Source organism: Larkinella punicea, from assembly GCF_003334855.1.
Classification (GTDB): domain Bacteria; phylum Bacteroidota; class Bacteroidia; order Cytophagales; family Spirosomataceae; genus Larkinella; species Larkinella punicea.
Genome location: NZ_QOWE01000006.1, coordinates 173,014 through 288,356, shown reverse-complemented (window position 1 = coordinate 288,356; position 115,343 = coordinate 173,014). Strand labels below are relative to the sequence as shown.

Here is a 115,343-nt window from a genome sequence, read left to right as displayed (position 1 = left end):
GAAACAGGCCCAGCGGCTTAAGATCATGTTTACCATTGCCGCCGGTCTGCTGTTGAGCATTCTGTATACGATGCTCGCCGAAAAACTGGGGCAGTGGGCTTCCCACCATTCGTCTTCCTACATCACCATCGGCATTGCGTTTCCATTTTACCTGCTGGCGGTGGGCCGCGCGTCGTCACTCCGCTATCCGATCACCCTCACGGCGGCTGCCTACATGCTGACGATGCTGATTCCGAGCTGGATTCTGCCTTTCTTCCCGGCCACGCCCCGGCTTGGCCCGGTTCTGAACCCCATTACCCACTACCAGGCCTTCATGTTTCCACTCTTGCTGGTCATTCCCGGTTTTGTGCTCGACAAACTGCTCCACCGATTTGGTAGCGGCAAGCTCAACGACTGGCTTCTGGCCGCGCTCACCGGCACGGTTTTTATGCTGGTTATCACGGTGGTTCAGTGGTATTTCGGCGAATTTCTCCATACATCTCCCTACGCCCAAAACGGTTTTTTCTTTTCCGATTCCATGTCGTACGGAGAAGATCCTACCTGGCCCTACCATCACCAGTTTCATCCCCACTGGTTGCAGTCGACCCCGGACTTTTTGAAAGGCATCGGGATTGCCATTCTGTGCGCCATCGGGTCGGCCCGGGTGGGGTTGCTGTGGGGCAACTGGATGAAAAGGGTGCAACGCTAAGAGTTAAAAGTTATGAGTTAAAAGTTAAGTAAGACGGTGTGTCCTTTCAAAATGAAGAACTTCCTGGTGCGGGTACTGTTGTATTCATTCATTCTCTCATTCACGCATTCACGCATTGCCCTCGCCCACATCGGTAGTCCGGGGGTGCTGGTGCAGAAGCAGGCCGGAAAATACCAGGTGCTGGTGAGCGTTATTCCGCCGGATGTGGTGCCCGGAACGGCCAAAGTAACGGTTTTTGTGGAAAGCGGCCGCGCGTCGTCCATTCTGGCACGGCCCATCTATTTTTCGTCTGGCGACGAAGGGGCACCGGTTTACGACGAGCTTCAACCCGTGGGTGAAAACCGCTACGAAGGCATCGTCTGGATGATGGATTCCGGCTCATCCAGCATCGAACTGAACATCGACGGCCCCGACGGAAAAGCCTCCCTGGTGGCCCCGGTTCTTTCGGTTCCGACCAAAATGGAGCCCATGCCCACCGGAACCGGCGTTGGTTTGGCGGCTCTCGGCATTTTACTCGTTGTCCTGTTCATTACGACGGTGGGGGCAAGCCTGGCCGACGGAACGCTGAAACCGGGTCAGTCCGTACCCACTTCCTACCGCCGGAAGCGGCTGGTCGGCATGGGCATTGCCGCCATTCTGCTGGGCGTTGGCCTGACCGGCTGGCGGACATGGTGGACGAGTTGGGCGGATGAATATCGTAACCACGAATTGTATGCGCCGACCCCCATTCAGTCCACCGTCAAAGCAGCAGCCAACGGACAGCCGGTGCTGGCGATCCGGATTGACACCTCGCACTTTGCCGAAGGCGGCATCAAACGCCGTCGACTGGGTTTCATCGTGCCGGATCACGGCAAGCTGATGCATGTTTTTCTGGCCCGAACGCCCGGACTCGATGCCTTCGCCCACCTCCACCCCGACCGGAAAGAACTCGACCAGTTTGAGTCGAACTTGCCCGATTTGCCCGCAGGCCAGTATCTGCTCTATGCCGATGTGGTGTTCCGCAGCGGTTTTGCCGAAACCCTGACCGACACCATCACGATTCCCGATCGTTCCCAAAAAACCGCAGCGAATGGTAAAAATCGCGTGGAAACAGACCCGGATGATAGCTGGCTGGTGACAGAAGCCCTGGGCGTCAAACCCAATGCCGTGGGGGTACCGCATCTGGACGACGACATGGTGCTGTGCGGCATACCGGGTGCCAGTTCAAAGCTGAGCGACGGTTCGACCCTGCTCTGGACCGACAAACCGGCTGCCGTGTTGGAAACCGGAACACCCTATGTTCTCAAATTTGCCCTGGCCGACGCCCAGGGCAAACCCGCGCCCCTGGAACCGTATCTGGGGATGGGCGGTCACGCGGCCATTGTCCGTTCCGACGGCACGGTGTACATCCACCTGCATCCGGTGGGGACGTATTCGATGGCGGCCGAATCCTTTCTGGTCGACCGCATTGCCGACACCACGCGCCGGTTTCAGTATCCCGATGCCACCCAGTTCCGCGACAGCATCGACCGCTATGTGGCCCGGCTGAAACAGTTGCCCGAAGCGGAGAAAAATGCGTTGTTGCTGGCGGGGATGCCCGCGATGTCGCACCCGATGAAGGTCAACAACATGGTCGAATTTCCGTATGCTTTTCCCCGATCCGGCCATTATCGCATCTGGGTGCAGGTCAAACGCAATGGGCAGGTGCTGACGGGCGTTTTTGATACGCAGGTGAAGGACGGTTTGCTCTAATCGTCTATCTTTACGAAAAGTCAACTTTGCGTTATGAGAATTGTGTTTGTATGGAGTCTTTTTTTTCTGACGACAACCGTTTTTGCTCAAAATAAAAAACCAGCGATAAAATCCGGGCCGGGCCAGCAGGTGTATGAACAGTACTGCCTCACCTGCCACCAGGCCGACGGCGGGGGCGTTCCGAACCTGAATCCGCCCCTGAAGCAGACCGACTGGGTGCAGGGCGACAAAACCCGGCTGATCAACGTCATTCTGAAAGGACTCCAGGAACCGATCGAAATCAACGGGGAAACGTTTGACAATGTGATGCCCGCCCACGATTTTTTGTCCGACAAGGAAATCGCTGATGTTCTGACTTTCATTCGCAACAGTTTCGGAAACAAAGCCGATGCCATTACGGCGGAGGACGTGAAGAAAGTACGAAGTGCAAAATAAAACCGTATGAACCGATTGCCCGGCTCCGTTGGATTACACCAATTAAAAGGTTAACTAGGATGGTCGATTAAAAGCGACCTTACCCGTTCCGTGATTCCTACAACCCATGAAAACGTTTCTAGTCTCTCTCCTGTTCGTGGCCGGTTTAACCGCTTCGGCCTTTGCCCAACCCAAGTCGCCGGTGGGCCTGCAATTGTATAGTTTTCGGGAGCAATTCCCGAAAGATGTTCCCGGAATGCTGGCGAAAGTCCGCCAGATGGGTTTTCGGGAAGTCGAACTGGCCGGAACGTACGGAATGGAACCCGCAGAATTTCGGAAACTGGTTGAAAAAAACGGCCTGAAACCGATCAGCACCGGGGCTTCCTATGAGGACCTTTCTAACAATGTCCCGAAGGTACTGGCCGAAGCCAAAGCACTGGGCGTCAAATACGTAATGTGTGCCTGGATTCCGCATAATGGCGACGTCTTTACGCTGGAAGATGCCAAAAAGGCGGCCGATGTGTTCAACACCGCCGGAAAACTGCTGAAAGACCACGGGATTCTGTTCTGTTACCACATCCACGGCTACGAGTTCCAGCCCTACAAAGACGGCACGTTTTTCGATTATTTAGCCGAAAATCTGGAGCCTCGCTATTGTAACTTTGAAATGGATGTGTTCTGGGTAAAACACCCCGGTCAGGACCCCGTTGCGCTTCTGAAAAAATACCCGAACCGCTTTCCGCTCATGCACCTGAAAGACCGCAAACCCGGCACGCCCGGCAACAACACCGGCCACGTCGACGTGGAATCGAACGTTGCCATTGGCAAAGGTGATCTGGGAATTGCCGAGATTATGAAGCAGGCCAAAAAATCGGGGGTCAAACACTACTTTATCGAAGACGAATCCTCGCGCTCGATGGAGCAAATGCCGGAAAGCGTAGCGTATTTGCAGAGCTTGAAGTAAGCCCTGACAGCGGTCGAAGACCCTGTCGGCGGCTGGATGGATGGTTGCCGCTGACAGGGTCTTCGACCGCTGTCAGGACTTTTTCAGGCCGAAACCTTCAGGTGTTTCCCACTGGCTTCCCGGTTTTTCTGCGGGTCGTAGGCGATGAAGAACGTCAGCCACGAACGGCGCGCCAGACGAAAAAAATAGGGCGTCAGGATCACCAGCGTGGGCACCAGCCCCATCAGGTAATAATCCAGATCGACCTTCAGCCAACTCACAAATACGAAGAAGGTGAGAAGGGTGTAGATCGTGTAAAACGCGTAACTCACAAACATCGAACCCCAATAGAATCCCGGTTCGGGAATCAGCGCTTCCCCACAATGCGAACAGTTTTCGTGCATCTCATCAAACCGGCGGCTGTAGGCACTGCTGGTAATGAAAAAGTCGCCCTGATGACAACGGGGACATTTGTTGAACACGACGCTATACAATCGATTATCTTTTAACATGGCTTGCGGACGTTAATGTACCAATTGCCGCCGGGCGGCCATCAGGTACGCAACAAAGGTACGTCATGAATCCTCCTTCCGAAAAGACAGAACCGGACAGCTATGGTACAAATCAACGATCAGGCAACCACCGACTGGCGAAACTCCGCGGGTGTTTGGCGGGTGTGTTTTTTAAAGAACCGGACAAAATAAGATGGATCGTCGAAGCCCAGCAGAAAACCGATTTCTTTCACCGACCGGGCGGTATGTGTCAACAGCCGTTGCGCTTCGATGGTCAGCCGTTCATGCAGCAACTGGCTGGCGGTTTTTCCCAGCACTTTTTTGCAGATGTGATTGAGGTAATTGGGCGTCAGGTGCATCTGTTCGGCATAGGCCGCCACTTCCCGAACCGTTAAAAACTGCTGCTCCAGCAACTCCTCATACTGCCGGATTTTGTCGAAAAGATGCGTATCGGTATCGGCCTGTTTTTCGGTATAGAGCCGGTTGGCGGTTTCGAGCAGCAGGTGGACAAACGAAAGAAAAACCTCCGTCCGGTTTGGCAGCCGGGCGTCGTATTCCTGCCAGGCATAGCGAAACAAATCCCGGAACAGGGCTGGTTTTTCGGCGACTTCCAGCAAGGGCTGGTGTTGGTGAGAATGGAAAAAGGGATACTGAAACAAGCGGTTTCCGAACCGGCTGCGGAAAAAATTGGCTTCGAAAAACAGATTGAACCCTTCCACATCGTCGGACAACTGCCAACTGTGAACCTGCCCCGGCGTCAGAAAATAAAGCTGGTGGGGCGCAATTGGATATGTTTTGAAGTCGATGGTGTGCGTGCCGCTGCCTTTGATGATCCACATCACGAGGTAAAACGTATGCGAATGCGGTTTGTCGATGCCCTTGAATTCCTGCACCAGTTTTTCCAGCCGCGTCATGTAAAAGAGCGCGTTGGGCTCGTGACGGGGGAAAGCCTGAAGGTGGTAAACCGGGACGGGCGTGGACATGGTTGTTTTTAAATTTAATGATAAATGTAAAATGATGAATGATGAATGTAAAAGTGGGCGGGCGCGTTCAAAACACTTTTACATTCATCATTTATCATTTGATATTTATCATTTCATTTTTTATCACCCGCTTTGCCCGCAGAAACCGGTTTAGCTCATAGGCATCGAAATTGGGAGCGGTGGGATCGACGCTGGTGACCCGGATGTGGCCCGATGCGTGAATAAACTCGTTGTTACCAATCCACATGGCGACGTGAACCACGCGCTCGGGTTTATCGGCGGTGGCGGGTTCGCCGAAGAACAGCAGGTCGCCGGGTTTGAGCTGAGCAAAGGTTTTGTTGGGCGTTTCGATCAGTTCGCCCTCGTTCACCTGCTGCGACGCATCGCGCGACAATTGCTGCCCGTTGAGCAGGTAAACGGTTTTGGTAAAACCGCTGCAATCCATGCCTTTCACCGACGTGCCGCCCCACAAATACGGAATGCCCATCAGGCTTTTCGCCGTGCTGACCAAAGACTCTTCCGTGGGTTTGGCGGTTTCTTTCCACCGATCGAACCGCTGGGCTTCCCGTTTAGGAACATACCCCGTCCGGCCGTCGGGATACCGGACCTGAAAATATTGCCGGTTTTCTCCGACCAGCACCAGCGTATTGCCGGCCACAATGTCGGATACAGTTTGGGATCGTTTGCCCGGTTCGCTGTAAACAAACCCGAAAGGCCGCGTATAGATGATTTTTTCGGCCGACTGCCATTGTTCAAAATCGGCTTTCGTCATCAGTTGGATGGCCCCCGCGTCCGTCCAGGCAATGTATTGATCGGGCGTTTGCACCTGATACCAGCCCCGGTCTTTATCCCAGACTTTCAGCGGCATTCCGAGCAGCGCCTGTGTGGACAGTTCGGCGGCATTCCGGGCATTAGAACGCAAATTGGCCACGGAAACATTAGCAATGGCGTAGGTCTTTTCGCCCAAAACCGGCGCAGGCAACAACTGAATCTGATCGACAATCGCCACATCTGCTGCTTTTAGCTGAGCGAGCAGCGCCTGTTTGGCTTCGGGCAGGTTGGTAAAACCGGTCAGTTGGCCCGATGAATCCGCTTCCACATTGAAAATCGCCACCCGTTTATCAGGTGCGTATTGCCTCCGAACGGCGTCAACAACCTGACTGATGGATTGTGTAAAACCGTCGGCGGAGATCATAAAAAGCAGCGAAAATCCAATAAAAATTCGTTTCATGGTACCCAGAAAAGAAGAAAGATAAGCGACGAAAGAGAAAATACCGATACGGAATGGTTCAAATTTCTGATTTTCATTGCTCCGGAATCGGTTGAAACAGGCATCGGTCGGCAGAAAGCACAAAAATACAAAAGCCGGAAGCAAATTCGGCTCCGGCTTTTTATAGTTTACGGTTTTTGGTTTACGGTTGGCTGACGCATGCAACTATAAATGCGTCAGCCAACCGTAAACCAAAAACCGTAAACTTTTTATTTATTTGCGTTGAAAGACAGCAGCAGTTCGTCGCCGGTTTCGGAGGTTCCGGACACGTTAAAGATAATGAAATCGCCGTCGGCATCGCCAATTCGTTCACCATCGGCATACAGCCCGAAAACTTTCCCGGATTCCCGCACTTCGACCTCCAGGTCTTCCAGCACGGGAATGGTTCCTTCGCCTTCAATCACCAGGTTTAAATTCATCACCACTTTTCCGTCTGACTTTTTGGTCAGTTTCACCGTTCCGGAAGCAACCGTTTTGCCACTTTCCACCACGGGTAATTTTTCCAGTTCGACTTCGTTGGCGCCGTTGATGAAGTGGAAAGAGCTTAGTTTGTACGTCCCCGCCACTTTGGCCGCCGGTTCAGCAGGCTGATCGGGTTTGGGATCGTCGTTGTTGTCCTTCTTACAAGCAGCCAATACGCCGAGTACAAACAGGAAAACGAGTATTTTTTTCATCAGTAGAGTTGTTTTGTTCGCTGCAAACGTAGCGTTGAACGCACCCAATCTCAATTGATGGTTACATGAATCGTCATTTTAGGCACTTGAACCGTTATCAAAAGTCACTGAATTTTTCGTTCCGGTTTCCCTATTCATCATAACGTACCCGGAACCGGCTCAAATCCGGCGGGTTGAGTCGTTTTCGTTCGACTTCATAATCGAAGATAATCCGCCCCAGATTCGCCATAAACGGGTAGCCGACGGTTTGGTAATCGTAGGCATCGTCGTTAAAAATCCCGTCTTCGTTGCAGTAAATCACCGCCGATAACAGAAACTCCACGCCCTTGTCGAAGTCCACGATGTAGGCATTGTCGATCATGTAGCCGTAGGCATCGCCCACTTTATTGAAAATCCGAACCGAGGGCGGAATTTGGCTTTTGGCATCGCCAAACACCAGAAATTTGCAAAAACTGTCGTAATACGTGGAATCGTAGGCCGGAAACTTTGACTCGCGCGGCAATTGGGACAGGTAGCGGTATAGAAACCGGTAATCGTCGGAGGTCAGGTCGAATCGTTTCCGCACCGGCACGTCATCGGGGAACAAAACCGCCTTCAGCATTTCCTGCTGGTCTTCTAGCGAAAAGTAGTTTTTTTCGGTAAAATCAAACGGTTCCTTCACCAGCGTGCCGCTTTTCAGATAGCCAACGCCCCGACGAATGGCTTTCTCGGGCCGGAAGATTTTGTCGCAAAGTTGCACGGGCTGCTGGTACAAAACCGTATCGGATTTAACCAATCGGATGGCATTGGTTTGGCGGTTTTGCCCGGGGGTCAGCGGGATGGAAAGCCGGTGAACAATTCGCAAATCCCGGTAGCCTTTATCGCGCAGCCGCTCGTTCATTTCGCATGGCCCGACAAATTCATACAGCCGGTTAAACGCATCGTTGTCACTGACCATCAGAATTTTTCGGGCGTAGTGCGCCACCGATGGCAACCCGTTTTCCGCCGTCGAATCGGCACTGACGGCAGTCTGAATTCCGGCCAGCGAGTCGGTCAGCAGGGGTGTGTAAATCGACAAACCCGGCAGTTTTTTGCTGAGCTGATTGATTTTCTCCAGCGATAAAAGAACCGCAGGCAGTTTGACGGTGCTGGCGGGATAAAAATACCGGTCTTTGTCGAGCCGGTAGCGGTAGCTTTTGAAAAGCGGGCGGTTTTTCTCGTCGCGGTTGATTTGTGTATAAATAATCTGAACGTCGTATTTGGCCGGATTGGCCAGAACCCGGCCGAACAATTCCGGGCTTTTTTTCAGGAGTTCGTCCAGAAATTTATCGGTTTGCTGGGCCGTGGTCTGAAAACCGGAAAGAGAAATCAGTATGGCAAGAACGCTAACATACCACCTTCGCCGACTTGCCCCTAAATCCCCTAAAGGGTACTTGGACGTAGAATAAACCGGATGCCCAAAGTCCCCTCCAGGGGATTTAGGGGCAAAATGCCGTGTTAGCTTTTTGATTTTCTGCTTAAAAACACCTTTAAAGATATATTCACCTCGTTGTTCCATACAGATAGTCGCCTAGTTGTTCGATGTCCTCCGGTTGGTGCATCGCATTGATGACGATGCGGGTGTTAGGCTTGTCGGTTGGCGACGGATAAGCAAACGAGTAGACAAAAATCCGGTTCGCCAACAGGGACGAATATAACTGATCCTGAGCAGTATAAAAGACCGGATAAGCGGGAATGTGCTGAAATAAATCGGAATCACCGACCCGGTTTTCAAACCGCCGGATGTTTTCAAGCAGCCGGTCAAAGGCCGCGTGGTAGAGTCCCTGAGCCTGACCAAAAGCGTAGAGGTAAGCCGGTGGTGTGGGCGAACAGGCTCCGAAAAAAGCCGTCCGGCGAATAGACGCCAGCGTTTGGGGATCAGAAAAAATGACCCCACCCGGCAGGCCCATCGCCTTCGCCAGCGACGCCGTGACAATCAGCCGGACATTGTCCCGTTTGGGTATTTTCGATCCGATGCCGCTGCCCTCCGGTCCAATCACGCCCAGCCCGTGTGAGTCATCGACCAGCAACGTAATCTCCTGATCAACGGGCAATTGATGGACCCACTCGAACGAGTAGCCCACCGAAAACAAGGCATCCAGCGAATTGAGTGCGATCACGATGTGCCGCGTGGGAGCCGTTGCCACCAGTTCCGGCAATCGCTTCGTCCAGTCGTCGAATGAAAGCGTGGGCAAACGGGTGTTCGGCTCCTGCCAGATGGCGGGATGGGCGTTCGGGCCGTATAGAAACCCAAAATCCTGCCCTTTCAGCCAGTTGACGACGGCCTGCCCCGCCAACATGCCCGACGACAGGGTCAAAGCCGCTTCGGCGCGGGCAAACGCGGCCAGTTTGACCTCCGCTTCTTCGTAAATCCGGAGTTGCAGATTGCCGTTGCGCGACGAACCGAAAACCGTGCCGTACTGCGCCATGCCTTCGATCAACAACGCCCGAAATGCCGGGTTCTGCGCCATGCCGAGGTACGAGGTTCCACTGAAAAACAAATAGTCCTGCCCGTCGAGGTCGATGGTTCGGCCGGGTAAATGGTCAATTGAATAATGCTCGGTCATGAATTGAGGATAAGATTCGCACCCGTTCCGTTTTCGTCGGCGTAAATCACCCGGCCAAAATCGAAAGTGACACCCGTTGCGGGATCGTTGGTGATGAGCAGCGTGCCGTCCATGTCGACGTAATCGAGCAGGGGCAGCAACTGCGCAATGGCCGAAATGCCGACGCTGGTTTCGTTCATGCAACCCACCATGACCTTCAGGCCCAGTTGCCGCGCTTTGTCGATCATGCGCCGGGCGGGCGTCAAACCGCCACATTTGGTCAGTTTGATGTTGATGCCGTGAAAATACCCCGCACACCGTTCGACATCACTTTCCACAATGCAACTTTCGTCGGCAATAACGGGCAGAACACTTTCCCGAACCACGCGCTTCATGCCCTCCCAGTCATCGGCTTTGAGTGGTTGTTCGATAAATTCGACGCCCAATGCTTTAAAATCCAGCGCATTCTGAATGGCCGTATCCGCTGTCCAGGCGCAGTTGGCATCCACGCGAAAAACCGCATCGGTGTGTTGGCGAAGTGCCTGGACAATGGCCAGATCGTCGGGCGTTCCGAGCTTGATTTTGTAGAGCGGCCAGGGCAATTCCTGCATTTTCAGCACCATGTTGTCCACCGAATCGATCCCGATGGTGTAATCGGTGATCGGGTTTTGGCTGGCATCCAGGTTCCAGTGCCGATAGAGCGGTTTCCCGGCGCGCTTGGCCACCAGATCATGCGCAGCTTCGTCTAATGCACACTGGGCGAACGGGTTATCTTTCAACGACGCATGCGCCAGTTGCCACAGGTCTTCAGCCGTCGTCCATTCGTTCGATTCAATCAGTCCGCGAATGCCTTCGAGGTCGTCGATCATGCGGTCGAGTGTAATGCCGTAATATTTGTTGGAAGTCGCTTCACCAAAACCGCTCAGGGGGCCGTCGCGGAGTTCAACGATAAGCGATGGCTGAACATCGCGGGAGTCGTGGGCAATGGTAAAGGTGTGTTTCAGTCGAAGGTCGAAACGGTGGAAACGGAGGGAAATGGGCATAGTTGATGTTAATAAAGAGTTTGTTTTGGTATACGGTTTTCGGTATACGGTGGCTGGCGCATGAATTCAAGAACGCGTCAGCCAACCGAAAACGGTAAACCGAAAACCGAACACACATTTATTGTCGGTTTGACAGCATAATGGCCGTCAAATCTTCGGCATTTTTCAGGTCCTGGGTAATTTTGCGGTTCCAGCGCTCCTGCTCGGCGCGGTTGATGCCGTGCTGGGTTTCGCCGTCGTACTGCTCCTGCCAGCGGTTCATGTCGCGGTAGGCTTCCAGGTACAGAAACTGCACGCGGCTGTTGTACTCCTCGAAATCCATATCCGGGTCGGCAATGATGCGCTGTTTAAACCGTTCGACAATCAGTTTGACAATATCGAAATGTTTCTGTTCATGCAGCAATCCGTAGTCGTCTTTATGCCCCGGACGAACCCACGACATGCTTTTTACCATGAACGTTTTGAATGTGAGTTGCACCTCAATAAAGCCATTGACCCAACGGCTGTGGCCTTCGTACGAGAACGTAGGAAAAATCGAAGCCGCATTGCGACTGCCGATGCGCGGAGCCGCCTGAAAATCGTCCCACGAGAGCGGCCGAAGCGGGTGGTAAAAAACCGTATCGCCCGACGCCTGCTGAATGCTGTGGTCGATATACACAAATTTAAGGCCTTTCACCAGCGCCGGGCTTTTGTCGCGGTTGATTTTGATCCAGTTGGAAAGATACTGCGCGGCACTTTCGAGGGCTTTGCGAGCCACCAGTTCCAGCCGGTCGGTTTGCCCGAACGAACGCGTATAAATAGTCCGAGCGGTATAGGTGGTCAATTGGACGGGCTTGCCGTCACGCATCACATCAAAGGCCAGTTCCAGTCGGCAGGTGCCGTCGGCCTGGAGAGCCTTCTTTTCTTTTTCGAAAAAAATGAGTTCCTGAATGCGGATGATAATGGGTACGCGCGTTGAATCGGGACTGAAACCGGGACTCAGCAAATCATCGAAGGTCGAAGCGATTTCGTCGTTGCTGCGAACGGCGATACTGCTTTTCGGACCCGATATGATGGTGCCAAGCTGCGCCTTAAATGACCGCTCATCCCGAATCTTCAACAGCGAAAAGGTCGGATTGCGGACAGAAATGGGTTCTTTTTTGAACGAAATCCATACCGGTTCCTGCCGCGCCATCAGAAAATGCGGAAGCAAAAGGAGCAGGATGGACAGAATCCGTTTCACGATGGTTGGGACGTTAGCGGAACGTATAAACCGGAAAGGCTTCGCCTTCGCTGAACTCCGCCCGTTCCGGCGGCAATTCCATAAAACCGTCGCATTGCAGCAAATTGGCATAATCGGCTGACCCACTGCCGGGTAAAGGCGTGGCCAACCCGATTCCGTCCGGACTGACCGACAAACGCACGGGCAAAAAATACGTTAATTTGGGCGTAAAGGAAACTGACCGGGCCAGGCGGGCGACGGAAGGCTGCAAAACCGGCAAACCCAGCGATGCCTTCAGCCACGGTAGCAAGTACCGATACGCACACAGGAACGTCGAAACCGGATTTCCGGGTAATCCAAAGACGACCTTTCCTTCATCCGAAGCCCCAAACCACAGTGGTTTTCCGGGGCGTTGCGCCACCTGATGAAACCGTTGCCGGACGCCCAGCCGTTCCATAACTTTCGGGACAAAATCGGCTTTTCCGGCGGAAACACCCCCGCTCAACACCAGCGCATCGTACTCCTGGAGGACGGTTTTCAAAGCGGTTTCCATGGTATCGGCGTCATCGGGCAAATGCAGCAGGGTGGTTTCGGCTCCGGCTGCTTGCAAAACCGTTTGCAGCAGATAGGTATTCGACCGGCGAATCTGGTAGGGTTCGGGCGTTTCCGAGACATCGACCAGTTCGTCGCCCGTCGAAATCAGGGCAATTTTGGGTCGTTTGCTGACCAAAACCGTCGCTTTACCAACCGATGCGGCCACCGCCATTTCCGGTGGCCCCAGTCGTGTTCCAATCGGGACCAGTTCTTCGTATTGTTTCCGATCCGTCGCCCGGTGGTGCACATTCTGGCCGACCTGAACGGCGTCGATCTGGATTTCGGCCAGACCGTCAGTGATTTGAAGGTCTTCGTAGCGAATAACCGTATCGGTTCCCGTCGGTAACATGGCTCCCGTCATCACTTCGAGACAAGCGGTTTGTTCGGTCAGGGTTTGCGCCGGTTGTCCCGCAAATTGCGTTCCGGCGACCCGAAACTGCCGCTGTCCGGTTTCAAAAACCGCAAACTGAATGGCAATGCCATCCATCGACACACGGTTAAAAGGCGGCAGATCCCGGTCGGCGGTTAGTGGTTCGCGCAACACCCGGCTGGCAGCCTGCGATAAGGAGACGGGTTCTGCCGGCAACACCAGCAAGTGATTCAGTACGATGGAATGGGCTTCGGCGACGGAAAGCATAGGGTCAGTTTTTTACAAAAAAACAAAAGAACTCTACGCAAAAACGCAGAAGGCGGAGAATTTACCAGAATCTTAGTAAATACCCCACCCTCCGCGTTTTTTTAGCAACGTCTTTTTTAGTCTTCGATCAAAATCCCCATTTTCCCCATCCGGTAATCGCGGTAGGCTTCCATCACTTCCACTTCGTTATTGAGCACAAACGGACCCTGCGCCAGGATTTTTTCGCCAATCGGTTCGCCCGACATCAGCAAAAGCCGGGTGTCTTCAAGGGCTTCGAGGGTGATGCCTTCGCCGTCGTTTTCCGGAACCACCATATACCGGGCGTTCACCTCCGTTTGGTCGCCGACACGCATTTTTCCGTCCAGCAAATACAGAAACGCGTTGTGACTGGCGGGCAATGGCAGATACACTTTGCCCCCGGTTTTCAGGAACAAGGTCGCGGAATTGATGGGCGAGAACGTCGGGATGGGGCCTTTCAAACCCAACAGTTCACCGGATATCACATTGACCGTCACCTTCCCATCGTCGCTGACGAATGAAGGCGTTTCTTCTTTCAACACCGGGTAATAGCTCGGCTGATCTTTTTTGTGCGCCGACGGCGTATTGACCCACATCTGAATGATTTCCAGTTCGTCGGACAACGGGCGCTCGCTGTGCATGATGCCCAAACCGGCGTTCATCCATTGCGTACCGCCTTCGTAAACGCTTTTGTCGTTGCCCCGGCTGTCGCGGTGCCGCACCCCGCCTTTGAAGACAAACGTGACCGGCGAGAATCCCCGATGCGGGTGCGGACCTACACCGGCGTGGTTGGGGTTTTCATTTTCTTTCAGGAAACTATGGCCGTGGTGTAACAGCACAAACGGATCCAGGTAACCCAGTCGGCCCGAGGGCAGCGGCTGGCGAACCCGGAGTTCGCCCATGCTCATCAACGGGGCGGGTATCAATTGTTGTACGGTGCGTTCAGTTTTCATCGTCTTAAGGATTTAAAAGTAATTACATTTAATGTATATACATTTATATTTCACCAAAAGTTCATCACCATCACATATACACTAAAGGCCCGTATCTCCGAACCCTGAAAGGGTTCCATCACTAGCCCCGGATTTTATCCGGGGTTGACCGTGGCAATCCGGATGATCATGCCCATAATCGCAATCCCCGGATTGTCGTGATTAACCGGATTGCCGTGATCGACACCGAATTGCCATGATCGACACCCAAATTGTCTTGATCGACCCCGGATTGCCATGATCGACCGGATTGCCATGATCGACCGGATTGCCACAACCGACCCCAATTGCCATGATCGACCCCGATTGCCATAATCGACCCCGAATTACCATGATCCCAAACCCAAATTGCCATAATCGACCCCGATTGCCATGATCGACCCCGATTGCCATGATCCCAAACCCGAATTACCATGATCCCAACCCCAAATTGCCATGATCAACACCGAACGGCCACGACCAACCCCCGATCATCGTGATCCAAAACCCCGGATTACCACGATCAACCCCGGATTTTATCCGGGGCTAGTGATATGACCCTTTCAGGGTCGTGGGTATGGTGTTGTGGTTTATTTGCCGATTTTGTTGTTGAATTTGGAGAAAAAACCGTTTTTACAAACTCCCGGCTGATTTGGCGGGTTTACCTTCTGAATCCTTTTCTAGTCCTATGATTGCCGACGCATCCGTCCCAACTCCTTTATCCGATTTAACATCACCCCTTTCTGATCAAACCGTTACCGGCCAAACCGGGGTTCATTACGAAATTTTCGTCCGGGCGTTCTGCGACTCCAATGGCGACGGCATCGGCGACCTCAACGGCGTTACCTCCAAACTGGATTATCTGAAAGACCTGGGCGTATCGGCCATCTGGCTCATGCCCGTCAATCCGTCGCCGAGCTACCACATGTACGACGTGACGGATTATTACAGCATCGCGCCCGAATACGGTACGATAGACGATTTTCGGCGGCTCGTTTCGGAAGCCCACCGGCGTGGCATCAAAGTCATCCTGGATTTTGTGATCAACCACACCAGCCGCCAGCATCCGTGGTTCGTGGAAGCCTGCAAAAGCAAGGACAATCCGTATCACGACTGGTACGTCTGGATGAGCCAGCAGGAAATCGACGCCCTGAACATTGCGACCCGCGAAATCACCGCCGATTCGCAGGAGAAAAATCCGTGGCACCGCGTGCCGGGCGCGCCGTTTTCCGAGAAATATTATGCCCTGTTCTGGAGCGGCATGCCGGATTTGAACTACGACAATCCGAAGGTGCGGGAAGAAATTTACAAAGCCGGGAAGTTCTGGCTCACCGATGTCGGCGTCGACGGTTTTCGGCTCGACGCGGCCCGGCACATTTACCCGGATTGGGAAGAGCCGAAGAATCACCAGTTTTGGGAGGAATTCGGGCAGGTGATGGAAGCGGCCAAACCGGGTGTTTATACCGTCGGTGAGGTCTGGACGCGGGCCGAACGCATTGCGCCCTACTTCCGGGGACTGAAAGCCAATTTCAATTTCGACCTCAGCCTGGCGTTGCAGGAAATACCGTTCAAGGAGCGGGATACGGCGGAAATCGTGCAGATGCTGGTGCGGAATCACTCGATTTTTGCCGAAGTGAATCCGAATTTCATTGATGCCATCATGCTCTCCAACCACGATCAAACCCGGATCGGAAGCTTTTTAAATGGCAATCTGAACCACCTGAAAGTGGCCGCTAATCTGCTGCTGACACTGCCCGGCAATCCCTACCTCTATTATGGGGAGGAAATCGGAATGCTGGGCGCCAAACCCGACGAAAACATCCGCGAACCGTTTCTCTGGGACATCGGCAAAAATGACCCGGAACGCGCCCGCTGGCGGAAAGCCCGGTATTCGACCAGCCGAACCGTGACACCCCTGGCGCAACAGCAAACCGACCCGAATTCGCTTTACAATCACTACAAAAAACTCATTCACTTCCGCAACAGCCACCCGGTTTTGAACGACAACCTGAGCAAACTGGAAGGAACGGGCATTCAGCACAAAAACGTGATTGCATTTGCCCGGAAATCCGGAAACCGGTCGGTGTTGGTGATTCACAACCTGACCAAACGGGGGCTGGATGCGGTTATTTACCCCTCCGAAACGGCAGCAGGCAAACAGATCGTGCTGGACACGGCGGGGGGAGCCAAACTGTTCAAGAACGGGAAAGTACGGGTTCCGGCGTATGGGTGTGTGGTGCTGGAGTAATCCGCTTCCAAACGAGTCCATATCCCCGGGCAGCGTGAAACCGGAAGTCGAAAAATAGTACCATAAATTGGAAAGAAAATAAAGGAAAGCCGCCTGAGCAGCCCGTATATTTGCTACACACCTTTTGAGTCGACGGTATTTTTCAGGAGCGCCCTTTCGCTCACCCTGCCCCCGCAGGGATGTCTGAAAAATACCGCCGGTTCAAGAGCATTCCTAACCCTTTTTACCGTAGCAGGCCAGGCCAATGCGAGCCCCTATTTACCAATTTTCTCTGCTGAGCTTTCTGCTCGTGGCAGGCTGTACGACGTACTGGCAGCAAAAAAAAGCCGCTCCTGCCCCGACGACCCAATTCCAACAACAACCCTACAGCGGCAACGCATTTGACGAACACATCCGCTCAACGGAGGCACGCTCACCGGCAGACGAACAGGCCGGTTTTACGCTACCACCCGGTTTTGAGATCGAGTTGTTTGCTTCCGAGCCGCAAATTGGCAAACCCATCAACCTGGCCTTCGATGCCAAAGGACGCCTGTGGGTCACGCAATCGGTGGAATATCCCTTTCCGGCGCAACCCGGCAATGGTCACGACCGGCTCACGATCCTGGAAGACCGGGACCACGATGGTAAAGCCGACACTTTTATCCCCGTCAGCGATACGCTCAACATTCCCATCGGTATTATGCCGGTTCAGGACGGAGCCGTGGCGTTCAGCATTCCAAACGTGTATCAACTATCCGATGCCAACGGGGACGATCAAATCGAAACCAGCCGTCGGCTGCTCGGGCCGTTTGGCTTCAAAGACACGCACGGCATGGTTAATCACTTCCGGCGCGGTTTCGACGGCTGGATTCATGCCTGCCACGGATTTACGAACCTGTCGAAAATTGCCGGAACCGACGGCGACTCCCTGACGCTGGGCTCCGGCAACACCTTCCGGTTTCGAGCCGACGGCAGCCGGGTGGAACAAACGACGTTTGGCCGCGTCAATCCGTTTGGCCTGACATTCGACGACTGGGGCTACCTGTATTCCTCCGATTGCCATTCCTCCCCGCTTTACCAATTGATTCGGGGAGCCGAATACCCGTATTTTGGCCGCTTGCCGGAAGGAATCGGTTTTGCGCCCATCATGAAACCGCACGAACGGGAAGCCACCGCCCTGTCGGGTCTGGCCCTCAGCAGCGGCACCACCTTTCCCAAACCGTACCGCAACAGTCTGTTCATGGGCGACGTCGTAAAATGCCGCATTTACCGCAGTTCGTATGCCTTCAAAGGCTCGTCGCCCGTAGGAAAAATGGAGGAGGATTTTCTGCGAAGCACCGATCCCTGGTTTCGGCCCGCCGACATTGTTCAGGGGCCGGATGGCGCGTTGTACGTGGCGGATTTCTACAACCGCATCATTGGTCACTACGAGGTTCCGCTCGACAACCCCGGCCGCGATCACGTTCTGGGCCGCATCTGGCGCATCACCTACAAAGGTCAGGTGGACAAAACCGGTCTGAAAGACTGGACGAAAGCCGACGTGAACGAACTGCTGGACGGTTTATCAGCCGACAACCTGTCCGTCCGCATGACCGTGGCCGACCAGTTGATTCATCGCATCGGCAAAGCCGCCGTCAAACCGGTTGAAGACTTTTTGAACCGACGCAAAACCGCCGAAACCGCTTACGCGCAAGGTCTGTGGATTCTGTTCCAATTGGGCGCATTACCGGATGAAACCCTGCTCAGGGCGCTCCGGCATCCCCAGTCACTGGTCCGGACGCACGCGCTGCGCATTGTTCGGGAGATGAAAACGCCCGGAACACCGTTTCAGGAACCGGTGAAAACCGCCCTGAACGATGCGAACCCCCACGTGCAGCGGGCTGCGGTGGAAGCCCTGACCACGTATCCAACGCTGGAAACCGTCAAAACGCTGGTGGCTTTTCAGCAAAAAATACCGGCTTTCGATACGCACCTGGCCTACACCACCCGGCTTTGCCTCCGCGATTTATTGCGGGCAAAACCGCTGGGAACCCAGGCCACGCTGACAGCCTGGAATCAGCTTGATCAAATCGCCCTGACCGAATCCCTGATTGGGGTCAATACCGTGTATGCCAGCGAGTTTCTGTTAAAAACGCTGAAAACCGTTTCCCTCCCGAAAGAAACGGAGTTGAAGATGCTCCGCCAGACGGCACTCTATCTGCCAGTTGCCCAACGCGACGATCTGGTGCGGTTTATCATCCGGAAATACCAGGGCGATCCGGGCAGCCAATACAAGCTGTTCACGGTGATTCAGCAAAGCATCAAACAGCAGGGCGGTCAGGTTGATGAATCCGTCCGGAAATGGGGCATTGCACTGGCACAGAGCCTGATCGTGCCCCCGGCACCGGACTGGACGTATGCGCTGGAGGGAAATTTATACCTGAAAGACCTGCCGGTGGCGATTCGAATTCCGCCCGTCACCACACTTTTGTCGCCCGACATTCGGATGTTTGGTTTTGATCTGGGTGGTCTCAAAGGCGTTGTCCGGTCGCCGGTTTTTACGGCTCCTGCGTCGCTGGAATTTTCTACGGTGAACTACAATCTCAAAACCAACACCGATCCCGAAAACCGGGTGCAGTTGCGACTGGCCGACGATACGACCCAGATCATTGCCCGAAAGTCCTTTCTGAAAGCGAATGATTATCAGGCCGAAACCGTCACCTGGGATTTGCAGGCCTATCAGGGCAAACGCGTGTATCTGGAACTGGTCGATCAGTCGGCCGGGCTGATCTGGGTGGGCAACTTTAAAACGAACGCCATCCAGGTTCCGGCCATCAACCCGAAGGAACAGGGTGAACAGCAACGGTTTGCGATCGAAACCGCCGGAGAATCGGGCATTACGGCCCTGGAGCCGACGATTCAAAATCTGCTGTCGAGTCCGTCGACGGCCTATTTTATCAAAGTGGCCAGCATGCGGGCTCTGCTCCGGCTGGCTCCCGAGCGGTATGCGACCCAGGCGGTTTCTTTCCTCTCCGATGACTCATCGCCCCAGCCGTATCGCAAAGAGATCGCCGGTATGCTGGGTGAGTTTCCGCTGGCCCAGACCGGAAAGGCCCTGGCCGACGGATTGAAGAAAACAACGGGCGATGTGCAGCTCGAACTGCTAAAAGCACTGGCGACCAATTCGGACGGCAAAGACCTGATTCTGAAACAGGTACGGAATGGTATTTTATATACCCGGATTTTGCGGCAACCGGGTCTGGAAGACCGGCTTTTGTTAAACGCCAGCCCTCAGCAACTGGCCGAATTCACGCAGTTGACCGCCTATCTGAGTCCGATCGATGAAACGCGGGAAGCCCTCATCAAAGACCGGTTGGCGCATCTGGACGCTTCGGCCACCGGCGGGCGGCAAATCTTTGTCCAAAACTGCTCGCCCTGCCACCAGATCAACAAGGATGGCGGCATGATTGGCCCGCAGTTGGACGGCATCGGCAGTTGGGGCAGCCAGTCGCTGGCGACCAAAATCCTGGACCCGAACCGGAACATCTCGGAAGCGTTCAGAACGTATACGATCAAACTGAAAAATGGGAGTGTAAAAACCGGCCTGTTCCGCCGGGAAGAAGCCGCGTCGGTGGTCTACGCCAATGCCGCCGGTGAGGAGTTTTTTGTACCGAAAAAAGACATTGCCGAAAGTCAGGCGTCCCGGTATACGCTGATGCCCGATCATTTCGGCCAGACGATTCCGCAGGATCAGTTCAATCAGTTGCTCGGTTATTTGCTGAGTGTCAAGTAAAACCGCCACCGGTTTCGGAGTTTTTGGTGACTTATTTTCCGAAAGCTCTCCGGCTGATGGTGGCGGTTTGTACATTTTCCGGGCCGAATGGCTATTTCCTGGTAAATGGAAGCCGGGAAATCCGGCCAATTTCTCACCTTTGCAGTACCATGTCACAAAACCGCCGAAATTTCGTCAAAAAGCTGGCTGCTGCCGGCAGTGCGTTCTCCCTCAATAGCCTGTTCAACACGGTCCATGCTGCGGACTGGGCCGTTGCCAACGAGCGGGTTCAGCACCTCAGCCCCTTGCAGGTTGCGGCCGACGAAGACTATTGGGCGACCATTCAGCAGGGCTATACGGCCTCGTCTTCGAGCATCATCATTCTCAACAACGGGGGCGTTTCGCCGTCTCCGCTGGTGGTGCAACAGGCCGTTGAACGCTACAACCACATGGTGAACCAGGGACCGTCGTACTACATGTGGCGGATTCTGGATCAGGGACGCGAACCGGTGCGGGAAAAACTGGCGTTGCTGGCGGGGACGTTGACCGACGAAATTGCCATCAACCGCAACGCTACGGAAGCCCTCAATACGGTTATTTACGGGCTTGATCTGGCAAAGGGCGACGAGGTGATCGGGACGTTGCAGGATTACCCAAACATCATTCAGGCCTGGCGGCAACGGGCGCAACGGGAAGGAATCGTCTATAAACAACTCAGTTTCAATTTTCCGATTGAAGACGACGAGCAGATTGTCCGCGAATACGAAAAAGCCATTACGCCCAGAACCAAAATCATCCACGTCACCCACGTTATCAACTGGGTGGGTCAGATCATGCCGGTTCAGAAAATCTGCCGCATGGCCCACAAACACGGCATCGAGGTAGTTGTAGATGGTGCGCACTCGTTTGGTCTGCTGGATTTTAAGGTGTCGGAACTGGGTTGTGATTACTTCGGAACCAGCCTGCACAAGTTTTTGTCGGCCCCCGTCGGCACCGGCATGTTGTGGATCAAGAAAGAGAAAATTGCCAAAATATGGCCGCTGCTCTGCAACAGCCAACCGAAAAGCGACGACATCCGCAAATTCGAGACGCTTGGTACGCGGAGTTTCCCGATCGAACAGGGCATTGGCGAAGCCATCAATTTCCACAATGCCATCGGCAACAAACGCAAGGAAGAACGGGTGCGGTATCTGAAAAATTACTGGGCCGAAAAAGTCCTGAAGTTCCCCGGCGTCCGGCTGTCTACTTCGCTGAAATCCCAGTTTTCGTGCGGCATTTGCGGGGTAAGCATCGACGGCATGACGCCCGGCGAAGTGGAAGGCAAGCTCATGTCGAAATACAAGATCAACACCTCACCCACGGTTTGGGAAAACATCAGTTGCGTTCGGGTGACGCCCCACGTCTACACGACATTGACAGATCTGGACAAACTGGTGCGGGCGATTGGCGAAATTGCTGCGGAGAAAAAGAAGGCGTAAGGGGGCTTTTTTAAGGTCATTATAGTCGTATCTTTAGCTATTGTAGCCGAAAATCTGCGCTGAGATGCAAGCTGAAAAAACACACCGTTCCCGAAGAATACCGCCAAAACGTTACCGCAAAGCCACTCCGGAAGAATACCTGGAGTTCGAGTACAAAGCCGAGCGGAAAAATGAATACGTGACTGGCGAAATCCGTCCTATGTCCTACACCTCTGAAAATCATGGCCTTTTGGTGGCCAACCTAATCATTTTATTAGGAACAGCGTTGAAAGGCAGCAATTGCCGGGTTTACCCCAGCGACCGAATGCTGCATGTCCCGGAAACCGGTAATTTTTATTACCCGGATGTGATGGTCGTTTGTGGAGATTCTCAGTTTTTTCAGTACAAACAACGGATGCAGGCCACCCTGAATCCGACGGTATTGATTGAGGTTTTATCGGAAACCACCAGCGATTACGACGAAACCATCAAATGGCATTCCTACAAGCGCATCAAAACGCTGCAACAATACATCCGGGTTCACCAGAACCTGATGCTGCTGGAACTGTATACCCGCGTCGGCAACAGCAACGACTGGCTCAATACCGAAGCCGAACTACCGGATCAAACCGTGATGATCGGCGGATGTGAAGTGAAGGTTAGTGAGGTGTATGAGCATGTGGCGCTGGTGAAGAAATAAACCGTTACTACTGAACCATAGATCCTACTGTATTCTGAAATATGGATTCTGGAACCAAATGACATACGAGAAAGTATTCAAAATCAATTAAAAATCGCGTGGGATCGATACGAATAGCATTACGGCAAAAATCGCCAAAAAAATCAGGAGCGTAATCAGTTGGCGGTGATCGGCCGGATCGTTGGCCGGTATAAAACCGTCCTGTTTTGCGCCATACAGCACCGGAACCGGATCACCCGGCTTCAAACTCTCATACAAGCCTTTCGAAACCGGCATCGACCGCTCCTGATTCCGGAATTGAAAAACCGCCTGGTAGCGAAACGTTTTCGCCCGGCTTTTTTGCGTACCTTTCCCCACCACGGCTCGCTCGGTTCGCTGAACGATCACGGCCATCGATTGCCCGGTTTCCCGAATTTGGTAGAAATTTCGATAATACGCCACAGTTGTGTTCGTAAAAAACAAAGTCGTGAAACCCAGCGTAAGGCTCAGTGTAAACCGGAGGAGTTGTTGCCGGATCGCAACGCTATTCCGTGGAAAAACGGGATGGTAAGTCAGTTGCCGGATCATGGTACCAAAGACGATGAGAAGGTGATGATGCGTTTGTCACTTGCTTATCCCGGAAAAGCGAAAAGGTTATCAGACCGATTAAGTCGGCATTGGATTTGAAAACCGCCGTTGCAAAAGCTATCTTTGCCAAACTTTTCCTCCTCATTCGCGCCATGCAACAACTCAGCGTCCGACACCTGCTGGGCATTAAGAACCTGACCGAGAACGACATTCAGCTCATTTTGGGAACGGCTCGCGAGTTCAAAGACGTCATCAACCGACCCATCAAAAAAGTGCCATCGCTGCGCGATATCACGATTGCCAACGTTTTTTTCGAAAATTCGACCCGCACCCGGCTGTCGTTCGAGCTAGCCGAAAAGCGGTTATCGGCCGATGTTGTCAATTTTTCGGCTTCGGGCAGTTCGGTCAAAAAAGGCGAGACGTTGCTGGATACCGTCAACAACATTCTGGCCATGAAGGTCGACATGATCGTCATGCGCCACAGCAGCCCCGGCGCCCCGCATTATCTGTCGGATCGCATCAAAGCCAACGTGGTCAACGCGGGCGATGGCACCCACGAGCACCCGACGCAAGCCCTGCTCGATTCGTTTTCCATTCAGGACAAGCTGGGCGATGTCGCGGGCAAACGCGTCGCCATCATCGGTGATATTCTGCACTCCCGTGTGGCCTTGTCCAATATTTTCTGCCTGCAAAAACAAGGCGCGGAGGTGATGGTTTGCGGCCCTACGACACTGATTCCCAAACACATCAACGAACTGGGTGTCAAAGTGAGCCACGACGTTCGGGAAGCGCTCAACTGGTGCGATGTCGCCAACGTGCTGCGGATTCAACTGGAGCGGCAGCAGATCAAGTATTTTCCGTCGCTACGGGAATATTCGCTCTATTACGGGATTTCCAAAAAGATGCTGGACGAACTCGACCGCCCGATTGTGCTGATGCACCCCGGACCCATCAACCGGGGTGTCGAACTGACCTCCGACGCGGCCGATTCGCATCATTCGATTATTCTGGATCAGGTGGAGAATGGCGTAGCGGTTCGGATGGCGGTTTTGTATCTGCTGGCGCAGATGTGATGCATATGACACTTCACCCGCCCCGTCAATACCGGTTTGACGACGAGTACTTTTTTGCCTTGTGTCAGGCTAATCAGGATCTGCGTCTGGAGCGCGATGCCGACGGAAATATTATTCTCATGCCCCCCACCGGATCAGAAACAGGACGTTATAACGCCAACCTCAATGGCGAAGTATGGAGTTGGAACCGCAAAAAGCAAGCGGGCTACGTATTCGATTCATCGACTGGTTTTACACTTCCCAATTCGGCTGTTCGATCGCCGGATGTGTCCTGGATTCGTAAAAATCGCTGGGATCAATTACCCAAAGAAAAGCAGGAAAAGTTCGCCCCCATTTGCCCTGATTTTGTGATTGAAATCAGATCCAAAACGGATTCGACCCAGGAACTCAAAGCCAAAATGGAAGAATACCGCGAAAACGGCTGTCGACTCGGCTGGCTCATCGATCGGATTGAAAAAACCGTCTTCATTTATCGGGAAACCGGAGCGATTGAGATTCAGACGGGCGAGCAGGTGACGCTTTCGGGAGAAGCGGTTTTGGAGGGGTTTGAGATTACAATAACCTTATAACTTACCTAGATTTCGATAATTCAGGAAAGTTAGACCGAACCATATTGGCAAACGGTTGATCGCTTTTAGCCGCATTCTGAACCATCTTTTTTGCATTAAATATTGCCAATTCAAGAAGAGACCAAGGCTGTTTTAATTCTTCACAAAGCTCGTTCTTGAGTTCTTCACTCATCGAGATCGGGTCGTATTTTGCGAGAATCAAGCTATGCATAACAGCCCAGTAATGGCGCTCCCGGATTCGGTTTAATTCTTCCCTACCCAGCCCATACCCTTCAATCGACACTTTTCCACGTTCATCTAATGCAACCGGTACATGTTGATTAAACCGAATATGTTTTTCCGGATAATCCAATGAAGGGTGAAGAAGTAGTGGTTGCTCAACCAAAATATCGTGCGTGTGATTTACTGCCCGATTCATTTCATGGATAATGGGGAAATAATTTTTCTTTTCCCGCCGATTGCATACTTCACAGGAGAAGAACAAATTCTCCCAATTGTAGGCTAACCAATAGTACCCCGGTCGGTTTAATTGACGATCTTCTGATGTCTTTTTATAGCCGCCTTTAGGCCGGTAATGCTCGACATCACCAAAACTGGTAGCCCTAAAATCTGATTCGCAGAAACAACATTTTCCATGCTGTTCCGCAATGAGTTGACTCTTTACAGATTCGTGTCCAAAAACCGCGTTATTCATTGTAAATTTTACCGTCCCATTACTGTACCCCTCTGGATTATCGGAATATAAATTGCATAAAGAACTGGTTTCCAGCTCGCCTTTAGTTACCAAAATGACCGGAACGGCTGTAGATTTTTCAATATGTATCATACTCTCAGACTACATTCGGTCACGTAATGCTTCGGCCAATTGATGAATGATGGTTTCGGCTTTCATTTCTGCCGGGTCGCTACTGAAAGGAACTGAATCCAGTTCCGCATTTAATTCTAGTAACCGGTTCTGCTCCTGTTCACTTAGCACATTCTTTCCCAGCAGTTTATCACGCTCACGACGCATTTGTAAAGTTTTATCTTCAATTCCAAATAATTCACTGGATAGGATTTGATCCAATCGCCAGTTGCGCACATCGACCGGATCATTCTCGACGTGTACTTCATCCCCCACCCGCTTCAACAGAATGATATTCGCATCCCCCGCCGACTGCACAATCAAAGGGCTATGCGCTGTCACGATAAATTGTGTATTCGGAAATGTTTCGGTTAAAAATTGAATGATATTCCGCTGAAATTTCGGGTGTAAATGCAAATCTATTTCATCGACTAAACAGATGGCGGGTTCAGCTAAGGGGTTTTCGCTATCTGGATAACGGTCTGATAATCCTTTGGCAAAATCTACCGTCCAAGCGATTAAAGTTTTATATCCCAGACTAAGTTCATGAAGGCGAACATTCCCATAATTTGTTTTAAAGTATACTTTAGGAGTACCTGAATCAGTATTAATATAAATATCAGATATCTCGCTATTAAATAATTGCAACAATATTCTCTTCACAGTTTGGTATTTAGTACTAAATCTACCATCCTTCAGAGCTAAGTAGTCAGCCTGCACTATCCATTCTTCAGCATTAATCAGTTCAATATCGTCATTAAAAATACTTTCAATTTGCTGATTATCTTTTGAGATAGCTCCATCACTTATTTTCCTAGCAGCTCCATATGCGTACAATACAGGAATTTTATCTTCTGAATATTTAACAAGATTAGGTTCATTTGGAAAGTGAGTTGCTGGATATATCTTTTTTTTATCTCCTATCTGCAAGTTTGAAATATTCAATTTTGAATTATAGCTATCTCCAGTATTCGTCTCTTCCAGATTACATTCTATTTCTGAACTTTTATTATTTCTAAAAAAAGAATTTAAATCAATATGAATATTATGGGACTTATATCTTCTAACAATGAATAAACAAGCACTTCTCAAAACGGTCGTCTTCCCCGTCCCATTATCTCCCAGAATCACATTCCACTGCGCAGCATTTCCGTCTTTGGTGAAGTTAATCGTTTCTTTCCGACCGAACGAGCGGACATTTTCCAGCGAAATACTTTTGAACCAGACGCGCGGTGTCATACTTTTTCCCATTTTTGATGAAAATTACGTCTTTACCCCATAACCTCAAATACCGTACATGGTTAAATACATACTTTTAAGCTTTCTGCTTACCGTACAGCTTGCCGTTGCTCAAACCGCCCAAACCTTCACCACCGCCAAATCCCCCGCCGATGCCGGGTTCTCCGCCGACCGGCTCAAACGCCTGGATGACTACCTGCAAAGTTTCATCGATAAAGGAATCGCACCCAATGCCGTCACATTTGTCGCCCGGAATGGCAAGATTGTTCATTACAAAGCGTTCGGTTACAGCAATCTGGAAAAGAAAACACCACTCAAACGCGACGATCTGTACCGCATTGCTTCCCAGTCGAAAGCCGTGGTAACGGTTGCGCTGATGACCTTGTTTGAAGAAGAGAAATTTTTGCTCGACGACCCCATTTCTAAATACATTCCGGCCTTCAAAAATCCGCGGGTGATGGTGAGCGTTGATAAAGAGAAAGGCACCTACGAAACCCGCCCGGCGAAAAGCGAAGTGACCATCCGGCAGTTGCTGAGTCACAACGCCGGGATTCCTTATGACCATCCGCTCGACCAGCGCCCGGAATTCAAAGTGCCGTTTTACAACTCGATCCAGCCGGATAAACTCGAAGACGTCGTCAACCGGATTGCCGCCCGCCCGCTCACCAAAGACCCCGGTGAAGCCTTCGTATATGGGTTGAACACCGACATCATTGGCCGGCTGATCGAAATTCTGGCCGGAAAACCGCTGGATGTGGCCCTGCGCGAACGGGTGTTGGAACCGGTCGGCATGAATGACACCTATTTTTATCTCCCGGCCAACAAAGCCAGTCGGCTGGTGGAACTCTATTCCAAAAGCAGCACCGAAAACCCGCTGACCCTACACGAAAACAACGCCTATCGCTCGTTTGCGGTGGAAGGTGCTAAAACGTATTTTTCGGGCGGAGCCGGGCTGGTCAGCACGGTGGAAGATTACGCCAAATTCTGCCAGATGATGCTCAACGGCGGCAGCTTTAACAACAAACGAATTCTGGGACGGAAAACCGTTGAAATGATGCTGAGAAACCAGATTGGCGATGCCAAAACCAGCAATTACAACGACAAATTCGGTCTTGGCTTCCAGCTCGTTACACCAGAAAGCAGCTACGGCAACGAAACCAGTCCGGGCACGTTTGGCTGGGGCGGCATGTATTGCTCCGAATACACCATCGATCCGAAAGAAAACCTGATCCTGCTGGTTTTCACCAACGTGCAGCCGTATGCGCACTCCACCGAATTTCGACGGAAATTTAAAATTGCGGTGTATCAGGCGCTGGAGTGACTCGTTCAGGAATAATAAATGTAAAATGTTGAATATCAAATGTAAAATTGATCGGTACAATGCTCTTTACTTTTACATTCGATATTTATCATTTTACATTTATCATTCAAAACCCTCAAGCTACTTCCTTCTCCCACTCAACCTTATACGACAGCACGGCTTCCGAGGCTTTGGCGCCCTGTTTGATGAAAAACGGCAATACCAGATCGCGAAACCAGACGGCAACGGGGTTGGTAGCCACTTTTCCGTTGCCCATACGCCGGGCCTGGCGGACAATTTTCTCAACCCGCTCCCGGCGCAGGCTCTCGAACTTCGAAAAAGCGTGTTCCACCTTCAGCGAATCGCGCAGGCACTGGGCCAGCACGGCGGCATCTTCCAGGGCCAGCGACGCTCCCTGTCCCGAATGGGGGGAGGTTGCATGGGCGGCATCCCCCACCAGACAAACCGGCCCCTTGTGCCAGGCTGGCAGCGACGGCAGGTCGTAGACCGGCCATTTGCCGATGTCGCCGGGGGTCGACTGAATAAGCTCCGGAACCGGGGCCGGGTCGTTCTCATGGTTGCGGAGCAACTGCTGCCGCCAGGCTTCGCCGGACATGGCGTTCAGTTCGTTCCGCTTCGGTTCGGTGGGCCAGGCCATGTTACTGAACCAGTAGACCTCGCCATCCGGTTTAGCGATGTACCCGAAAAAGGCTTTTTTTCCGAAGATCATCTGCATGGCCCCGGAGGTCGACAAACCGGGTGGGCATTGGGCAAAACCGCCACAATCGACAACCCCGGTGTAAGCCGGTTTGGGGGCATTCGGAAAAATCAGTTGGCGGGTTTGGGAGTGAATCCCATCACACCCAATCAGGAAATTCCCCTCAGCTTGCGAGCCGTCTTCAAAACGGGCCGTTACGCCCTGAAAACCATTCAGTTGAATACCGCTGAGTTTTTTACCGACCTTTATCGGAATGTTCCGCCGAAGGGCTTCATCGCGCAGGATCTGGTGCAATTGTCCCCGTTTGATCATGACGTTGCGGCTTCCAAACCGTTCCTCTTCGTCGCAGCTTTCCAGTTGAGCCAACTGCTTGCCGTCGCTGTTGAAGAAATCCATTCCCACCGAATGAAAACCGTCTTTTTCCAGCAGGTAATCGATGTCCAGCGCTTTCAACACGTTGACGCCGTTGGGAGCCAGGTTCAGAAACGCACCTGCTTCGTCCAGGCCGGCGGGTTGTGATTCGTAGATTTCGGCGTCAATGCCTGCCTGCTGTAAAAAAAGGGCTACCACCGGGCCGGCAATGCCGCAACCGATGATGAGGGCTTTCTGGGGAGTCGTCATGGTCGTTCTGCTGATTGAATAGCCAAAAGTAGGACAGCCTGCCCATCCATGCCCGCCGGTTTTCGTGAACCGCCATTTTTGGCCGACGAGCGTACAATTCCAACCGACCGGGCGCGTTGCTTTTCAATACCACTTGAATTGTCTAGCTTTAACGTTCACCATTTAACACAACCCCCAAGCCATGAATGCATCCAAAACCGCCCTGGTTCTGATCGAGTACCAAAACGATTTTACCTCACCGGGAGGCAGCCTGCACGACGCCGTCAAAGGCGTGATGGACTCCACCAACATGCTGGAGAATACGAAAGACGTTCTGACGAAAGCCCGTGAAGCCGGGGTTACGATCATCCATTCACCAATCAGTTTTCACGAAGGATATTATGAGATTACGGCCCACCCGTACGGCATTTTGAAGGGCGTGGTCGATAGCCAGTCGTTTCGGAAAGGCAGTTGGGGCGTCGAGATTGTCGATGATGTGAAGCCGGAATCGGGCGAAATCGTGCTGGAAGGTAAACGTGGCCTCGATGCATTTGCCAGCACCAACCTGGATTTTATTCTCCGCAGCAAAGGCATCGAAACCATTGCGCTGGGCGGTTTTCTGACGAACTGCTGCGTGGAATCGACCATGCGGTCCGGTTATGAAAAAGGCTTTGAAGTGATTACCTTAACCGACTGCACGGCCACCCTGAGTGAAGAAGAACAGAAATTTGCCTGCGCCAAAAACTTCCCCATGTTTTCCAAACCGATGACCCACGACCAGTTTGTGGAAGAACTGTCGGGCGAAAAAGTGACAGAAATTGAAGGACGCGGATACTCGGCGTAAAGAAGAAAAGAATTTTAAATGGTAAATGATGAACGCTAAATGTAAAAGTGAATGGCACCTGGATACTTTTACATTTAGCGTTCATCATTTACCATTTAAAATTCTCTTTTTTAACTTAAGGCTTTCGCATTTGCCCCTAAATCCCCTAAAGGGGACTTTTAGCATCCGAATTTAGCTGCGTCCAAGTCCCCTTTAGGGGATTTAGGGGCAAATGCGAAAGTATAAAGAATTATCAGACATAAGTCCTAACTACCACACCAGAGCACTCCCCTCGATTTCAACTTCTTTTTTCTTTAACTTACCGCCTGCATCCTTGACCACCCGTTGTTATGAAGAAGGTATCCCTGCTGTTTTTAACGTTTTGGCTGGCTACGGCGGCAATGGCCCAGGTTCCGGCGCTCATCGACCGGCAGCTAATTTTTGGCGATCCCGAAATTATCGGTGCGCAGCTTTCGCCCGATGGGGCCTATATGTCGTTCATCAAACCGTATAAAGGAACCCGCAACATCTGGGTCAAAAAACGCGATGATCCATTCACGGCGGCCAAACCGGTGACGGCCGACACCACCCGACCCATCGCCAATTACTTCTGGTCGCGGGACGGCAAGTACGTACTTTACGTGCAGGACAAGGGCGGGAATGAGAATTTCAATATCTACGCAGTTAGCCCTTCCGAGGGTCTGAAAACCAGCACCGTACCGGCGGCCCGGAACCTGACCGATGTCAACGGGGTGCGGGCGACTATTTATCGGGTTCCCAAAACCGACCCCAATACGCTGTATATTGGCCTGAACGACCGCGATAAAGCCTGGCACGACCTTTATAAACTGAACCTGACGACCGGCGAAAAAACGCTCGTTCGCAAGAATACCGACCGGGTCACCGGCTGGATTTTCGACTGGGACGACAAACTGCGGCTCGCCACCAGCACCGCAGCCGACGGCAGTTCCGAAATTCTGCGGGTCGATGAGGCCGGTATGACCAAAATCTACTCCACGACGATTTATGAAACCAGCTATCCCATTGGTTTTCACAAGGATAATCAGCGGGTTTATCTGGTCACCAACAAAGACAAACCGGATCTTCAGAAACTGATTCTGCTCAACCCGGTTTCGCTGAAAGAGCAGTCGGTCGAATCCGATCCGATGAAAAAGGTGGATTTCGGGAGCATTCTTATTTCGGAGGTAACCCGGGAACCCATTTTTACGACCTATACCGACGACCGGCTACGCCGGTACTGGAAAGACAAACTGTTTGAAAAAGACTTTCAGTTCATTCTGCGGGAACTTCCGGGCGTCGATGTTCTATTCGGTTCGGCCACGGACGATGAGCAATACTGGCTGCTGTCGGCGACGAGCGACACCGACCCCGGCGCCACGTTTCTGTTCGACCGCAAAACCAAAGAGCTGACGTTTCAATACCGCCCCCGCCCCAAACTGCCGATCAACGACCTGGCCCGCATGGAAGCCATCCGGTATAAATCATCCGACGGCATGGAAATCCCGGCTTTTCTGACCTTGCCCAAGGGCCGTGACCACAAGAATTTGCCGGTGGTGATTGTTCCCCACGGCGGACCGTGGGCGCGTGACGCCTGGGGGTATAATGCCTATCACCAGTTTCTGGCGAATCGGGGCTATGCGGTTCTGTCGATGAATTTCCGGTCTTCGACCGGCTACGGCAAGCAGTTTCTGAACGCGGGCAACAAGCAGTGGGGCGAAAAAATGCAGGACGACATCACCTGGGGCGTCAAATACCTGATCGATCAGGGCATTGCCGATCCGAAGCGCGTCGGCATCATGGGCGGTTCCTACGGCGGTTATGCCACGCTGGCGGGCCTGGCCTTCACGCCCGATGTCTACGCGGCTGGTGTTGCCATTGTCGCACCGTCCAACATCATCACGCTGCTGAACTCGATTCCGCCCTACTGGGAGTCGGTTCGGAAAACGTTCTACGAGCGCATGGGCGACCCCAACACGCCCGAAGGCAAAGCGCAGTTGATGAAACAATCGCCGTTGTTTTCGGCCGACAAGATCAAATCGCCACTGCTGGTGGTGCAGGGGGCCAACGACCCGCGCGTCAACAAAGCGGAGTCTGACCAGATTGTGGTGGCCCTCCGCGACCGCGGTTTCCCGGTCGAATACCTCTGTGCGCCCGACGAAGGCCACGGTTTTGCGCGGCCCGTCAACAACATGGCGATGCTGGCCCTGGCAGAGAAGTTTCTGGCCAAACACCTGGGCGGACGGTTTCAGGAATCCATGCCGGAGAACGTAGCCAAACGCCTGAAGGAGATCACTGTAGATGTGAAAACCGTGCAGTTGGCGGAGAAAAAACCCTGACAGCGGTTGAAGGTGTATCCTTGATAAAAAATTATGCCCCATGAATACGGGGCTTTTTTTATAGCTCAAAACCGGGCACCAACGCCGATCGTCAGCAGCGGAATAAACTCGCCGTCGATGATGAAATTTTGCCGGATGCCGAGATTCAGGTGACGGTTTAGTTTGTAATCATAGCTAAGCAGAAAGTTGCCAGCCGGACTTATCCGACGCCGACTTTCGATCATATATCCATCCGGATTGCTATAGGTCCAAAACTGCGTGTACATTTTATAGCGAACCCCGACACCGGCGCCGATCAGAAAGAGACTTCGTGAATCATCCAGGGGTGCCCATACGGCACTCACAAAGCCCGCGACAATCGATTCATGCTGCACCCGCTTATTTTTCAAAAAGCTGGGCACAACTACGTTCTCGGAACGATTGATGTTGATCTCGTTTTTAAATCCTTCGTGACGAGTTAAATACTGCACATTGCTACTTAAGAAAAAGTGTTTTTTCAGCTCCCGCATATACTCACCCGAAAAGGCAATCCCGCCTTTCATACCAGATCCCTCTCCCATATAAGGCCAGTGGGTACCGATGCCGACGCGAAGAATATTTTTTGAAACCGATTGACCATACGTTACCGCAAACCCGCTGATCACCAGAATCAGGCATAGTAAAGTTTTCGTTTTCATAAAAAATAGATGAATAAGATGATGGTATTTACCGCACGCCAATCAGTCCATTTGCAAATTTCACTCGTCGACACAATTTATGAATATATCTAAATAAAACCTTTCAGATTGTAGTAATACCACCCCGTTCAAACCCGCACAACCCGTGCGAAACCGCACACTTTTAGAAAACCAAAAAGAAGATAACCTTTTAATTATCAACTATTTAACAACTGGCACATCGTTTGGATAGTCTCTGTCAAGGTATAACAACAAATGGACAGAGAATTAGCCCCCGAAATCGTCAGGCAAAGCCGGACCAAAAATTACCTCATCGTCTTTGTCGTGCTGGTCGTTGCCGGAATCGCGATTTACTTCTTCCGGCGTGTTTTAAAAACATCCGTCGAAGCCTCGCGCATCCGGACAGCGACGGCGGAGATTGGCCCGGTCGAGAATTCGCTGAGCGCCACGGGTGAGGTGATTCCGGCATACGAACAAATCATCACCAGCCCCATCCGCGCCAGCATCCGGCGCGTCCTGCTGACCCCTGGCACGCAGATCAAACCGGGTCAGGCCATTCTGGATCTGGACAAATCGCTGACCCTCATTGAATTCGAAAAGATGAAAGATCAGTTGGCGCTCAAACGCAACAGCATCGAACAATTGCGGATGAAGCTCAACAAAAACCTCTTCGATGCCGAAGCCGACGACCAGATCAAATCCCTCAACATCAACCGGCTAAAAGCCGAACTGGAAGATGCCCGACGCCTGCTGAAAGTCGGGGGACAAACCCAGGAAGACGTCACCCGCGCCGAAAACAGCCTTCGCATTGCCGAGTTGGAAAAGAAAAAACTGGAAAACGATCTCTCCTACAACCGCCAGTCGATGGGCGCCAGCCTGAAAGAAACCACCTTGCAGGCGCAAATCGAAGAGAAAAACCTGAGCGAACTGGATCGAAAACTGAATCAGGCCAACATCATCGCCGACCGACCGGGCGTGCTGACCTGGGTGAATGAGAACATCGGCTCGGCGGTCAACGAAGGCGAAATTCTGGCGAAACTGGCCGATCTGGGTAGTTTTCGGATTGAAGGCTCCTGCTCCGATGTCTACGCCGATCAGGTGAAAGCCGGTTTGCCGGTTATCGTCAAAGTCAACGAAACCAATTTGCGCGGCCTCATTACGCAGGTAAAACCGTCGGTGAAAAACGGCGTCATCCAGTTCGTGGTGCAACTGGATGATAACCACCACGCGTCGCTCCGGCCCAACATGAAAGTGGAAGTCTTTGTGGTAACCAGCCAGACCGCCAAAGCCGTTCGGGTGGCCAACGGACCGGCGTTCAAAGGCAAGAAAAATCAGTTTGTTTACATCCTGAATAACCAGGGAATCGCCCAACGCCGGGAGGTGCAGGTCGGTCTGTCCAACTTCGATTACGTGGAGATCAAAAGCGGGATTCAGCCGGGCGAGCGCGTCATCATCACCGATTTGAGCGAGTTCGAGCATTTGCAGGAAATCACCATCGAAAACCATGCAAACTGAACACGCTACCCCGAACAAGCCACTGATTACCGAAAAAAAGACGGCTCTTCTGATTAGTCTCGGTCTTCTTGTGCTTCTTTTGCTGGGACATACCCTTCAAGCCCAGCCGCAGTTACTGACGCTGGATGATGTGGTGCAGATGGCGAAGTCGCAGTCGATTTCGGCGAAACAGGCGGCCACACAGAAGCAAACCAGCTACTGGCAATACCGGACGTTTCAGGCGGGTTTCAAACCCCAACTGAGCCTAGACGGTTCACTGCCCAACTTCGAACGGTCGTTTATCCAGGTAACGCAACCTGACGGAACCATTAGTTTTCAACCGATTTCCAACAACAATTCGGTTTTGAATCTCTCGCTGAGCCAGAACATTGCGCCAACCGGCGGGTCGGTTTTCGTGCAGAAACAGATTCAGCGGTTTGACGATTTCGAGCGAAATAACCGGCTGTACAACGGCATTCCGTTTGCGGTCGGACTCCGGCAGCCGCTGTTTCAATTCAACCAAATGAAGTGGGATCGCAAAATTGAGCCGTTGAAATTTGAAGAAAGCAACCAGTTTTTCATCGAGTCGATGGAGAAAGTGACGGTTTCGGCCACGGGCTATTATTTCGATTTGCTGGTGGCGCAGGTCAATTTGCAGATTGCCGAAAAAAACCTGAGCAACAACGACACGCTGTATAAAATTGCCCAACACAAACTGGAACTGGGCAAGATTTCCCAGAATGACATCCTGCAATTGCAAATGGGCGTGCTGACGGCCAAAAAAGAGTTCGCGTCGGCCCGCCAGAATGCCGAAATTGCGTCATTGAGCCTGCGTTCGTACATGGGCTACCGCGACGACCGGAAGCTGGAACTGGTGGTGCCGACCCAAATCACCGAACTCGCCATCGACGTTCAAAAAGCCTTGAACGAAGCCTTCAACAACCGCTCCGACGCCATCGCCTTCCGGCGAAAAGCCCTGGAAGCCCAGCGCGATGTGGACAAAGCCCGCAAAGACAACGGCCTGAATGCCACGCTGAATGCGGCTTTTGGTCTGTCGAACCGGGGCGCTAATCTGGGCGATATTTACATCCGTCCACAGGATCGGGAGTACCTCGAAGTGCAGTTTGTGTTGCCCATCATGACCTGGGGACGTGCCCAGGCCCGAACCGAAACCGCCAAAGCCACGCAGCAGTTGGTGACGCAAACCGTGGAGCAGGACAAGCTGACGTTCGAGCAGGCCATTTATACGCAGGTAACACTCCTGCAAATGCTCCAGCAGCAGGTTAAACTCACCGCCGAAGCTGACGCCATCGGTCAGCAACGCTATCAGATTGCCCAGAACCGCTTTATTCTGAGCGATTTGAGCGTCACGGATTTAGGCATTGCCATGCAGGAAAAAGACCGCGCCCGGCGCGACGCCATTCTGGCCCTGCGGGATTACTGGACGGCTTTTTACACCATCCGGCTGCTGACGCTGTACGATTTTGAACGCAATGAAAAAATACGCCCCTAAATCCCCTAAAGGGGACTTTTACTTTTGCATCTGGACACCGCGTCCAAGTCCCCTTTAGGGGATTTAGGGGTAAAAAACAAATCAAATACTAACATGATCAACCTTACGAACATCGAAAAAGTGTACCGCACCAGCAGCATCGAGACGCTGGCGCTCAACAACATCAACCTCAACATCCGCAAGGGTGAATTTGTCTCCATCATGGGACCATCGGGTTGCGGCAAATCGACGCTGCTCAACATCATGGGGCTGCTGGACGAACCCTCAAAAGGCACTGTGGAGCTGGATGGTCAGCGGGTTTCGACCTACCGCGACAGGGAACTGGCCCGTTTGCGCAACGAGAAGATCGGTTTCATTTTCCAGAGCTTCCACCTGATCAACGACTTATCGGTGGTCGATAACGTCGAAATCCCGCTGTTGTATCGCTCCACGAACGGAAAACCGCGCCAGACCTACGCCAAGGAAGCCCTGGAAAAAGTAGGTTTGAGCAACCGCATCAAGCACTTCCCGAAGCAGTTATCGGGCGGACAGAAACAGCGCGTCGCCATCGCCCGCGCCATCGTTGGCAAACCGGAAATCATCCTGGCCGATGAACCCACCGGCAACCTCGACAGCGCGATGGGCAACGAAATCATGAACATCCTGCAAGGCCTGAACGACGAAGGAGCCACGATCATTATGGTGACGCACGACGAAAACATGGCCAAACGCACGCATCGATTGATCCGGCTTTTCGACGGGACTCAGGTACAGTGAATTTTGAATTTTGAATGAGTGAATGATAGAATAAAAAACTGTCACCTCATTCTCTATTCACTCATTCTATCATTCACTCATTCAAAATTATGTTATCCAACTACATAAAAATCGCCTGGAAGGTGCTCTTGCGGCATCCTTTTTACACCTTCATTACGCTCTTCGGCATCAGCCTGACCCTGACGGTGCTGATGGTGCTGACCTCGTTTCTCGACCATTTGTTCGGGAGTCATTACCCGGAAACCAAACGCGACCGGTCGCTTTACATCATGCAGATGCGAACCCAGGATTCGACCAGAACCGGCAGCAGTTCGGGGCCGATGAGCTTCAAGTTTTTGACGGAATACGCCAAATCGCTGAAAACCGCCGAGCGGGTCACGATCTGTACCTTTGTCAATAGCTCCAACGCCTACGTGGGTTCGCAGAAAATCAAGCTGAACACCAAGTATACCGACGCGGATTTCTGGGAAGTGACCGAGTTTGACTTTCTGGAAGGCAAGCCCTACAACGAGCAAAATATTGCCAACAGCGATCTGGTTGTTGTGATTACAGATGACTTCAAAAAGCAGTATTTTGGGAATGTGGCGGAATCGGTAATTGGCAAAGACGTTGAAATCGAAAGCATTCATTACCGGGTTATCGGGGTGGTGAAAGGCAGCCCGGTGACCCGGCCATTTACCTACGCCGACGTCTACTATCCGTACACCACGCCTAAAAGTAATTACCAGCGAACCGGCATGCGGGGCGGTTACGTGGCGATTCTGCTGGCGAAAAAGACGTCCGATCTCAAAACCGTTCGGGATGAATTTCAGAGCCACATCGCCCGAATCCCGTTGCCGGGCGTTGAGGATGGGTATAAATATGCGTATGTGGAAGTGAAAAGCGAGCCGTATGTGGAAAATTTCGTCGGCACCCTCAACGGCAACAAAGGACTGAAAACCGTCTTTTTCGGTATCATTGCCTTTATCATGCTCATGTTGATTGGACTTCCGGCCATCAACCTGGTGAACGTGAACGTCAGCCGGATCATGGAACGGGCCTCGGAAATCGGCATCCGGAAAGCCTTCGGCGCACCCGTCCGAACCCTCATGTGGCAGTTTATCATCGAAAACCTTTTCATCACGCTGATCGGTGGCGGCATCGCGCTCGTTCTAACCCTGATTGTCATACAACTCATCAACAGCAGCGGCATCATTGCCTACGCCGACCTGACCATCAATCTGAACGTATTCCTGGTCAGCCTGTTGGTCTGTCTCGTCTTCGGGCTCCTGTCCGGCGTCCTGCCCGCCCTGCGCATGTCAAAACTCAAAATCGCGGAAGCACTTAAAGCATAAGGAGTAAAGGATGAGGGAAGAAAGGACAAAGTAGTCTCATTTTATTCCGTTCCTCCCTCCTCCCTTCCCTCTTTTTAATCCCTACAACTATGATCCGACATCTTTTTAAATTAATCTGGAACAAGAAGAAAGCTCACTCGCTGCTGCTGGTGGAGATTTTGGCTTCATTTCTGGTCCTCTTCGGACTGACTTCGCTGATTGTGTACAACGTCCGGAATTACCGCGAACCGCTGGGATTTGAATACCAGAATGCCTGGGCCATCAGCCTGAAAAGCAATGAAGATACCACCGAACTCGCCCAAAAAATCGAGATGGTTTTGCAACGAGTCAAGGCGTATCCCGAAGTTGAATCAGCGTCCCGAATGAGCAACAATTTTCCGTTTTCACAGAGTTCGAGGAACAATGGCATCGATTATAATAAAAAGCATGTATTAGCAGATTTTTATGTAACCGATGAAAATTATGCCAAAACAATGGTGATTCCCGTTGTTGAAGGGCGCTGGTACCGAAGTGCGGATAGTGTCGGCAAATACTCGCCGGTTGTTATCAATCGGAAATTGAAGGAGGAATTGTTCGGCGACGAAAAACCGCTGGGGAAAATCATTAGCGAACGATTCAAAGTAACCGGTGTTGTCAATACGTTTAAGTCGAAGGGCGAATTTATGGTGGACAAACCGGCGTTGTTTGAACTGGTGGATGCGAAATCACCCTGGGACGATTTGCTGATGATTCGGGTAAAACCGGGGACCGATGCGGTTTTTGAAGCTAAAATGGTGAAAGCGATTACGACGATGGTAGCTGGCTGGAGCGTCGAAGTCGACCACCTGACGGATTCGCGAAAAACCACGCATAACCTGACCCTCGTGCCGGTTATTATCTTCCTGATCGTGTCGGGTTTCCTGCTGATCAACGTCGCCCTCGGGTTGTTCGGCGTTCTGAATCTGAGCATTGCCAAACGCCGGGGCGAAATCGGTTTGCGCCGGGCGCTGGGGGCCACCGGAAACGGTATTTCGCAACAATTCATCAGCGAAATCCTGGTACTGGCGACGTTTGCGCTCTTGATTGGACTCTTGTTTGCGATGCAATTCCCATTGATGAACGTCTTCGATATTCAGGCCGGTATATACCTGACCGCCATTGCCATATCGGTCGTGGTCATTTACGGGATTGTTACACTCTGCGCCCTCTTCCCCAGTCGCCTGGCCGCACGGATTCAACCGGCGGTGGCGTTGCATGAGGAATAAGTATTTGTTTCGCAGAGTTAAGCGGAGAAAATCAGAGTTAAGCAGAGAAAAAAAGTTTTTCAATGCAAACTCTGCTAAACTCTGATTTTCTCTGCTTAACTCTGCGAAATAACTTTTAACATGCTCTTAATTATCGACGACGATATTGCGGTTCAGACCTCCCTTTCGCTCCTGCTGCGGAGGGATGGTTTCACCGTGAAAACCGCTGAGAATCCTGCGCAGGCCCTGGAAGCCCTCGACGCCGAGACGCCAGAACTGGTGTTGCTGGATATGAATTTTTCCATCGAAACCTCCGGCGAAGAAGGCCTGAAACTCCTGAACGTGATTCGGGCGGGCTATCCAACAGTTCCGGTGATTCTGATTACGGGCTGGGGCACCATCGATCTGGCCGTGCAGGGCATGAAAGCCGGGGCAAAAGACTTCATCACCAAACCGTGGCAGAATGACTATGTGCTGCAATCCATCCGCACGGTTTTAAATCTGGCTCAGCCCAAACCGGCCCAGCCGCTGTCACCCAGCCGCCAGAAACTCGATCAGCAGTACCAGTTTGAACACATTGTCGGCGAAGACGCCAAACTGCTCGACATTCTGGAAACGATCGGCCGCGTGTCGCCCACCGACGCCCCGGTTTTGATTACGGGCGAAAGCGGAACGGGCAAGGAACTGATTGCCGAAGCCATTCACCAGAACAGCCGACGCCGGAGCAAACCGTTCGTAAAAGTCAATCTGGGCGGTATTTCGTCGACCTTGTTTGAAAGTGAGCTGTTCGGCCACCTGCGCGGGGCTTTCACCGACGCCAAATCCGACCGCGTCGGGCGGTTTGAACTCGCCAACAAAGGCAGCATTTTTCTGGACGAAATCGGCGATCTCGATCTGTCGAGCCAGGTCAAATTGCTGCGGGTTTTGCAGGACCGCACCTTCGAACCGCTGGGCAGCAGCCGCAGCAAGTCGGTCGATGTGCGCGTCATCTGCGCCACCAACCGCAATCTGGAAGAGATGGTAGCCAAAGGCACGTTTCGCGAGGATTTGTTTTACCGCATCAACCTCATCACCGTTAAACTTCCGGCACTGCGCGAACGGCCCGACGACATTCCCCCGCTGGTGACTTATTTTGTCAACAACCTGAAAACCATCTACGAGCGGCCCCGGCTGACCGTCAATCCGTCGGCGCTGAAATGGGCGCGAAACCTGGCGTTGCCGGGCAACATCCGCCAGTTGAAAAACATCGTGGAACGCACGGTTTTGTTATCCACCAAAGATGAACTGGAAATCAGCGACTTTCAGAAGCACGTTCCGCTTTCGACCGTCCGGCAGGAATCGGTGCGGTTACCCGAAATCGGCACCATCACGCTGGACGAACTGGAATTCCAGATGATTCGCCGGGCGATGGATTTCTACAACAACCGGGTTTCCAAAGTGGCACGGGCGCTGGGCATCACACGGTTTGCTTTGTATCGACGGCTGGAAAAATACGGAATCCCGTTTGATGGGAACGCGGATTAGACGGATTGAACGGATTTTCACGGATAAATAAATCTTTTTCAATCCGTTCAATCCGTCTAATCCGCGTTCCTATCTTTTATCTTGGGTTCATGAAACTTTCCTTGCGGACAAAATACCTGTTCTACATCATCGCGATCCACGCGGCTCTGATTTTCCTTATTTTTAAATGGCTTCAGGAAAACAAGCTGCTTTTCATCGTTTCGGAGGTACTGGTGCTGGCTTCGGTGCTGGCAGCCATCCAGATTTACCGGGCTTTCGGGCAACCGTCGCAGTTTATTTCAGCGGGCATTGAAGCGATTAAGGACAAGGATTTTACGATCAAGTTTGTGCCCACCGGCAACCGTGAAGTCGATGGGCTGATCGACGTCTACAACCTCATGATCGACCAGCTTCGTGAGGAACGCACCAAACAAATGGAACAGCAGTTTTTTCTGGAAAAGCTCATCGAAGCCTCACCCATCGCCACGCTGATTTTCGATTTTGACCGGCGGATTTCGTCGGCCAACCCGAAAGCAACGGCCTTGCTCCAACGCCCTGCGAACCAGTTAACCGGACGGTATTTATCAGACATTGACCACCCACTGCTTAACCAATTGGCACAATCGAACGACAATGAAACCCGAACCCTGAAAGGAACGGGAATTGAAACCTACCGGATTCAGCGATCCCACTTCATGGACCGGGGTTTCCGGCGCGATTTTATACTGATCGAGGAATTAACGAGCGAGATTCTGGAGTCCGAGAAAAAAGCCTACAGCAAGGTGATTCGGATGATGGCCCACGAAGTAAACAACTCCATCGGTGCCATCAACTCCATTCTGAATGTCACCAAATCCTACATGGATGCGCCTGATCAGGAGGACGTTAGCCACGCGCTCCAAATCGCTATTGAACGCAACGACCGCCTGAATCTTTTCATGCGCCGGTTTGCCGATGTGGTCCGGCTCCCGCAACCCCATAAAAACCCCACTGACCTGAACGAAATGGTGCACAATGTGAGTCGATTGATGCACCCACAGGCGGCTGCGCGCGGGGTTGTGCTTCACCATGCGTTACCGCCCGATTCTGTCTGGGTTCCGGTGGATGTCGTACAACTGGAACAGGTGTTGGTCAATGTGATCAAAAATGCCATTGAAGCCTGTGTTGCCGGACAAACAGTCGACATACTGGTAACTCCTGAGCACCTGATCATCCGTGATAATGGCCTACCGATCAGCCCGGATCTGGAAACCAACCTGTTCAATCCCTTCTTCAGCACCAAACCCGACGGCCAGGGCATCGGTCTCACCCTCACCCGCGATATTCTGCTCAATCACGGTTTTCCTTTTTCCCTCAAAACCAATCCGGACGGCTGGACGGAATTCACCATTCTGTTCGGGAAGTAAGCAGTTTGTATTTTTTTATTAATGCAACTATGTTGCATATAATTACGTAGCCCCTATTTTTGCAACATTGTTGCATTAATAAAACTACGATGAAAAAAACAACGCTACTTTCCCGGTTCTGGCTGATGGGTGTACTCGCAGCCAGCCTGTCGGCCTGTCACACCGACGATTCAAAAACCGTCCAACCCACCGACAACGAAGCGGCCTTTACGCGCCTGTTGGTCAGCGATGCCGAAACCGGTGATTTGACGCTGGTAAATCCTGCAAAGCAGACCACGGAGAAATTTTCGGCCCCGTTTGGCTCCAATGCCCTGTATCCAACCGCCAGCGGACGGTTCTCGGCGGTGGTCAATCGGGCGAACAACCAAGTCCGGTTTTTTGACAGCGGTATTGTCGACCACGGTGACCATGCCGACGTGAAAGGAACACCCAAATGGGCGGCTCTGACGCTCGAAGCCAGTTTGCCCACGCACGTTTATGTCTGGGGAAACCGCATCGTCGTTTTCAATGACGGCGAAGGGTCCCTGTCACTGACGACGGAGGATGAACTGCACACAGCGGGGGCCAAAGCCAAAGTGATTAAAGTGGATGTGCCGCACCACGGCGCGGTGGTTCCGTTCAGCAATGGCACGTTTGCCGTGACCAAAAAGGACAATTCGGTTGCCGGGACGTTACCGCAGGGCGTGAAAATCGTTGACGAAAATGGGGTTGTGGTAAACGAGTCCACGATTGCCGTCACCAGCATTCACGGTGATGTGGGCAATGGCGAAGTGGCCCTTTTCGGTACCACCAGCGGGATTCTGTCTGTCAATAAAGACGGGAGTCAGCAATTGATCAAGTATCCGGCCGATTTTGGAACCGGCTGGCTGGGCTCCATCGTCTATGACCAAAGCTCGAAGACTTTTTACGGCTTCGGAGCCGCTCTGGGCGTGTATCGAATTGATCTCATCACCAACACGCTGACTCCACTCCTCAAAACCGATCAGCTCCACGCGTTCAAAGTTTCGAATGATGGGGATGTTTTTGCGATGCTGACCAACGGTACGCTGAAGGGTTTCAGTGCCTCCGGTTCGGCATTGCGCGATTTGAAAGTCGTGGACGCCATTGCGGCTGATGCCAAAGTGAAACCGGATTTCAGCATCACGAAGCGGTATGTATACGTAACAGACCCCGTCAAAAATCAGATTATCCCGGTCCTGCGCAGCAGTTTTTCGGCCAAACCGGCGATTTCCGTTCCGGGCAAACCGTACCGGATTGTGGTGATTGGTGCTCAGCAGGATAAAAGAGGAGAAGACTAATCTACCCACAGTTCAAATCGGGGAATTACAATATGATCCATCCCTACGGGATTGGTTGGATTTGGCGATGCCTTTTCGGCGGGTTAAAACCCACCGCTACAAAATGGGCCATCCCTACGGGATTAGTTGGATTCGATGAAACCGTTTCGACGGGTTGAAACCCACCGCTACTACAAAATGGGCCATCCCTACGGGATTGATTGGATTTGATAAAACCGTTTCGGGGGGTTGAAACCGGGTATAAATGAATCCCGTAGGGATGGATCATCTTGTAGCCCCCGGTTTGAACCGGGTATTAGTGAATCCCGTAGGGATGGTTCATTTTGTAGCGGTGGGTTTTAATGCCCCCAGAGTCTAAAATCCCGTAGGGATGACCGATAAAATGATAAAATGACAAGATCGCCTGGCCCTTGAAAACCAACCGTGGGAATACACAACCCGGCCAATTGGCCGGGTTTCTTTTTTGGTTCCAATCGCAGACTGAATAACAGCCCGTTTCTAAATTTTCTCAAAAAAATTCCCGAACCGTAGCATTGCTCATTTGAAATTGTACCTTTGTAATAATTTATAATCAGTCCAAATAAGAATAATTAATCAATCTAAATAAAAATTAGATCTTTCATCAATGCGATACGTCTTCCTCTATCTGTGCTGCTTCCAACTGATCACTACGCTGGCCCGGGCGCAGGAATCACCCGGAAAAATTAGCGGAAGGGTGGTTTCGGTCGACGGAAAACCGGCCGTTTCGGCGACGGTTCTGCTGAAAACAACCCGGTATGGAACCACCACAGACGCGGAAGGACACTATTTCCTGGTAGCCCCGGAAGGCCGCTATAGTGTAGTGATTCAGTCGCTTGGCTTCGGAACCCAAACCATTCCGGTTCGGGTAAAAGCCGGTGAAACCGTCACCATTCCGCCAATTATCCTCAGCGAAGCGACCCAACAACTGGACGATGTGGTCGTTACCGGCCAGTACGAACCGCAATCCGTCCGGCAATCGGTCTACCAGATTCGCACCATCGACCGTGAGCGAATTCAACTGCGGGGCGCGACCAACCTCATCGGCGTGTTAAACAACGAACTGGGCATCCGGTTTTCCAACGATGCGACGCTCGGGACCTCAGACATTCAACTGATGGGAATGTCGGGCCGGAACGTCAAAATTCTGCTCGACGGCGTTCCGATGGTCGACCGGGGCGACACCCGCGAGAGCCTCAATCAGATCGATATCAACACCATCGAACGCGTCGAAATCGTGGAAGGCCCCATGTCGGTTTCCTACGGCACCGACGCGCTGGCTGGCATCATTAATATCATCACCAAAAAACCGGGTAGCGAACGAATCGCTCTGTCGGGGCGCGTTCAGGAAGAATCCGTCGGGAAGGAATACAAAGGATTTAGCGGAAAAGGCACTCACAATCAGAACCTTGGAGCTACCTGGCAAAAAAATGGCTGGCACGTGGGCGTGGGCGGAACGCACAATGACTTCGGCGGCTGGCAGGGAACGTCGTTGACCCGAACGAAAGACTGGCACGCCAAAGAACAGTGGCTGGGCAACGTCAAATTCGGGTTTCGAAATGAAAAATTCAACGTCTGGTATCGGCTGGATGCGGTCGATGAAACCATCAACGCGCTGGGTGCCGTTAACGTAAACACCAACCAGGCCCGGGATCAGAACTTCATCACCAGCCGGTTTACCCACCAGGCGCAGGGTGACTGGCGGGCCAGTGAGCGGCTGCAACTGAACGGTATTGTGTCCTACACCGACTACAGCCGTCGCACCCAGACCACCACCCTTGATTTGACGACCGGCCGACGAACGTTGTCACTCGGCCAGGGCGAGCAGGATGTTTCGGACTTTGTCAGCCAGGTGTTTCGGGTCACGGCCCAATACAAAGTGTCGTCGGCGGTTTCGCTGCAGCCCGGCATCGACATCAACACGGAGCGTGCCAGCGGTGCCCGAATCCTGGGTTCACCGTCGATCAACGACTACGCTTTTTTTGTTTCTTCGGAACTCAAACCCACCTCCGCCATCACCATTCGGCCGGGTTTGCGGTTTGTAAAAAACTCGGTTTACGACGCGCCACCGGTTATTCCGTCCCTGAATACGAAAATCACCCTACACAAAAATACGGATCTGCGGCTGGCCTACGCCCGCGGTTTCCGCTCGCCGGCTTTGCGTGAGTTGTATTTTAACTTCTTCGATGCCAGCCACTCCATCACCGGCAATCCGGATCTGAAAGCCGAGTATTCCAACAGTTTCAACGGTTCCATTACCTGGCGGTCGGTGGCCACCGGCACGCTCCGGATTACGTCCACCCTGACCGGTTTTTACAACGATTTCCATGACCTGATTGCGTATGGCAACGACCCCAATAACCCGGGCGTGATGAAAACCATCAACATCGACCGGTTCAAAACCACCGGCGGCACGTTCAATAACACGCTGTATACCAACCACCTTCAGTTGACCGTTGGTTTTTCTCACGTCGGTCGTTACAACAGCTTGACGCAGGATGATCCGGGTTTGCCGGCGTTTGTGTGGTCGCCGGAGGTCAATGCCAACCTGACCTATCACCTGCAAAAGATCGACACCAAGGTCAGTCTCTTTTATAAATACACCGGCAAAAGGCCGACTTACGAAAGCCTGACCGACGCAGAAGGAAAACCGGTCACGCGTCTGGCCGAAACTGCCGATTACCACTGGGCCGACCTGACGATCAGCAAATCCATTACGAAATACGTCACGCTGAATGGCGGGGCCAAAAACCTGTTCAATGTCACGCGGCTCAACAATACGTCGACCGATACCGGCGGTTCACACAGCACCGGTGGGGCGGTTCCGCTGAGTTACGGACGGTCTTATTTTCTAGGATTAAATTTCCAGTGGAGTAAATAGTTTTTTTAGAATAAAGAGCAAAGACAAGAGAGTAAAGAAAATAAATAAGCCGTCATCTACCAGGTTTTATTCTCTGGTTTTACTCTCTTGTCTCTACTCTTTATTCTAAAATCAATCCAATCAATTTCCGTATTTTATAAATTCAGTACATCCATGAACACCGTACGCTCACTTTTCGTATTCCTCGCTTTTAGTGCCTGCATTAGTGCCTGCAAACAGGATGATCCCCCGCTACCCGATAACCTGGTTCAATTTGATGCCAGTGAGCAGGGATTCGAATCCGACAAAACCGAAACAGAAGTCAAACTCACGTTGACCCGTAGTGCCGAAACCGCCACGGCCATTACCATCGATCTGGCACCAAGCGGTATCGCCTATGGCACCCAGTTCACGACCGATCCGGCGGCAACGAACAACAGCCTGACCGTTACCATTCCGGCGGGAAGCAGCACGGGCTCATTCAAAGTGATCAAAGCCGCCAATCTTTTTTTGAGCGGAACAGAGGCCATTAATTTCACCATTAAATCAGCCGCCAGCCCGGTTTTAGTCGGTACAAAAACCACGGCAGCACTGAAGTTTTCATCGATTGTATCGACCGGTTCGCAACTGAAATTGAACGGTGGCGAAGGAGGTTCCAGCGCGGTCAATTCGGTTTTTGTCGATTTCAGCAACAACGCCCAAACCTCGGTGGCCCGCAATAGTTGGGATCTCGGGTTTTACGGCGGTGCAGATTTTCGCGTCATCATCAACGGCACAACGGGTGCTTCGGCCAAAGAACTGACCAAAACCGACTTGAGTCAGGTCACAGCCGCGGACACAGTCGGTTTACGAAACATCCTGATTCTGAGCCAGGGAACGGGCAGTTTCGATAATGTGGATGATGTAGAAGGTGATTTAACCAAAACCGTCATCAAAACCATTTCTGCTACGGATGCTGAAAACAAAGTATACATCATCAATCCGGGAACATCCGGGACAGCAGCCAAAGCCTGGTATAAAGTCCGGGTGGTTCGCAAAGGAACCGGTTATACACTGCAATACGCGCAGATTGCCGAAACGACGTTTAAGACACTGGATGTCACGAAAGATGCGAATTTAAATTTCAGTTATGTATCGTTCGAAAAAGGCTTGACTGAGGTGGAACCGGCGAAAACCAATTGGGATATCGAATGGACATTAGCAACTTATAAAGCGGCTTTAAGCGCGACGGCATCTGTTCCTTATACCTACGCGGATTTTGTTTTCATCAATCACCTGGGCGGTGTTGAAGCTGCGGAAGTTCTGACCAGCACCGTTACGTATGATGCCTATGTCGAAGCGAACATCACGACAACAACATTCAAGAAAGAACGCAATGTAATCGGCAGCAACTGGCGTACCTCAGCAGGTCCGAATGGCGTCGCTGCGGGGGTTAAATCCGATCGGTTTTACGTCATCAAAGACGCCGTCGGAAACGTTTATAAATTAAAATTCCTGAATTATACTTCCTCTGACGGCGGGGTAAGGGGCTACCCGAATATCGAATTCAAACTGGTGAAGAAAGTTTAACGGTGTTCGGTTTACGGTTTTCAGTTTACGGTAGCTGATGCGCGCTTATAAAAGAATGCGTCAGCCACCGTAAACCGAATACCGTAAACCGTTAAACTTATCTGGCCTGATCCGCTACATAATTCCGGCGAAAACTCTCGACTTCCTCGTTGGTAAATCCGTAAATGCCCTGAATTCTCGCAACGGCCTGGCTCAATTTTGGCAATTCTTCGGCGGTATTGGTTACAAAGCGATAGACCGACGCGGAACGGTCGTAAGGCGCATTTAACAGGGTTAGTAGTTCGTCAATCTGGTTGTCCGTAATTTTCTTGTTACCCGCGTCAATCGTTCGCCAACCGTGCAGAAACCCTGCAGCTTCGCTAATCAAATGCAACACATCCGCCCGTTGCTGCTCCGTCAGGCTGGTTGAATTCAAAATCGAAGTACTGGCGTGAATGGTATTGATGACCGTGGCCGCGTTGATTTTTTCCCAGTTCAGTTTGATGGCAGCCAGGGCTTCATCCCGGTAGGTATTGTAGTCTTCGCCTTCCTGCAAAGCTGCCTGCAACGTAATGAATGCCAGGCGGTTTTGACTGTATAAACCCGTACCGGTGGCATCGTCCCGCCGGGCCGCATAAGCCGCCATCAGCCGGTCGGGATTCTGGTAATTGGTGCCATTATCGCTGTTGTAAAACATCGGACTGGCCCCGTATACATACAGAATCTGGTCGGCAGTCGCCGGGGTAAAAGTCCCTTTGGTCAGCGATAGGGCGTAATTGTATAAAGCCGCGCCATACATCCCTTTTTCAATCATCTGCCCCATTTCCAGGCCATATTCATCAAACAGATACGAGCCATAAACGCCCCCCTCCCAACTCCGGTCAAACGGGTAGAATGTTCCGCCACTGGCTTTCGATAGCTCGGCAAAAAAACCGTTGTTCTGGGCCTGAAGACGGCTGGCGTAATACGGCGTTGTGACGGACAGTAAACTGAAATCACCCTGCGTAAAAGCCGCGTTGAGCGATTCTTCCGAAACATACGTCCCCCGCTGTCCTCCTTTCCGGGCCTCCTCAACCAAACTCGTAAACTGTTGAATCAGAGGCTGTAGCGGCTCCGAATTAAAACGATACCCAACGCTATCATACACCTGCGGGATGTTCAGCAAGGGCCGGACATCCGGGTCTTTTTCTTCCTGGCAGGAAACCAGCCCAATCGTGAAGCCGCTTACCAGCAGAAGGGCCCATCGCCGGATTTGATACACTTTACTCATCATGTTTTATTTTTGATTAAAGAAGATAGAGCAAAGAATAGAGACCTAAATCGCTATTGATCAGTATCAAACGCCATGATTCCAACGTCTCTGCTCTTTCCTCTCTTCTCTATCTTCTCTTTATTACTACGTGCAAAGGTCTGACGAATTGTTCTATTAAAAAAAAAGCAGCGTCAAAGACCCTGCTTTTTCTATCCTACTCACTATAGCTTTTACTGTATTGTCTTCGTTTTTTTCCCAAGAGGTAACTTAATTTAATTCGGTCCACGCTTTCTCCAGCGTATTCATCCGCGCCATGGCGTTGTGCAGGATGCCTTTCAACTGCTCCAGTTCGGTTCTCGTGAAACAGAAATACAGGGGTTCAACGGTCGTGCCCAGGTAAAGCCGCCGAATCTCACCGGTGCAATCCGTCGGGTGTCGGGCAAAAAAACCGTCGATGTCGATCGACTCGACGTGCCGGAACAATTGCTGAAACTCGCCCGGCGACATGATCTGGAAGATGTTGTTGAACCGAAAACTGAGGTTGGCCTTGCAGCCCCGGCAGAGGTGAATCTCGCCGTGTTCGGTTTGGGCCAGGGTGATAAAGCGGGCATCGCGGTTAGCCATAACAAAGTCGGTAAAACCGGCGGAATCGCGGATACGTCCGCCGGATGATGTGGATATAGTACTGATTACTGGATTTTTTTGCTGCCATCAGGTTGGTATGCATAGCGAAAGGTGTAATACCGGCTTTCGCTTCCCGGCCCGTCCGGCCCGCCTTTGTAATAGCCCAGAATCTCCACTTTGGCGTATTTGCCATCGCCGGTGCGGATCACGAGCACTTTATCGGCCGTTGGGGCAATCACGCCACCGCCGTAGGTATACCAGCCATTTCCCGAGCCGGTCGGAATCGCCAGTTTGTTGGTATTGTCATCGACGGCAAAGGTTGCGTTTTCCGGTATGGCCGTTAGGCTTTCGAACGTTCCGTTGTGTACATACGCGCCCCCCTGACCCGACCGCCCGGTTCCACCGTTCACAATGAGGGTCGTTGCCCGAAAGCCGATGTCCCACTTATTGGATGCAGAATCGCTGTTGGGAACCTGTTTGCCGTCTTTAAAACTGAAAAACGTAAACCGGTTGGTCGAGCCCATCGGTCGGCCCGATTGCGGGTCGTTGCTGGCCGGGTCAGCAGGTAAATCCTGGACAGTATTGACTTTCACCGATTGGGCCCGGACTTCTTGGTAAAGCAACACGACACCAAGAAGCAGCTTTGCGATCGTTAAAGAATTCATTTTTACAGGTACGGTTTTACTTACTACGGTGTTGGTTTACCGGTTTTTAGATCAGGACAGCACTTCACATTCGATGCCTACTTTGGTCAACAAGCGAATCACGACCTGTTCATCCAGCGGGATCGATAAATCTTCCGGGGCCTCGATTCGTAACACACAGTCACGGTCTTCCATATCGACGCTCCACCGGCAAATGCCCCGGAGTTTACACAACCGGCAAGCCGCTTTGTGAAGCCGTTGCCCGGAATTGATGTTCGTTCGAAAAACCAGTACGTTCATCAGGGTGTGGATCCATACCCTGTCAGCGCCGGGCCGTCGCACGGTCGAAGACCCTGACAGGGTGGCGTTGATAAATTGCAAATGGCTATCCCTGTCAGGGTCTTCGACCGTACGACGGCCCGGCGCTGAGGAAAGCAAACGGTTTTGGCTCACCCTGTCAGGGTCTTTGACCGCTGACAGGGTGAGCCAAAACCGTTTGCAAAAGGACGTCGCGCCATTCGGTTTTTTCGGGAATACCGGGTTTCCGTTTGCCAAAAATCAGCGCAATCTGATTGCCTTCCGCGTCGTATAATTCCAGACTGGTGACAATGCCGTCGGTCGTGGGCTTTTTCACGACCCAGGCCGACGCGACATGGTCTTCCCGCAGGTGGAGGTTGAACTGCGGATCGAGCACATTGAACCACGGCCCCATCGCAACCAGTTTCCGGACTTCGCCCGTATGAATCTGGATGCAACCCCGGTTTCCCACAAAAATCATAATCGGCAACCCGGTTTTGGAAACCTCGGCAAACACACGCTTCACCGCTTCCATCGTAATCGGAAACGCATGACCTTCCGGTGCCAGGTGCATGGCTTGCAATCGGGAGACCTTGTGTTTCCGCAACATCCCGAAAAACTCGTGCGTATCCTTCAGGTTAAGCCAGGATTCCTGAAAAGCCGCTCCGTCGATGTCCGCATCCGGCGTTGGAACGACGGTTTCCGGCTTGGGCTCGAGGTCCAGATTTCCCGTCTGGTCAGCCGCCCGGTAGTTGGCAACCATCGCGTCGTAGGCGGCCCCGTTGCTTTGGTCGGTCAGGTAAATTTTGTGAACGGCTTCGCCATCTGCGGCAAAAAACTGCAAACTCCGGCGGTCGTTTTCGTGGACGGCAAACCCGAACTTCCAGTTTGCCAGAAACAGGCGCAGGTCGATGTGTTCGCCCAACACCAGCCCGACATGGCCGTTGAATGACACGTTGAGGTACTCGCCTTTTCGCTCGTGAACCACGCTGTCGTTGCGGGTCAGGGCCATGACGTAGCCCAGTGTCGGCACCTCTTTCAGCAGTTCGCGAAAATCACCTTCCAGTTGGGTGGCGGTTTCGCCCAGGCCCGTTGCCACCAGTTCGGCTTCACTGACACCCAGTTGGTTAGCCGCATCGCGAATGCGCGCTTTGGGATTTTCGGCCTTAAAAGCCGCATATTGTTTTTTGAGATCCAGAACGGTTGTTGTCATGTTTTTGGTTCGCTAAATTGGAGAAGGAAAGGGAACAGGACTAGTCTGCCGGGTGTGAACGATCAACGGACCATCCAGCTCCGGCTGGTGAATGATTTGTACAGATAAATGAAACGCTTTAAAAATGGAATCAGCGGTCAGAACAGAAGCCGGTTTGCCAAAAGCCAGCGCCTTACCTTCCTTGAGCAACAGCACTTTGTCGGCGTATTGCATCACCAGATTGAGGTCGTGCAGAATGGCGATGACGCCGTAGCCGCGCCGGGTCAGCTCGCTGGCCACTTCCAGCAAACTGTGCTGGTAATAAAAATCCAGCCCCGTGGTCGGTTCGTCGAGCAGCAGGTATTTGGGTTGGCGAATGGGCGCTCCGGACTGGTTCAGTTCGTCAGCATCCATTAGTTGAGCCAGTATTTTAGCCAGATGAACCCGTTGCTGCTCCCCGCCCGACAGCGTCGGCACGGCCCGCCCGGACAAACGGGCAATACCGGTTCGTTCCAGGGCATACGCGACAATCGCCTGATCTTCAGGCCGCGGGTGACCTTCAAAATGCGGATACCGCCCCATCATCACCAGTTCGTAGACACTGAATTCGAAAGCCAGGGGGTTTTGCTGGGCCAAAACCGCCCGTCGCCGGGCCAGTTCCAGGGCCGAAAATCCCCGGATCGGTTTTTTATCCAGCAACACCAGTCCCTGCGTGGGCGTCAGTTCCCGGCTAAAGGTTTTCAGCAAGGTCGATTTTCCGGCCCCATTGGCTCCCACCACCGCCACCAGTTCACCCGGCCTTACCGCCAGCGACACGTCGTCCAGCAGGATTTTCCGGTTGATGTGGTAGGTGATGTGTTGCGCTTCCAGCATAGAACTTCGTTGTTGATTGGTATTCAGTTTTCGGTATACGGTTTTCGCCCCGCGCCCCGCACCAGCATGAACAGAAAGGTTGGCGCGCCGATCATTCCGGTAATGATTCCGATGGGCAGTTCGGCGGGTGCCACCAGCGTTCGGGCAACGAGATCCGACAAGGTCAAGACAATGGCTCCCAACAAAGCGGAACCGGGCAATACCGTGCGGTGGTTGGCACCCGAAACAAGCCGGATCAGATGCGGAATAACCAGCCCGATGAAACCGATGACGCCCGAAACCGCCACCGCGACCCCCACACCGAGCGTGGCCAGAATGACCACATTCCGTTTCAGTTTTGACACATCCACACCGAGATGTCCGGCCTGACTCTCGCCCAGCGCGAACGCGTTCATGGGTTTGCTCAGACGCGGCATCAGCAGAACCGGCACCAGCAGAAAGGGCGTGGTGACCTGCAACACCTCCCAACTGGCACCGCCCAGGCTGCCCAGACTCCAGTAGGAAATGGCCCGAAGCTGAGCGTCATCGGCCAGATACATCATCAGTCCGCGCAGGGCTTCGCAAAAAACGTTGATGGCAACGCCGACCAGCAACATTGTTGAGACCACGGTCCGGCCGTTTTTACGAGCCAGGGTATAGACCAGGAGCGTCGTGCCGACCGCACCGGCAAAAGCCGCCAGTGACAGCGCGTACAAACCGGATAGCGACGACAGATCGCTGAAAACCCGCAGTTGCAACACGATCATCAAAACCGCCATCACCGATGCGCCCGACGAAATACCGATCAGGCCCGGGTCCGCCAGCGGGTTCCGAAACAAGCCCTGAATGGCGGCTCCCGAAATTCCCAACACGGCCCCCACCAGCACACCCAGCAGGATTCGCGGCAACCGGATGACGGTCAAAACCGTCTCCTGCTGCGGTTCTACGACGCCCACTTCCCAGCCAAGCTGTTTGAGAAGAATGGCTAAAACATCCGGAATGGGAATCGACACGGCACCGATGCCCACCGACCAGATCATCACGACCACCAGCAGGACGGCCAGCAAGCCGTTCAGCCACCAGCCTTTGGAGCGGGACAAGCCGGGCCGCGAAGCCTGCGGGAGCGGCTGGGTCGTTGCGAGTGGGGACAAATCCGTTTGCATCCGTGTGGGTCTATTCCGTTTTATTTTAAGGATACTTCCTGACTGAGTTTCCGGCTCAGCTCCTGCACGGCCAGCCCAAGCCGGGGGCTAAAACCGGTCAGCAACTGCCCGTCCATCTCAATCACCCGGCGATTCCGACCGGCGTTGGTTTGGGCAACGCCCTGCACTTTCAGCAAACCGTCCATACCACCCAGACTTTCTAACCCGCTCGTAAACAGCAGAATCACATCCGGATTACCACTCACCAGGGCTTCCGGTGTCAGCGGTTTAAAGCTTTCGAAGTCGTTGAAGGCATTCTGCGCCCCGGCCAGTTGGACGATTTTCTCGATGGGCGTATTCCGGCCCGAAACCATCATGGTTCCGGTGCCACGAGCATAGATGAAGAGTACTTTCTGGACTTTAGCCGGTTTTCGTACCCTGGCCAGATCGGCATCCAGTTTGCGGGTGAGGGCCACTGCTTTCGCCGAAGCACCGAAGGCTTTCGCGACCTCAGTAATCAGTTTTTTGGTGCCGGCCACATTCGTTTCCTGCTCAAAAATCAGCGTTTTCACCCCGGCACTTTTGAATTGTTGTAACACTTCCGGCTTCAGATCCATGCTTCCGTTGGATCGAACACCAATGATGACGGTAGGACGCAGGGCCAGAACGGCTTCGGCACCGATGTTTCGATTGTGGCCTACTTTCGGAATTTTCTCCATAGCCGCCGGATAGGTACTGGTGATGTCGACGCCGACCAACTGGTTTTGCAGCCCCAAATCGCAGAGAATTTCGGTCAGGGTTCCGTTCAGGGAGACGATGCGCTCGGTTTTCGAAACGCCCTGCGCAAACGTTGCTATACGGAGTGTCAGAAGGAATACAAGCCAATAAAGTTTCTTCGCCATGATGAACCAGTCGTTTGGGTAGCACAAATTAATTAGACTATTTCTAAATAAACAACTGTTAAGCCGTATTATTTTTTACTAGTCTAAATTAGAATTGCGTCGAAACGAAGGGAACAGGCTTAAAAACAAAAAAGCCGCCCATTGCCGGGCGGCTTTCGTACGTTATAGAAACGTAGAATTATTTTGCTGAATCAGCAGCCATGCTGTCAGTTGCCATCGTCGTGTCAGACATCATAGAAGAGTCTGAAGACATTGCAGTTGAGTCCGTCGTTGAAGTTGTATCTTCAGCTTTTTTAGATTGACAAGCAGCAGCCAAAGAAACCATTGTAGCAACGAACAATACAGATTTAACGATACGTTTCATGAGAGTAGTTAGTTTAAAAGTTTTTTAGATCTCACCTTTAATACGGGAAAGGCCATTAGGTAACCCATCTTTTTTCAGAAAAATTAAAATTTATTTTTGGGTTACATTTGACCCGGAATCGTATTAAGTATGCAAGGAACCAATGACAGAGTCCAACCGTTTGCATGTATCTGACGACCAACTGCTTGCAGGCTTAGCCAACGGTTCGGACGAGATACTGGAAGAACTGTACAGGCGGTATTTTCCGATGGTATTACACCTGATCCAGAATAACAGCGGCAGCGAAGACGATGCCAAAGATATTTATCAGGAAACGCTGATCGTGCTGTACGAGAAAGTGACATCGGATTCGCTGGAATTGCATTGCCAGTTAAAAACGTATCTCTATTCGGTGAGTCGCCGGCTCTGGCTCAAGCAGTTATCGAAGCGGAGTCGAAACGGCCATTCGCTGATCGATACCGAAGACCTGGCCGATGTGGATGACGATCTGATTGATCACGAGGCCCGTGACCGCCAGTTCGACCTGATGGCCGATTCGCTCGACCGCCTTGGAGAACCCTGCCGGACGTTGCTGGAAGATTTTTACATCCGCCATCTGTCGATGCAGGACATTACCGAAAAATTTGGCTATACGAACGCCGACAATGCCAAAACACAGAAATACAAGTGTCTGATGCGGCTAAAACGGTTGTTCTTTTCAGTTTTTAAAGAGGAGTAAGATGATCGACCACCAGAAATTCACCGACTGGATTGACAAATGGCTTCGGAACGAGCTGACGGAAACGGAACGGCTGGAATTTGAAATGCTCCGTCGGTCAGACCCGGTTTTGGCCCAGCGCGCCAATGAGCAACAGCAACTGGCGAAAGCCCTGAAAAATTATGGCCAGCGGACTGACTTCCGCAGCCGTCTGAACCGGATTCATGCCAGCCTGGACATGGACGCCGTTCGGGACGAAGCCAACCAGGTGTCTAAAGTCCGGAAACTGCACCGCAACGGCGGAACGATCCGGCAGTTGTGGCAAACCTACCGCCCCATTCTGGCGGTGGCCGCATCGGTTGCGCTCATCACGACCTTCGGAACGCTGATGCTGGTGCGGCAATACCAGTCGAGCCACAAGCAGCAGGAACAATACAGCATGATGCGCCGGGATTTGCAGGCCATCCGGCGCTCGCAGAATGCGATTTTGCAGGATCTGAACGCCCGCGAACGCGCCTTGCAGATCAATCCGGGTCAGGTGGCCGGTTCGGGCTTTCTGCTGTCGCCGGACGGGTACCTGGTCACCAACACGCACATCATTCAGGATGCCGACTCGGTGTATATCCAAAGCACACACGGGGATATTTACAAAGCGAAGGTCGTTTACGCCGACCGCAAATATGACCTGGCCATTTTGCAGGTTCACGAAGACAGTGCCTTTCGGGGAAAAACCGTCCTGCCTTACGGTTTTGAAGCCGGGCCGACCGATCTCGGCGAACGCGTCTTTACGCTGGGTTTTCCACGGGAAGAAATCGTTTACGGCGAAGGCTATCTGAGTTCGAAAACCGGGTATCGGGGTGACTCCACTGCGTATCAGGTGGCCATCAGTGTCAATCCCGGAAACTCCGGTGGCCCGCTGCTGGACGAAAAAGGCAACGTCATCGGCATCATCAGCGGCAAACAGACCTCCACGGAAGGCGCTACGTTTGCCATCAAAACGGATTATTTGTTCCGGGCCATTTCCGCCATTCCGACCGACTCACTCAAAAACAGCTCGATCCGGATGAGCCGCAAAAACGGTCTCGCCAAGCTGGCGCGGAAGGATCAGATCAAGAAGATTCAGGAGAGCGTCTACATGGTGAAGGTGTTTAAGCACGAAAAATAGATTGAATTTTGCCCCTAAATCCCCTGAAGGGGACTTGGACGTAGAATCAAATGGATGCAGAAAGTCCCCTTCAGGGGATTTAGGGGCAAAAGAGCCGACCTCGTCAAGGGGTCGGCTTTTTTATGGGCTTCATTTACCAAATTAAAATTAAGCGTTACCTTGTCCTTTCAATTGACGTCTTAGCAACCCCTTGACCCGAATCTAAACGAACTCTTCCTTATGCAGGCCAGTGTCAGTAATCGAAAGCCAGCGGCTTTCACCGATAAGAAATACCTCATTACCCTCGTATTTGTCACCTCCCTGTTCATGTTCTGGGGCATTGCCATCACGATGGGAGATGTGCTCAACAAACACTTTCAGCATGTGCTGAGCCTGACCAAAACCCAGTCGGCTTTCGTCCAGTTTGCCATTTTCGGTGCCTATTTTGTCATGGGTATTCCCGCCGGTCTTTTCATGAAGCGGTTTGGCTACAAAGCCGGTGTTTTACTGGGCCTGGGCCTTTTTGCCACGGGTGCCTTTCTGTTCGTTCCGGCGGCCAACGCGGCTTCCTTTACCTACTTTGGGCTGGCGCTGTTCATCCTGGGCTGCGGACTTTCTACCCTTGAAACCGTGGCTCACCCGTTTGTAGCCTCGCTCGGCGACCAGCGCACGAGCGACCAGCGAATCAATTTCGCCCAGGCATTCAATGCGTTGGGGGCCATCATGGGACCCGCCATCGGTGCCTATTTTCTGCTGAGAGGCAATACGGAAGGCAGCACGGATCTGACATCGGTCAAGACGCTCTACATCGTTATTGGCAGCGTCATCGCCGGGATTGCAGTGCTGTTTTCGTTCGTCAAAGTGCCCGCCCTCACCGACCCGCACGGTGCGGCTGCCGTTGATCCGGAAGCTGTCAATGTGGATATTGAACCGGGAAAGGGCCTTTTTCAGCACCGGCATTTCGTCTGGTCGGTGATCGCCCAATTTTTCAATGTCGCGGCACAAGCCGGTACCTGGGCGTTTTTCATCAATTACGGCCACGAAAAAATGGGCTTTTCCGATGAAACCGCCGGTAACTACATGGTCTTGTTCATGGGTCTCATGCTCGCCGGACGGTTTGTCGGGACTTTCCTGATGCGCTTTATCGCTCCCCATTCGCTGCTGGCGATCTTTGCCGCCAGCAACATCGTCATGTGTCTCATTATCGCTCAAAGCTGGGGATGGCCGTCTTTTATCGCCCTGTTGATGCTGAATTTCTTTTTCAGTATCATGTTCCCGACCATTTTCAGTCTGGGTTTGAAAAACCTGGGTTCCCATACGCAGCAAGCCGCTTCGTTTATTTCGATGGGTGTCTGCGGTGGTGCGCTCTTTCCGTTTGCGATGGGTGCCGTCGCCGAATACGATGTGGCTGCGGCCTATTACCTCCCGATTATTTGTTACGCGGTCATTTTTCTGTTCGGTTCCAAATTTTCAAAACCGGTTTAAGCAGTTCCTTTTAGCGGTATTGCATTGCGAAACGCCAGCCTGGACTGGCGTTTCGCTTTTTCAGGCAAGTCTGGCAAATTATTTGTTTGTAAAACGAACATAGAACTTTCGCCTTCTGCCCCGTTCCCCTAAAGGGGACTTGGACGCGGCTTAATCCGGATGCTAAAAGTCCGGCAGCGGCCGACCGTCCTTTAGGGGAACGGGGCAGAAGGCGAAAGTTCCAGACGTAAGTCCTAAAACAACACCACTTCTCCCTAAAAATTAACATGGCACGCAGGCATCGCTTCATTTTTCTTTTCTTCCTCCTGAGCAGTCCGGTTTTCGCCCAGCAAATCACGATGCGCGAACTCATCGACCTGACCTGCCTGAAAACCGCCCAGTTTGATTCCTGCCTGTTCCGAAAAGGATTTTTGTTCAAAAACTGCTCCGAAAGTGTAGCAAATCCGGCTTGTATTTACGAATTTCAGGCGTTTCCCTACATCAGTTCGCTGAACCAAACGTCGGCCCTGATTCAGTACATTTGCAACGGTCGGCTGGGCTTACTGAATTTTCAGCAGCCTTCCAAAACCGTGCAGGCGGTTTTGCGCCGGGAATTGATCGGAATGGGCTTTCAACCCGCCGAAACCGTGGCCGGATCGGAATTGACGGAACGCCAGATCTTTTACAAAGATAAAATCGTTGTCAGTTTCAAACCCGCCGACTCGGGCAACGGCATTGCCGGAAACTATAGCGGTTATAGCATTTCGATTCATCACGAGCGACGGCTGTGAGGGGGTATCCGGCAATCCAAAAGCCACCAAGCGACCGCTAGACGGGCGTCAATTAAATTAATAGGTTTCCATTTATTAGAAATACTGTCAATGCAACCAGATACTGCTAGCGCATGAACGATCATAGTATTGTTTTAGCCGAAAAAACTGATCCCATTTCATTCACCAATGGTCTTATTATTGAAAACGACGCACGTAAGTCTGAATATGCCCTCATTATACATTTCTTAAAACGAACACTTAAAAGAGAGATTAAATGCGACTATATATCACCGGAAGAGGTAACCGATGAATTAATTTGTAATATCCTGATGGATGCGAAATATGATTGGATTATGTACCGATTAACCATTGGTTTTTCCAGCCTTCGGATTGCCGAAATCGCCCATCTTTTTCAATCTAATACTCGAATCATTGCAAAAACTTCCGCCAGAGTAAATGAAAAGGACATGCTAGTTCTTTTTGACGGATTTCTGCATTTAGATCTCAATAATTTTTATGACAAACAGTTTCTTTTCGCTTTCGAAAGAGAGTTGAATCGACTGTCTAGTCAACATGAAATAGACAATGCGCTTTCCACTATCCTTCAACAAGCTGAATGTTTTGGAAGTGGGGAACTTCGACATTATAACCGTTCGACCCTGGAAAATTACAGAAGAGAAATTAATCAGCTAACTCGAATAGAACCCATATCGGGTAAAAAATCAAAAAAGGTCATTAAAACAAGCAAATGCCGAGTCTTATTTCTCGCTTCGGATCCAGTCAATAACGCTCGGCTAAGGCTTCAGGAAGAATATCGTGAAATTAGTGAAGTTCTTCTTAAGGGACGATTGAGAAATAAATTTATACTTGATAGTAGAAATGCAGTACGCGCCGGGGATATAACACAAGCCATTCATGATTTCTCCCCTGATATCATTCATTTCTCGGGACACGGAAGCACTACGGGAATACAGGTAGAAGATCAGTTTGGCAATAGTAAACTAATTAAAAAAAACGAATTAACGAATCTCTTCAAACTGCTTTCGTCTAAAGTCTCGTGCGTCATTCTAAATTCATGTTATTCAAAAGATCAAGCTGATGCGATAGCTATGTATATCCCTTTTGTCATAGGGATAGAAGACGCTATTTCCGACCAAGTAGCTATCAGCTTCACAGTTGGCTTTTACAAGGCTCTTGCGGGCGGTAATACGATTCCAAAAGCATTTGAATTTGGCAAAGTAGAAATCGGACTGCAATTAGGAAAAGATACCGATGGGATTATTTTATTTAGCCAGCATAGTCAAAAATAGCCATCGGAAAGCTTATAAACGAGTAAAAAGTGCGAATTACAAATTGGTTACAGAGTCAGTCGGGATTGCAACGACTCCGCCCGCCTAGCGCTACGGTGGACCGTTTCGACCAGCGTTTCGTATTGTGTCTTTTTAAGTAGGGTTCCTATGTCGAACATTTCCATCATTATTGAAGAACGCCCGGCCGACATCGGCCATTTTCTGGTCGGCCGACTCCTCCCCTTTCGCGAAAAGAGAATGGTGGGGCCTTTCATTTTCATCGACCACATGGGGCCTGCCCACCTGAGCGATCACGAAAATATCGACATCGGTCCCCATCCACACATCGGCCTGTCGACCCTCACCTATCTTTTCGACGGAGCCATTTTCCATAAAGATACGCTCGGTACAGAAGTAGAAATTACTCCTGGTCAGGTCAACTGGATGACGGCCGGAAAGGGCATCGTCCATTCGGAACGAACCCCGGAACACCTGCGTCATTCGGACAAAAGCCTGCACGGTTTACAAATCTGGGTGGCTCTGCCGAAAGAGCTGGAAGAAATGCCGCCTTCGTTCTTCCACGCGAATGCCGACGAAATACCGGCCTGGGAAACCGACGGCGTTTCCTATAAACTGATTGCGGGGGAAGCCTTTGGGCGAAAATCACCCGTGCCGGTTTACAGCGATCTGTTCTTTCTGGAAATCAAAAGTCCAACTACCCAAACCCTGAAAATCGGTGATGAACTGGTGGGCGAAGCGGGCCTGTATATTCTGGAAGGGAGCATTGAAAGCGAAGGCCATACCTACGAACCCAAACGCATTCTGGTGGCTAAAAACAGCCAGCTTTGCGAATTTACGATCAATGCCAACAGCACGATTTATGTTTTTGGCGGAGAGCCCTTTGCCGAACTACGTCATATTTACTGGAATTTTGTAGCCACCAGCCTGGAACTTATCGAACACGCCAAACTGAAGTGGCAGATGGGTGAATTTCCGGCGATCGAAGGCGAAACCGATGTGGTGCCGCTGCCGCCCGACCCTCCCTATCTGAAGCAAAAACCGTAAGGGCTGCGCCATTGATAGCCTGAAAACGGCGGACGAATGAGCCGCCGTCCTATTGCCAGATCACCGAGCGGTCGATGCCTGCAAGAGTCGCCCGACCGGTCAGTGCCATGGCCAGTTCCAGTTCATGTTGCAGGATTTGCAGCACTTTGGCCACGCCCTCGGCTCCTCCGCAGGCCAGGCCAAAACAGATCGGTTTACCAACCAAAACCGCGCTGGCACCCAGGGCAATGGCTTTCAGCACGTCCGTTCCGCGTCGAATGCCGCCATCGAGCAAAATCGGCATTCGCTGGTCGACGCGCTCCGTAATTCGCGGCAGGGCGTCGATCGTGGCGGGTACGGTATCCAGATTCCGGCCACCGTGGTTGGAAACGATGATACCCGAAACGCCCGACTCAACCGCCCTTTCGGCATCGTCCGGGTTCAGAATGCCTTTCAGCAAAACCGGTGTTTTGGCAAACGACTGAATCCACTCGATGTCTTTCCAGGTGAGCGGTTTTTTCTCGACCAACGGCCCGCCCATGTGGGGCGTACGCACGTCGTCCGGCAGTTTAAAATGGCTCCGGTGTTCCCGGTTCCGGACGCCGGGCGTGGGCGTATCCACCGTAATGCAAAGCGCACGATAGCCCAGGGCTTCCGCTTCCTGAATCAGATTTTGGGTAAACGCCCGGTCATCCCGAACATAAAGCTGAAACCAGAGCGGCTGCGTCGCCCGCTGCGCAATTTCGGCGAGGGGCGTGGTCGTAAACGAACTGACGACGTAAAGCGCCGAAGCCGCCCCGGCTCCCCGAACCGTAGCCAGTTCCCCTTCAGGATGCATGAGCCGATGGTAGGCCGTAGGCGCAATCAGAATGGGATGCGATAGACGGGTTCCAAAAAGCGAAACGCTGGTATCAAGTTGGCTCACATCCGTCAAAACCGTCGGATTGAGCCTGATCGCATCCAGCGCCTGCCGGTTCCAGCGGAGGGTCAGTTCATCGGCGGCCCCGCTCGCTACGTATTCGTACGCCATTTTCGTCATCCAGTCAACCGCGCTTTCTTCAAAGTCGAACAGATTGAGCAGGGTTGATAAATCACGCGTCAGGGCACCGGGCGGTATTGCTTCCATACGAATTCACTTGGTTTTCCACCTTACAAATGGGGATTTCGGTTCAATTCTACCCGAAAAACCAGCTATTTATCCGAAATACTCCTGTCATTTCATCCACTCCTTTTCGGGCGGTTTTCAAAGCGAAACGAGCCAACGGTTCCCAATTTACCGTTCAGTAAAAACCGTTTCCGACACGATGGATTCTGGGTTTCAGAATGATACCTTAGCATCCGTTCCTGTCTGGTAGATCGGGCCGGAAAACCCCGCTTCATCAACACCCGACAGGTACTTCATTCACCCTAAATCCTTCCTCCTACCGTCATGGCGATCAAACGTGTTATTGCTCATTTCATGCATGAGTTTGAGCAGGATGCCGCCCGGCAATTGCTCTCCCAGGCCGAAGAAACCGAGAGTTTTGTCATTGGCAGTGCCGACGACACCCAAATTGCGGCTTTACGCGAACAGGGTCTGATTGTGGAAGAAATCCCGGTTTCGGAACCGCCCGCCGATGACGTCGAGCCCCGTCGGGCGGGGAGTTTCTCCATCGGTCGGCCCCGGGGCGGTTTTGTGGAGAATGCTGAAGATTTTCCGCGTGACATTGATTTTTACAAAGTATACCTGAACGGTCCGCTACTGGAATCCCAGCGGGATCGGCTGCGGGTGCTGGACGTCAACCCGATTGAGTTTTTTCCGCCTAATTCGTTTTCCGCCCGACTGTCCATTGCACAGGTTCAGGATTTACGCAACGAGTTGTTCGTTACAGACGTGGTGCTCTATACCACACCCGCCATCAGGAGCAGAACGGCTACCCGTGGCGTCGGCGGGGGCATTCCGCAATTGGGTAGTATTAAAACTTACGACGTCCTGCTCCATTTGCCCGACGACCTCGACATCGTGGTGGATGCCCTCCGCGACCGGAATGCCCTGGTGGTTCAGGCTAAAGATCGGAAAGTTCGCATTCAGGCATTGGAAGACGACCCCTTGCTCGACGACCTCCGATCCATGTCGGAAGTGTTTGACATTGAAGAATATATTTCTCCGAAACTCTTCAACGACGCGGCCCGTCAGTTGCTCCGGATCGATAACGCACCCGTGCCGCCGGGGCTGACGACCACCAACATTCCCCAAACCGGAAAAGGCCAGATTGTGGGCGTGGCCGATACCGGTATCGACGACACCCACCCGGATCTGGTCAATCGCCTGATCGGAGCCGTGGGTCTGGGGCGGCCTGGCGACCATTCCGACCCCAACGGCCACGGAACCCACGTGGCCGGATCGGTGGCCGGTGACGGGTCGGCATCAGGCGGAGCCATCAAAGGAACCGCTCCCGAAGCCTCCATTTTTTTCCAGTCTCTGCTCGATGCACGGGGCGAATTAGGCGGTTTGCCGCTCAACCTCGCCGATTTGTTTGAGGAAGCCTACCGCCGGGGAGCGCGGATTCACAACAACAGTTGGGGCGCCAATACGGAAGCGCGCTACACCTTCAATTCCAACGAAGTGGACGAGTATGTCGATCAACACCGGGATATGCTCATTGTCATTGCGGCCGGTAATGATGGCGACGCGTCCAAAGCCAGCCAGCGGGTGCAGCCCGGTTTTGCGGATTGGCTCTCCGTGGGGTCGCCAGCCACCGCCAAAAACGCCCTGACGGTGGGCGCCAGCCGCAGCAACCGCACGACCGGCGGACTCGCAGCACTCACCTACGGCAATGTCTGGAGCGGTTCGTTTCCGGTCAACCCCAGTTCGTCCGAAACCGTGTCGGGCGACCCTACCTCCCTGGCCGAATTCAGCAGCCGGGGGCCCTGCGACGACGAGCGGATCAAGCCCGATGTGGTGGCCCCCGGAACCGACATCGTTTCGGCCAAATCCAAACTGGCCCCCCTCCGGAACTTCTGGGGACCCGACACCCGCCCGGAATACGCCTACAACGGCGGCACCAGCATGGCCTCTCCGCTCGTGGCCGGTTGTGCCGCGCTGGTTCGTCAGTATTACATCGAAGACCGAAACCTGGCCGAACCCAGTGCCGCGCTGCTCCGGGCCACGCTCGTCAACGGCACCAAATGGCTGACGGGCCGAAGCGCCGTGGCCGAACACCCTACCCTGCCCAATTTCCACCAGGGTTTTGGGGGCATCGATATGGGCCGGACCATTCCAAACGCTGCGGAAACCTTTGATCTGGTTTTTATCGATTCCTGGAAAAACGATCCACAACTCCGGTTTGTGCGCACCGGCCAGCGGTTCCAGTTTGCGTTTAACCTCCCGGCGGCAAGCTGGCTGCGGTTGTGTCTGGTCTACACGGATTCTCCCGGTCGCTCCCTGCAAAACGACCTGGATCTGACGCTGGAATACCGACCGGCGGCCGGGCCAGCCACCAAATGGGTCGGCAATCAGGACGCCGTGGCCAATCAGTTGCTGAAAACGCCGGATCGGAAAAACAACGTGGAGGTCATTCGGCTGGAGACTGCGCAACCGGGGCGGTATCTGATCAAGGTGAGTGCCTATAACATTCCGAAACCGATTTCGCAGGATTTTGCGCTGGTACTAACGGCCCCTTCCATCCAGAATTTCGGACGTATTTGACACGGTTTTTCCCTTAGAACAATGGTATTTCGCATGATTCAGGCCGAATTCGGCGACTGTTTGATTTTAGAAACCCCGGATACGGCCGGGGTTGTCCGCTACATCCTGATCGACGGCGGGCCGGAACGGACGTATGACAATCACCTCAGCGGGGAATTGGACGCCATCAAGCAACGGGGTGGGCAGCTCGATCTGGTGGTGTTGAGCCACGTCGACGGCGACCACATCGTGGGCTTGCTGGATCTGTTTTCGGAACTGCAGCAACGCCCGCAAATCTCGATATCGCAACTCTGGTTCAACAGTTTCGACAAAGCCATTGGACACAATAACACCATCGCCGTTCGCGTCAGTGCAGTTTTTCAGCAGGCGGGTATGCAGGGCGTCCGCATGGCGAATACCGAAGAAGTAACGATTCAATCCATCAATCAGGGCAACAAACTGCGAACCCGGGCGCAACAATTGAACATTCCGATTAACCCCAATGTGCCGGGCGGGTTGCTCAAAGCCACGGCCCATCCCTTCAAACTGCAAATCGGCGGAATAACGCTTACGGTGGTTGGCCCCACCGCCCGGAACCTGACCGAACTGCGAAAAGAATGGCAAAAGTGGCTCGATAAACAGGAAGAAGCCGTTGCCTCCGCCGACATCGAAAGTTTTGCGATGGCCGACGAAAGTATTCCGAACCTGAGCAGCGTCTGCCTGCTGGCCGAATCGAACGGCGTTCGGGTGCTACTGACCGGCGACGCCCGGGGCGATCACCTGATTCAGGGCCTGAAGCAGACCCGCTTGTTGCAGCCCGACGGCTCCATCGATGTCGATGTGCTGAAAGTTCCGCACCACGGCAGCGACCGCAATGTAACGCTGGATTTTTTCCGGAAAGTGCGGGCCAGGCAATACGTCATTTCGGCCAATGGGAAACACGGCAACCCGGATTACGACACCCTGAAATGGATCGTTACGGCAGCAACGGTTCAACAACGGCCCATCGAACTGGTTTTGTCGAACCATACGGCCCTCATCCAGCAGTTTCTGGACGATTTTCCGCAGAACGAAAATACGTACCAGATCCGGTTTATGCCTCCCGGAGCGCACTCAATGGTGGTTTAGTGCAACACGTTCACGGCCCGACGGAAGTCGGTTTGGCTTCAGCGAACTCCGTTGGAAGCCGAATAACGACCCACGTTCCTTTTCCTTGCTCGCTGATGATCAGGCACCGGCCACCCAGCAGCGCCATTTTCCGGTTTATCGTTTGGATCGCGGCCGAAACCCCTTCCTGATTTCTGCCTGGTTCAGCAGAAAGGGTAAATCTGTAACTACCATCACTCAGGGTGATGTATAACGATGACAGAACGTATTTTAACCGGATCGTCAATTTTGGTCCTCCCGATTTTTCCAGAACCGTTTTGGCAAGTTCCTGGACAACTTGGAGCAAAATCGGTTCGGCCCGGTGCGAAATGGGCCGGGTCGCGCCATGCCGGGTGAGATTGACCTCGAACGGGCCTGATTGACGGATGCGATCACCGATTTTTTTCAACCCATCCCACAAATCCGGGTTCCGGCCCTTCATCAGGGTGTTCGAAACACCCCGCACTGCCTGAATGCTGGTCTGGAGCGAATCGAAGGCCTTTTTGAAATCAGGTGTAGTGGATGAGTCGCCAATTTTCTCTTCGATGGTGTAGATGACCAATTGCGTCACGGTTAGCAATTGCCCGACGTTTTCGTGGAGTTCGTCAGCCGTTTCCTGTAGCAGCACCTGCTGCATTTCCAGCCGGGAAGCCAGGCTTTCCCGTTCCAGGGATTCTTGTTTTAGCCGATGGCGGAGCTGGTTGCGCAACTGCCTTTGCCGAACCAGTACCAGAAAGAGACCGGCACAGATTACCCCTGTCATCAGCATAAAAACCGGGAGATACCCAACTTCACAATCCATAAAGGCCCCGGTTGTTGCATTCCTCCGCCTTCCCGAATAGACTCACCATATTTTCAATTGTTTAGGTCAACGAAGGTCACTACCTTTCGATACCTAATCACGATAAAACCGTGATCGGAATTGGTAAATTTGCCGTTGGTTTTTTGTAGATTCAAGGGGAGAATTCCCGTATTTTTTCCGGAAATTTCCGCTCCACGATTCGCCTTGATCAGCAGCTTTTTTATACCGGAAACCCATCCTGTCCATGCGTCATTTTCCTCTGGTCTTTCTTTTTCCCATTCTTTCTTTGGCAGACGCATTCGCCTTTACACCGGTGGATAGTTTACGAAAAAAACTGGCGCAAATTCCTTCCGCCAATCATTCGTTTGAAAACGATACGGCGCGGATAAAACTGCTTTGTGAATTGGGAAAACTCGCCATGCCGGACGACACTGCGCTGGCCCTTTTTCAGCAGGCTATCGGGCTGTCTGAAAAACAGAAATGGAACCGGGGACTCATGATCGCCAATTGTTATTACGGCTATTATTCCGGCCGCAAGGGCTATTATTACCGGGCCTGCGAACACCTTTTGCGGGGGCTACATATCGCAGAGGAATTACACAACAAATCGTACAGGGGTTTTGCCCTGCGCTATCTGGCAGACAACTACCTGAATCTTAATGCAACTGGAAAAGCGATGGCCTATTACAAAGCGGCAATGCCGGTTTTGCTGGAAGCTGGGGACACCCTGCGGCATTTGGTTTGCATCAATAATATTGGCCTTATTCAGTATCAAAAAGCTGCATATGACAAGGCCATTTCATTTTTTAATCTGTGCTTAAAAAAGAACCGCTCCCCGTATTTCATGGAAGTGGAAGGGTATTGCCTCATTAATTTATCCGCCTGTTACCGGCAAAAAAAACAGTATACCCAAGCGCTGACGTATCTTGACTTATTTCGAAAATTAAAGCAGGAAGATACCAACGAAGTTACGTTTGCCGACACTCAAAAGGCCCGAATTTTGCTCCTGCAAGGCGATACCAGACAGGCACTGAACTTGGCAAAGAAAGCCTACCGTCGCAATACGGGTTTAATGAGTAATGCGATGATCGAACTAAATGAAGTTCTTTATCTGGGCTATAAGGCCACTGAAAATTACCGGTCTGCCCTTGCTCATCACGAAGAACTGACATCCATCCAGGCAAAAGACAGAAATGATATGCAGCAAAAACAAATCAATGCGTTGCGTTTCGAGTATGAAAATGAAAAGAATAAAATTCGGGTCGACCGGTTGAATAGCAACCTGGCCCAAAAAGATGTAGAACAGGTTATGCTGGTCGGGAGCATTGTCATTTTCCTACTCTTCATTGGTTTACTGATCTCGAACAACTATATTCTTAACAAAAAAAACCGGCAGATTCTCCAGGTTCAACATCAGCTCGCAGCCTCCAATCAAGACCTTAACAACCTCAACAGTACGCTCGAAGAACGCGTTTTGCTGCGAACCTCCGAATTGACCGAAGCCAATACCGAACTGGTTCGTAAAAACCGGGAGATTCAGGAAGCCTATTACAATGGCCAGTCGATTGAGCGCAAACGGGTCGCGTCCGAATTGCATGACAACCTGGGGAGTACCCTGGCGGCTTTAAAATGGCAGCTAACCGGTTTTGAAGTCGAAAACCTTACTTCTCAGGAGCAGCAAATCTATACGAACCTGGTCTCCACGCTCAACCAGGCGTATCTGGATGTTCGTTCCATCTCCCATAATTTAATGCCCCCCGAGTTAGAAAAACTGGGTCTGTCCGCAGCCATTGAAACCCAGGTAGCAGATTTAAACCGGAGTGGACGAATCGTGCTTTTATTCGAATCAAACTATCGCAGAGGCTTATTGGGCAAAAAGCAGGAGATGGAAGTCTACAGCATTAGCCGGGAGCTAATCACCAATATTTTGAAACACGCCAAAGCTTCGGCAGGTCAGGTTAGTATTTTGGTGACAGGTGATTTTATTACCCTTCGTGTTTCCGATAACGGGCTCGGAATCCGATCAGACCTGCTTTCCAATGGAATAGGCCTGAAAAACATCCGGGAGCGGGCTGCAGCCATTCCGGGAGAACTCCACCTCACCTCCGCCAACCCGTCCGGAACAATCATCACGCTCACTGTTTCGAAAGATCAATGGGTTTGAATTGCCGTGGATCATACACGTGAAGGAAATAATAACCCAATCCGGCCAGTCCGAACCGAAAATTGGGACAGAAAAGATCAGACCGTTCCGGTTCACTCTCTCCATATCCATTCCCCAAGGGTCTGCCCTGATTCAGATAGCGCTCGATGAGGGCATCGGCCACTTTTTCATCCGGCAAACCTTCGCTCAACCCATCTTGAACGTCCTTCACTTCTTTGGAGGAAATAAAAACCGTACCGTTCAGGTTGTGTTGACTCGTGCCAGGACTTTGCACCGGCTTTGCAAATACGACCTTTAACCCCTGTTCAAGATCCGGGTCTTTTAACTTCCAGACAGGTTCAGAAAGGCCCTCTAAGCTCTCAAAAGCGGAACCTGCTGGTCGGGCGTTTGCGATCACAAACGCCAGCAATTCAGACTGGTAGCATTTTATCAAAACGGTATTCAAAAAAAATCGAATACCGCAGACTCCCTCTTCGAATGAATCATCCAGAAGCCGGTATGTGACGTTTTTCCGATCGGGAGTTGGTCGGTATGTAAGCCAGTTACACGACCAGTTCCCGGTACAATCATCGTAATACCAGATGGCCTCCCGGCACAATTGAATGGCAATTCGCAAGGCCGCCAGCAAATACGGTTTTCGGCTGAAGCCGGGCTGGCCAAACCAGTCGGTTTCATCGATCAGACGAAACCTGACTACCCTAAATCCATCATCTCCTCCACCCGGCTCAGCTTCACCACGGGCTACCCGGTCGAGTTCTTCAAAATGGTCGAACAGAAACTGGAATTGAACGGGAGACGAAGGGTTTTTATAGAAATGGTTCGGATCAAATTCTTTTTCCCGCAAAAAATCCAGGACCGCGTTCTTCCTGATTTCGGTTTCTGGATTTGTACCAACCGCTATCAAGGCATCAGCAAGCTGAAAGGACCGATCGAGGCCAAAGCTGGTGCCGGTATCCGGCTCTTCGGCCATACCCAGCCCCGGTGCCAGTTTCCGGGTAAATAGGGGGACATTTTCCCGCAAAGCGGAATTTCGATGCAATTCCTGGTAAATATTCTGCAACAGAACAGTCACCAGATTTAGGTATCGATGATCGGTGTAAAGCACTGACGAATCGGCCCGGTCGCATTTTTCCGGATCTCCGATGAATTTTAGGGTGAACGGAACTTCATGCAGGTTGAAGCAGTTCTGGATTTCACGTACCAGACAGGCCACTGCCGCCTTCGTGGGTTTTAAGTTAAAATAAAACCGTATAAAACCCCGGTCATCGTCATCCGACAGATGCCGACCATATACCCAATTGAATTTTACACCGTCTGAAAGCGATCCAAATTGATGCGTTGGTTCGTTCGATTCCAGTACGATCCAGCCTGACTCATTGGCGATACCGGTTTCAAGGTATTGCCCCCCGCTGACCCACCGGGCCTTGCTTCCTTTCAACAACACCACCTCATTCGAAAACCGGCTGGGGCGGCTCGGCCCGGTCGTATACCGCCATCTTCCGGTGTTCCAAAAGTCAAATTTGATTCCCGTATCCGCATAGGTAAAGCGATCGATGTCTGTTGGCTCGTCGATGGGTGGTTGACCCGGACGGATGTAGTGCAATCGATAAATCCATACCTGAAGTACGGCTCTCAGATCCGATGTATCAAAGATGTACCCCTCTTCAAGCATTTTCCGACCAATGAGATCGGTCTGGTCCTGCCCATCCAGGAAAATGCGTTGCCGGTCTTCTGAAATCCGAATCGAACGAACAATCCGTTCAATGGCTTCCAGGGTGCCGTTATCGGTTGCCTTTTCAGTCATCATGGCGTTCCTGATCATGGGTTAAATTCAAGGATTACTGATTCAGGTTGGGTAAGACACCGCTGGGCATAGGTAAACACTTCCGGGAAGTTTGTTAATTTATCCAATGATCCTTCGACCGCCCACCGGAAATATTTCTGAAGCAAGAGAACACCCAGAAGTTGAATCGCTTTTCGGCGTTCAGTAGGGAGCTGCTCAAAAAAGTTCATCGAAGAATGAAGCAGTACAGGGATCAACGCATGGTATTGCTCATTCGAAAGGCCGGCTTCGTCAGACGTACTGACCGTATGAAAACGCGCCAGCAAATAATCGGCCGCTAAACTGACAATTTCCCATAGTGGATCCCCGACACTGGCAAACTCCCAATCGATCAAAACATACGGTGGAATTGCGGTGTCATCCGCCCGTGGTGTGAGCACATTCCTCCAGCAAACGTCCGTATTGATCAAGTGAGTAGATTGCCAGTTTGCCAGCAGAGAAGCCAAAAGTGATCTATGATGCTTTATAAATCGCCCAAAGGCCGACAAATAGAGGTTATTCACCTTCTCGATTTGCTGCACTTCCTGATCGCCCAGTTTCAGCAACCAGGGGACAAATGTACCAAAACGGTGACCCGGAATCGGGTTACACCCTTTGTTTAGAATCAGCTTGTCACGTAATCCCGCCAGAAGCTGACCAAGCTGGTGGGTTGGCTCCTTTAACAGATTACCCCGGAACGGAGCGGGGGTTTGCGCCACCAGTTCTTCGAACGTAATCTTCAAATCTGAATATTCCAGAATAAGTATCCGGTTTCGCGTGTCGATCGGCTTCACGGCCCGCAGGCAATGTTCATCCAATTTCCGGTCTGCTTCTCCCACCAATTGATAAAACCGAAGCTCACTCTGGCCTTCCGATACCTCATTGAGATGCCGGGGCTGTTTCACAAAAAAACTGGATTCAGCAGGCCGACAAACCACAAAATTGGCATTTCGGGTCGACGGAAATGGATTGTCCACCATCACCACCTCACCGGTGAATAACTCCTCAAGCTGGACTAACCGGCGATTCAGAAGGTAATGAAAGATGGTATAGCCCGTCAGCGCAATCATAGGATCAGCGGGGCGTTACTGTGGTTCGTTGATGTGGTGCCGGCAATCCGAAACTGCCCTAAAATTTCACCAATGGGCTCAAAGGATTGCGATACCCATTTCTGGGCGGCATCATCACTATAAGTAAACGGTGTACTGGTCAGCAGGTAGTTGGCATATCCCAGACTGTTGGGGTTTTCAGCGGCATCCGCAATCGTTTGCCCCGGTGGACAATAGAAGACGTTTTCACTCTTCCACTCAAAATACAATACTTTTTTCAGGAACTTGTTTGCGAGAAAAAGAGCCGCAAAACGCTTGCCGGACGAAAAATTCTGGCTAAAAGAATCTTCAAATTTCCCGGTCTGCCGAATTTCATGAATATCGGAAAGGGGGTCGGCGGCCACAATCCATCCTTCGCGAATAACCGCTTTGAAAGCATCTTTGACGAAGTCATCCGCCGTTTTATCAACGCCAAATTGCTTCTTGTGAAATTCAATGTACATTTCGAGATTAATGTCAGAAGATAACTGTAGACTTTCCATCGGCATGAGGGTTAAATAAAGGTTTATCGTTTATTTGCTTTAAAACAGCATCGGGACTGCGCCAAACCCGCCCCGAAATGACGTTGAATTGACGGCGCCGGTTTCTCAAAGGCCCACGAGTTTGCGGAAGTCTTCATCCCCGGCAAACACTTCGAGATCGCTTTCATTGGGGTCCTTGTTCGGGAAGTTTTTATCCATCATTTCCCGAATCTTTTTCTTCCATCGCTCGCCCATTCCGGCGGTTTGCTGAACCACCGCCAGCGCCCGGTTCCGGGTTGCCTCCAGCGCCGTCTGATCGGTCGGATTGTTGGTTAGCAGCCATTTCATTTTTTGTCCATAAGCCGCAGCGAGGTTGGCCCAAACGCCCGGCGAAACCAGGTTCTGGTGGTCCCGAACGTATTCTTCACCAAACCGAATGGCATCGTCGAAGCCTTTCGGCGGGTCCTGAAACAGCGCCTGATAGGTCAGGGAGCGGTATACATTTCGGCGCAGGGTTTTATCCGAGGCCGCGGTCAGTCGTTTGTAGGCTTCCAGCAGTTGCACGAAGGCCAGGTCTTTGGCTCCACTGTAATACAGAGCCGTTGCATAGGCATACCGTTTTTCCGGGTCTTCACCCAGTTGGCCAATCGCTTTCCCGTACCCTTTCACGGCATCGACATAATTGCCCAGCGAGAGTTGCGCTTTGGCCCAAACCGATATTTCATTGGGGGATTCCAACTCCGCCAGGGGCTTGCTGGCCACGTTTTTAGCGGCTTTTTTGTCGTCGTCAGACAACACCTCATCCCGGCCCAGTGTCGGCAGTTGGATGTTTTCGACCCGTTGCAGATCCTGCTCCTCCTGTTTCGATGCGGCCCGGTCGGCGCGGCCAAACGCACCGGCAATGTACAGGCGGGTAATCAGGTAGGCCCCCATGAACCCCAGAATGGTGAAATAGACCACCAGACCAGCCGCAAAATAGTCGGTGCCGGGGCCAATGCCTCTGGCAATATACCCTGCCGCACTTTTGAGCCGGGCAGGAGCTGTTCGCAACTCGACCAGTCCCAACCCCACGATGATTTTGGTGAGCCAGTCAGAAATCTGCTCCAGGTTGGTGTTAACCCGCAGATCGTACCCCGCCGTTTGCAGGAGAGTCGGCGGGGGTGGTGGCGATGGTGGCGCGGTGAGCGTGGCGGTCGGGCTGCCCGATGGCGGTGGTGGTGGCGGGGGGTTGCCTTGCAGCACGCGTGGAATTCCGAACAGGAAACCGATCAGCGCCCCCAGCACAAAACAGGCCAGCGACCACAGAACGGCGGTGAGCGGTTTTCCGTCTTTTGTGTCGTATACGCCAGCCCAAACGAAGGCAATCCCGGTGCAGAACGTAATGAGCAAAAACAGGGAGACGATAACCGTGTCGCTCAGAACCGGTAACGTTTTTTTCTTCTTTTCAGGAGTTTCCATACCCACGATGTACCCAATCAAGTTGGCGCGTTGTGATCAGTCGATTGCTGCCTCAAAAGTCACACACGACACCCTGATTCGGTAGGGGGGAATTCCTGTATCGATCCGGGGTTTCCCCCGTATTTCGACGGGAACCCCGAAAATTCCCGTCTTACGGTCTTTTTAACTTACACTTTCCGGAAAACCACAATTCCGTTGTGCCCCCCAAAACCGAAGGTGTTGCTCATGACGGTTTTGACGGGCGTCGACACGGCTTCTTTGAAAACAAGATGCAGGCTTTCGGGAATCGCCGGGTCGCGGACGGTGGTATTGATGGTGGGTGGGATCACATTATCGCGCATTGCCAGCAGGCAGATGATGGCTTCGATGGCCCCGGCAGCACCCATCAAATGCCCGGTAATCGACTTGGTAGCGCTGATGTGCAGTTTGGTTTTTTTCGAGCCGGTCAGTTTGGCAACAGCATTCATCTCCGACAGGTCGCCAACGGGCGTGGAAGTGGCGTGGGCGTTCAGGTAATCCAGGTCCTCGATGTTGATGCGGGCTTCGGCCAGCGCCAGTTGCATGGCTTTGGTGGCTCCGATACCGTCCGGGTGGGTGGCCGTGATGTGGTAAGCGTCGCCCGTCATGGCAGCGCCGGTCATCTCGCCGTAGATCGTTGCCCCCCGTTGAACAGCGTGTTCGTATTCCTCCAGAATGAGGGCTCCCGCGCCTTCGCCCATCACAAAACCGTCGCGCTCGACGTCGAAAGGCCGCGAAGCCGTTTGTGGACTGTCGTTCCGGGTCGACATGGCTTTCATGGAACAATAGCCACCGAAGGACGAGGGTGTAATGGCCGCATCGGAACCGCCACTGACGATGATTTTGGCTTTTCCCAGCCGGATGTAGTTAAAGGCATCCATGAGGGCCGAATTGGAACTCGCACAGGCCGAAACCGCCGTGTAGTTGATGCCCATAAAACCGTGTCGAATCGAAATCAGGCCGGAGGCCAGATTGACCAGCACCTTGGGAACCAGAAACGGGCTAAACCGGGGCTGTCCGTCGCCCAGGGCATATTCTCTCGTCTGTTCTTCCAGCGTTTCCGTGCCGCCCTGGCCCGATCCCCAGATGACACCCACCTCGAACGGGTCCATTTTGGCGAGATCGAAACCGGAATCTTTGATGGCCTGGTCGGCAGCAATCAGGGCAAACTGCGTAAACCGGTCGGAGCGTTTGACATCGGTGCGACTGAGATACTGAGACGCATCAAAACCGGCGATTTCGGCGGCAAACCGGGTCCGGAATAAGGACGCATCGAAGCGGGTGATGCCGGCAAAAGCCGATTGCCCCTTGACAACCTGCTGCCAGAATGTGGGAATATCGTTGCCAATGGGGGTGAATGCGCCAATACCTGTAATAACAACCCGGTGTAACATAAGGAACCTAAAGGTGAGTTTTCCGTACAATTTGTCCGCAAAGAAAGCGACTTCCCCGTTGCGAAAAAACGCCGGAATCCATTTAGGTTTGCCCCACAGACGAAAGTCCGTGAGACACTGGTCATTATAGAAATTAAGGCTTTGAAATTCTGAAAACTACCGGAACTACACCGGAACGCCCACCGATTCGGGGGCATGTGCTTTGACGGGTTCCCGACCCAGTTTCTTCAACAGCCGGTAGTGGGATGCCAGCGCCGTGGTGAACGTCGGATTCTCGATGTAGGGCAACCCGAATTCGTGGGCCGTGTCCCGAACAATCGCGGTAATGGCCGGGTAATGAATGTGGCACACTTTCGGAAACAAATGGTGCTCGATCTGGCGGTTCAATCCTCCGCAGAAAAAAGCCGCAATGGGCGAATTGGGTGCAAAATTGGCCGTGGTCCGCATCTGGTGAACGGCCCAGGCTTCCTGAATGCCCACGCCTTCGACCGGCACCGGGAAGGCCGTGCCTTCTACGACGTGTGCTAGCTGAAAAACCAGCCCCAACACCAGCCCTTCAGCCATGTGCATCAATAAAAATCCGATGACAAACTGCCACCAGGTCAGATCCAGCACCAGCAACGGGATAACGATAAAGACGATATAATAGCCAAATTTGGTCGCAAATAGCGTGATGTATTCCTTCCGGGGGTGATTCGTGTTATCGCATTGGCCAATGGTTTTCTTGAAAAATTTCAGATAGTCCTTCCGAAAAACCCACGAAAGCGAAGCCAGCGAATAGAGCGCGAACGAATACCACTGCTGGTGGCGCTGCCAGGGCCGGAGCGGCTCATCGACATCCACGCGGATCAGACCCGGTGCAATTTCGATGTCTTCATCGTGGCCGGGAATGTTGGTGTAGGTATGGTGAACGACGTTGTGCGTCATTTTCCAGACGTAAGGATTCGCGCCAATCAGGTAAAAACTGGAAGCCAGCAACCGGTTTACCCAGCCTTTCGATGAAAAGGCGCCGTGAATGGCATCGTGCGAAACATTAAAACCGATAAAAGCCGCAAACATACCCAGTAAAATAGCCATGCCCAGCATCGTCCACAGTCCAAACTGGTTCGACAGAATCAGCGCGTAGAGCCCCACATAGCCGGTCAGGAAGAAAATGGCTTTGCCCCACATCGCGCCGTTGGCGTTGGGAGAAAGGTTATTGTCTTTGAAGTACGCATTGACACGCTGCCGGACAGTGGAGAAAAACGGAGAACGATTGGTGGTATTAAACTTGAGTGGCGTTACCATAGACTATTTGTTATAAAATTTGGCCGATTTCCAGAATATTTTCAAATAATAAGGTAGGATGGTCGGCCCTTACCTGATTCAATAGAGTGAACCCGTGACGGCATTTTGCCATGGGTTTTTCGCTTCAGAATATCCCGATTGTTGCTAAGCAATACCTGTTCGAATTTGAAGACAAGGTGTTCTGACCCTTTCGGCCAGACTTCTTACAGGAAACATCAATCCTATTCGGAATTACCCTTTTGGTTGACAGTCGCGTAAAAATATAAAAAAAATATTTACAGCCAATTTTAGGAGTAACAATGCCCGGAATTGGTTTTGATGGCACCGTTGATAGGTAAAAAAGAAGAGGAGTGGAATGGAACGAGCGAAGAACGCCAATCCAGATCATATGCTTTCTTTACTACGTTGTAATTTGCAAACAAGTTCTGAAAGTCCGGGAAATAGCGCAGTTATTTTGCATATCATAAACTAAACCCCGACCCATCTTCCTAGAAACGAAGCCGGGTTGGGGTTTAGTTTGTGGTTTACGGTTTATAGTTTACGGTATTCGGTGGCTAACGCGCTCCAAAGCTTGCGTCAGCCACCGAATACCGTAAACTATAAACCGTAAACCTTATTTATCCCACCAGAGCGGGGTCGACAGCGGCACTTCATCCGGCACGTTGGCACCGTTTTTCGAATTTTCGCCGTTCGGATAGGCGGCTCTCCGGATGAACGTCGGCAGAGCGGCATTCAGCGGCAGGCGGAACCCTTTGTATTTGTAATCGTAGCGACGGGCGTCGTTCCAGGCTTCCGGGTTGAGGTAGGTGGCCACGTATTTTTCCTTAAAAATCAGATCGAGCGTCAAAGCCGCCGAACCGACGCCAACCGCCGGATTGGCGAGATAGGCATCTCGGGCGGCCGCAGCCACACCGTATTTGTCCATATTTGCCGTAATACCGGCCAGATAAGCCGCGTAAGCACGAGCCTTGTCACCCGCCCGGAAAGCGGCTTCGGCCTCCACAAACTTCATTTCGGCAAACGTCACAATCAGCAGCGGAGACGCATCGCCCGTCAGCGGGGAGTTCAGGGAAATGTAATTTTCGTCTTTCACCGTATTGTTTCCACCCACGTTGCCCTGACCGTTCCGGGTTCCCTTGTAGTCGTTGTTCACGGTTTTGTCCGTAATTTTCTCAATGCGCGGATCGACAACGCCGTAGGTTACGCCGTTCAAATGATTGACCAACTGGTCGGAAAGCCAGCCGTCGAGCAGCAATTGCGCGTTGTTCCGGGCCACCTGCGCCCACGGATTCCGCAGCAGGAATGTCGACATCTGTGCATCATCGGCATTGGCGACATACGACTTCGCCACCGCGTCGAGCACATCGGCCGGTTTGTAGGTGCTCGTTTTCGATACTTTGTTGAGCATCCGGGCTTTCAGGGCATAGGCGGTTTTGATCCAGGCCGCTGTGCTTCCCTTGTGAATCACATCGTTGGCGGCCGACAGCTTCACCTTGGAATCGGTTTTAGCCAGTTCGGTGATACCCTCGTTGAGCAGCGTCAAGGCCGTCGTGTAGAGCGTTTCGGCGGTGTCATACTTCGGCGTCAGCGTCGTTCCGGTAAACGCATCCGAAAAAGGCGCATCCCCGAACACATCGGCAATCAGCGTGAGGTGATACGACAGCATGACATTGGCGACACCGACGTATTCGGAACTGCCCTGCTCCTGCGCCTTTTTTTTGAGGTCATACAGGTCGGCCATGCCGAAATAAACCGCATCCCAGGTGCCGGTGTAATCCGTATTTTGGTAGGTGTCCGTCGAGCCCGCCGTTCCCGGATTGGCAAGGTACTGCACGAAGTAGGACGTGGTGTTGGCAACCCGCTGCGAATTGAGGGCGGTTTTGTGCGTCGTTGTCGACAGCAGCGAAGCCAGGGGCGGATTACCGATTAGGTTTGGATTCTCCTTCAGCTCAAAATAATCCTTGCAGCCTCCCAGCCCGATGAGCAGCAAAGTCAGGAGCGGAAATAGTTTTTTATGGTTGAATTTCATGATAATCAGGAATAAAGATAAAGCTTAAAAACCGACGTTCAGGGAAAACAGGAGGCTGCGGACGGCCGGATACGTGAAACCGGTGAAACCGTCGACATTGCTGCCGCTGTTCGATGAACTCGTTTCGGGATCGTAGCCGGTGTATTTGGTCCACAAAGCCAGGTTGTTCCCCGTCACGGTAAAGCGAACATTTTTGATGAACGTATTTTTCAGCACCGTTGTGGGTAAGGCATACGAAAGGCTCACGGAGCGAAGCCGCACCCAGGAAGCATCTTCGATGAAGTTTTCCGACACGCCCCGGTGTACATTCCGGTAAAAACCGTTGGTGTAGTTGACGCCATCCGGCCCTACCCCCTGCCCCAGCCACACGGCTTTGGTGTTCGGCGTTCCGTCGGCCAGCACCCCTTCAAAAACTTTGGTATCGTTGCGATCCTCGGTGTATTTGGCAATCCCGAAGGCCGAGAAGAAGTTATCCAACTGGTTGTAGCGATCCTGACCCACACGGGCATCAACCAGCGCCGACAGCGAGAAATCTCCGTATCGAACGGTGTTGGTGATACCGCCGATCCAGTCAGGCTGCGAATTGCCGATCAGCTTCTGCGCCGTGCTGATCACCGGGAAGCCATTGGCCCCAATCACAACCGGCCGGTCTTTGTCGAAAACCGCCGGAACTTCGTCCGCGGCATTGGCATAATACCGTTTGTAGGTGCGTCCGTAGAGGTTTCCGTAAGCGTATCCCGGAATCAGCTTCATGGTTACCGTCGAGCTGGCATACCCAAACTGCGATGCGTAGTTGATTTCCGTCAACCCATCGCGCAGGCTCAGCACCTTGTTGCGGTTGGCCGAAAAGTTCAGGTTGACATCCCAGTTCAGCTTGCCTTTCCGGATAGGCGTTCCCCGCAGAATCACCTCGATTCCCTTGTTCCGCATCGACCCGGAGTTGATGGCGGCTTTCACATATCCCGTCGATGACGTCACATCGACCTGTATAATCTGGTCCTTGCTAACCGAGTGGTAGTAGGTTAGATCCAGGCCGAGCCGGTTGTTCAGGAAGCTCATTTCCAGACCGCCTTCGTACGTATCCGTGAATTCCGGGCGCAGGTTTGGGTCACCCAGCAACGCGCCCCGCGTAAAACCGTTCGATCCGGCGGGCAGGTTGGCGTAGGCCGAATAGCCGGTGATGGTGGAATACGGGGCCGCATCCTTCCCGATTCGGGCATACGAAGCCCGGACTTTGCCCATCGTGATGAATGTTGGCAGCTTCATCTGCTGCGAGAACACGTAACCCAGACTCACCGACGGATAAAAGAACGAATTGTTGGGTGCCTGCAGCGACGACGTGATGTCATTCCGACCGGTCAGGGTCAGGAACAGGAAATCCTTGTAATCCATCGTCAATTCACCAAAAACGCCCATCAGCCGGTAATCTTCTTCGGATTGGCTGGGCGTGATGGTTTTGGCATTGCGCAGATTGAAGTAATTATACACCGTCAGCTCGTTGCCCTCCGCCCCGAAACTCCGGATCTGGCGGTCGTAGAGGTCATGGCCCACCCGCAGGGTTGCGTTCAGGTTTTCGCCAAATTTGGTCGTGGCACTGGCCGCAAACGTCGACGTGATGGCCCGAAAATTGGTATGGTATTGGTAGATAAATCCCAAGGCGTTGTCTCCATAAACCCGCTCATTGGCAATGCCCGACGGGCCGGGTGCGGTCCGTTTGCGATCTTCCGAGTACGTATCCAGGCCGACGCGGTAGTTCAGCGTCAGCCATTTGAGCGGGGCATATACAAAATTCAGCCCACCCACCAGGCGGTTTACGTTGTCCCGCAGTTTGTTCGTCATGGCACCATACAGGGGATTATCGTTGCCGTAGGTCTTATAAGAACCGTCCGCATTGAGGTAATCCCGAACGTCGTAGCGGGGTGACCAGTAGCTTAGGCTTTCGCTGTAGCGATCAGCATTGTAGCGGTCTCCTCCGGAGTTGATGAAGTTCAAATTCGCATTCGTGGTGAATTTGTCGCTGAACTTGACATTGGTATTGAGCCGGACCGACAGTTTATTGAAATCCGTAAACGGAATCACCCCTTCGTGTTTCAGGTGACCAATGGACGACAGGAAGGTGATTTTTTCATTCCCGCCGGAAAAAGACAGGTTGTTCTGGTATTGTTTCCCGGTCTGGTAAGCATCCCGGAAATGATTATAGAGTTTCTGCGGGTGCGTCGGATCGATCTTGATGGCTTCGGCCACGGTGGGTCCCCACGACGGAAAAAAGTCCTGCGGATTGTAAACGCCCGAATACCCGATGGTGTATTTATCCTGCACTTCCGGAAATTTATTCACATTTTCGACCCCGAAGGTGCTGTTGTAATTGACGCTCAGCGCCCCGGTTTTGCCCGATTTGGTCGTGATCACCACCACGCCGTTGGCGCCCCGCAATCCATAGAGGGCCGTGGCTGCTCCGCCTTTCAGAATGTTGATCGTTTCGATGTCGTCCGGATTGATGTCTGCCGCCCGGTTCGACATCCCCCGCAGTTCGGCCCCCGAGTTGGTGGTTCCCGTCGACGTGCTGTTGTCAAACAAAACCCCATCGACCACAAACAGCGGCTGGTTGTCGCGGGTAACATCGATCGAGTTGATACCCCGAATCAGAATCCGCGCTCCCTGGCCGGGCGCACCACCCGTGCTCGAAATTGTAACCCCGGCCACTTTCCCTTGCAGGGCATTGACAAGGTTGGGTTGCCGGTTTTGCACCAGTTCTTCCGAATTGACACTCTGCGAGGCATAGCCCAGTGCTTTTTTCTCCCGGCTGATTCCCAAAGCCGTTACCACGACTTCGTTCAGCATTTTGCTGTCCTGCCGCAGAGAAACGTTGATGCTCCGGCGGTTTTCGACCTTGATTTCCTGCGTTTCAAAACCGATGTAGCTAAAAACCAGCACGGTATTCCCGACACTCAGGCGAAGGGTATAGCGACCATCCGCATCCGTCAGGGTTCCGGTTGTCGTGCCTTTCACAGACACATTGACACCCGGCAGCGCTTCAGCGTCTCCGTCGCTCGTCACCCGACCACTTACTTCCACTTGCTGCGCCAGCGTAATCGACGAGCAGAACAGCAACGCCATTCCCAGGTAGATCCGTAATAATTCCTTCATAGACTCTCATAAGTTAAAAAATGATTAAAAAACTATTCTTATGGCAAGTTTAGCATTTATTCAAAATTTTGCAATTTTTGCTATTCAACGTAGAATATTTTGCTCTTTACGGAACTAATAATGGATTTTTCTAAACAAAACAAAGGTACAGCTTCCGTTTGGGCTGGAGAGACCGAGCGTTTCTATCAAGGGGCCACCACGTCGCCGATTGTCAACAGTGTCGCATTTGCCTATCACGACCTCGACGAATGGTACGACGTTGCCACCGGCAAAACCGAGGGCCACATCTACAGCCGGAACACCAATCCGACGGTTCATGTGCTGGAAGAGAAGATCCGCATTCTGGAAAGTGCCGAAGCCGCGACCTCGTTTACCACCGGCATGGGGGCCATCAGCAACACGCTTTTTGCGCTGTTAGGGCCGGGAAAACGGGTGGTTTCCATCAAGGATACCTACGGCGGAACCAGCCGGCTTTTCCTGGATTTCCTGCCCTCCTACCAGATCAACGTGACGCTCTGCGAAACCGGAAACCACGAAGCGATGGAGGCTGAAATTGCCAAAGGCTGTGATGTGGTATACCTCGAAACGCCCACCAATCCGACCTTGAAAGTGGTCGATATCAAACGGTTGGCCGCGGCAGCGCATAAAGTCGGCGCGGTGGTGGTGGTCGATAACACCTTCGCAACGCCCATCAACCAGAACCCGCTGAAACTGGGGGCCGATCTGGTGCTTCACAGTGCCACCAAGTTCCTCGGCGGACATTCCGACGCGATGGGCGGGCTGCTGTGCGGCAAAAAGGAGCTGGTCGAAAAAGTATTCCGGTTTCGGGAAATCAACGGGGCCAGCCTGCAGGCCGATCCAGCGTATCTGATTGCGCGCGGTATGAAAACGCTGGAACTGCGGATTGAGCGGCAAAACGCATCGGCCCTGAAGATTGCCCGGTTTTTGAAAGCCCATCCCAAAGTCAGTGATGTGTTTTACCCCGGACTCGAAACGCATCCCGGTCATGCCATCGCCCGCGAACAGATGGCCGGTTTTGGCGGGGTCATGAGTTTTTCGCTCCACGGCAATTATGAGGATGTGAAAACGTTCCTGACCAAGCTACAATTGGTCCACCTGGCCGCCAGTCTCGGATCGGTCAGCACGCTGGCCGGGCCGCCCCGAACGACGAGTCACGTTGAACTGACCGAAGCCCAGCGCGCCCAGCTTGGCATTCCCGAAAGCCTGATCCGGTATTCGGTCGGCATCGAAAACGTTGAAGATCTGATCGGTGATCTGAGCCAAGCCCTGGCCGCTTTGGAGACGGTTTTGGAGGAAGAACGAACAATATAACTCAACATTTGCCCCTAAGTTGCCCCTAAATCCCCTAAAGGGGACTACAGCTTAAGCCGGATGCTTAAAGTCCCCTTTAGGGGATTTAGGGGCAACTTAGGGGCAATTTCAACCCACTTTCTATTCATGAAAAAACCGCTATCCTTCCCAACCCATCTTTTTCTATTCTGGGTGATGTTCCTGGTCAGCACCCCCGGTTTCAGCCAGTCCAAAAAAGCAAAAAAAGAACCGGAGCCCGTCGTCCAGCAAACCTCACCTATCGTTGAGCAGCGACTCAATCAGGAACTGGAGCGCATCGCCAAACTGGCGAAAGGCAAAGTCGGCCTTTGCGCGGTTCACCTCGAATCCGGCAAGCAAATAAGTATGAATCTTCAGGAGCGGTTTCCAATGGCCAGCACCGTTAAAGTGGCCATTGCCGTAGAATTGCTGACCAAAATCGAAAAAGGCGAACTTTCCCTGCGCACGATGGTGGATCTGAAACCGTCCGATCTGCATCCGGGCAGCGGCACGCTGGAAACGCTGTTCGCCAAACCGGGCGTTCAGCTTTCGGTAGAAAATTTGCTGGAACTGATGATGGTCATCAGCGACAATTCCGCAACGGACATTTTGCTGAACCTCGTCGGGGGCGTCGAACCGGTTCGGGCGCGGCTGAAAGCACTAGGCATTCAGGGCATGTCGGTTGACCGGACCATCGTCGAACTGATTGCGGATTTGGAGGGCGTCACCCTGCCGCCCTCCGACCAATGGACCGTCGGATTCTACGATAAACTCGGCGCAACGACGACACCCGAAACCCGCCGGGCTGCGGCTTTAAAACTGGAACAAGACCCGCGCGACACCTCCACACCGGAAGCGATGGTGAACCTGCTGACCCAGATTTACCAGGCCAAAGCCCTCAAACCCGAAAGCCGCGATCTGCTGCTGGCCGTGATGGAACGCTGCCGGGGTGGTCTGGCGCGCATCAAGGGCTATCTGCCTCCTGCCACCGTGGTGGCCCACAAAACCGGCTCACTGAATTCCAGCGCCACCGACGACGTGGGCATCATCACCCTGCCGGGCGACGCGGGCCACATTGTCATAGCGGTTTTCATCACCGCATCATCTCAGGCATCAGCCGAACGGGAGCAGACCATCGCGCACCTGAGCCGCACGGTTTACGATTATTTCCTGTTTCAGCCGCCGGTTCAATCCATTCGGTAATGAAGACCTTCGCGATCACCGCCCTCGTCCTGAACGTTCTGATCTCCTTTGCACAGAAAAAACCGACGGCCAAACAACTCCAGGAATTTGATGCCTACGTGGAAGCGGTTCGCAAGGAATGGGACGTTCCCGGTCTGGCCATTACGGTGGTGAAAGACAATCAGGTGGTTTTCAAAAAGGGTTACGGTGTCCGGGAATTGGGCAAATCCGAACCCGTCGATACACAAACCTTATTCGCCTGTGCCTCCACCACCAAAGCCATGACGGTAACGCTGATGGGCATGTTGGTCGATGAAGGCAAAGTGTCGTGGGACGATCCGGTGTACAAATACCTGCCGGAACTGCAATTCTCCGATCCGTATCTAACGCGGGAAGTGAAAGTGCGCGACCTGCTGACGCACAATACCGGCATCGGAAGCACCGATTTTTTTACGGGGGCTATGACCATTCCCGCCCAGGAAATGTTCCGGCGAATGGTCTACGTCAAACCGAGTTATTCGCTCCGATCGGGCTTCATTTACCAGAACATCATGTATTCAGCCGCCGGTCGAATCATCGAACGGCTGACCGGGAAAAAGTGGTCGGAGGTCATGCAGGAACGCATTTTCAACCCTTTGGGTATGACCCAAACTGCGCCCAAACGCGGACTGAGCAAAAGCACCAACATGACGAAACCGCATTACAACATCAACGACACCATTCGGGTGATCGACTACGGCGCGGATAGTGAAATCGGTTCGGCGGGGGCGGTTTGGTCGTCGGTGGATGACATGAGCAAGTGGATCATCTGCATGCTCGACAGCAGCAAATACAGCGGTGGGCGTCTGGTAAAACCGCAAACGTGGGCGGAGATTTTCAAACCGCAGGCCATGGTGCCGGACGATGAATACCCGACCATGCAAATCCTGAAACCCAATTGGCTGACCTACGGACTGGGCTGGTATCAGCACGATTACCGGGGCCACAAAGTCAATTTTCATACCGGAAGTTTGGGCGGACTGACCGCCATTACCGGACAATTGCCCGACGAAAAACTGGGCGTGTATGTCTTCGGGAATTACGACCACGCCGAGGTGCGGCATGTGTTGCTCTACAAAACCCTCGACTTCTTCGCGCTCGGTGGCAACCGCGACTGGAATGCAGAATTTAAAACATTGTATGGCAATTTGAAGGAGCAGGGGAAAAAAGCCGCCCGGGCGTTTCAGGAAAAGCGGGTCGCCAATACGTCTCCGTCAGTGCCCTTGAAGGAATATACCGGAAAATATACCAGTCCGCTATACGGAAAAGCCGAGGTAACCCTGGTTGGTAATCAACTGGTTTTCAATATCAACGACAACGCTTTGAACGCTACGCTGGCACACTGGCACTTCGATACGTTCTATGGCCCCTACCAGAAAGCCTGGTATGGCAAGGCGCTGGCCCGGTTCGGTCTGGGCAATTCGGGCCAGGTCGATTCGCTGGTTTTCGGGGGAATGGATTTCCGGAAAGAATAAAACCTTCTCCTTTTTTCATGGTTACGTAAGCAGAACCAATTCTCAACGTAATCATGGAAAATCAGCAAAAATTGAGGGGAAAAAAAGTGGCGATTCTGCTGACCGACGGATTTGAACAGGTCGAACTGACGGAGCCCCGGAAGGCGCTGCAGGAAGCCGGTGCAGAAACGCATTTGATCGCGCCGAAGGGTGGTGAAGTGAAAGGCTGGGCCATGACCGACTGGGGCGATTCGTTCGCCGTCGATGTTGTTCTGGACGATGCCGACGCCAACAGCTACGACGCTTTGCTGCTGCCGGGCGGGGTCATGAATCCCGACCATCTGCGACTGGAGCAAAAAGCCGTCGAGTTTGTCCGGCACTTTTTTGAGGAACACAAACCGGTAGCGGCTATCTGTCATGCCCCGATCCTGCTGATCGAAGCGGATGTGTTGCAGGGCCGTACGGTAACGTCGTATCCGTCCATCAAGACGGATCTGATCAATGCCGGAGCCAACTGGGTCGACGAAGAAGTGGTGACGGATCAGGGTCTGGTCACGAGCCGGAAACCGGACGACATTCCGGCCTTTAACCGAAAAATGATTGAAGAGATTCGCGAAGGCGCTCACGCAGGCCAACACGCGTAAGCGGTTTACCGCAAGGAGTCGTCAGATAACGGCAACACCCGTCAGGTCTTCAAGACCTGACGGGTGTTGCCGTTATCTGACGACTCCTTCCACTTTTTGCCATATTATTCGTTTACTTCGCGCATGAACAGTCAGCTTATTGATGCCGAAGAACGGCTGGCGACGGTATTCAGCCATTATTATTGCGTACAGCTTTCTCCGGAAGAGCAACCGGTCACGCTGCAATTGATGCCCAACTACGAGATGTTGCTGGTGTTCAATCTGGGTCCGGCCATTCCGATTGCTTTGGGCGGTGCAACCTATGTCATTCAGAAAACCGCCGTGCTGGGGCCGCTGCAAAAAATGCTAACGTATGAACTGCCCGCCGGGACCGATCTGATGGTGGTGAACTTTACGCTCGACGGTTTCTACCGGTTACTGGGCGTATCGATGCAGGAACTCAAAGCTGGTGACTGGCACGATCCGGACGTTTTGCTCAACAAGAATTGTTTTTCGGAACTGTGGGAGCAATTGGCCCCCCTGTCTGAACTAGCTGACCGGATCTCATTGCTCAATGCGTATGCCGTAACGTTCGTTGCGCCGACCGATGCCGCATCAGATTCTTTGCGGGAAAGCATTCCCTATTTCCGGGACGCGGTCGTCGATCCGATCAAGGTGCTGGCCGAAACGCAGCAGGTTTCGGCCCGGCGTATTCAGATGCGGTTTCAAACGCACCTGGGTTATTCGGCCAAGGAACTGACCCGGTTTCTCCGATTCCGAAATCTCCTCAATTTTCTAACCCAACAACATCCACAACCGCCCGACTGGCTCAATCTGGTGCTGACGTTTGGGTATCACGATCACAGCCACCTCATCAAAGATTTTCAGTATTACCTGGGTTTGACACCCCGGCAGTTTTTGAAACAACTGGCGCAGGGAAACGTCTGTATCAGCAAAACCGGGCGGTTTTATTGAGGGAGATGATGAATAATGCCTGCAACTGCTTTGCAAAGGATGAATTATTTACTATCCTTGTTATATAACATTCTTTTATATATCAGATAGCATCTATGTCATCAAAAAGGTTGACTTTCATTTTGTGTTTTATCGCTTTCCAGATCCATGCGCAGGAAATAGTGAGTTTTAACGATGACAAGGTGGCCAGCATTGACCGCGCACTTCGTTTTTATAGCCCAAATAAGCCGGGTGGACAACTTTCCATAAGCCTGAAAGGGCGCGTGGTTTACTCCAAAGCCTGGGGACTTGCTGATCTTGAACATCGTGTTCCGATGACAACCGAGACCCGGATTGAAGCGGGATCCGTTTCCAAACAATTCACCGCTGCGGCTATATTACTCTTGGAGAAACAAGGCAAACTGACCTTAGATGACCCTGTCAACCTATATCTTCCCGAGTTACCTGTCTATCAGCGTCCCATTCGAATCAGACATCTCATTCATCACACCAGTGGATTGCGTGAATGGGGAGATGTAGCTGAACTGGCAGGGTGGCCCAATTCTCTAAAAATACCCGATAACAGACGGGTGTTTGAGATTATTTGCCGACAGAAAAAACTGAATAGCCCTCCAGGAGAGCAATTTCGATACAGCAATTCCAATTATATTCTGCTGGCTATACTCGTCGAAAAAGTAAGCGGGTCATCGTTTGCCGATTTTACCGGGAAATTTATTTTTCAACCAGCGGGGATGACTCATACCCAATGGCGCAACGACTATACCGAAGTGGTTCCGATGCGCAGCACCGCCTATGACATCAAGGACGGCCGTTTCTGCAAGTCGATGCCAGAAAATAATATCCACGGTTCAGGCGGCTTGCTAACGACCGCCGAAGATCTGCTAAAATGGAGTGAATTTTACCTGAGTGCCCGGTTGGGCGGCAACGCATTACTGTCTAAACAAATTGAGTTGGATTCAACCAGCACCCTCGTTTTCAATACGTATGCTGCGGGATTATTTATTGAAGGAAGCCCTACAAAACGGGTTTTTCAACATGGTGGAGCGACGGCTGGTTACCGCGCCAAACTGATTTGTTTACCGGATACGGGACTATCCATCGCCTGGCTCAGTAATACTTCCATGCTGGATACGACGGGAAGCGATCCCGCCCTGGAAGTTGCCGGAATACTGGTGGGGCCAACCTACCTTTCCCCCCCACAAGAAAAAGAAAAAGCCGAAAACACGGTAGTCAATATCGAAAAGCTGAACCGCTATGTGGGACTCTACAAAAGCAGTCACAGTGCCCGTGATGTGGATATTTCATTAGGACCACAGGGCCTCTTATTATCAGGCACCTTATTGAAACCGATCACTGAAAAGTTGTTTCGTTTTCATGCTATTCTTTTGTCCTTTGATACGACTAAAGAACTGGTCGTGTACCCACCCTCTTCGGAGCCGATGCGCTATCACAAAACCGACATGTCCCTTATCAATCCGATTCATTCAGAAAACTATGTGGGCAACTACTACTCCAAAGAAGTAGGTGGGTGGGTTAAAATCAGGAAAAAGAATAAAAGGCTAATTGCCCGTTTCGCGTCGGGGGGTGAATGCGGGCTAATCAACTACTTTGTCGATGGCTTCATCGCTCCGTGTGATCTCAAAGCCGATCTATTCTTTAAGCGTGGAAGCAACCACGAAGTCACGTCACTGGAAGTGAACACCCAGCGTGCGTATCATATCGATTTTGTCAAGATTAAAAACCGGAAAGCATTATATTATATTCCCTGTATTGACTAAGAATGAGAGACAAGCGACAAAACCGTTGATCAATACCGGTCTTGTCGCTTGTCTCACCTCTCCTATTCTACTCCCCCCGCAAACTCGTCACCGGATTCATCAATGCCGCTTTGATGGATTGGAAGCTGATGGTGAATAAAGCGACCCCAATCGCCAGCAAACCGGCCAGCACAAACATCCACCACGCAATGGACACCTGGTACTCAAAACTTTGAAGCCACTGGCTCATCGCATACCACGCAACCGGCGCAGCCAGCACCAGCGCGATCAGCACCAGTTTGAGGAAGTCTTTGGAAAGCAGTCCGACAATGCTGCCGATCGACGCGCCCAGCACTTTCCGGACGCCAATCTCCTTGGTCCGCTGTTCCGCCGTGAAAGTAGCCAGACCAAACAGACCCAGACAGGCCACGAAAATGGTTAAACCGGCAAAAACACCCAGAATTTGACCAATTTTCTGCTCGGCTTTGTAGGTATCGTTGAATCGTTCGTCCAGAAACGAGTAGGAAAAAGGCTGTTCGGGTTTGAAAACATCCCACTGATTTTTCATGCTGGCCAATAAACCGGTAACATCGTCGGTTTTTATTTTCACGATCATCGTTCCGGCACCCTTCCCCAACACCATCACGAGGGGCGAAATGCGCTCGTGGAAGGATTTGAAGTGGAAATCTTTCACAACACCAATCACCCGGTACGTACCTTTATTCCCTTCATTGTTCATATTGGTGATCGTCCGGTTCAGGGCATTTCCCTTCCAGCCCAACTGAGCCGCTGCGGTTTCGTTGAGAATAACCGCCGATGAATCCGTTCCGAAATCGCTCGAAAAATTCCGGCCAGCCGCCATCTCCATCCCCAGCGCCGGAATGTAATTGACATCGACATCGTACCGCACCGTTTTTACAAACTGCGTGGTCTGGTTATCGGGATACACCATAAAGTTGTTGTTGTACGACGGCCCCGCCGGTAAATAACCGGACGAGCTGACCGTGGCCACACGCGGGTCCCGGAGCAGTTCGTCCCGAAACACCTCCTGATTTTTCCCCAATGCCCAGGCGTCCGGTAAAACCAGTACCTGGTCTTTGTTGTAGCCCAGTTTCTTATTCTGGATGTAACTAAGTTGCTGGTAGACTATCGTGGTTCCGATCATCAAGGTAATGGAAATGAAAAACTGAACGACCACCAGCCCACTCCGCAACCCAATGCTCTTTTTGCCGGACGTAAACCGGCCTTTCAACACCGCAACCGGTTTGAACGACGCCAGAAAAAAAGCCGGGTAACTGCCCGCCAGAACGCCAACCAACAGGCCGAACAGCAAAATACCGGGCAACAGCGTAGGAATCGCATCAAGTTGAAAGCTTAAATCCTTGCCAGACAGACTATTAAACAGCGGCAGCGCGGCAAATGCAAAGAGACCGGCCAATACCAGCGCAATGAACGACAACAGCACCGATTCCAGCAAAAACTGCCAGACCAGTTCCTTCTTCTGAGAACCCATCACCTTCCGAACGCCCACTTCCCGAGCCCGTTTGGACGCACTCGCCGTCGAGAGGTTCATAAAATTGATGCAGGCAATGAGCAGCATGATGAGGGCAATGGCTCCGAAAATATAGACGTATTTGATGTCACCATTATTTCCCAAATCGTAGGCAAAATCTGACGAATGCAGGTGAATGTCTGTCAACGGTTGCAGGTACAGGCCCAGGTCGTTGCCGCCCTTGCGGAACTCAGCCATGCTCACGCCCATCGCCTTCTTGAGTTGTGGCCCCATGTATTTTTCGACGGTTTGGGGCAGTTTCGCTTCCAGTTGTTTGTAATCGTACCCCTTCGGGAGAACCAGGTACGTAAAAAACTCCGAAATCATCCAGGAAGGCGATTTCGCGTCTTCAAAACTAGCCATCGAAGCAAACAGGTCGAAGTGAAAGTGCGAATTAGACGGTATTTTCTCCATGACCCCGGTAACTTTAAAAACCGCAGATGCGTTTTTGAACGCCAGAGTTTTGCCAATGGGGTCCGTTTTTCCAAAATATTTAGCCGCCAGTTGCTCCGAAATAACCACGGTATTCGGTTCCACCAGAGCGGTTTTGGCGTCACCTTTCCGGAAAGGCAGCGTGAAAACCTGAAAGAAATTGGCGTCTGCAAACGCCATCTGGTCACCGGTATAGTTCTGGTCGCCCAGCACCACCGTTGGCGACCCCGCCTGTCGCAAGCGGGTGGATTCCAGCACCTCCGGATAATCCGCCTTGAGGGCCTGCGCGGTTGGTGGCATCACGTGCGATTCGTTCATTTTTCCACCCTGAACCGTCCCCCGAAAGATGACACGAACGATCTGATCCGCTTTTTCGTGAAACCGGTCAAAGCTCAATTCGTCCAGCACATACAGGCTGATGAGCAGACAGGACGCCAGCCCAAACGCCAGACCGACAATGTTGATGGCCGAAAACGCGCGGTTGCGGGCCAGATTCCGCCAGGCAATTTTGAAGTAGTTACGCAGCATGAGAGATAGTACGTATATGGTTTGCAAATAGTCAAACAAATTTTAGGCAATAACAGGTACTATGTAATACCTAATACATCAAAGGCAACATAGATCGATGAATGGCAATGACCGGTTTTATTACTGCATTGGCTTGTCCCTGAGCGGACAACTAGTGTCCATTTGCGGACAGGAAAAGAAATTTCGGACAAATAGAGTTGTTCCTTGAATTGCGTGAAAGCCGGTTGCCATTATTTACATTGAAAAGAATCCCCTAAAGTATTAAAGCCTCCTTGGTCGCCTAGCGACCCAATGTTTGTAGCATCATGTGGTTTTCAACCTGGCACATGGTCGCGTAGCGACCGAACAAAGCGGCAATCTGCGGGCTACAAACATTGAGTCGCTACGCGACTTGTTCGACGCAAAACGTAATGGATTGAAAAAAACTGAGCGGTTTTAAAGGGCAATTGCCAGACTTAATTCCATCACCCGCCGATCGTCGACATGGATTCCGTAACCGGACCGCGTTCGTGTTCGGCTTCGAAGCCGTTTTTCGGACGGTGGGCAAAGGCTTTCAGGAAAGCGGCTGTCAACTCAGCATCGGTTGCACCCGTCCGGAGTAGAGCCCGAACATCGAGCACGCCGTTGTCGTACAGACAGGTTTTGAGCGTTCCCTGCGCGGTCAGTCGAATACGGTTGCAGGTACCGCAGAACGTGCGGGTGAAGGCGGCAATGATGCCGATGGTTCCCTGATACCCGGGAATCCGGTAGGTTGCCGCGGTCGAAAACGGTGAATCCTGCTGACGTTCCAGACCGGGATAAAGGGTTTGCAGTTCCTGGAGAATGCGCCGGTGCGTCCAGTTCAAAACCGGGTAGTGGCTCCCCTCGCCATTGAACGGCATTTCTTCGATAAACCGCACTTCCACGGGATGGTTGCGGGTGAGTTCGGCCAGCAGCGGCAGGTCTTCGATGTTCTTCCCTTCCATCACCACCGCATTCAGCTTCACCGGAATCTTGTTTTCCAGCAAGGCGTTTAGCGTTCCCTGCACGGCGGGGAGTTCGTCGCGCCGGGTGATTTGCCGAAACCGTTCGCGGTCGAGGGTGTCGATGCTGAGGTTTACCGAGCCGATGCCCAGCCGCACCAGTTCCGGCACGAGCGGTTCGGTCAATACGCCGTTGGTCGTAATGTTCAGTTCTTCAATGCCTTCGGTGGCTTTCAGTCGCCACAGGAAATCCATCAGCCCATTTCTGACAAACGGTTCACCGCCGGTAATCCGGACTTTCGACACGCCCAGCCGGGCCAGTACCCGCACCAGCCGTTCCATCTCCTCATACGTCAGTAACTGGCTCTTCGGCAGGTACTTGATCCCCTCTTCCGGCATGCAGTAAAAGCACCGCAGATTGCAACGATCGGTGACGGCCAGACGGAGATAGGTGATGGGGCGATTATGGTTGTCGAAAATCATGGTAAGCAAGTTACAAAAAACAAGGCGAAAAAATTTCATTGCTGGCTGTAACCTTCCCAACTTCCCGCAGTTTCCACACCCAATTAGACCAACCCGAAACACACGCCCGGTTGAAATCGCTCACGGATAATTCACTTATGCTGCAGGTGAAGGACGGCAATCTGGAAAAGATGGGCCTGCTCTTCGAGCGGTATCACCGCGCCCTGTTCGGTTTCCTGTATCACATGACCGGGCAGACCGATGCGAGCGAGGATCTGGTGCAGAACGTGTTTTACCGGATGCTGAAATACCGGCACACGTTCACCGGCGAGGGTGAGTTTCGGACGTGGATGTATCACCTGGCCCGCAATGTGCTGGCCGATCACGTCCGGAAAAACAAACACGCGCTACACCATTATGACGTGGCTCATTTTGTCGAGAAAATTGGCGGTGGCACTTCGGCCGATGAATCGATGCAGAAAGAACAGGAGTTGGCATCCCTGCACGATGCCCTGCGAAAACTGAGTCCCGAAAACCGTGAAGTCCTGATTTTAAGTCGTTTTCAGGAGTTGAAATACGAAGAAATTGCCCGGATTCTGGACACCACCGAAGGAGCCGTAAAGGTTCGTGTTCACCGGGCCATGAATGAACTGAAACGCGTGTATATAAAAGCCTAAGTCCTTGATTTTTAGACATCGCGAACGGAAACCCATACAAACATGAACTGTGAAAGCGCAAAAGAGCAATTGATCGATCTGTTGAGCCATGAACTTCCGGCCACCGAACGGGCCGCCGTTGAAGCACACCTGGCGGAGTGTTCGGATTGCCAGACGGAGCTGGCCGCGACCCGCCAACTCTGGCTGGCGATGGGCAACGTCCCGGTGCCCGAAACCGGCGAGAAAGTCCGCGCCCGTTTTTACGCCATGCTGGAAACGGTACAGATCGAAGAGACTAAAAAACGTCGTCGCTCGTGGAAGAGCATCCTGCGCCGGGTTCGGCGGTTTTTGACGCCCGAACTCGCCATTCGGGTCGCCTACAGCCTGTCGCTGGTGCTGGTCGGACTGGCGGGTGGCTACTGGCTGAGTGCGAAAAAAGCACCGGTTTACGAGCAGCAAATCAACGACCTGGGTGCTCAGGTGCAGCAGATGCGGCAGACGGTTTTGCTGTCACTGCTCGAAAACTCCTCGGCTACGGAACGGCTTCGGGCGGTGGAATACACCAAAGACATCGAGCAGGTGGATGCGCAGGTGATCGAAGCGCTGCTGGGTACGCTGAACAACGATTCCAATGTAAACGTCCGGCTGGTGACGCTGGAAGCCCTGGCCCAACTCGCGGCTGATCCGAAAGTTCGGGAAGGACTGGTGCATTCGATTGTCCGGCAGGATTCACCCCTGGTGCAATCCGCGCTGGCCGACGTGATGGTGAAACTCCAGGAAAAACGATCGCTCAAACCGCTTCGGCAACTGCTCCGGCAGGAAAACCTCAACGACTTCGTCAAGGTGAAAATCGAACAGACCATCAAGGAGTTGAGCTAGAAGAGAAAAGAGGATAGACAAGAGAGTAAAGACTTGTCACTCGATCCGCGTTTTCTTTGCTCTCACTTCTTTATTCTCTGCTCTCACATCTTTACTCTCACGTCTTTACTCTTTTCTCTCACATCTCACCTCTATAATCTGTACAAATATGAAACCATTTATCTCCCTCCTGCTGGTAGGGTTGGGGCTTTCCTGTGCCGCTGCGTCGGCCCAAACCCTGGAGTTTAAGGACCACATCAGCAAGGAATTTACGCTATCGAAAGACGCCGGCAGCAGTACGCTGGCCATCTACAACATCAGCGGTTTTATTAAGGTGGAAGGCTATTCGGGCACAAAAATAGTGCTGGAAGTAGACCGGAGCATTCGGGCCAAAACGAGCGAGCTACTGGAACAGGGCAAGAAGGAATTTCTGCTTCAATTCGATCAGGACGCCGACAGCGTCATTGCCTACATCGCCCAGCCCTATGATTCGCGCCCGAATCGAAATAACTGGAAAGATGGCACCAACCACCGACGGATCGACTACAAATACGAGCTCGATTTTACCGTAAAAGTCCCCTACTCCATGAACCTGCACGTCTCGACGGTGAACGGTGGCGATGTAACGGTGAAAGACGTCAGCGGCTCTTTATTTGCCCATAACGTCAACGGGGCCATTACATTAACCAACATCAAAGGAGCCACCGATGCCCGAACGATCAATGGCAATGTGGAAGCCAATTACCTGGTCAGTCCGCCCGAGAAATCGAAGTATTACACGCTGAACGGCGACATCAGGATCAGTTATCCGGCCAGTTTGTCCGCCGATCTGAGCTTCAAAAGTTTTCAGGGTGACTTCTACACCGATTTCCCCAATGCCGAAATTTTGCCCGTCAAAGTGACCAAAACGGAGGAAAAACGGAGCGACGGTACGGTTTACAAGCTCAACAAGGATACGTCCATCCGAATTGGAAACGGTGGCCAAACGCTCCAGTTCGAGACGTTCAACGGCAATGTGTACATCAAAAAACAATCGTAGCGGTTTTTGCCCCTAAATCCCCTAAAGGGCGGTCGGCCGCTGCCGGACTTTTGCATCCGGATGTTTCGGCGTCCAAGTCCCCTTTAGGCCGGGCCGACGTTTCGGGATTTAGGGGCAAAATTCACCTCTATATTCCAGTAAAAAACAAGCTAAAATTCCATGAAAACGAATCGCATACTAGTCGCCCTGTTCATGCTTATTTCTTTGACAGAAATCCAACCGCTGCTGGCCCAAAGTGACATCAAGGAACAACTCACCATTCCGCTGACCGACCCCAACAAACCGGGTTCCCTGCACGTCGGCATCATCAACGGTTCCATCCACGTTGTTGGCTACAGCGGAAAAGAAGTCGTGGTGGACGCCGTGGCAGAAACAAATACCGGCAAAAAGAAAGATGAAAAACCCGACGAGCTAGCCAATGGGATGAAGCGGATTTCGACCCGGGGCGGTCTCGATTTAAGCGCTACGGAGAAAAACAATAAAATTGAGTTAAGCTCAGGCTCCATCAAACGGGCCGTCACGCTGAACATCAAAGTTCCCCAGCAGTTTTCGCTCAAAGTCAGTACGATCAACAACGGTGATATTGTCATTGAAAATGTCAACGGCGAACTGGAGGTCAACAACGTGAACGGCCCCATTACATTGACCGGCGTGTCCGGCTCTGCCGTTGCCAACAGCGTCAATGGTCAACTGAAAGCAACGTTTAAAAACGTCAATTCCGAAGCACCGATGGCCTTTTCCACCCTCAACGGCACTGTCGATGTCACCTTTCCGGCCAATGCCAAATTTGATGTAAAGCTCAAATCCGACCGGGGCGAAATCTTCAGCGACTTCGACGTGGACGTTGACAAAAGCCAGCCCAAAGCCAGCCGAAGCAGCAAAGACGGCATGTATAAAGTGAGCATCGACGACTGGGTTCAGGGGAAAGTGAACGGCGGGGGTCGCGAGGTGATGATGAAAAACATGCACGGCAACATCTACATTCGCAAAGCGAAATAAACCGTATTCTGCAACCATTTCGACCCGGAGCCAGTTGTCTTGAAAACCGAGTTTGTCACCTCCGAACCCCGGCGGTGACTTATTTTTTAGCATGGACAAACTGTATACGGCGAAAGCCACCGCAACCGGAGGCCGCAACGGCCACGTAAAATCACATGATGGGGCATTGGATGTTGATGTCCGCGTACCGAAAGAAATGGGTGGGCCGAGTGGCACCTACCTGAATCCGGAAACCCTGTTTGCCGCCGGATATGCGGCCTGTTTCGATAGTGCGCTGAGCTTAATCATCCGCACGCAGAAAGTTGAAGCGGGTCAGACCAGCGTCACCGCCCAGGTCAGCATCGGTAAAAATGAAGACGGCGGCTTTGGACTAGCCGTTGTTCTCGAAGTTCAGATTCCGGGCGTAGAACGTTCAAAAGCGGAAGAACTGGTTGAGAAAGCACATCAGGTATGTCCCTATTCAAACGCCACCCGCGGAAATATTCAGGTCGATTTGAAAATTGTAGATTAATTTTCCTGAAGAATTTTAAATATAAGGCTTACGTCTGATAATTCTTTACACTTTCGCTTTTGCCCCTAAATCCCCTAAAGGGGACTTGGACGCGACTTAATCCGGATCCTATAAGTCCCCTTTAGGGGATTTAGGGGCAAAAGCGAAAGTCCTAAAATATCAAATGTCGAATGATCAATGTAAAAGTGCCGGATTGGCAAAACTTTTACATTGATCATTCGACATTTGATATTTTAGGACTTTCTAAAACGTTTTCTTACCGTTTAAAAGTATAAGCGAATTCCGCACCGGGGGTCAGCAGCACCGCTTCCCGCTGACGTTCTTCCACAACCGCTTCGGAGGGGGCCAGGGCACCGTCGACAATGGCACCGGCAATGGCGACAGAAACCGCAATCACCAACGCGGGCCAGAATCCGGCAATGGTGAAACTACCCATCATTTTATCGATCAGCTTCAGCAAAATAGCCGTTACCACAATCCGCACAATGCCGGTTAAGAAAAAGAGTGTCACCAGGTTGAGCGGAAAGCGGATAATCCAGCCGACCAGAAAATTAAGCGCGGCCAGGATAACCGCAATCAGCAGGGCCGTGCCAAAACTTTTTACGTCCACTTGGGGCATGATGTAAGCCAATCCGAAAATCACGGCGGCATCGAGTAACAGGTGCAAAATTAGATTCATGAGAAAGCGGGATTGATGGAAAATAATCCCTAAATAAACACTTTCTTTTGCAGCTTGTTCAACCCATAGCTCATTTCCTGCCCGCCATGAAAAACCCGTTTCGATCCATCAGCCTCTTCCTTTTGTTCATTACGTCCTTCTGTAAATCAGGCTTCGGTCAGCAACCCGCTACCACGACCGATTCGCCCAAAGGCGTGTATCAGTATCGAAAAGCGGCTTACGATGGCATCGGGAAAACCTACCTGGGCCGGGAAATTTCGCAGGTCATGGGCCATTTGGGAGCCGCCTGGCTCGAACGCCCGGAACGCGAGCAAGAAGAACGCACCGATCTGCTGCTGGACGCTCTGAACCTGAAACCGACCGATGTCGTCGCCGACGTGGGGGCCGGAACTGGGTATTTCACGTTTCTGATGGCTCCCAAGGTTCCGAAAGGTAAAATCCTGGCGGTCGATATTGAAAATGAAATGATTAACGATCTAAATACCACCAAAAAGAAGAAAGGTGTGACCAACGTCGAGCCGGTTCTGGGAACGATTACGGACCCCAAACTCCCCGCCAACGGCATCGATGTGGCGCTGATGATCGACGCTTACCACGAGTTTTCACACCCCCGCGAAATGATGACCAACATCGTCCGGGCGCTTAAACCGGGTGGCCGCGTAGTGCTGGTCGAATACCGCGCCGAAGACCCGAACGTGCCCATCAAACCCCACCACAAAATGAGCATCGCCCAGGCCACGAAGGAAATGAAAACCGTCGGCTTGCGGCTGAAAAGCGTCTATACCAAACTGCCCCAGCAACATGTGATGATATTTCAGAAGTAAAGACATCAGTAAAATGGAATGACAAATAATAGTTATCCTTTCGATACCTCATTCAAACAACCTTTCCCTACAACCCGTTACTTTCTCAAAGTAACTTCGTTTTCCTGTGTCATCAACAACGTCGGCGGTTTCATCATCTTCTCCCAATAAATGGATTATTCTGGGCACCATCATGTTCGGAACATTCATGTCGACACTCGACAGCAGCATCGTCAACATTGCCCTGCCCACCATCCGGCGGGAACTGGGCGCGGGCGACAGCGTCGAGTGGATCGTGCTTTGTTACCTCCTGACCACCACCAGCACGTTGCTCATCATGGGCAAACTGTCCGACTGGGTGGGCCGACGACAGCTTTATATCACCGGTTTTTGCGTGTTTGTGCTGGGTTCCCTGCTGTGTGGGCTGGCCTGGAACCTGTGGTCGCTGGTGGGATTTCGGGTGGTTCAGGGGCTGGGAGCATCCATGATTTTTGCCGTGGGCCCGGCCATCATCGGCGACACCTTTGCTCCACAGGAACGCGGCCAGGCGATGGGGCTGATGGGCTCCATTGTGGCCGCCGGGTCCAGCGCGGGGCCGGTTATCGGCGGTTTTCTGCTGGGCAAGTTCGGCTGGTCGAGCATCTTTTTTGTGAACGTCCCGATCGGTTTGCTGGCGATCTGGCGGGCCTGGACCATCCTGCCGGAAAGTCCGAAAGTAACCGGGCAACGGTTTGATCTGGTGGGTGCGGGGCTGTTTCTGTTCGGCGTTATCTCCCTGCTCACCGGTCTGGATTTTGGGCCAGAACCGCAGTATGGCTGGGATCATCCGCTCGTGGTCACACTCCTATCCATCGGTACAGTTTTGCTGGTGTTGTTTCTGTTTTGGGAAATGCGGGTTCGGGAGCCGATGCTGCAACTGAGCCTGTTCCGCATCCGGCCCTACACAGCGGCCATTCTCGCAGCCTTTTGCGGTTTTCTGGCATCGGGCGGTAATTTGTTTGTCATTCCCTTTTTCCTGCAACAACTCCTGGGACTTCCGCCCGAACGCGCCGGACTGATTTTGCTGGCTGGTCCCTTGACCCTCAGCCTGGTGGCCCCGCTGGGCGGGTATCTGTCCAGCCGAATCAGCACGCGCTGGTTGTCCAGTTTCGGATTGCTGATCACGGCGGGCGGTTATTTTGCGTTTTCGTTTCTGGACGTCGACTGGACCTGGCAGGATGTCATCTGGCGGAGTTCGCTGGTGAGTCTGGGCTTTGGCCTTTTTCAGTCGCCCAACAGCAGCAGCGCCCTCAACGCGGCCCCCATCGCCCAGCGTGGCATTGCCAGCAGCATGATTGCCTTCATGCGCAACCTGGGATTTGTCGTCGGCATTGCCATCGCTGCGGCCGTTTGGTACAGCACCCGCAACCGCTGGGCGCTGGCACACGATGCCTCGCCCGAATCGACGGCGGCCCAACTGCTCGGAATGCATTACGCCTACCTGACGATGAGCGGTTTAGTACTGACGGGTGCGCTCATTTCCTTCACGCGCGGCAAGATCACTCCACCGGTATCAAAACCGGTTCAAGTGGAAGATACGATTTCGAAGACTTGAGGATTCATCCGCCCAGGCTAACATTGTATATTTTTTGGAGAAAATGCTGGAGATTACCGGTATCTAAACAGGGTAAATTTGTACTGTTCCTAAGTCCTGTTGTATGAACCGCTACGCTAAAATTCTTCTATTTTCCATTCTTTTCTTCTTCCCAGGCATCGCATCAGTCATTGCGCAGGAAACCGGCAAAAAAGTCACCATCGTCACGCCGGTTTCGGCCCACGTTCGCGTCACCTTTGGTGTCGAAAAACTCAAACAGGCGCTGACCAAAGCCGGTTATCAAACTACGTTTTTCAAGGGCGTTCCGGCGAAGGGTAGTCAGCAGATTGTCATTGGGTTATGGTCTGATGCCAACGTCAAACCGGTTGCTTTGCGTTATAGATTAACGGCAAACCCAAACCCAGTCAAAGAAAGCTTTGCCATTCGGAGAGACGCGCAGAATCCGCTGCTGATTGCGGGAACCGACCCGTCCGGTGTCTTGTACGGCTGTCTGGAACTGGCTGAAAAAATCAGCGAAACCGGCCAGCTTCCCGAAACGATCAGCCTGCGTGACCAGCCGGAAATGGTGCTTCGGGGCACGGCCGTGGGCATTCAGAAACCGGTGTATCTCCCTGGTCGCGAGGTGTATGAATATCCGTACACGCCCGAAACCTTCCCGTGGCTGTATGACAAAGCACTCTGGATTCGGTACCTGGATCAGATGGCTGAAAACCGCTATAACTCCCTGTATTTGTGGAACGGCCACCCCTTTGCGTCACTGGTTCGGCTGAAAGACTATCCCTACGCCGTTGAAGTAGATGACGCGACGTTCCGGAGAAACGAAGAAATGTTCCGGTTCCTGACCGCCGAAGCCGACAAACGCGGCATCTGGGTCATTCAGATGTTCTACAACATCATTCTTTCAAAACCGTTTGCCGAAAAACACAACCTCAAAACCCAGGATCGAAACCGCCCCATCACCCCGCTCATCGCGGATTATACCCAAAAATCCATTGCCGCGTTTGTTCAGAAATACCCGAATGTCGGCCTGCTCATCACCCTCGGCGAAGCAATGGAAGGTGTCGGGCAGGATGACGTCGACTGGTTCACCAAAACGATTATTCCGGGCGTCAAAGCCGGACTGAAAGCCCTCGGCCAAACTGCTGAACCGCCGATTGTGCTACGCGCCCACGATTCCGATGCGCCCCGCGTGATGAAAGCCGCCCTGCCGCTCTACAAAAATCTGTACACGATGGCGAAGTACAATGGCGAAGCCCTGACGACCTACACGCCCCGCGGCAAATGGGCGGATTTGCACCGGACGTTAAGCAGCATCGGTACGGTTCACGTTGAAAATGTGCATATTCTGGCCAATCTGGAGCCTTTCCGGTACGGTTCGCCCGATTTTATTCAGAAGTCCGTTCAGGCGATGCACAAAGTGTATGGCGCGAATGGCCTGCATCTGTACCCACAGGCGTCGTACTGGGACTGGCCCTATACCGCCGATAAAACCGCTCCCCGCCTGCTCCAGCTCGACCGCGACTGGATCTGGTACAAAACCTGGGCGCGCTACGCCTGGAATTCTGAACGGGACCGGCCGACAGAGGTCACCTACTGGGGCAACCAACTGGCGGATCAATACGGTTTGCCGTCCGACAAAGGCAAGGACGTACTGGAAGCCTACGAAGAAACCGGCGAGATTTCACCGAAACTGTTGCGACGCTACGGCATCACCGACGGCAACCGCCAGACCCTCACGCTGGGCATGTTGATGACGCAGCTCATCAATCCGTTCCGCTACGGGCTGTTTACGCTTATGTATGAATCAGAAGCCCCTGAGGGTGAAATGATTATCGAATACGCCGAGAAGGAATCGAAACAGGAAAAACACCGGGGCGAAACGCCGGTTCAGGTGGCGGATGAAGTGATTGAACACGGCAAAAAAGCCGTGGCTGCCATTGACAAAGCGGCTGGTGCAGTGACTAAAAACAAGGCTGAATTTGACCGTCTGAAAAATGACGTCTACGCCCAGAATGCGATGGCGAACTTCTACGCCCAGAAAGCCCGGGCGGCCCTGGCGGTTTTGAAATACAAGTATTCAACCGACGTCCGCGATCTGGAAAAAGCCGTTCCGCTGCTGGAAAGCAGTGTGGAACATTATACGGATCTGGTGAAGCTAACGAAAGATACGTACCTGTACGCCAACAGTATGCAAACGAAGCAGCGCAAAATTCCGATGCGGGGTGTCGATGGAACCTTCAAAACGTGGGAAGAAATACTGCCGGTTTACCAAAAAGAACTGACGCGGTTTAAGTCCGTGATCGACTCGCTGAAATCGGCTCCGGCTACCGTGGACAAACAGCCCGTGTTGTTCAACCCGGCCGCTGTTACGATTCAAAGCCCGACGGTGGAGACGTATGCCGTTGCAAAAGGGCAGCGTATTTTTTCCGATACCAGCGTTGCCATCGCTGCGGTAGCGGAGGAATTGAAGAATCTGAAAGGCTTGCAACTGGCAAAATCGACACAGCAGTCGGAACGCACGAGCCTGACCTTTACGGCCAGCCAACCCGTCAAACTGCTGGTCGGTTTTTTTACCGAAAAGAACCCCAACTACCTACCCGCGCCGGAACTGGAAACCGACGCCAGCGCCAACGACTACGGGCAGTCGGAAATCAAAATTTCGAACGCCGTTCTGGTGGATGGCTTTCCGCCCGTCAATGTGCATACGTATTCGTTCAAAGCGGGAACGCACACCCTGAATCTGGGAAAAGGAGCCTGTTTGCTGCTCGGTTTTATGGACGGCAATCAGGACATCCCGGTTTTTGATGCGGGCCTGGCAGGTAATAAAAAGAACATCGACTGGCTGTTTGAGTAACACCAATAGCCAGTCGATGTTCTGAGCCGGGCCTTTAGTCCAGCGGAATACGCCCGGCGTTTTGCTCCAGCCAGGCATCAAACGACTGTAATTCGGGGTTCAACTCCCGGGAGTAGCTTACATCCCGGACTTTGTTGCACACCTCGTCGAAATCACGGTAGAACTGGAACATATTGCCCATATCGTCGGCTCCCGGGAAGCCAAAGCCCCGGTATACTTCCGGCGTAACGTAGTTGTAGATGACCTCCTGCCCGATCGCTTTGGAAAGTTTCGCAGCCATTTCCTGACCCGTCAATTGATCCCCCGCCACGCCGATGGTCTTCCCAACGAATTCCGTACCTCCCTGGAAAATGGCATAAGCGGTTTTGCCAATATCTTCGGAAGCCACACCGGCCATCTTCTTATCAGCCATCGGCAAGGTCAGATACAGCCTGTCATCGGGTCCCTTTTTAGGCCCGGCTCCGAAATAGATGAAGTTTTCCCAGTAAAAAGAAGCCCGGAGGAAGGTAGTCGGTACGCCTAAATCGGTAAAGAACTGGTCGGCTTCGCCTTTCGCATCAAAATGCGGCACTTTGTATTTGCCTTGAAGGGTTGGCATCCGGTCATCGTCCAGGGGAATCCACTCGCGGGTATCTTCCAGCGTCGACCAGATCACATGCTTCAGCCCGGCCTGTTTAGCCGCCTGGGCCATGCTGCGGGCTTCATTGTATTCCCGCTCCGGCGAAAAATGCGCCCAGAAAAAGGTTACGAAAAAGGCCCCATAGGTCCCCTCCAGGGCCTGGCGCAGGCTTTGCTCATCATCAATGTCAGCCACGACCACCTCGGCTCCCAATTGGGCCAGTTCCTTTGCCTTATCGGAACTGGTATCCCGCGTAATGGCCCGAACGGCAAACTCACTGTTTTTATCATGGAGGATGGCTCTGGCAAGTCCGCCCCCCTGGGCACCGGTAGCCCCGAAAATGGCAATAATCTTTTTCTCGGACATGAGTATTTTTGAGTTTAGGAGTTTAGAAACAGAACGTTCCATACCGAATGGCACAGAGCCCCCAAGTTAGGACAATAGTGGATACGTTGTCAACAACTGCACCTATTTTGCTTCACCCGCCGGCAGATGGATGTGATCCGCTACGGTGCAATGATCAGTTCAATCTCGTTGTCGTGGAACACCTGTTTGTATTTTTCCTGAATCGTCGCGTCGGTGATGATGTAATCGATCAGCGACAAGGCCCCCAGGCTGGCGAAGGCACTTTTGCCAATTTTGGTCGAATCGGCCACCAGATAGGTTACATCGGCGGCATCGATCATGGCTTTTTTTACGACTAAGTCACTGATGCTCGGATAGGTTAATCCCGCCTTGAGCGAGATTCCCGCTGTGGCCAGAAACAGCTTCTGGACGTTGATGCCTTTGAAAAAATCGGCGGCTTTCTGGCCCGTCAGCGACAGCGTGGGCGGTTTAAACTCCCCGCCGGTCATGATGACCTCGATGCCGGTTTCGGCGCCCAGAATCAGGGCGATGTTCAGGGCGTTGGTGATCACCGTGAGGTTTCGGTAGCCGCGCAGTTTTTTGGCGATTTCGGTGGTGGTCGAACCCGAATCCAGAATGATGGTGTCACCACTTTCGATGAATTCCAGGCACTTGCTCGCGATGCGTTCCTTTTTGTCGATGTTCTCCTGATTTCCCAGCGACACCGTCCGCACCTGGTCTTCCACGTTTTTCAGGTAGGCTCCGCCGTGGTCCTTGATCACCAGCCCGTCTTTTTCCAGTTTTTCAATGTCCTGACGAATCGTTACTTCCGTCACCTTAAAGATTCGGGCCAGGTTGACGATCTTGGCGGAGCCGTCTTCCTTCAGCAATTCAAGTATTTTATCCCGACGTTGATTCGGTAGCATACGGTTTTATCTAAACTTCCTGAATTTATCAAAAGTAACAAAAAGAAATTTTCCCTTCGCTATCGATTCATTATCAACGTTCCGGTTTGTTACCCAGCCCACGGTTTCAACCGTGGGGTTTCGCGAAATATCCACCCAAATTTTGAAACCGTTTTAACGGTTTTGAGATCCTGAAACCGTTAAAACGGTTTTTGCAGATTCGGTTTTGTCCTCAAAGACCCACGGTTGAAACCGGGGGCTGGATTTGTCTCTTTTCCAATTCATTCTCCATTCCCACTATTCACAAATAAAACATAAAAACCGAAACCCAATTCCTATTTGATCTGCGTCAGCCGAATCGCCTGATACGGTTTGGCAGGCAGGCGAATTCTCTTAAATCCTTCGTCATACACCCGGTAATCTTTGGCTTCCCCCAGCCGGAAGGTGTCCGAAACGGGCGTAATGGTCATGTTCCAGGTGTCGATGAGTTCGGCTTTGAAAACCGCTCCGGTGGGTGGTGCGCCTTTTTTCGGCAGACTGAACACCCATTCCGGCGGCATCTGTTTCCCCAAATAAATCAGGTAATGCGCGCTGTCGGACTGGCAGGTCTGGTGGTCTTTCCAGGGGTCCGCCAGTTCAACCGGGCCGGGTTGCTGCTCCAGCAGATTTCGCAGAAAACCGATCCGGGCCGGACTTTGCCCGTGGAATCGGCCGCCTTCGGCCCAGAAGATGGTGTCGCCCGGCGTCCGGTACGTTTCGCCGTGCGTCACGTAGGTGCCGGCTATCACGCCTTGCCAGAACGTCTCCGTCATTTCCTCCGGACTCAGCCTTCCCCAGCGCTGCGGGAGGTTCCCTTCGTAACAGACCTCGTCGTAGATCACCGGTTTTCGGTAGGCATCGCGCAACAGAACCGCCCGCCCAAAATCTTCCACCGTCGAACCGTTCTGAATGCTGACGTGCGTGAAATACGGTTTCCAGTTGTCGTAATATTCCGTGCCGTTGTGGATCGAACAAAGGTGATGATACGGATCGGCTTCTACCACGGCTTTGCTGTAGACATCCCAGGCTTCACGCGATTTCGTTTTGATGAAATCAAATTCATTCGCCATCGACCACCACACATTCTGATACGCTGACAATCTGGCTACCAGATACTTGATGTAGAATAAATCATTCTTCACGCCCATGCTGTCGAATCCCCAGCGGCCTTTGTCGTACGGATGAAAAATGATCAGATCAGCTTCGATATTCAGTTTGGCAAGGTCTGAAATGCGCTTTTCCAGGTGCCGGAAAAACGCCGGATTGAAGCGCGTAAAATCCCATTCGTATTTCGTAGAACCGTTGGGGCGTTTGGTGCGGCCTTTCTCTTCGTACGCAAAAAGGGCCGGTTCTTCCTCCACGTAACTGTACGTTTTCGGGAATACGCACATTCTGATTTTATTGAACGACGAATTTTTCAAGGTGGTCAACGTCTGTTCCTGCAACGGCTCGGGCTGGTGCGTCCAGGCATACGCCGTCGTACCGAAGGGGTAATACGGTTTTCCGTTGGCGTACTGAAAGTGGTACATGTTCCGGACGCTGACCGGGCCGTGGTTCGTCGCAGAAGGCGCGTGGCACGTAAAGCTTCCTTTTTTTCCACTCAATGCTTTGACGTTGCTGGATGTCCGGTACGACCATTGCCCCGTCGCTTCCGGCATGAACCGGATTTTATACACGCCGTCGCCGTCGTAAAAACCGGTCGTTTTCACCTTCTTCTCACCCGACGAGAACTCGGCTGTTAGCCAAACGTCCGTAAAGGGATTGCCAGCCGTTGGCCCCGATAAGGTAATCTCGTAGACCCCCCATTTTTCAACGGCGTTTTCGGAAGCCACCGTTCCTTGCGCGATCAGATACAGCGGAGAACCTATGAAGAAAAAACACAAAAGCCGGAATTGAGCTTGTCTGGACATAATTCAAGAAAATATTTTTAAAAAACAAAGTAAAACAAATAAAACGAAATACTTTTAAGAAAAAATAAGAAAATACCAACCTAACGTACTTTAAACCATTCACTATTTGCTGGTAATTTATTCGGATTCAATTGATCATTTCTATGAACATTTTAACAAATCCAGTACGATGAGCTCTACTCTTACCTCCCGAAGATCCTGGCGAGCCAGCGTGATCTTTACTTTACTTTGTTTTTCTTTTGTTCAGGTATTCGCACAGACCAAATCCCTTACCATTACGGGGAAGGTCACCGACGAAAACGGAAAACCGCTACCGGGCGTTTCCGTGCTGATCAAATCCGCCACCAGCGGTACGATTTCGAATCAGGAGGGTGCCTATTCCCTTTCCGCCAACGACAACTCGACGCTGGTCTTTAGCTCCATCAGCTACGAAACCCAGGAAATTCCGGTCAGCAACCGCTCGGTGATCGACGTTTCCATGCTTCCATCCAACAAGACGCTTAATGAAGTAGTCGTGGTGGGTTACGGTACGCAAAGCAAACGGGCCATCACCGGCGCGGTGGCCTCGGTGGGCTTTAATGAGTTCAAAGACCGCTCCTTCAGCAATGTTACTCAGTCGCTGGCGGGCAAAATTGCCGGGGTCAACATCACGCAGTCGCAGGGAGCGCCGGGCGTTTCGCCCATTATCCGGATTCGGGGCGTCAGTTCCATCACCGCCGGTACGACTCCGCTGTTCGTGGTGGATGGTGTTCCGCTCGAAAACTTCAACCTGAACCTGATCAATCCGCAGGATATTGAGTCGGTCGATGTTCTGAAAGATGCTTCATCCGCAGCCATTTATGGCTCGCGCGGGGCCAACGGCGTTGTTTTAATCACGACTAAACTCGGTAAAGTCGGCAAAACCAGCATCAGCGCGGGCTACGAATACGGCACGCAGTCGGTGATCCGGAAAGTGCCGATGATGGACGCCCAGCAGTGGATCGGGTATTACATCGACGCCCACAACAACGCCTGGGTCGACCTGAATCCGGCTGTCAACAAAGCCTCGGACCCCAACAGTGCCCGGCCCTCGACGTACCGCATCCCGGAAGACTTTATCAATAATCCGCAGCAATTTGGCAAAGGCACCGACTGGCAGGACGTCATGTTTCGCGTGGCTCCGTCGCACAACGCGCAGCTTTCAGTTTCGGGCGGAACCGAGAAAACCCAGTTTCTGTTTTCGGGATCATACCTCGATCAGCAGGCGGTTCTGGATGAAAACTATTACAAACGGCTGGCCCTTCGCACCAATATCAAACACACGGTTTCGGACAAATTTTCGCTGGGGCTGAACCTGAGCGCAACGACGGTTTTTGATCGGACGGAAGGGACGCAGGGCAAAAGCGACGTCGTCAGTCTGGCGATTCAGAGCGATCCGATTTTTCCGGTTTACAACGAAAACGGCAATCTGGGCTACCGCGACCCCAACTCGGTCTGGAGCAAATACGTCGCCTACAACGACCTGAACCTCTGGCATCCGTATTCGCTGACCCGGTTTTACCACAAGCAGAACAAGTCGTTCAACACCCTCGCAACCGCCTTTGCCGAGTACTTTATTACCAACGATCTGAAGTTTCGGACCAGCATCAGCGGCAACCTGTTCAACACCCGCCTGAACTCGTACCGGGTTAAAAATCAGGGCTATGGCTATTCGGGATTGCTCCCGGCGGAGGGCAACGTGCAGTCGTCGTACATGCTAAACTGGCTGTCGGAAAACACGCTGACGTATGACAAACGCTTCGGCGACCACAGCCTGAATGTGCTGGCCGGTTATTCGGTTCAAAAACAACGCGATGAATTTGCGACGGTTACCTCGGGTAATTTCCCAAACGACCTCGTCGAAACGCTCAATGCCGGGGTGGTCACCAGCGGTTCCAGCACGGCCACCGAATGGTCGATGATCTCGTATCTGGGCCGGGCGCAATACAATTTTCAGAACAAGTATTTCCTGACGGCGGCCATTCGCCGGGACGGTAGCTCGCGGTTTGGGCGTGACACCCGCTGGGGCTATTTCCCGTCGGCTTCGGCGGGCTGGCTGATTTCGGACGAGTCGTTCATGCAGAACGTCAAGTTTGTGAACAGCCTGAAAGTGCGCGCCAGCTACGGGATTGCGGGGAACAACCAGATTCCAAATTACGGCGCCATCAGCCTGTTATCGGCGACCAACTACGTTTCCGGGGCCGCCCTGGCATCCGGTCTGACGATCTCCAACATTTCGAACACCAACCTGAAATGGGAACGCACCGGCCAGATGAACATCGGCGTTGACCTGCGCGTGCTGAACGACCGGATCGGGTTGTCGGCGGAATATTACAACTCGGTGACGCGCGATATGCTCCTGAACGTGCCGGTGCCCGACATTTCCGGTTTTTCGTCCCAACTTACCAACATCGGCCGGATGCGCAACCGGGGGATTGAGCTGAATATTAATTCTAAAAACACCACGGGAAAAGTCGTCTGGACGACGGATCTGAATGTCAGCCGGAACCGCAATACGGTTTTGCAGTTAGGCCCTACAAACGCCCCGATTATTTACACCGATTTCGTCGTGGCGGTGAAAACCGAAGTGGGCCAGCCGATTTCCAATTTCTACGGCTACGTGGTCGACGGCGTATTTAAAAACCAGGCGGCCGTCGATGCGGCACCGCACTACAGCTCAACCAAACCGGGTGATCCGATCATCCGGGACGTGAACGGCGACGGCAAGATTACACCGGACGACCGCACCTCGCTGGGCAATTTCCAACCTGATTTCACCGCCGGTCTGACCAACACGGTTTCCTACAAAGGCTTCGACTTTTCGTTTCTGTTGCAGGGAACCTACGGCGGGGAGATTGTGAACCAGAATTTCCGCTACCTGGGCTTCTGGAACAACGGCCGGAACATGTTTGCGAGCGTGGACAACCGCTGGCGGTCGGAAGCCGATCCCGGCGACGGCAAACACTTCCGCGCGACCCTCGGCCTGACCGGTTTGCAGGATCAGTTTCACAGCCTGTGGGTGGAGGATGCGTCGTTTACCCGCCTGAAAAACATCCGGCTTTCGTATACGCTGCCGTCGTCGCTGACCCGCAAAACCCCGTTCCGCGTGGCCCGCGTGTACATCAATGCCGATAATGTGTACCTGTGGAGCAAATACACCAACTACGACCCCGAAAACACGACCTACGGTGCCAGCAATTATGCCGGCGGCAGCAACGGATTGAATGCCTCGGGCAATGCGCCCAACGGAGCCTTCATTGGCGTCGATTACGGTTCGTACCCCATCCCGCGCGTCGTCACGATTGGCCTGAAAGTAGATTTGTAAGCTGAACACTAGAACGATCACCCATGAAAACGATACGATATTTCCTCACCTTTCTTTGCGTCAGCTTGCTGACCTCCAGTTGCCAGGACACGTTTCTGGATCTGACGCCATTGTCTAATCCAACGGCGGATAACTTCAAAACCCGGGACGATTTCGAGCTGGCCGTCAACGGGGCGTATGCGTCGCTGTACACGGTTTACCACCCTGAAGGTCCGGTTTCGTACGCCAACGAGCAGATGAGCGACAACGCCATCATGTTCAATATTTCGGGGATTCAGGCCGATAAATGGCAGTTCAAGGACTACAGTCTGGCCACCGCCAACACAATGGTGTACCAGTTCTGGCAGGAATCCTACAAGGCGATTTTCAACGCAAACATCGTGCTGGACAAAATTGAAGGGGCCAGTCTGGATGCCGCTTACAAGGATGGCGTGAAAGCCCAGATGCAGTTTCTGCGGGGACTTTATTACTTCAACATGGTGCAGTTGTGGGGCGATTTGCCCATCGTCACCACGCCACTGACCGGCGAGGAAAGCTACGCCGTCCTGCGTTCCCCGCAAAGTGCGGTTTACGATCAGATCAAGAAAGACCTGATTTTTGCGGCTGAAAAACTACCACTGGCGACGGCCATTACGATTCCGGGCCGGGCTTCCAAAGGAGCGGCTCAGACGTTGCTGGGTAAAGTGTATCTGACCCTGGGCGATAAAGCGGCCGCGGCTACCGTGCTGAAAGAAGTGTACAACAGCAATCAGTATTCATTGCTCGCCAATTATACCGATTTGTGGGGACCGAGCGTCAAAAATACCAAAGAGTCAATCTTTGAAATTCAGTATCTGGGCGGAAATGCCTCGGCTCCATTCAGCCGCTTTTATCAGACATTCTACCCGAACAACAACTTCCTCGGTTTCTACGGCGGTGGCATGAATCAGGTAACCGACGATCTGTACAATGAATACGAAACCGGTGACCCGCGCCGGGATGCCTCGATTGCGCTGGGGTATAACAATGCCGGGACGTTCATCGCCCAGAAATACCCCATCAAATGGACGGATACCAAAGCGACGCAGGTGGGCGGCAACCCATTGGCCAACAACAACTTCATGGTGCTGCGGTACGCCGATGCGCTGCTGCTGCTTTCCGAAGCGACCGGCGATCCGATGTACCTCAATCTGGTCAGAACGCGGGCGAAACTGCCCAAGTTTGGCGAGGCAACGTATCCAATCGCCAAATACCCGACGCTCGATCTCGCCATCGAACACGAACGCCGGACGGAATTAGCCATCGAATTTCAACGCTGGTTCGATCTGAAACGCACCAACCGCGCCGTCCCGGTTCTGACCGCCAAAGGGAAAGCCATTACTGCCACGAAACTGCTCTGGCCGATTCCCCAAATCGTCCGCACCCAGAATCCGGCCATTACGCAGAATCCGGGGTATTGACTTTTGGTATTCGGTTTAAGGTTTTCAGTTTACGGTTTACGGTGGCTGACGCACGTAATTGGAACGCGTCAGAAAGCTTGCGTCAGCCACCGTAGCGACGGCCCGGCGTAAACTGAAAACCGTAAACCGAACACCAAACTCTCGGATTGACAAAATCCTACACACCCCCGCTAAAATGATACATATCCCACACCCCGAAAAATTGATCCTTTGTAGATGCGAAAACCGGCTTTTTAGCCGAACGCATTGACACCCTAACCATGAAGCGGATTCATTACCTGTTCAGTATTCTGCTCCTGCTCAGTTCGTGTTCGAAGAGCGTCTACCTGTTCAGTTCGTTTCATGAACCGGCCAACGAAGGGCTCCGGTTTTTGTACAGCACGGACGGTTATCAATGGACAGACCTGAACCGTACATTTCTGAAACCCGAAATTGGCAACCAGAAAGTGATGCGTGACCCGTCGATTGCGCAGGGCAAAGACGGCACGTTTCACCTCGTCTGGACGAGTAGCTGGAAGGACGACAAAGGCTTCGGTTATGCGAGTTCCAAAGACCTCATTCACTGGTCTTCGGAGCGGTTTATTCCAGTGATGGAACACGAACCGACAACGGTCAATGTCTGGGCGCCCGAACTGTTTTACGACGACGAAACCGACCGGTTTATCATCATCTGGGCGTCCACCATTCCGAGCCGGTTTGAACGCGGGGTGGAAGAGGAGAAAAACAACCACCGGATGTATTACACGACCACGAAAGACTTCCAGACCTTCGCGCCTACCCAACTGTTTCTCGACCCGAAATTCAGCGTGATCGATGCGGTAATCGTCAAGCGAAAACCCGCTGATTACGTGCTGGTTCTGAAAGATAATACCCGCCCGGAACGCAACCTCAAAGTCGCGTTTGGGAAAGAGGCAACCGGACCCTACACCGACGTATCCACACCGTTTACCAAAAAATTCACCGAAGGCCCCTCCGTTGCCAAAGTTGGTGATGATTGGCTGATTTATTTCGACTCCTATCAGGACAAAAATTACGGAGCCGTGAAGACCCGCGACTTCAAAACGTTTACGGATGTTTCCGCCCAAATTGCCGTTCCGGAAGGCCACAAACATGGGACGATTTTCAAGGTAAAAAAACGCGTATTAACCGACTTAAAAAAGGCCAGTAACTGACCCGAATCCGACCCATGATGTACCGATTGATACCGGTTTTTCTTCTTCTGATTGCGCAGGTTGCCACCGCCCAGCAAACCGAAAAACGGTATTTGTCCGGCACCGGAAACGACCAGACCGTGAACTGGGAATTTTACTGCACAGCCGGTCGGAATTCGGGAAAGTGGACCACCATTCCGGTGCCGTCGAACTGGGAGTTGCAGGGATTCGGGAAGTACAATTACGGTTTTGCCAAAGACAGTTCGCGCGGCAAAGAACAGGGACTTTACAAGCATACTTTTCAGGCTCCGGCGTCGTGGAAAGGCAAGCGAATCAACCAGGTTTTTGAGGGTGTTATGACCGATACGGAAGTCAAACTGAATGGCAAACCGGCGGGGCCAAAACACGAAGGTTCCTACTACGCATTCAAATACGATGTATCGAATTTACTCCAGTACGGTTCGGGCAATTTGCTGGAAATTACCGTCTCGAAACACTCGGTGAACCCATCCGTCAACGAAGCCGAACGCAAGGGCGATTTCTGGATTTTCGGCGGTATTTTCCGACCGGTTTACCTGGAAATTCTCCCCGCCCAACACCTCGAACACGTTGCCATCGACGCCAAAGCCAACGGCTCTTTTACGGCCCAACTTCAATTGAAGACAAACCGCAAAGCCACTGAAATTTCCGGACAGATTTACACGGTTTCCGGACAAAAAGTAGGCGAACCGTTCAGCGCAAAAATCGGTACAGAAACCCATACCGTTGCCCTGACAAAAACCGTCCCGAAACCGCTCTTGTGGACGTCGGAAACACCCAATCGTTACAAAGTAGAATTCAGGTTGTTGGAAGCTGGAAAACCGGTGCATACCGTGACGAAATTCTTCGGTTTCCGAACCGTCGAAGTGAAGCCGCGCGATGGTATTTACGTCAACGGTACAAAAGTCAAACTCAAGGGCGTCAACCGGCATTCGTTCTGGCCGTCGTCGGGCCGGGCCTTGAGCAAAAAACTGAGCATTCTGGACGTCAATCTGATGAAAGACATGAACATGAATGCCGTCCGGATGTCGCACTACCCGCCCGATGATCATTTTCTCGACGTCTGCGATTCGTTGGGACTTTTCGTGTTCGACGAGCTGGCGGGCTGGCACGGCCATTACGACACGCCGACGGGCACTAAACTGCTCCACGAACTGATTACGCACGATGTCAACCACCCGTCGGTTATTTTCTGGATCAACGGGAACGAAGGCGGTCACAATGTCGAACTGGATGCGTTATTCACCCAAGAAGACCTTCAAAAACGGCCCGTCATCCACGCCTGGGAGGATTTCGGCGGTTTTGACACGCAGCATTACCGGGAATATAATTACGGCATCGGCACTTACAACCACGGCCACTCGATCACCTTGCCCACCGAATTTCTGCACGGGATGTACGACGGCGGCCACGGCGCGGGGCTGGAAGATTACTGGGAAGCGATGTGGCACGATCCGCTGGCGGCTGGCGGTTTTCTCTGGGATTTTGCCGATCAGGGCGTCGTGCGAACGGATCAGAACGGCCTCATCGACACCGACGGAAACCGGGGCGCCGACGGCATTGTGGGGCCATACCGCGAAAAAGAAGGCAGCTTTTTTACGATCAGAGAAGTCTGGTCACCGATTCGGCTGGAACGTCGGGAGATCACGCCAACCTTCGACGGCACGTTTCCGATTGAAAACCGGTATCACTTTACCAATACGAGCCGCTGTTCGTTTACCGGAAAACTAGTCAAAGTGGGTGGCCCATTCGACGGCGTAAAACCGTCTGAAAAATCATTTCCCGTTGCGGCACCGAACCTGAAACCGCTCGAAAAAGGCGTACTAAAGGCTCAGTTACCCAGCAACTGGAAAGACTACGACTTTCTATACATCACCGCCACCGATCCGCACCGACGCGAGCTATTTACCTGGAGTTTTCCGATTTCGTTACCCCACCAAATTGCCGCGTCGCTCGTCAAAACCGACGGTTCGGCTCCGGTCA

General features: G+C 52.4%; 92 protein-coding genes (2 of these 92 only partly in view). 50 read left to right on the top strand and 42 right to left on the bottom strand.

All coding sequences use genetic code 11. The features are described from left to right. From DUE52_RS09435 to DUE52_RS09420, 4 genes are all read left to right on the top strand, one after another. A protein-coding gene (locus DUE52_RS09435; RefSeq protein WP_114405782.1) for a hypothetical protein crosses the window boundary here: on the top strand, positions 1-688 show its 3' portion. The gene continues 509 nt to the left of window position 1, outside the view; only the last 688 of its 1,197 coding nucleotides appear in the window; the start codon falls outside the window, past its left edge; it ends in the stop codon at positions 686-688. 51 nt (positions 689-739) lie between these two features. Further along, complete coding sequence (locus DUE52_RS09430) at positions 740-2,419, top strand: DUF8832 domain-containing protein (protein WP_114405734.1); 1,680 nt, start codon at positions 740-742, stop codon at positions 2,417-2,419. A gap of 33 nt (positions 2,420-2,452) precedes the next feature. Next, the gene (locus tag DUE52_RS09425; RefSeq protein ID WP_114405733.1) at positions 2,453-2,854 is read left to right on the top strand and encodes a c-type cytochrome; all 402 of its coding nucleotides are present in this window, start codon (positions 2,453-2,455) and stop codon (positions 2,852-2,854) included. A 106-nt stretch (positions 2,855-2,960) separates the two neighbouring features. Next, positions 2,961-3,797, top strand: a complete 837-nt coding sequence (locus DUE52_RS09420) for a sugar phosphate isomerase/epimerase family protein (protein WP_114405732.1) — start codon at positions 2,961-2,963, stop codon at positions 3,795-3,797. A gap of 83 nt (positions 3,798-3,880) precedes the next feature. On the opposite strand, the gene DUE52_RS09415 is transcribed toward DUE52_RS09420, so the two are convergent. The 11 genes from DUE52_RS09415 to DUE52_RS32375 form a co-directional block, all read right to left on the bottom strand. Further along, entirely contained in the window at positions 3,881-4,288 is a 408-nt protein-coding gene (locus DUE52_RS09415) for a DUF983 domain-containing protein (RefSeq protein WP_114405731.1), read from the bottom strand. Between the two features lie 119 nt (positions 4,289-4,407). Further along, the gene (locus tag DUE52_RS09410) at positions 4,408-5,271 is read right to left on the bottom strand and encodes a helix-turn-helix domain-containing protein (protein WP_114405730.1); all 864 of its coding nucleotides are present in this window, start codon (positions 5,269-5,271) and stop codon (positions 4,408-4,410) included. A gap of 94 nt (positions 5,272-5,365) precedes the next feature. After that, entirely contained in the window at positions 5,366-6,502 is a 1,137-nt protein-coding gene (locus tag DUE52_RS09405) for a C40 family peptidase (RefSeq protein ID WP_114405781.1), read from the bottom strand. A 248-nt stretch (positions 6,503-6,750) separates the two neighbouring features. Continuing rightward, the gene (locus DUE52_RS09400) at positions 6,751-7,215 is read right to left on the bottom strand and encodes a hypothetical protein (protein ID WP_114405729.1); all 465 of its coding nucleotides are present in this window, start codon (positions 7,213-7,215) and stop codon (positions 6,751-6,753) included. Positions 7,216-7,345: 130 nt separating this feature from the next. Continuing rightward, positions 7,346-8,752, bottom strand: a complete 1,407-nt coding sequence (locus tag DUE52_RS09395) for a serine hydrolase (protein WP_114405728.1) — start codon at positions 8,750-8,752, stop codon at positions 7,346-7,348. Next, a complete protein-coding gene (locus DUE52_RS09390; protein WP_114405727.1) occupies positions 8,736-9,800 on the bottom strand; it encodes an aminotransferase class I/II-fold pyridoxal phosphate-dependent enzyme in 1,065 nt (354 codons plus the stop codon). The genes DUE52_RS09395 and DUE52_RS09390 overlap by 17 nt, the downstream gene beginning before the upstream one ends. Next, the gene (locus DUE52_RS09385; RefSeq protein ID WP_114405780.1) at positions 9,797-10,816 is read right to left on the bottom strand and encodes a dipeptide epimerase; all 1,020 of its coding nucleotides are present in this window, start codon (positions 10,814-10,816) and stop codon (positions 9,797-9,799) included. The genes DUE52_RS09390 and DUE52_RS09385 overlap by 4 nt, the downstream gene beginning before the upstream one ends. A gap of 124 nt (positions 10,817-10,940) precedes the next feature. Then, positions 10,941-12,044: a DUF922 domain-containing protein gene (locus DUE52_RS09380; RefSeq protein ID WP_114405726.1), complete on the bottom strand. Its 1,104-nt coding sequence runs from the start codon at positions 12,042-12,044 to the stop codon at positions 10,941-10,943. Positions 12,045-12,057: 13 nt separating this feature from the next. Next, a complete protein-coding gene (locus DUE52_RS09375; RefSeq protein ID WP_114405725.1) occupies positions 12,058-13,254 on the bottom strand; it encodes a molybdopterin molybdotransferase MoeA in 1,197 nt (398 codons plus the stop codon). A 116-nt stretch (positions 13,255-13,370) separates the two neighbouring features. Beyond that, complete coding sequence (locus tag DUE52_RS09370) at positions 13,371-14,225, bottom strand: pirin family protein (RefSeq protein ID WP_114405724.1); 855 nt, start codon at positions 14,223-14,225, stop codon at positions 13,371-13,373. Between the two features lie 134 nt (positions 14,226-14,359). Beyond that, positions 14,360-14,521, bottom strand: coding sequence for a hypothetical protein (locus DUE52_RS32375; protein ID WP_165840907.1), 162 nt, complete (start codon positions 14,519-14,521; stop codon positions 14,360-14,362). A gap of 410 nt (positions 14,522-14,931) precedes the next feature. On the opposite strand from DUE52_RS32375, the gene DUE52_RS09365 reads away from it, so the two are divergent. The 4 genes from DUE52_RS09365 (at position 14,932) to DUE52_RS09350 (ending at position 22,378) form a co-directional block, all read left to right on the top strand. Then, a complete protein-coding gene (locus tag DUE52_RS09365) occupies positions 14,932-16,491 on the top strand; it encodes an alpha-amylase family glycosyl hydrolase (protein WP_114405723.1) in 1,560 nt (519 codons plus the stop codon). 244 nt (positions 16,492-16,735) lie between these two features. Continuing rightward, entirely contained in the window at positions 16,736-20,242 is a 3,507-nt protein-coding gene (locus tag DUE52_RS09360) for a PVC-type heme-binding CxxCH protein (RefSeq protein ID WP_114405722.1), read from the top strand. 149 nt (positions 20,243-20,391) lie between these two features. Beyond that, positions 20,392-21,699, top strand: a complete 1,308-nt coding sequence (locus tag DUE52_RS09355; RefSeq protein ID WP_114405779.1) for an aminotransferase class V-fold PLP-dependent enzyme — start codon at positions 20,392-20,394, stop codon at positions 21,697-21,699. Positions 21,700-21,763: 64 nt separating this feature from the next. Then, on the top strand, positions 21,764-22,378 hold the full coding sequence (locus DUE52_RS09350; RefSeq protein WP_114405721.1) for a Uma2 family endonuclease: 615 nt from the start codon (positions 21,764-21,766) through the stop codon (positions 22,376-22,378). Positions 22,379-22,465: 87 nt separating this feature from the next. On the opposite strand, the gene DUE52_RS09345 is transcribed toward DUE52_RS09350, so the two are convergent. Beyond that, positions 22,466-22,945, bottom strand: a complete 480-nt coding sequence (locus tag DUE52_RS09345; protein WP_114405720.1) for a hypothetical protein — start codon at positions 22,943-22,945, stop codon at positions 22,466-22,468. A gap of 152 nt (positions 22,946-23,097) precedes the next feature. Here DUE52_RS09345 and DUE52_RS09340 point away from each other — a divergent pair, with 152 nt between their 5' ends. Together DUE52_RS09340 and DUE52_RS09335 are read left to right on the top strand one after the other, a co-directional pair. After that, a complete protein-coding gene (locus tag DUE52_RS09340; protein ID WP_114405778.1) occupies positions 23,098-24,018 on the top strand; it encodes an aspartate carbamoyltransferase catalytic subunit in 921 nt (306 codons plus the stop codon). Then, positions 24,018-24,587: a Uma2 family endonuclease gene (locus tag DUE52_RS09335; RefSeq protein WP_114405719.1), complete on the top strand. Its 570-nt coding sequence runs from the start codon at positions 24,018-24,020 to the stop codon at positions 24,585-24,587. Before DUE52_RS09340 ends, DUE52_RS09335 begins: the two co-directional genes overlap by 1 nt. A 1-nt stretch (position 24,588) precedes the next feature. Here DUE52_RS09335 and DUE52_RS09330 read toward each other — a convergent pair whose 3' ends face one another. Together DUE52_RS09330 and DUE52_RS09325 are read right to left on the bottom strand one after the other, a co-directional pair. Then, positions 24,589-25,413, bottom strand: a complete 825-nt coding sequence (locus DUE52_RS09330) for an HNH endonuclease family protein (RefSeq protein ID WP_133299801.1) — start codon at positions 25,411-25,413, stop codon at positions 24,589-24,591. A 9-nt stretch (positions 25,414-25,422) separates the two neighbouring features. After that, on the bottom strand, positions 25,423-26,670 hold the full coding sequence (locus tag DUE52_RS09325) for an AAA family ATPase (protein WP_165840906.1): 1,248 nt from the start codon (positions 26,668-26,670) through the stop codon (positions 25,423-25,425). Positions 26,671-26,728: 58 nt separating this feature from the next. Between DUE52_RS09325 and DUE52_RS09320 the strand changes: the two genes are divergently transcribed. Further along, on the top strand, positions 26,729-27,991 hold the full coding sequence (locus DUE52_RS09320) for a serine hydrolase domain-containing protein (protein ID WP_114405716.1): 1,263 nt from the start codon (positions 26,729-26,731) through the stop codon (positions 27,989-27,991). A 115-nt stretch (positions 27,992-28,106) separates the two neighbouring features. Here the strand turns inward: DUE52_RS09320 and DUE52_RS09315 are convergent, their stop codons facing one another. Continuing rightward, on the bottom strand, positions 28,107-29,309 hold the full coding sequence (locus DUE52_RS09315; protein WP_114405715.1) for an FAD-dependent oxidoreductase: 1,203 nt from the start codon (positions 29,307-29,309) through the stop codon (positions 28,107-28,109). Positions 29,310-29,490: 181 nt separating this feature from the next. Between DUE52_RS09315 and DUE52_RS09310 the strand changes: the two genes are divergently transcribed. Both DUE52_RS09310 and DUE52_RS09305 read left to right on the top strand, forming a co-directional pair. Continuing rightward, a complete protein-coding gene (locus tag DUE52_RS09310; RefSeq protein WP_114405714.1) occupies positions 29,491-30,132 on the top strand; it encodes a cysteine hydrolase family protein in 642 nt (213 codons plus the stop codon). A 329-nt stretch (positions 30,133-30,461) separates the two neighbouring features. Continuing rightward, positions 30,462-32,468 carry a S9 family peptidase gene (locus DUE52_RS09305; protein WP_114405713.1) on the top strand — a complete coding sequence of 669 codons (2,007 nt, stop codon included), beginning with the start codon at positions 30,462-30,464 and terminating at the stop codon, positions 32,466-32,468. Positions 32,469-32,533: 65 nt separating this feature from the next. Here the strand turns inward: DUE52_RS09305 and DUE52_RS09300 are convergent, their stop codons facing one another. Next, positions 32,534-33,145 (bottom strand): hypothetical protein, encoded by a 612-nt coding sequence (locus DUE52_RS09300; RefSeq protein ID WP_114405712.1) that lies wholly within the window; start codon positions 33,143-33,145, stop codon positions 32,534-32,536. A gap of 255 nt (positions 33,146-33,400) precedes the next feature. Here DUE52_RS09300 and DUE52_RS09295 point away from each other — a divergent pair, with 255 nt between their 5' ends. From DUE52_RS09295 to DUE52_RS09250, 10 genes are all read left to right on the top strand, one after another. Further along, positions 33,401-34,660 carry an efflux RND transporter periplasmic adaptor subunit gene (locus tag DUE52_RS09295; protein ID WP_114405711.1) on the top strand — a complete coding sequence of 420 codons (1,260 nt, stop codon included), beginning with the start codon at positions 33,401-33,403 and terminating at the stop codon, positions 34,658-34,660. Further along, positions 34,650-36,152 carry a TolC family protein gene (locus tag DUE52_RS09290; RefSeq protein WP_114405710.1) on the top strand — a complete coding sequence of 501 codons (1,503 nt, stop codon included), beginning with the start codon at positions 34,650-34,652 and terminating at the stop codon, positions 36,150-36,152. Before DUE52_RS09295 ends, DUE52_RS09290 begins: the two co-directional genes overlap by 11 nt. A gap of 93 nt (positions 36,153-36,245) precedes the next feature. Then, the gene (locus DUE52_RS09285; protein ID WP_114405709.1) at positions 36,246-36,908 is read left to right on the top strand and encodes an ABC transporter ATP-binding protein; all 663 of its coding nucleotides are present in this window, start codon (positions 36,246-36,248) and stop codon (positions 36,906-36,908) included. An 89-nt stretch (positions 36,909-36,997) separates the two neighbouring features. Continuing rightward, positions 36,998-38,242: an ABC transporter permease gene (locus DUE52_RS09280; protein WP_114405708.1), complete on the top strand. Its 1,245-nt coding sequence runs from the start codon at positions 36,998-37,000 to the stop codon at positions 38,240-38,242. A gap of 89 nt (positions 38,243-38,331) precedes the next feature. Continuing rightward, entirely contained in the window at positions 38,332-39,486 is a 1,155-nt protein-coding gene (locus DUE52_RS09275; protein WP_114405707.1) for an ABC transporter permease, read from the top strand. A gap of 120 nt (positions 39,487-39,606) precedes the next feature. Beyond that, the gene (locus tag DUE52_RS09270; protein WP_114405706.1) at positions 39,607-40,989 is read left to right on the top strand and encodes a sigma-54-dependent transcriptional regulator; all 1,383 of its coding nucleotides are present in this window, start codon (positions 39,607-39,609) and stop codon (positions 40,987-40,989) included. A gap of 89 nt (positions 40,990-41,078) precedes the next feature. Continuing rightward, positions 41,079-42,374, top strand: a complete 1,296-nt coding sequence (locus DUE52_RS09265) for a sensor histidine kinase (RefSeq protein WP_114405705.1) — start codon at positions 41,079-41,081, stop codon at positions 42,372-42,374. Between the two features lie 89 nt (positions 42,375-42,463). Beyond that, positions 42,464-43,672 carry a hypothetical protein gene (locus tag DUE52_RS09260; RefSeq protein WP_114405704.1) on the top strand — a complete coding sequence of 403 codons (1,209 nt, stop codon included), beginning with the start codon at positions 42,464-42,466 and terminating at the stop codon, positions 43,670-43,672. Between the two features lie 625 nt (positions 43,673-44,297). Then, a complete protein-coding gene (locus DUE52_RS09255; protein WP_114405703.1) occupies positions 44,298-46,571 on the top strand; it encodes a TonB-dependent receptor in 2,274 nt (757 codons plus the stop codon). 153 nt (positions 46,572-46,724) lie between these two features. After that, positions 46,725-48,119 carry an HmuY family protein gene (locus DUE52_RS09250; RefSeq protein ID WP_114405702.1) on the top strand — a complete coding sequence of 465 codons (1,395 nt, stop codon included), beginning with the start codon at positions 46,725-46,727 and terminating at the stop codon, positions 48,117-48,119. A 97-nt stretch (positions 48,120-48,216) separates the two neighbouring features. Here DUE52_RS09250 and DUE52_RS09245 read toward each other — a convergent pair whose 3' ends face one another. From DUE52_RS09245 to DUE52_RS09205, 9 genes are all read right to left on the bottom strand, one after another. Continuing rightward, positions 48,217-49,371, bottom strand: coding sequence for a hypothetical protein (locus DUE52_RS09245; RefSeq protein ID WP_133299800.1), 1,155 nt, complete (start codon positions 49,369-49,371; stop codon positions 48,217-48,219). 246 nt (positions 49,372-49,617) lie between these two features. Further along, positions 49,618-49,974, bottom strand: a complete 357-nt coding sequence (locus DUE52_RS09240) for a DUF6686 family protein (RefSeq protein ID WP_114405700.1) — start codon at positions 49,972-49,974, stop codon at positions 49,618-49,620. Positions 49,975-50,039: 65 nt separating this feature from the next. Next, entirely contained in the window at positions 50,040-50,639 is a 600-nt protein-coding gene (locus DUE52_RS09235) for an HmuY family protein (protein ID WP_114405699.1), read from the bottom strand. A gap of 51 nt (positions 50,640-50,690) precedes the next feature. Then, positions 50,691-50,918, bottom strand: coding sequence for a hypothetical protein (locus tag DUE52_RS09230; RefSeq protein ID WP_114405698.1), 228 nt, complete (start codon positions 50,916-50,918; stop codon positions 50,691-50,693). A gap of 157 nt (positions 50,919-51,075) precedes the next feature. Beyond that, positions 51,076-52,128 carry a hemin-degrading factor gene (locus DUE52_RS09225; RefSeq protein WP_114405697.1) on the bottom strand — a complete coding sequence of 351 codons (1,053 nt, stop codon included), beginning with the start codon at positions 52,126-52,128 and terminating at the stop codon, positions 51,076-51,078. A gap of 12 nt (positions 52,129-52,140) precedes the next feature. Beyond that, positions 52,141-52,980 carry a heme ABC transporter ATP-binding protein gene (locus tag DUE52_RS09220; RefSeq protein ID WP_114405696.1) on the bottom strand — a complete coding sequence of 280 codons (840 nt, stop codon included), beginning with the start codon at positions 52,978-52,980 and terminating at the stop codon, positions 52,141-52,143. Positions 52,981-53,003: 23 nt separating this feature from the next. Next, positions 53,004-54,122, bottom strand: coding sequence for a FecCD family ABC transporter permease (locus DUE52_RS09215; RefSeq protein WP_114405695.1), 1,119 nt, complete (start codon positions 54,120-54,122; stop codon positions 53,004-53,006). A gap of 20 nt (positions 54,123-54,142) precedes the next feature. After that, on the bottom strand, positions 54,143-55,003 hold the full coding sequence (locus tag DUE52_RS09210) for a heme/hemin ABC transporter substrate-binding protein (protein WP_114405694.1): 861 nt from the start codon (positions 55,001-55,003) through the stop codon (positions 54,143-54,145). Between the two features lie 178 nt (positions 55,004-55,181). Beyond that, a complete protein-coding gene (locus DUE52_RS09205) occupies positions 55,182-55,367 on the bottom strand; it encodes a hypothetical protein (RefSeq protein WP_114405693.1) in 186 nt (61 codons plus the stop codon). 142 nt (positions 55,368-55,509) lie between these two features. Between DUE52_RS09205 and DUE52_RS09200 the strand changes: the two genes are divergently transcribed. From DUE52_RS09200 to DUE52_RS09175, 6 genes are all read left to right on the top strand, one after another. After that, a complete protein-coding gene (locus DUE52_RS09200) occupies positions 55,510-56,085 on the top strand; it encodes an RNA polymerase sigma factor (protein ID WP_114405692.1) in 576 nt (191 codons plus the stop codon). Position 56,086: 1 nt separating this feature from the next. After that, positions 56,087-57,229, top strand: coding sequence for a S1 family peptidase (locus DUE52_RS09195; RefSeq protein ID WP_229312120.1), 1,143 nt, complete (start codon positions 56,087-56,089; stop codon positions 57,227-57,229). A gap of 219 nt (positions 57,230-57,448) precedes the next feature. After that, positions 57,449-58,693 (top strand): sugar MFS transporter, encoded by a 1,245-nt coding sequence (locus DUE52_RS09190; RefSeq protein WP_114405691.1) that lies wholly within the window; start codon positions 57,449-57,451, stop codon positions 58,691-58,693. A 266-nt stretch (positions 58,694-58,959) separates the two neighbouring features. Next, a complete protein-coding gene (locus tag DUE52_RS09185) occupies positions 58,960-59,463 on the top strand; it encodes a hypothetical protein (RefSeq protein WP_114405690.1) in 504 nt (167 codons plus the stop codon). Positions 59,464-59,576: 113 nt separating this feature from the next. Further along, on the top strand, positions 59,577-60,755 hold the full coding sequence (locus DUE52_RS09180) for a CHAT domain-containing protein (RefSeq protein ID WP_114405689.1): 1,179 nt from the start codon (positions 59,577-59,579) through the stop codon (positions 60,753-60,755). Positions 60,756-60,902: 147 nt separating this feature from the next. After that, positions 60,903-61,799 carry a pirin family protein gene (locus tag DUE52_RS09175; RefSeq protein WP_114405688.1) on the top strand — a complete coding sequence of 299 codons (897 nt, stop codon included), beginning with the start codon at positions 60,903-60,905 and terminating at the stop codon, positions 61,797-61,799. 49 nt (positions 61,800-61,848) lie between these two features. On the opposite strand, the gene DUE52_RS09170 is transcribed toward DUE52_RS09175, so the two are convergent. Next, the gene (locus DUE52_RS09170; RefSeq protein ID WP_114405687.1) at positions 61,849-62,904 is read right to left on the bottom strand and encodes an alpha-hydroxy acid oxidase; all 1,056 of its coding nucleotides are present in this window, start codon (positions 62,902-62,904) and stop codon (positions 61,849-61,851) included. Between the two features lie 303 nt (positions 62,905-63,207). Here DUE52_RS09170 and DUE52_RS09165 point away from each other — a divergent pair, with 303 nt between their 5' ends. Continuing rightward, positions 63,208-65,466, top strand: a complete 2,259-nt coding sequence (locus DUE52_RS09165) for a S8 family serine peptidase (protein WP_114405686.1) — start codon at positions 63,208-63,210, stop codon at positions 65,464-65,466. 21 nt (positions 65,467-65,487) lie between these two features. Continuing rightward, positions 65,488-66,573, top strand: coding sequence for a ComEC/Rec2 family competence protein (locus DUE52_RS09160; RefSeq protein WP_114405685.1), 1,086 nt, complete (start codon positions 65,488-65,490; stop codon positions 66,571-66,573). Positions 66,574-66,583: 10 nt separating this feature from the next. On the opposite strand, the gene DUE52_RS09155 is transcribed toward DUE52_RS09160, so the two are convergent. Then, positions 66,584-67,393 carry a sensor histidine kinase gene (locus DUE52_RS09155; protein WP_114405684.1) on the bottom strand — a complete coding sequence of 270 codons (810 nt, stop codon included), beginning with the start codon at positions 67,391-67,393 and terminating at the stop codon, positions 66,584-66,586. A gap of 53 nt (positions 67,394-67,446) precedes the next feature. Continuing rightward, complete coding sequence (locus tag DUE52_RS32370) at positions 67,447-67,692, bottom strand: hypothetical protein (RefSeq protein ID WP_165840905.1); 246 nt, start codon at positions 67,690-67,692, stop codon at positions 67,447-67,449. On the opposite strand from DUE52_RS32370, the gene DUE52_RS09150 reads away from it, so the two are divergent. Then, positions 67,680-69,557 (top strand): tetratricopeptide repeat-containing sensor histidine kinase, encoded by a 1,878-nt coding sequence (locus tag DUE52_RS09150; protein WP_165840904.1) that lies wholly within the window; start codon positions 67,680-67,682, stop codon positions 69,555-69,557. The genes DUE52_RS32370 and DUE52_RS09150 overlap by 13 nt on opposite strands. On the opposite strand, the gene DUE52_RS09145 is transcribed toward DUE52_RS09150, so the two are convergent. The 8 genes from DUE52_RS09145 to DUE52_RS09110 all read right to left on the bottom strand — a co-directional run bounded on the left by DUE52_RS09145 (position 69,529) and on the right by DUE52_RS09110 (position 82,282). Continuing rightward, positions 69,529-71,364, bottom strand: coding sequence for a T3SS effector HopA1 family protein (locus DUE52_RS09145; protein ID WP_133299799.1), 1,836 nt, complete (start codon positions 71,362-71,364; stop codon positions 69,529-69,531). The genes DUE52_RS09150 and DUE52_RS09145 overlap by 29 nt on opposite strands. Positions 71,365-71,375: 11 nt before the next feature. After that, entirely contained in the window at positions 71,376-72,449 is a 1,074-nt protein-coding gene (locus tag DUE52_RS09140; RefSeq protein ID WP_114405681.1) for an aminoglycoside phosphotransferase family protein, read from the bottom strand. After that, positions 72,446-72,931, bottom strand: a complete 486-nt coding sequence (locus tag DUE52_RS09135; RefSeq protein ID WP_133299798.1) for a hypothetical protein — start codon at positions 72,929-72,931, stop codon at positions 72,446-72,448. The genes DUE52_RS09140 and DUE52_RS09135 overlap by 4 nt, the downstream gene beginning before the upstream one ends. 144 nt (positions 72,932-73,075) lie before the next feature. Continuing rightward, a complete protein-coding gene (locus DUE52_RS09130) occupies positions 73,076-74,407 on the bottom strand; it encodes a tetratricopeptide repeat protein (protein WP_133299797.1) in 1,332 nt (443 codons plus the stop codon). 167 nt (positions 74,408-74,574) lie between these two features. After that, entirely contained in the window at positions 74,575-75,819 is a 1,245-nt protein-coding gene (gene fabF, locus DUE52_RS09125) for a beta-ketoacyl-ACP synthase II (RefSeq protein ID WP_114405678.1), read from the bottom strand. A 165-nt stretch (positions 75,820-75,984) separates the two neighbouring features. After that, on the bottom strand, positions 75,985-77,106 hold the full coding sequence (locus tag DUE52_RS09120) for a fatty acid desaturase family protein (RefSeq protein ID WP_114405677.1): 1,122 nt from the start codon (positions 77,104-77,106) through the stop codon (positions 75,985-75,987). 613 nt (positions 77,107-77,719) lie between these two features. Then, complete coding sequence (locus tag DUE52_RS09115; protein WP_114405676.1) at positions 77,720-79,135, bottom strand: SusD/RagB family nutrient-binding outer membrane lipoprotein; 1,416 nt, start codon at positions 79,133-79,135, stop codon at positions 77,720-77,722. Positions 79,136-79,159: 24 nt separating this feature from the next. Next, the gene (locus DUE52_RS09110) at positions 79,160-82,282 is read right to left on the bottom strand and encodes a SusC/RagA family TonB-linked outer membrane protein (protein WP_114405675.1); all 3,123 of its coding nucleotides are present in this window, start codon (positions 82,280-82,282) and stop codon (positions 79,160-79,162) included. Between the two features lie 120 nt (positions 82,283-82,402). Between DUE52_RS09110 and DUE52_RS09105 the strand changes: the two genes are divergently transcribed. The 6 genes from DUE52_RS09105 (at position 82,403) to DUE52_RS09080 (ending at position 89,662) form a co-directional block, all read left to right on the top strand. After that, a complete protein-coding gene (locus tag DUE52_RS09105) occupies positions 82,403-83,614 on the top strand; it encodes a cystathionine gamma-synthase family protein (protein WP_114405674.1) in 1,212 nt (403 codons plus the stop codon). 126 nt (positions 83,615-83,740) lie between these two features. After that, positions 83,741-84,814, top strand: coding sequence for a class A beta-lactamase (bla, locus tag DUE52_RS09100; protein ID WP_229312119.1), 1,074 nt, complete (start codon positions 83,741-83,743; stop codon positions 84,812-84,814). Continuing rightward, positions 84,814-86,307 (top strand): serine hydrolase, encoded by a 1,494-nt coding sequence (locus DUE52_RS09095; protein ID WP_114405672.1) that lies wholly within the window; start codon positions 84,814-84,816, stop codon positions 86,305-86,307. The genes bla and DUE52_RS09095 overlap by 1 nt, the downstream gene beginning before the upstream one ends. 53 nt (positions 86,308-86,360) lie before the next feature. Continuing rightward, a complete protein-coding gene (locus DUE52_RS09090; protein ID WP_114405671.1) occupies positions 86,361-86,930 on the top strand; it encodes a type 1 glutamine amidotransferase domain-containing protein in 570 nt (189 codons plus the stop codon). A gap of 123 nt (positions 86,931-87,053) precedes the next feature. Next, positions 87,054-87,884 (top strand): AraC family transcriptional regulator, encoded by an 831-nt coding sequence (locus tag DUE52_RS09085; protein WP_114405670.1) that lies wholly within the window; start codon positions 87,054-87,056, stop codon positions 87,882-87,884. Positions 87,885-87,979: 95 nt separating this feature from the next. Next, the gene (locus tag DUE52_RS09080; RefSeq protein WP_114405669.1) at positions 87,980-89,662 is read left to right on the top strand and encodes a serine hydrolase domain-containing protein; all 1,683 of its coding nucleotides are present in this window, start codon (positions 87,980-87,982) and stop codon (positions 89,660-89,662) included. 67 nt (positions 89,663-89,729) lie between these two features. On the opposite strand, the gene DUE52_RS09075 is transcribed toward DUE52_RS09080, so the two are convergent. After that, positions 89,730-92,153: an ABC transporter permease gene (locus DUE52_RS09075; protein ID WP_114405668.1), complete on the bottom strand. Its 2,424-nt coding sequence runs from the start codon at positions 92,151-92,153 to the stop codon at positions 89,730-89,732. Between the two features lie 464 nt (positions 92,154-92,617). Then, positions 92,618-93,598: a GTP 3',8-cyclase MoaA gene (moaA, locus tag DUE52_RS09070; RefSeq protein ID WP_114405776.1), complete on the bottom strand. Its 981-nt coding sequence runs from the start codon at positions 93,596-93,598 to the stop codon at positions 92,618-92,620. Between the two features lie 137 nt (positions 93,599-93,735). On the opposite strand from moaA, the gene DUE52_RS09065 reads away from it, so the two are divergent. The 5 genes from DUE52_RS09065 (at position 93,736) to DUE52_RS09045 (ending at position 97,640) form a co-directional block, all read left to right on the top strand. Next, the gene (locus DUE52_RS09065; RefSeq protein ID WP_114405775.1) at positions 93,736-94,254 is read left to right on the top strand and encodes an RNA polymerase sigma factor; all 519 of its coding nucleotides are present in this window, start codon (positions 93,736-93,738) and stop codon (positions 94,252-94,254) included. A 42-nt stretch (positions 94,255-94,296) separates the two neighbouring features. After that, positions 94,297-95,112, top strand: coding sequence for a HEAT repeat domain-containing protein (locus DUE52_RS09060; RefSeq protein ID WP_114405667.1), 816 nt, complete (start codon positions 94,297-94,299; stop codon positions 95,110-95,112). Positions 95,113-95,260: 148 nt separating this feature from the next. After that, a complete protein-coding gene (locus DUE52_RS09055; protein ID WP_114405666.1) occupies positions 95,261-96,130 on the top strand; it encodes a DUF4097 family beta strand repeat-containing protein in 870 nt (289 codons plus the stop codon). Positions 96,131-96,289: 159 nt separating this feature from the next. After that, on the top strand, positions 96,290-97,129 hold the full coding sequence (locus DUE52_RS09050) for a DUF4097 family beta strand repeat-containing protein (RefSeq protein ID WP_114405665.1): 840 nt from the start codon (positions 96,290-96,292) through the stop codon (positions 97,127-97,129). Between the two features lie 91 nt (positions 97,130-97,220). Further along, positions 97,221-97,640 (top strand): organic hydroperoxide resistance protein, encoded by a 420-nt coding sequence (locus DUE52_RS09045; RefSeq protein ID WP_114405664.1) that lies wholly within the window; start codon positions 97,221-97,223, stop codon positions 97,638-97,640. Between the two features lie 256 nt (positions 97,641-97,896). Here DUE52_RS09045 and DUE52_RS09040 read toward each other — a convergent pair whose 3' ends face one another. Further along, a complete protein-coding gene (locus DUE52_RS09040) occupies positions 97,897-98,319 on the bottom strand; it encodes a phage holin family protein (protein ID WP_114405663.1) in 423 nt (140 codons plus the stop codon). Positions 98,320-98,405: 86 nt separating this feature from the next. Here DUE52_RS09040 and DUE52_RS09035 point away from each other — a divergent pair, with 86 nt between their 5' ends. The 3 genes from DUE52_RS09035 to DUE52_RS09025 all read left to right on the top strand — a co-directional run bounded on the left by DUE52_RS09035 (position 98,406) and on the right by DUE52_RS09025 (position 103,570). Next, positions 98,406-99,143 carry a class I SAM-dependent methyltransferase gene (locus tag DUE52_RS09035; RefSeq protein WP_114405662.1) on the top strand — a complete coding sequence of 246 codons (738 nt, stop codon included), beginning with the start codon at positions 98,406-98,408 and terminating at the stop codon, positions 99,141-99,143. Positions 99,144-99,249: 106 nt separating this feature from the next. Further along, complete coding sequence (locus DUE52_RS09030; protein WP_229312118.1) at positions 99,250-100,716, top strand: MFS transporter; 1,467 nt, start codon at positions 99,250-99,252, stop codon at positions 100,714-100,716. 103 nt (positions 100,717-100,819) lie between these two features. After that, the gene (locus tag DUE52_RS09025; protein WP_114405660.1) at positions 100,820-103,570 is read left to right on the top strand and encodes an alpha-d-galacturonidase; all 2,751 of its coding nucleotides are present in this window, start codon (positions 100,820-100,822) and stop codon (positions 103,568-103,570) included. Positions 103,571-103,604: 34 nt separating this feature from the next. Here the strand turns inward: DUE52_RS09025 and DUE52_RS09020 are convergent, their stop codons facing one another. The 3 genes from DUE52_RS09020 to DUE52_RS09010 form a co-directional block, all read right to left on the bottom strand. Further along, positions 103,605-104,555: an NmrA/HSCARG family protein gene (locus tag DUE52_RS09020; RefSeq protein WP_114405659.1), complete on the bottom strand. Its 951-nt coding sequence runs from the start codon at positions 104,553-104,555 to the stop codon at positions 103,605-103,607. A 140-nt stretch (positions 104,556-104,695) separates the two neighbouring features. Next, a complete protein-coding gene (locus tag DUE52_RS09015; protein WP_114405658.1) occupies positions 104,696-105,460 on the bottom strand; it encodes a DeoR/GlpR family DNA-binding transcription regulator in 765 nt (254 codons plus the stop codon). A gap of 314 nt (positions 105,461-105,774) precedes the next feature. Then, complete coding sequence (locus DUE52_RS09010; protein ID WP_114405657.1) at positions 105,775-107,388, bottom strand: DUF5060 domain-containing protein; 1,614 nt, start codon at positions 107,386-107,388, stop codon at positions 105,775-105,777. A 169-nt stretch (positions 107,389-107,557) separates the two neighbouring features. Here DUE52_RS09010 and DUE52_RS09005 point away from each other — a divergent pair, with 169 nt between their 5' ends. The 4 genes from DUE52_RS09005 to DUE52_RS08990 all read left to right on the top strand — a co-directional run. After that, the gene (locus tag DUE52_RS09005) at positions 107,558-110,731 is read left to right on the top strand and encodes a SusC/RagA family TonB-linked outer membrane protein (RefSeq protein WP_114405774.1); all 3,174 of its coding nucleotides are present in this window, start codon (positions 107,558-107,560) and stop codon (positions 110,729-110,731) included. Between the two features lie 23 nt (positions 110,732-110,754). Next, on the top strand, positions 110,755-112,170 hold the full coding sequence (locus tag DUE52_RS09000) for a RagB/SusD family nutrient uptake outer membrane protein (protein WP_114405656.1): 1,416 nt from the start codon (positions 110,755-110,757) through the stop codon (positions 112,168-112,170). 260 nt (positions 112,171-112,430) lie between these two features. Next, positions 112,431-113,342 carry a glycoside hydrolase family 43 protein gene (locus DUE52_RS08995; protein WP_114405655.1) on the top strand — a complete coding sequence of 304 codons (912 nt, stop codon included), beginning with the start codon at positions 112,431-112,433 and terminating at the stop codon, positions 113,340-113,342. A 14-nt stretch (positions 113,343-113,356) separates the two neighbouring features. Then, positions 113,357-115,343 carry the 5' portion of a glycoside hydrolase family 2 TIM barrel-domain containing protein gene (locus tag DUE52_RS08990; protein ID WP_229312117.1) on the top strand. The gene runs 797 nt beyond the window's last position, so 1,987 of the gene's 2,784 nt are visible here — the first part of the coding sequence; the start codon lies at positions 113,357-113,359; the stop codon falls past the right edge of the window.

Bases quoted from the DNA above. Each gene is read 5' to 3' on its own strand.
- DUE52_RS09025 (WP_114405660.1), top strand. From the start codon at position 100,820: ATGAACCGCTACGCTAAAATTCTTCTATTTTCCATTCTTTTCTTCTTC.
- DUE52_RS09160 (WP_114405685.1), top strand. From the start codon at position 65,488: ATGGTATTTCGCATGATTCAGGCCGAATTCGGCGACTGTTTGATTTTA.
- DUE52_RS09390 (WP_114405727.1), bottom strand. From the start codon at position 9,800: ATGACCGAGCATTATTCAATTGACCATTTACCCGGCCGAACCATCGAC.
- DUE52_RS09395 (WP_114405728.1), bottom strand. From the start codon at position 8,752: ATGGAACAACGAGGTGAATATATCTTTAAAGGTGTTTTTAAGCAGAAA.
- DUE52_RS09325 (WP_165840906.1), bottom strand. From the start codon at position 26,670: ATGACACCGCGCGTCTGGTTCAAAAGTATTTCGCTGGAAAATGTCCGC.
- DUE52_RS09295 (WP_114405711.1), top strand. From the start codon at position 33,401: ATGGACAGAGAATTAGCCCCCGAAATCGTCAGGCAAAGCCGGACCAAA.
- DUE52_RS09155 (WP_114405684.1), bottom strand. From the start codon at position 67,393: ATGGATTGTGAAGTTGGGTATCTCCCGGTTTTTATGCTGATGACAGGG.
- DUE52_RS09120 (WP_114405677.1), bottom strand. From the start codon at position 77,106: ATGGTAACGCCACTCAAGTTTAATACCACCAATCGTTCTCCGTTTTTC.
- DUE52_RS09135 (WP_133299798.1), bottom strand. From the start codon at position 72,931: ATGTACATTGAATTTCACAAGAAGCAATTTGGCGTTGATAAAACGGCG.
- DUE52_RS09265 (WP_114405705.1), top strand. From the start codon at position 41,079: ATGAAACTTTCCTTGCGGACAAAATACCTGTTCTACATCATCGCGATC.
- DUE52_RS09365 (WP_114405723.1), top strand. From the start codon at position 14,932: ATGATTGCCGACGCATCCGTCCCAACTCCTTTATCCGATTTAACATCA.
- DUE52_RS09400 (WP_114405729.1), bottom strand. From the start codon at position 7,215: ATGAAAAAAATACTCGTTTTCCTGTTTGTACTCGGCGTATTGGCTGCT.
- DUE52_RS09170 (WP_114405687.1), bottom strand. From the start codon at position 62,904: ATGGAAGCAATACCGCCCGGTGCCCTGACGCGTGATTTATCAACCCTG.
- DUE52_RS09235 (WP_114405699.1), bottom strand. From the start codon at position 50,639: ATGAATTCTTTAACGATCGCAAAGCTGCTTCTTGGTGTCGTGTTGCTT.
- DUE52_RS09180 (WP_114405689.1), top strand. From the start codon at position 59,577: ATGAACGATCATAGTATTGTTTTAGCCGAAAAAACTGATCCCATTTCA.
- DUE52_RS09280 (WP_114405708.1), top strand. From the start codon at position 36,998: ATGTTATCCAACTACATAAAAATCGCCTGGAAGGTGCTCTTGCGGCAT.
- DUE52_RS09050 (WP_114405665.1), top strand. From the start codon at position 96,290: ATGAAAACGAATCGCATACTAGTCGCCCTGTTCATGCTTATTTCTTTG.
- DUE52_RS09010 (WP_114405657.1), bottom strand. From the start codon at position 107,388: ATGTCCAGACAAGCTCAATTCCGGCTTTTGTGTTTTTTCTTCATAGGT.
- DUE52_RS09290 (WP_114405710.1), top strand. From the start codon at position 34,650: ATGCAAACTGAACACGCTACCCCGAACAAGCCACTGATTACCGAAAAA.
- DUE52_RS09355 (WP_114405779.1), top strand. From the start codon at position 20,392: ATGTCACAAAACCGCCGAAATTTCGTCAAAAAGCTGGCTGCTGCCGGC.
- DUE52_RS09225 (WP_114405697.1), bottom strand. From the start codon at position 52,128: ATGACAACAACCGTTCTGGATCTCAAAAAACAATATGCGGCTTTTAAG.
- DUE52_RS09065 (WP_114405775.1), top strand. From the start codon at position 93,736: ATGCTGCAGGTGAAGGACGGCAATCTGGAAAAGATGGGCCTGCTCTTC.
- DUE52_RS09020 (WP_114405659.1), bottom strand. From the start codon at position 104,555: ATGTCCGAGAAAAAGATTATTGCCATTTTCGGGGCTACCGGTGCCCAG.
- DUE52_RS09305 (WP_114405713.1), top strand. From the start codon at position 30,462: ATGAAGAAGGTATCCCTGCTGTTTTTAACGTTTTGGCTGGCTACGGCG.
- DUE52_RS09230 (WP_114405698.1), bottom strand. From the start codon at position 50,918: ATGAACGTACTGGTTTTTCGAACGAACATCAATTCCGGGCAACGGCTT.
- DUE52_RS09175 (WP_114405688.1), top strand. From the start codon at position 60,903: ATGTCGAACATTTCCATCATTATTGAAGAACGCCCGGCCGACATCGGC.
- DUE52_RS09055 (WP_114405666.1), top strand. From the start codon at position 95,261: ATGAAACCATTTATCTCCCTCCTGCTGGTAGGGTTGGGGCTTTCCTGT.
- DUE52_RS09140 (WP_114405681.1), bottom strand. From the start codon at position 72,449: ATGATTGCGCTGACGGGCTATACCATCTTTCATTACCTTCTGAATCGC.
- DUE52_RS09285 (WP_114405709.1), top strand. From the start codon at position 36,246: ATGATCAACCTTACGAACATCGAAAAAGTGTACCGCACCAGCAGCATC.
- DUE52_RS09145 (WP_133299799.1), bottom strand. From the start codon at position 71,364: ATGATGACTGAAAAGGCAACCGATAACGGCACCCTGGAAGCCATTGAA.
- DUE52_RS32375 (WP_165840907.1), bottom strand. From the start codon at position 14,521: ATGGCAATCCGGTCGATCATGGCAATCCGGGGTCGATCAAGACAATTT.
- DUE52_RS09345 (WP_114405720.1), bottom strand. From the start codon at position 22,945: ATGATCCGGCAACTGACTTACCATCCCGTTTTTCCACGGAATAGCGTT.
- DUE52_RS09200 (WP_114405692.1), top strand. From the start codon at position 55,510: ATGACAGAGTCCAACCGTTTGCATGTATCTGACGACCAACTGCTTGCA.
- DUE52_RS09130 (WP_133299797.1), bottom strand. From the start codon at position 74,407: ATGGAAACTCCTGAAAAGAAGAAAAAAACGTTACCGGTTCTGAGCGAC.
- DUE52_RS09370 (WP_114405724.1), bottom strand. From the start codon at position 14,225: ATGAAAACTGAACGCACCGTACAACAATTGATACCCGCCCCGTTGATG.
- DUE52_RS09190 (WP_114405691.1), top strand. From the start codon at position 57,449: ATGCAGGCCAGTGTCAGTAATCGAAAGCCAGCGGCTTTCACCGATAAG.
- DUE52_RS09075 (WP_114405668.1), bottom strand. From the start codon at position 92,153: ATGCTGCGTAACTACTTCAAAATTGCCTGGCGGAATCTGGCCCGCAAC.
- DUE52_RS09425 (WP_114405733.1), top strand. From the start codon at position 2,453: ATGAGAATTGTGTTTGTATGGAGTCTTTTTTTTCTGACGACAACCGTT.
- DUE52_RS08995 (WP_114405655.1), top strand. From the start codon at position 112,431: ATGAAGCGGATTCATTACCTGTTCAGTATTCTGCTCCTGCTCAGTTCG.
- DUE52_RS09430 (WP_114405734.1), top strand. From the start codon at position 740: ATGAAGAACTTCCTGGTGCGGGTACTGTTGTATTCATTCATTCTCTCA.
- DUE52_RS09240 (WP_114405700.1), bottom strand. From the start codon at position 49,974: ATGGCTAACCGCGATGCCCGCTTTATCACCCTGGCCCAAACCGAACAC.
- DUE52_RS09110 (WP_114405675.1), bottom strand. From the start codon at position 82,282: ATGAAGGAATTATTACGGATCTACCTGGGAATGGCGTTGCTGTTCTGC.
- DUE52_RS09000 (WP_114405656.1), top strand. From the start codon at position 110,755: ATGAAAACGATACGATATTTCCTCACCTTTCTTTGCGTCAGCTTGCTG.
- DUE52_RS09340 (WP_114405778.1), top strand. From the start codon at position 23,098: ATGCAACAACTCAGCGTCCGACACCTGCTGGGCATTAAGAACCTGACC.
- DUE52_RS09195 (WP_229312120.1), top strand. From the start codon at position 56,087: ATGATCGACCACCAGAAATTCACCGACTGGATTGACAAATGGCTTCGG.
- DUE52_RS09300 (WP_114405712.1), bottom strand. From the start codon at position 33,145: ATGAAAACGAAAACTTTACTATGCCTGATTCTGGTGATCAGCGGGTTT.
- DUE52_RS09415 (WP_114405731.1), bottom strand. From the start codon at position 4,288: ATGTTAAAAGATAATCGATTGTATAGCGTCGTGTTCAACAAATGTCCC.
- DUE52_RS09105 (WP_114405674.1), top strand. From the start codon at position 82,403: ATGGATTTTTCTAAACAAAACAAAGGTACAGCTTCCGTTTGGGCTGGA.
- DUE52_RS09375 (WP_114405725.1), bottom strand. From the start codon at position 13,254: ATGCTTTCCGTCGCCGAAGCCCATTCCATCGTACTGAATCACTTGCTG.
- DUE52_RS09315 (WP_114405715.1), bottom strand. From the start codon at position 29,309: ATGACGACTCCCCAGAAAGCCCTCATCATCGGTTGCGGCATTGCCGGC.
- DUE52_RS09360 (WP_114405722.1), top strand. From the start codon at position 16,736: ATGCGAGCCCCTATTTACCAATTTTCTCTGCTGAGCTTTCTGCTCGTG.
- DUE52_RS09060 (WP_114405667.1), top strand. From the start codon at position 94,297: ATGAACTGTGAAAGCGCAAAAGAGCAATTGATCGATCTGTTGAGCCAT.
- DUE52_RS09015 (WP_114405658.1), bottom strand. From the start codon at position 105,460: ATGCTACCGAATCAACGTCGGGATAAAATACTTGAATTGCTGAAGGAA.
- DUE52_RS09080 (WP_114405669.1), top strand. From the start codon at position 87,980: ATGTCATCAAAAAGGTTGACTTTCATTTTGTGTTTTATCGCTTTCCAG.
- DUE52_RS09165 (WP_114405686.1), top strand. From the start codon at position 63,208: ATGGCGATCAAACGTGTTATTGCTCATTTCATGCATGAGTTTGAGCAG.
- DUE52_RS09255 (WP_114405703.1), top strand. From the start codon at position 44,298: ATGCGATACGTCTTCCTCTATCTGTGCTGCTTCCAACTGATCACTACG.
- DUE52_RS09215 (WP_114405695.1), bottom strand. From the start codon at position 54,122: ATGCAAACGGATTTGTCCCCACTCGCAACGACCCAGCCGCTCCCGCAG.
- DUE52_RS09040 (WP_114405663.1), bottom strand. From the start codon at position 98,319: ATGAATCTAATTTTGCACCTGTTACTCGATGCCGCCGTGATTTTCGGA.
- DUE52_RS32370 (WP_165840905.1), bottom strand. From the start codon at position 67,692: ATGCGTCTGCCAAAGAAAGAATGGGAAAAAGAAAGACCAGAGGAAAAT.
- DUE52_RS09045 (WP_114405664.1), top strand. From the start codon at position 97,221: ATGGACAAACTGTATACGGCGAAAGCCACCGCAACCGGAGGCCGCAAC.
- DUE52_RS09335 (WP_114405719.1), top strand. From the start codon at position 24,018: ATGCATATGACACTTCACCCGCCCCGTCAATACCGGTTTGACGACGAG.
- DUE52_RS09035 (WP_114405662.1), top strand. From the start codon at position 98,406: ATGAAAAACCCGTTTCGATCCATCAGCCTCTTCCTTTTGTTCATTACG.
- DUE52_RS09260 (WP_114405704.1), top strand. From the start codon at position 42,464: ATGAAAAAAACAACGCTACTTTCCCGGTTCTGGCTGATGGGTGTACTC.
- DUE52_RS09245 (WP_133299800.1), bottom strand. From the start codon at position 49,371: ATGATGAGTAAAGTGTATCAAATCCGGCGATGGGCCCTTCTGCTGGTA.
- DUE52_RS09095 (WP_114405672.1), top strand. From the start codon at position 84,814: ATGAAGACCTTCGCGATCACCGCCCTCGTCCTGAACGTTCTGATCTCC.
- DUE52_RS09115 (WP_114405676.1), bottom strand. From the start codon at position 79,135: ATGAAATTCAACCATAAAAAACTATTTCCGCTCCTGACTTTGCTGCTC.
- DUE52_RS09220 (WP_114405696.1), bottom strand. From the start codon at position 52,980: ATGCTGGAAGCGCAACACATCACCTACCACATCAACCGGAAAATCCTG.
- moaA (WP_114405776.1), bottom strand. From the start codon at position 93,598: ATGATTTTCGACAACCATAATCGCCCCATCACCTATCTCCGTCTGGCC.
- DUE52_RS09005 (WP_114405774.1), top strand. From the start codon at position 107,558: ATGAGCTCTACTCTTACCTCCCGAAGATCCTGGCGAGCCAGCGTGATC.
- DUE52_RS09320 (WP_114405716.1), top strand. From the start codon at position 26,729: ATGGTTAAATACATACTTTTAAGCTTTCTGCTTACCGTACAGCTTGCC.
- DUE52_RS09420 (WP_114405732.1), top strand. From the start codon at position 2,961: ATGAAAACGTTTCTAGTCTCTCTCCTGTTCGTGGCCGGTTTAACCGCT.
- DUE52_RS09275 (WP_114405707.1), top strand. From the start codon at position 38,332: ATGATCCGACATCTTTTTAAATTAATCTGGAACAAGAAGAAAGCTCAC.
- DUE52_RS09405 (WP_114405781.1), bottom strand. From the start codon at position 6,502: ATGAAACGAATTTTTATTGGATTTTCGCTGCTTTTTATGATCTCCGCC.
- bla (WP_229312119.1), top strand. From the start codon at position 83,741: ATGAAAAAACCGCTATCCTTCCCAACCCATCTTTTTCTATTCTGGGTG.
- DUE52_RS09250 (WP_114405702.1), top strand. From the start codon at position 46,725: ATGAACACCGTACGCTCACTTTTCGTATTCCTCGCTTTTAGTGCCTGC.
- DUE52_RS09410 (WP_114405730.1), bottom strand. From the start codon at position 5,271: ATGTCCACGCCCGTCCCGGTTTACCACCTTCAGGCTTTCCCCCGTCAC.
- DUE52_RS09270 (WP_114405706.1), top strand. From the start codon at position 39,607: ATGCTCTTAATTATCGACGACGATATTGCGGTTCAGACCTCCCTTTCG.
- DUE52_RS09350 (WP_114405721.1), top strand. From the start codon at position 21,764: ATGCAAGCTGAAAAAACACACCGTTCCCGAAGAATACCGCCAAAACGT.
- fabF (WP_114405678.1), bottom strand. From the start codon at position 75,819: ATGTTACACCGGGTTGTTATTACAGGTATTGGCGCATTCACCCCCATT.
- DUE52_RS09205 (WP_114405693.1), bottom strand. From the start codon at position 55,367: ATGAAACGTATCGTTAAATCTGTATTGTTCGTTGCTACAATGGTTTCT.
- DUE52_RS09090 (WP_114405671.1), top strand. From the start codon at position 86,361: ATGGAAAATCAGCAAAAATTGAGGGGAAAAAAAGTGGCGATTCTGCTG.
- DUE52_RS09185 (WP_114405690.1), top strand. From the start codon at position 58,960: ATGGCACGCAGGCATCGCTTCATTTTTCTTTTCTTCCTCCTGAGCAGT.
- DUE52_RS09210 (WP_114405694.1), bottom strand. From the start codon at position 55,003: ATGGCGAAGAAACTTTATTGGCTTGTATTCCTTCTGACACTCCGTATA.
- DUE52_RS09330 (WP_133299801.1), bottom strand. From the start codon at position 25,413: ATGATACATATTGAAAAATCTACAGCCGTTCCGGTCATTTTGGTAACT.
- DUE52_RS09310 (WP_114405714.1), top strand. From the start codon at position 29,491: ATGAATGCATCCAAAACCGCCCTGGTTCTGATCGAGTACCAAAACGAT.
- DUE52_RS09085 (WP_114405670.1), top strand. From the start codon at position 87,054: ATGAACAGTCAGCTTATTGATGCCGAAGAACGGCTGGCGACGGTATTC.